Here is an 84,560-nt window from a genome sequence, read left to right on the forward strand (position 1 = left end):
GTTGCTACGAAGGATCACGCGATGGCCGTTCTCATTTCACGACGCCACACCTGTTGACCAGGTCAAACTCGTACACCACTTCCGTGGACGCAACCTCCCGCGCCAACCGGAGGATCAGGGCGCGGGTCTCCTCAGAGATCGATGGCCGGCCGTTGCTTGGCGGGGAAGGTCCGCTTCTTCTTCACCACCTCCGATGCCAGGCCAGCAGCGTGCCAGGCGTCACGATGCGATGCAGCCGAAGGCGAGCGGGTAACAGCCTGGCCAACGCGGCCAGCAATGCCCGTTCGGCCCAGTCCGGCCTGGGCCGAACGACCTATCGGCGCAGCACCGCGACCTCATGCCCGCAACACCAAGATCTCCACCTCTTTGGCGGCGCTACCCCGAGCGAGCAGCACCAGCCAGCCGAACACCCGACCACCAGCAGATACAGAAGCCGAAACAACACAAGAGACGCGCCTAGAAGACCAGGTCAGACCCTCATTGCCAGTTTCTGGCACCGGACAGGCGCCGACGGTCGCCGGAGCCTGAAGGCCATGAAAACCGCCGCTGAACTCGCGACGACCGTCAGTACGGCCAGCCGTACGAGCCAGTCGATTTCCCCCATATCGCGATCGTAGCTCCGGAAACGGACGTCCCGGCGGGGTGCACGATGGTGACCGAGCACGCCGTTACACGCACGCTCGACACGAGCGCGCCGTTACGAGATGGAGCGGAGCCGGCCGTGGGACTGGCGCTGAAGCTGGTCGATAATCTCGGCCGTCTGGTCGTCGGACGGGAGGAAGATGACGAGCTGCTGGGCGTCCGTGGGGAGTTCGAGTGTCTCGCGCAGCAGGCGAAGCTGGTGACCGGCGGGGTGGTTGAGCCGGAGAACGCCGCGGCGTGGAACCACGTGGCGGTTCAGGCGCTCGGTGAAGTCGGGGCCGGCGACGGGGGTGAGCTCGGCCGTGAGCCACTCGAGATTTTCCAGGGACGGCGCCTGCCACAGGTCGAAGGCCTGCTCGTCCGCGACATCGTCCCAGTCGACGAAGAAGGTCCTGGCGCGGGGATCGGTGAACAGGTAGCGGTTGAGGTTGGGAGGCGCGGCGTCGAGCAGTCCGGTTCCGCTGGTGACCAGCTGGAAGCTGCTGGTGTGGGCGAGGATGTCGCCCAGCCGGTTCGTCACGATGGCGACGCCTGATTCGAGGAGGCGGAGAGACTGCAGGACGGATGCCCGTACGCTCAAGGTCGGTGGCACGGGCCGGATCTGGACGGAGCATTCGTCGCTGGTGATCTTCGCGAGGTAGCGCAGGTGGTTGCGTTCGGAGTTCTCGAGGCGGAGCGCGTCGGCGAGGGAGTTGACGACCGCCAGCGATGGGTTGCGGTCGCGGCCCTGCTCGATGCGGGTCAGGTATTCGACGCTGATGCCGGCGCACGTGGCGAGGTCCAGGCGGCGCAGACCAGGTGAGCGGCGGCGGCCGCGCTCCGGTAGGCCGAGGGATTCCGGCTGGATGCTGTCACGCTTGGCCCGGATGAAGTTCCCCAATGGCGTCCCCACTCCGACAGGGTACCCAGGCCGCTCATCGCGCAGCGTGGCCCTCTTGGGGCTAGCCTGAGCACGGTCTGGCTGCCGGTCGTGGTGTCGCTTGATCGTGGTGTTCATGGAAAATACGTCACCGCGGCGTTCCGGTCAGGCATTGCTGGTGTTCGGGATACTTGTGGTCGCCGCGAACCTGCGGGCTAGTTTGACCGGTGTCGGGCCGTTGCTGGATCGCGTACAGGCTGATCTGGGGTTGGCCCCGGCTGTGGCTGGGCTGCTGAACACGCTGCCGCTGCTGGCGTTCGTGGTGCTGTCCCCGATGGTGCCCCGGCTGGCCGCGCGGTGGGGAGCCGAGCAACTCCTTGGGTACGCGCTCGTGGTGCTGACGCTGGGAATCGCGCTGCGGTGGGTGCCGGCGACGGCCGGGCTGTTCACAGGAACCGTGCTGATCGGGGCGGGCATCGCGGTGGGCAACGTGCTGCTGCCGAGCCTCATCAAGCGTGACTTCCCCACCAAGATAGGACTCTTGACGAGCGCGTACGCCACTGTGATGGGCGGTGTGGCCGCGGTGGCGTCCGGGGTGGCGGTGCCGATCAGTGACATCGCCCCCGGCGGTTGGTACACCGCGCTGGGCTGCTGGGTCGTGTTCGCGCTTGTGGCGGTCTTGCTGTGGCTTCCCCAGATGCGGGCTCCGCGGCGGGCAGCGCAGGGGACTCGCGGTCAGCGGCTGCCGTGGGGTTCTGGGCTGGCGTGGGCGGTTACGGCGTTCATGGGGTTGCAGTCGCTGGGCTTCTACGTCGTCGTGACGTGGTTTCCCCAGGTCTTCCAGGACAGTGGCATGAGCGCGGCCGCGGCGGGCTGGCTGCTGTTCTTGTTCCAGGCGGTCGCGGTCGGAACCAGCCTGGCGGTGCCCGGCGCCCTGCGATGGGCACGTGACCAGCGCGCTCTGGCGACGATCTGCTCGGCCATCATGCTCGCCGGCTACCTGGGACTCGTGGTGATGCCAGGACTGGCACTGCTGTGGAGCATCGTCCTCGGACTGGGCGGCGGAGCCTGCCTGGTGCTCGCCCTGGCCTTCATGAGCATGCGCGCGCAGGACGCGACCGGCGCCGGCGCGCTGTCGGCGATGGCACAGTCGATCGGCTATCTACTGGCCGCCGTGGGTCCGGTGGTCTTCGGGCTGCTGCACACGATGAGCGCCGGCTGGCGGGTACCGCTCATGTTGATGTGCGTCGCCGCCGCCGGCCAGATGATCGTCGCCTTGGTGGCCGGCCGGGGCACGGTGCGCGCGGCCGATGACGGGGTACCGGATCCTGTCCCGTCGGCGGGACGCTGAATCTTTCCACGGTCATCCGCCGACTTGCCAAAAATCTACTTCGCCCCTTCGGGAGCGCTATTTCGCCCCTGAGGGGGACAGCCCATCGCTGGCCGGGGAATGCCAGCGTGGAAGAGAATACGCGTTGAACGGAGAATTAGCGTCGGGGGAACAATGTTACCGATAGCCATCGACCGGAAATCGCGGGTGCCCTTGACCGTGCAAATCCAGTCGGCCATCCGCGGACGGGTACAGGACGGCACCCTGCATCCAGGCGTACGGCTGCCGTCGAGCCGCGATCTCGCCGAAGACCTCGGGGTCTCCCGCAGCGTCGTGGTCCAGGCCTACGCGCAGTTGAGCGCCGAAGGCTATCTCCGCTCCATGCAGGGGTCGGGCACCAGGGTGGCGACACATCTGCCGCAACTCGGCCGCGTGGCCGCCGTGCCCGCCGGAGGCGCGGAAGCCCGCTTCGACCTGCGGGTCGACGCGACGAGCACGGTGCTCTTCCCCTCGCGTGAATGGCTGCAGGCCTACGAGCACGTGGGCCGCTCGATCGGTGAACCCGGCCCGCGCCGCCACCCCCTCGGCGTCCCAGAACTCCGCGCCGAGCTCGCGGCCTACCTCGGCCGTTCACGGGGCGTCCTGGCGGCTGCGGAGCAGGTCGCCCTCACCGTGGACTTCGACCACACCATCGGCGTGGTGTGCCACGTCGTGCGCGGGCTCGGGGGCGACCACATCGCCGTGGAGAACCCCGGCGCGCCCTGGCAGGCCAGGCTCGCCGAACATGCCGGTCTCACGGTGACCGGGGTGCCCGTGGACCACCAGGGCATCAGCGTCGACGCGCTCAGGCGGTCCGGCGCGCGAGCGGTGCTGGTCACACCGGTGTCGCAGGTGCCGACGGGCGTCACGCTGTCACCGGGCCGGCGGGAGGCGCTGCTGCGCTGGGCCGCCGACGTGAACGGCTGGGTGATCGAATACGACCGGGACGGCCACCTGTGGCTCGGCGCGGGCAGTGGTCCGCTGGCCCTGCAACGGCACCGTCCCGATCGGGTGATCTACGTGGGGGCGACCGGGGCCCTGCTCGGTTCGTGCATACGGCTCGGCTGGGCGGTGGCGCCGGACCTGGTGACGGAGCGGCTCGGCAGGATGCAACTGGGCGCCCCTGACCCGCTCACTCAGCTGACCTTCGCCCACTTCATCTCCTCGGGCGTGCTCGATCAGCACGTACGGCATGTCCGGAGCGTCTTCCGCGGACGGCGTTCGGCGCTACGGGACGCCGTCGCGCGATATCTGCCCGGGGCCAGAATGACCGGTGTTCCCGCAGGTACGCACGCGTACATCCACTGGTCAAGCGGGGTCGACGACGTACGACTGACCGCTGTCGCACGGGAGAGGTCGGTTCTCGTGCATGCTGGCAGGCACTTCCAGCTCGACCGCCGGCCGTTCGCGCCCGGGGTCGTGGTCGACTATGGCGCGGTGCGCAGCGGCCAGCTTCCAGAAGCCGTCGGCGTGCTCGCCGCCGCGATGCGTCAGGTCGCCAGGCTGCTCGCGTCTTGACACCGGAGAATCACCATCAGGGTGACGTTCGGTAATTCCATCATTCCGCGGAATGTATGCTCGCTATTTGTCAAGGACAAATAGCGAAAACCTGCTTGTCCGTTGTTATTCAGACCAGTCGTGGCCCGCCCAACCATACCAATTGGCTCATTTATTGCATGGCGGTGAGCGCTCGTGATGCCCTGCTGCTCGTGACGAATTCTCTCGAACGAGTGAAGACGGTCGGGGTCGTGGGGGCAGGCGTCATTGGAGCTTGCGTGGCCTTCTCCCTCGCGCAACGCGGGGTGCGGGTTCATTGCGTGGAGCGCGCGCAACCTGGAGGCCTGACGACGGATGTCAGCTTCGCTCGCTTGAGCGCCTACCAGCAACCGACCTACCCGCGGTTCGAACTGAGCCACACCGGGATGATCGAGCACATTCGCTTTGCGAACCAGTTCGCCTCCGCACCCTGGTGGCATCCGACCGGCAGTCTGGCCTGGAGCGATGCCGCCGGCACCGGCGGCGCCGGCACCAGCGAGTCGTTCAGCGAGGTCGTCGACCGGCTCAGCGCTTGGGGCTATCGGGCGATCTGGTACGACCCCGCCCAGGCGAACCGGGATTGGGAACCGGGCATCGCGTTCCCGCACGGACAGGCATCGATCGTGCGGTTCCCGGACGAAGGCTGGGTCGACGGGCCACGGCTGGTCTCCGCATTGATCGAGTCCGCGATGCGATCCGGCCACCTGAAGGTGTGGAAGGGCGCCGTCGAGGAGATTCGGGTCCGCGGCGGCCGCGTCGTGGCGCTCCGGCTGGACAACCAGGCCGTCATCGAGGTCGACGCGGTCGTCAATGCCGCGGGTCCTGAGGCCCTCACGGTCGCCGCGGCGCTCGGAGCCCCCATGTCAGGGGCGGTCGCGCGGCGCAGCAGCCTCGTGGTCGACCTCGCGGCGAACGGCGATCCGCTACGGCATGTCCTGCGCGGATCCGAGGCGCACCTCCGGTCCGCGGGACCAGGCCGCGTGCGGGTGCGATCCGATCAGGTCGACGTGGGCCTCCCGGCCGAGATCCGGTCCGATCCCGGCGACGAGATCGTCAAGGACCTGCTCGATCGGGTCTATCGGACGGTTCCCGCGCTGGCATCGTCGGCCGTCGAGCGTGTTCGCATCGGTGCGGCGGTATTCCCCTCGGACGGCTTTCCCAGCGTCGGCGCACTGTCTGGTATTTCGGGCTACTTCGAGGCATTCGCCAACAGCGGCATCACTCTTGCCCCGCTCATCGGACGAACCCTGGCAACGCAGATTGTCACGGGAGAGATCCATCCCCTTTGGGGGCGATGCTCTCCCGACCGTCTGCGGGTGGCGTCGTAAGGATTCTCGAAACCAAGTTGGAGGATACGTGTCCGCATATCCAGAGCTCCGGGACATGATCACGAAGTTCATTTCGGAGGAGCCATCCGAAATCAAGCAGATGCGAACGGGAACACTCCCTGACCTGCCCGGATCATATGATCAGTATTTCACCGCATGGGATTTCGCGAACAGCATCGTCCGCGACTACTCCATGAACCTCTACCAGCTCGTGAGAATGGCGACGGACGAGAGCCTGTCGGTCGACAACGTGCTGAGGGCCTTCCGTACTCTTGATCCCATTTACAGCACCTTCCTCGGCTACAACGGTTTCCCCACGCTGGCGGAGTACGCCACCAGGATCGGGGAACCCGCCGACGATCGCCGCGAGCTCCTGGACAGGCTCTCGACGTTCACCGAATACGTGAACCGGCTGACCGCCTGGTCGCACCACTACTTCCCGTGGCACATCGGCGAGCACTACCGGTACACCTACGGCTCTCCCCGGGTGACGGCCGAGTTGCGTGCGGCGGGAATCGTGGTCAACCACAAGCGGGTGATGCGCGAGCACGGCGTCGCCGGGCCGCGGCTGCGCAAGAAGGTCCGCACTACCGTCCTGGAGCCGGACGCGGCGCCGGTGCCGGACCTGATCCAGCGTGACTTCACCGCCGAGCAGCCGAACACCCGCTACGCGGCGACATCACTTACCTGCCCGTGGGCGGTGGCGCTCACCTCGTCGACGAACTGGGCGGATCTTTCCGGAGAGAACAGGCCATCTCATCCGCCGCGGGGATCTCATGCGAATAGCTCCCGACCGCCGGGCACAAGCTCGGCCGGATGAATGGAGCGCAGAGTGCACGGCAATCACGTAGGTTCGCGGCCCCGACGACGGTGGCTGATATCTCTGCTGGCCGTCGTAGCCGTGCTGGGCGGCGGAGCCGTACCCGCATCCGCCGACTCGACTGGAGCGGCATTGCGCGACTTCGACGCCGTCACCACCGTGAACGAACGCAATGTGTGGAAGCACATGGCGCTGATCGGCGACCAGTACGCGATCTACAACGACCTCAGGCTCATCGAGGGACCGGCCTCGATCAGGCAGAAGTGGCCGTTCCTGCCCGAGCAGTTCACCCACGACGTGGACTCGGCAGGGATCTCCTTCAGCGGTCCCGGTTTCCGCTGGCGCCACACCTGGACCAAGGGCAACCAAGCGATCGTCTTCGAGGACTCCGGCATCATCTCCGGGCCCTTCGCGATCCCCACCCCGTACGACGGCATCAGCGACCTCAACATCGGAAGCGGCCCGACCGCGCGGGTCCGGCACTTCGCGGTGCGAGGCGGCCTGTTCACCTTCTTCGACGGCCTCAACTTCACCATCCCCACCGCTCGCCTGGCCGATCAGGCGTTCCTGCCCGAACGGTTCAAAAGCGACCTCGATGACGTCTCGCTGGAGATCGAGAACAGCGAGCCCACCAAGTTCAGCTACTACAAGGACAACGAGCGCCTCATCTTCGGCTCCGGCGGCCGGATCATCGAGCTGGTGAATCTCGACGTCAAGTGGCCGTTCCTGAACAGCTGGCGGACCATCACCTGACCGGGCGGCGCTTCGCGTCGAAACCATGAAGTGGCCCGGGCCAGCCAGGCCCGGGCCACTTCAGCCGGGTTGAACCCTTGATCGTCCAAGACGCCCCGACATGGCCGGGTGGCGGGCCCTGGCACCTGGGGGCGGCGAAGCGCCCAGCGCGGCATCGCCGCCACCTTCCGGCAGGTCGGCGGCGCCGACAGTTCAGACTCATCCGTCCTCAGAGGCGTTTCATGGGTCCGTTTCAGCAGCTCAGCCGCGTGCACCGACAAATGAAACAACGAGCCCGCAGGTCAGGTACGGCGGACGTTTACCGGGCGACCACTCATGAAACACGGCGCCCAAGGCTTATGGCGGCGACGGGGTCCTGCTGTCCCGTCTCGCGCAACGTTGCCGCTGTCTCACATGATCTTGCTGGATTCGCCGCCGGGGAGAACGTCGCATGAGACAGGCAGGGATCATCCATGCTCGTCTGGGCCCCGACCTCGGTCAACGCTTGGATCGGGAAACGCTCCGGCCGACAACATGACGTGAGATGCCGTCAGGGATCCTTGTCTGGCCGACAGCGTTGAATGAGATTCGGCCGCTACCTCGTCTCCTCCGAGATTGCTTCTTACCTGGTCAGAGCCTCGTCGAGAGGCAAGGCCTACTGAGACGGGACACCTGCTGGCGCAAGAATCTTGTGACCCGAGACGCACGAGCGTCTGATCGAGTCGTTCGCCACCTAGCGATCCGTTCATGCAGTGTCGCTGACCGCCGCGACCCGCACGCCAGCAGCACCTGGCCCGCAGCCGTGGTCAGGTAACGCCTGCACGCCAAACGCACCGCACACGACGCTGCTGACCAGGCCGGCCCGGCTGGCCAGGCCGGCGTGCGGGCAGGGCCGCCTGATCCCCGCTGAACCGGGCGGACGAGTTCTCGACGCGCTGACCCGCGAACGGCCTCCCGGGCTTCCTCCAGGTCGGTGACGATGACCGGCCGGGCCGAGGTCTGGCCTCCACGGTGTGGCCGATCAGCAGCCAGCAGGGGTGGACATCGCGGTCACGGTCCACACGGCAGCGACGCGGCGCTCGGGCACTTCTTCCAGTCCTGCACCGGAGGAGGCCCGTGTCCCCTCTCGTCGCTTACCCTGAAGAAGGCATCCTTCCATCGGTTCACGTTCTGATCGCGGTTGTAGTTGCTGTCATAGAGATCGGGCAACTGCGAGCAGGAGAGCCACGCCCCGCGCAAAGTCGGTGTCGCTCATATTCGCGTGAGTGAGATCGAGCCCAGCGATCTGTGCCTGGCGAAGATCAGCATTGGCGGAATTGCCCCTGTGCACATCAGCCCCGCGGGTGCGCTCCAGCATCGCGCGCAGCGGCGCGGACTGGGCGAGCACGGCCATCGCCGCGGCGTAGGAGTCGCCGACCGTCTCCCGGCGCAGCTCGCCCCATTCCGGGGCGGCCACCAGGGCGGCGGCCACCTGGTGGTTGATCGCGCGGCCGGGCTCCATCTGGGCGCGCGGCCGCAGCTTCGCGTCGCTCTTGTAGGCGGCGCTCCACACGTCCTGCAGCAGGTCGGTGGCGTGGTCATGGCGCTCGGCCAGCTCGCGCAGCGCGGCCGGGTGGAAAGGCCCAGCCAGCGAGGGGTGAGGGTCCGCTCGCTTTCTCGTCAGTGTGTGCAATCGTACGCAGAACAATGCTGGTGACCGTCCTAGCGTGGGCGGGGATAGGTGGTTGCCCCACCGGCGGAGGACGGGCCGGGCAGCGCGTCCGACAAGAACAGGCCCGCCGCCTGATCATGATTGGTCTCACATTCATCTCCCGCACCCGGAACGACGCGAACCGAGCCTGCGGGGGACTCCGGCAGCGCTCCGGCTTGATGGCCGCGACCGCACTACTGATGGCGGCGTTGCTGAACCCGCCCGCGTCGGCTACAGCTCAGCCACTCGCATCCGGCTCCCTTCAGGGGAAGGCCTCCGCCGCACAGGCCGCGCCCTCCAGCGCGCACCGGGACGCCGGCAGGCGCGGGCAGAACGTCACCGCCGCGATGGCCACCAAGGGCGTGCGCAACCTCTACGGTGCCTTCCACCACAAAGGCGACTGGCTGCAGATGATCGATACCTGCCGCGACGGCAAGACCGGCACGCTGGAGGTCCGCTACCACAGCTCGAAACCGATCGCCTACTACGACCTGTGGAACTACCCGGGTCACTGCGGACAGCGGTGGATCAACACCAACTTCCAGGAGAAGGAGTACGTCGGCATCCGGCTGTGCCGCCCTTCCGGCGGCGCCCGCACGTGCACGCCCTGGCGCTGGGGCATCGCCTGAGCGCGCTGCCGTAGAGCAGCAGCGCTCCGCGCCGCCACCGTCCAGGCTGTGAAGGCCCTTCAGGAGAGCCACACCCTGCGACGAAGAGCATCGACATGCCTACCTCGGAGGTAGCAATGACCATGGCAAGAGCTGTCACCCCGACTCTCCTTCTGGCCCCGCTGCTCACCACCATCCCAGCAGGTGCCGCTCCGGCCATCGCCACTTCGGCGAGTACCACCCCGGCGGGCGCCGTCGCTGAGGCTGCGCCCCGCAGGGCTGACGGCAAGGGCCGTCCGGTCATCTTCGTGCACGGCTTCAACCGGAGCGCGGACACCGATTGCGCCGCCGCCTGGCACAACGCCCGGCTGGTGCTGAAGCAGCACGCCTGGCGAGCCAGGTCCTACACTTTCGGCTTCTACCGAGGCGACCGCAACTGTGACATGCACGCCAACGGCACCACCGACACCCGCATTCAGAACGTCGGCGCGGCCCTGGCCCGGCGCATCTACAAGCACTTCACCAGTAAGGGCATAGCTGTCGACATCGTGGCGCACTCCATGGGCGGCCTGGTCACCAAGGCCGCCATCCAGGGCACCAACTTGTACGGCAAGCAGAGCCGCAAGTGGCCGTCCCGCCTGTACGTCGAAGACGTCGTCACCCTCGGCACCCCGCACCGGGGCGCCAACTTCACCAACACCTGCACCTTCACCCACGAGCAATGCAGCGACATGCGGGTGGGTAACACCGGCTTCTTGAAGTGGGTCGGCCACCGCCCGCAGTCCCAGATGGGCACCGACTACACCTTCGTGACCTCGACCGGCGACAACACCGTGCCGGAGAGCTCCGCCACCGATGGCCACAGCGGCCCCCACTGGGTCAGGTACGAAGAGACCCGCGCCAAGGAGATCACTCACTCCGGACTGAGTCAGACCGGCCCGAAGCCGGTGCGAGCGTGGAATGCCACCTGGCGGAACCGGGACGGCAAGCAGCACTCGGGCAAGATCGAAAGCCCGCTGCTGCACGCGCTCGCGGCCCTCTACCGCCACAGCACCTTCTGACCACGCCTACGGAATTGAGGAGCGGACATGCATATCCGACACACCGTCGCCGTTCTCGCGTTGACGCTGACCGGCATCGCAGCCACGACCCCGGCGGCATCCGTCGGCCAGGCAACGATGATGGCGGACGGATGCAACCACTACACCTGTATCGAAGCGGGACCCAACAGCGCCAGGACCGGCATGGTCAAGGCCTCATGGCGCTGGAACCGCTGCTGGCCCAAGTCCCACTTCCACTTCTGGGGCCCCGGCTTCGACTTCAACACCCGCGAGCTCCGGAACTGCTCCGGCAGGCCACCCACGGAAACGCGCTGGTTCGGCCCCTTCAAGCGCGGCACGTACTGCGTTGAGGGATGGTTCAAAGACGGCTTCGGCGCCTGGCACTCCATCGGCCTGCCGTGCGTCACCATTTGAGATCGCGCCAAGCGTGGCGGGCGGCGCCAAGCTCCGCAGCACCACGACGTGGTTGCGGTGATGACCTCCTCGAGGCTCGCACAGAGCGGGATGAGCGGTGTCAGGTGCGTGAGGGTGAAGACGCCACGCCACCAGAGGCGGCGCGCACGCCGTGGTCAGAGTGCCGTTGTCCTTGGCCTGATGGATGAGCTCGTTGATCCCGAGTGAATCGATAAGGTCGGGCTCGATGCGTCAGACTGTCGCCGTGAGCTGTCCGGAGCGCGTCGCGCAGCATCTGACGGCGTCGTAGACCAGGGTGGGGGCAAGCTCGCGCAGGTGCTCCCAGACTGGCAACTGCCGCGCGGCGGCGATCTGCTCCTCCGGGGGAGCCGACAGCCCATCCTGAGCGGACTGCGGCGCTCCTGCCTCCGGCCTCCAGCAAGACGCGCGCGGGCCGTCTGCCGCCAATGCGACACGAGGACCGGGGCGGCGCTTTCCGAAAAACCGAGTGGCAGCTCGCTTGCCGCACAGGTAGCTTCCCGTCCGTGTTCGTCGACGAGCCGGCTAACGATCCGGCGCTGCTGAGGACGCTGGCGGCCGCTGGTCTGCCGGCAACCGGGCGCTTCCTTCCCAAGGCCGGCTGGGTCAGCCGCGTGTGGATCGGCGATGAACACGTCGTACGGCTGAGCAACGACGGACGGTTCCGCGACGCCTATCGCCACGAGGCCGCAGTTGTCAATCTGCTCGCCAGCAGCGAGGTCCCACACGCCCGGATTCTCGCCCACGGCGACGGCCCGGACGGGCCGTGGTGTGTCTCCGAACGCCTGCCCGGTCGAACCGTGCACGAGGTATGGCCGGCGGCGGACTCGCACACGCGCCAAGCAATAATCGAAAGCCTCGGCATTGCGTTGCGCGCACTTCACCGCGTTCCTGTCCCGGCCGACCTGCTGCCGCCCTGGCTGGCCGACGCACTCGCCGGCAAGCCGTGGCCTGCGTTCCACCCACCCGTAGTGAGTGCGGCGCTCCAGCAGGTCGAGGCCGCCCGGCGACTGCCCGGTCATGACTCGCGCCTGCTCGCGGACGTCGCCGACTGGATCCAGGAGCGGCTGGCGTTGTTTGCCGCCGACGAACCCGTCCTCGTCCATGGTGATCTCCACGGATCCAACATGATCGTCGACCAAGGGCGCGTCACCGGTCTTATCGACTTCGCGGAGGCGTTGGCTCAGCCGGCGGATGTCGAGCTCGATACCATCCTGCGCTGGTGCGCGAAGGCGCGGCAGTTCCCACCCACACCCGATGAACGAGGGCTCGACGAGACCACACTCACAAAGGTCCCCGGATGGCTGCACGGCGCGTATCCGGAGCTGTTCGAGCGTGAGCATCTGCGCGAGCGGTTGCAGTTCTATGACATGTACGGGGAGCTCGCGCTCTACGCACACCACCCCCAATCCGACATACGCGAAGCGGCGCAGGACCGCATCGCTCGCCTGCTTTCCGGCCATAGCCATCTAGATGGACTCACCTGGTAGGTCATCCTCTTCGCGCCAACACGGGACCTTCGCGCGACGTAAGCGCGACGTGGGCGTGGTGGTGGGCGTGTTCGAGCACGAGGCTGGTCTTGCCTACCCCACCGAGTCCGTGCACCGCGAGCACGCAGGGCCGCCGCTCGGAGGAGGTGAGCTGGTGGTGGATCTGCGTCAGGACCTCGTCCCGGCCGGCCAGCAGCGGCGGCCGCGGGGCCAAGCGGATCGGGCGCGCGTGTGGCCTCCCCGCTTGGGCAGGTGTACGGGACCTGTAGCGATCAGCCCGAGGTGGTCGCCGCCAACGGCAGCTGACTGCCACTCTGTCGCCTCCACCCGCCTACAGGCGGTGTCGTGGTTGAGGCCCTCGTGGTCGGAGCCGCCAACGCCGGTCACACGTCTACTGTGCGACCTGGTCAACGGTCGAACAATCGGAATGGCCGAACTGCCCGCGCCTCCTGCCTCGTCCGGGCGTTCGGGGATGAGTCAGGCGCCTTGCGACGCGATAACGCTGGATCGGACGTTTCCGCAGGTCGCGATGCTCGCTGAGTGCTTTTATGTCAAGCCGTCCCGGAGCTCCCGGATACGCACCGTCGCTTTGGGCCGTGTGGCGCGATTCTTACCGGCACCCCAGGAACGTGCTGCCCGCGCATGCTGGGGTTGTCCCAGCGGCTCCGCCTCCCGGCCCGCCGGAGGGTAGGGCAACCGAGTTGACTAACCGGTTGGTTATCTCTAGCTTCTTCAAGGCGAACCCAAATGGATAACCAGTTAGTTAGGACTGTGTGATGGCCAACCGTTTGTTCATCGACAACCAGTGGGTACCGGCCCAGGAGATGATGCCCGTCATCAACCCCGCCACCGGCCAGCCCTTCGCCACCGCCCCGTCAGCCTCACGAGACGACGCCGCACGAGCCGTGGCCGCCGCTCGCCAGGCCTTCGACCATGGCCCGTGGCCGCACACCGCTCCCCGCCACCGCGCTGATCTGCTTCGCCGTCTGGGCCAGGCCATGCACGAGCGCCGGGCGGAGTTCGTCGACCTGGTCGTGCGTGAGAGCGGCTTCCCCCGGCCGCTGGCCGAGGCCGTCCACGTGCGGAGCGCGATCGACTTCCTGTACGACGTGGCCGACCGGCTGTTGCCCTCGATGGCCTTCACCACGCCCCTCAACCCGCACGCGGCCCCGTCGATGACCGGGCGGCCGCAGACCACCCAGGGCGTGGTGGCCAGGGAAGCGGCCGGGGTGGCGGCGCTGCTCACGCCGTTCAACGCCGCGGTCCCGCTGACCGTGCACAAGCTCGCCTCGGCGCTGGCCGCTGGATGTACCACGGTGATCAAGCCGTCCCCGCACACGAGCCTGCAGGTCCTGCTGCTCGCCGAACTCGTCGAGGAGGCCGGATTCCCGCCCGGCGTGGTCAACATCATTTCCGGTGACGTGGCCGCGGGAGTGGAGCTGACCAGCAACCCCGGCGTCGACATCGTCAGCTTCACCGGCTCCGACACGGTCGGCCGTACCATCGCGGCGCAGGCCTCGGCCACCCTCAAGAAGGTCATCCTGGAACTCGGCGGCAAGTCCGCCAACATCGTTTTCGCCGACGCCGACCTGGACCGGGCGGCACTGGAGGTCGTGGGCAACACCGTCACCAACGCGGGACAGGGCTGCCTGCTGCTGACGCGGACCCTGGTGGACGCACGCGTACACGACGAACTGATCGCCAAGGTGATCCCGATGCTGGCCGCCGTCACCATCGGCGACCCGGCCGACCCGGCGACGGCCATGGGCCCGCTCATCAGCGCCGCCGAGCGCGACCGCGTCGAGGCGATGATCCGCCAAGGCCAGGCCGAAGGAGCCGTCCTCGCGTACGGCGGCGGCCGCCCGCCCGGCCTTGACCGGGGCTTCTACCTGGAGCCGACCCTGTTCACCGGGGTCAAGAACTCCATGACCATCGCCCAGCGGGAGTTCTTCGGCCCCGTCAACGTGGTCATCCCCTTCTCCGGCGACGACGAGGCCGTACAGATCGCCAACGACAGCGACTACGGCCTCAACGCCGGCATCTTCACCAGCGACTTCGCCCGCGCCCACGCCGTCGCCCGCCGGATCCGCAGCGGCACCGTCAACATCAACGCCTCCTGGGGGATCAACCCCGACGCGCCCTTCGGCGGGGTCAAGCACAGCGGCCTCGGCCGCGAAGGCGGCGCCTACGGCATCGCCGAGTTCCTGGAGCACAAATACATCTCCTGGCCGGTCGGCGCCATCTAACCGGTTAGTCAATCTGTCACACTGGAGACCATGTCCCGCGCCGAAGCCACCAAGAGCCGCATCCTCCAGGCCGCCGCGGCGGAGTTCGCCGCCTACGGATTCGCCGGCGCCCGGGTGGACCGCATCGCCAAGGCGGCTTCGGTGAACAAAAACCTCATCTACATCTACTTCACGAACAAGGACACCCTGTTCGAGACGGTCTTCGACGCCGAGGTCGCCAAAGGCCTGGACGCGGTTCCGTTCACGGTCGACGACCTGCCCGGCTACGCCAGGCGTGTCCACGACCACTGCCGTCGACACCCCTCGGTCATCCGGCTGGTCGCCTGGCACCGGCTGGAACGCGCAGGCAGACCCGATCCCACCGCGGCCTCGCCCGCCCACGCCGCCAAGCTGGCCGCGATCGAAACCGCCCAGCGCGAAGGGCGCCTCAGCGACACCTTCAGCCCAGACATCCTCCTGGCCCTCATCATCGCCCTGGCCACCTCCGACGGCCCCGTCGGCGCCGCCGCCCTTCCCCATCGGCCCGGCCACCCCGACGAGATCAGCGGGGCGATCGCCGAAGCAGTGCACAAACTTACCGCCAGCCAACCATGACGATAGAACGCCGTCCGATCATGGCAGGGCGATGTACCGATGCGGGGGTCCCCGCCCCCGTCGACCCCCGACCGTGCACCTGCCGATAATTCCATCCGTACAGGTCAAAGAGTCGGTCGTGTCGGCGGATGTTCAGGGCTGCGATGCGCGTCGGGTCGGGTGCGGCGCGGAGTGGGGCGGCTTGGTCAAGGGCTTGATGAGCGCGATGCTCGTTGTAGAAGCGTTCATTCCAGAGCAGGCAGCGGTCCAGGAGTTCGCGGCGGCAGGTCAGCACCCACCGCTACGTGAATGGAGTTCATCCGCGGCATCCGGGTGCCGGTGAGCACGGTGCGAGTCTGGGTTACCCAGGCCGTGGTCGGGTGGGCGGTGGTGCCGAGCACGCGAACGCGCCTGGTGGCGTGCTCGATGACGGCCAGGACGTGCCGGCGCTGCCCGCTAGGAGCGACGGTTTCCATGAAGTCGCAAACCAGGAGCGCGTCGGCTTGTGATCGCAGGAAGCCGGCCCGGGTGGTGGAAGCTCGCTCGGGTGCTGGGTCGATACCTTCTTGCTTGAGGATCTCCCAGACCGTGGACGGCGCGGATGGAGGCCACCGTGGGCGGGTGCCCACGCCTCTTCGGCCGGCAAAGTCCGGGCGTGCCGCTGCCTCACCATCTTGCGGTGCCAGCGCAGGATGGTGTCCGGGCGGACGACAAGCCGGAGCCGACACAGGACCGCTCGGGGCAGGGAGGTCAAGAGCGCCGCCAGGAGGAAGCGGTCTTCAGGAGTGAATCTCACCCGCACATCGGCGCCGAACCGCCGTTGCAGGTGGTTGCCTCGTCCAGGTCGGGCAGCGTCAGGAGCTCTCATAGCCGCCTCGGTGTCGATCAACGGCCTGTCGTGGATCGACTTTTCTAGACGAGATTCGCCTCGTAGGCGGCGATGACCAGATGGACCCTGGTGCGGGCGTCGAGCTTCAGCAGCAGGCTGCTGACGTGTGTCTTGACCGTGCTCAGCGTGACGTACAGGGTCTGCGCGATCTCCGCGTTGGACAGGCCGCGGGCCACCAGCACCAGCACTTCCCGCTCGCGTCCGGTGATGTCCAGGCGACGGGCCGGTCGGCTCACGTAACGCTCGATCAGCCGCCGCGTGGCGCCGGGTCCGAGGAGGGAGTCGCCGGACGCGATGGCCTGCACGCTCCTGATCAGCTCGGTTGGCGGGGTGTCCTTGAGCAGGAAGCCCGTGGCGCCGGCCTGGAGCGCTCCGTAGACGTACTCGTCCAGGTCGAAGGTGGTCACGATGAGGACGCGGGCCTGCGGATTCGCGGCGCAGATGCGGCGGGTGGCCTCGATGCCATCCATCTCGGGCATCCGTACGTCCATCAGCACCAGGTCGGGCGGTTCGCTCGTGGCGACGGCCACCGCCTCGGTGCCCGTCGCGGCCTCGCCGTACACCTGAAATCCCGGCACGCTGTCGATCAGCCGGCGGAAGCTCGCCCTGATGAGTGGCTGGTCGTCGGCCACCAGCACCTTGATCACAGCGGCAGCCTCGCCATCACCCGGAAACCACGCACCGGGCGGACGCCCGCCTCGAACTCGCCGCCGAAGATGCGCACGCGCTCGCGCAGCCCCTTCAGCCCGTGGCCGTAGGGCCGCTCCCGCGCGTTTCTCCCGTCGTCGGTGATCTCCACGACCAGCCCCTCTTCCTGCCGTTCGATCAGCACCGTAGCCCGCTGGGCTGCGGCGTGCTTGAGCACGTTGGTCAGCGCTTCCTGCACGATCCGGTAGACCGTGAGCTCCATCTCCCCCCGAACCTCGCCGTCCAGCCGCAACTCCACCTCCAGGCCCGCGGCCCTGATCCTGTCCAGGAGGTCGTCGAGGTCGCCGAGGCCGGGGGCGGGGGCCAGGTCCGCGGGACTGTCCTCGCGCAGCACGCCGAGCAGGCGCCTGGTCTCGCGCAGCGCCGACCTGCTGGTCTCTTCGATCGAGCCCAGCGCGCGGCTCATCTCCTCGGCGCCGCCGACGTGCCGTTCGATGCCGGCTTGCACGGCGATCGTGCTGAGGCTGTGGCCGATGACGTCATGCAGCTCGCGGGCAATGCGCAGGCGTTCTTTCGCCGCTTCGGCGCGGGCCCGCTCTTCGGCCTTGGCGGCCAGTTGCTCGGTGTAGAGCCTGCGCTGCCGTACGGCGGTGCCGGCGGTCCAGGCCGCCACCACGATCGCCAGCACCAGCCCGAGCTGGTCGACGATGTGGCCCCGCAACGGGAGCTCCACGACCCCCTGCACCGTGACCGTCACCGCCGCGAGCAACGCGGGCACCGCCCTGGTCCGGGTGGCCAGCGTGTAGAGCGCGAACGGCACGCCGAACGGGTCGGCCTGCGGGATGAGGAACTCCCGCATCCCCAGCCCGCCAATCAGCACGACGACGAACACCGCCCGCGGCCACAGGCGCCTGACCGCGAGGGGCAGGCTGGTGGCCAGGGCCGCGGCGAAGTCGAGCACGTCGGGCGGCGTGGGATTGCGCGTAGCGGCGAGCCCGAGAAAGCCGGCCGCCAGCAGCAGCGCACCCATGGTGTCGAGCGACACCCAGGCCCACGTTGGTATCCGGCTCAGCAGGGGAAGCCGGGGCTGGTCACGCACATTCCCGACCCTAGCCACCGGGCTCGGCGGCGCGTATCGGTCTCAGGACCGATGCGCGGTCCCGCCAACGACGCGGATCGTGATGGACATGATCGAAGTCATCGGACTGACCAGACGCTTCGGGCGGAGCACCGCTGTCGACGACCTGTCCTTCACCGTCACGCCCGGAAAGATCACCGGATTCCTCGGGCCGAACGGCGCGGGCAAGACCACGACCTTGCGCATCATCCTCGGACTCGACCGGCCCACCTCCGGACGGGCCGTCGTGAACGGCGTGCCGTACAGGACACTGGACCGGCCCTTCACCCACGTCGGCGCGTTGCTCGACGCGAGCGCCGTGCAGGGCGGACGGCGGGCCGAGCAGCACCTGCATTGGCTGGCAAGAGCCAACGGGATCTCCCGCACACGCATCGGCGGGCTGCTGGAACTCGTCGGGCTCGGCGAGGCGGGGCGCACGCGGGTGGGCGGCTTCTCGCTCGGCATGAAGCAGCGGCTGGGGCTGGCCGCCGCCCTGCTCGGCGATCCCGAGGTGCTGCTGCTCGACGAGCCGCTCAACGGGCTCGACCCCGAGGGCATCCGGTGGATGCGCGGGCTGCTGAAGTCGCTGGCGGCCGAGGGGCGGACTGTCCTGGTCTCCAGTCATCTCATGCACGAGATGGCGGTCACCGCCGATCACCTGATCGTCATCGGACGGGGCCGGCTGCTGGCCGACACGGAGATCACGCGGTTCGTGCGGCCCGGGATGTCGCTGGAGGACACGTTCATGAACGTCATCGAAGGGAGCGCGTCGTGAATGCCGTCGCCGCCGAGTGGATCAAGTTGCGCACATTGCGCTCGACCTGGTGGTCCCTGGGCGTGGGAGTGCTGACGGCGCTCGTGCTCACCGCACTCGGCGCATCCACCGTGATCTCACGCTGGGACCCCGGGCAGACGGGCGAGCAGGCCGCGATGGGAATCGTCGCGGCCGTCTATGTCGGAGTCGTGCTGGCTCAGTTGCCGCTCGGCATGCTCGGCACCATGTCGATCAGCGGTGAGTACACCTCCGGCATGATCCACACGACCTTCGTCGCCACGCCGTCGCGCTCACGGGTGCTGCTCGCCAAGGCGTCCGTGCTGGGTGGCATCGCCATCGCCGCCTCACTGCTCATCGCGATCCCCGGATACCTGTACGGGCACACGGTGGCCGCAGAGTTCGACCCCACACTGCCACCTGCTGGAGCATGGGCGGTGATCGGCGGCGGCACGCTCATGATCGTGACGACCACGATGCTCGGGCTGGCACTCGGCGCGATCTTCCGCAACGGCGTCGTGGCCATCTCCGTGCTCGTGGTGCTCATGGTGCTGGTTCCCTTCGCCGGGCGGATGTTGCCGGGGGGTGAGGTGGTCAACCGGATCCTGCCGGGCTATCCGGGGCTCCAGCTCATCGAGCAGTTGCCGGACATCATGCCGAACGCGACCGCCTTCGCCGTCCTGGGCGCCTGGGTTGTTGTACCGCTGCTGATCGCGGTCCTCGCCAACAGGCGGGTCTCCTTCATGTGAGCGATGGCTGCTAACCCAACCTTTGAGCGGGATGTCCAACCCATCACTCAGCGCCCGCTGTCACCGCGCGCGAGCAAACTGGTGAGCTCGGCGTCCCTGGGAGAAACCCGCCCAGCCCGGCCGACTCACCCCCGGCCGCGTTCGCCGAGGGTTCCGGAACCTCCGTGCGAAGACCCCCCCCGCCAGCCCGTGCACCCAAACCCTCCAAGCCCGGCAGCGGACGACCCCAAGGCTCCTGGAACAAGCACCCAGCGTCCCGCCTATCACAAGACGGGCACCAAACCCCGCCGCCGTGCTTGAGAAAGCACACTCCGGAACCGTCCGAAATGAGGGGCCCCCACCCCATACGCGAAGATCAGGAGTTGAACGACAAGCTGAGGGACGGCCACGAAGAATCCCTTCGGGTGTCGTGTCATCGGCGACGCGGTGGTGCGGCGTATGACACGACATGATGGCCGGTGGCGCGGTCACGGGATGCGAAGATCGTGCATCGGGGTGCGGGCCCGCCTCCAGGAGCCCGTAGCCGCTCGCGGGGCAGCGACCTGTCGATCTACAGCGCCGAAGACCTCGCCTTCGTCGCTGCGGAACGCAACAACCGCCCGCGTAAAGCGCCCGCCGAGCTGTTCGCTAAGATCGTCGCAACAGTCGAATGACCGCGTGTTGCGATGATCATGCGAATCCGCCGTCCGTAGATGGGGCCAACTCACTCGCTGGAAACCAACCATCTGCCGGCGAAACTCCGGCGGATAGTTGTTCGGCACAGTGAACTCCTTCTTCCGGGAACCAGGGTTCCTCAGAGATCAGGTGTCCACCAAACCAGGGCAAGACCAGGCGCGAATTAGCGCATGAAGTGAAGCATCATCCCAAACCGTCATAACCCATAGCCGCGCCGAGAAAGCACTGGCATGATCCATCACATGGATCATGCCCCTGAACTCGTCAACATGGACACGTGGCCGCGGCAGCAGCACTTCCAGCACTTCCGGCGCGTTCCCTGCACATACTCAATGACCTTCGAAATCGACGTCACCGCGTTCGTCGCCGCGCTACGGCAATCACCGCGCAAGTCGTACATCGCGCAGGTCTGGGCGCTCGCCACGATCGTCAACCGGCACGATGAGTTCAAGATGTGCCTCACCGAGGAGGGCGCCCCGGCAGTATGGCCCGTCGTGCACCCGGCCTTCACGGTCTTCAACCCCGAACTCGAGACTTTCGCGGGTGTGTTCGCTGAATACGACCCCGATTTCGGCGCGTTCCACGATGTCGCCGCCCCGCTGCTCGCCAAGCACAGTCAGGCCACCGAATTCGTTCCGCAAGGGTTCCGGCCCGCCAACGCCTTCGACATCTCCAGTGTCCCGTGGGCCTCCTTCACCGCATTCAACCTCAACATCGACAATGACTGGGACCACCTGTCGCCGATCTTCACGCTCGGTCGTTACATCGAGCGAGAGGGCCGTGTGCGACTTCCCGTCGCGGCGCAGGTACATCACGCCGTGGCAGACGGATTCCACGTGGCGCGCCTCATCAACGAGCTGGAGACCCTGGTTCAGGACACCAGCTGGCTCTGAGCTTGTCGTTTAAGTTCTGGTCTTCGTGTTCGCGGTGTTCGTGACTGTGTTGCCCGGTTATGTGGTGTGGCGGGGTTGGTGCCTTTGCGGTGGCGAGCTGGGCGTTTGTAGGTCTCGCCGGTGAACGGCTGGAGAAGTCGTCGAGCGCGCAGCGCCCTGGGCAGTTCGTCGGGGCAGTGGCGGCCACCTCGGCGGCCTGGCCGGCCTGGTCGTGCTCGCGCAGCGTCCGTAGCACTGTGGAGGCGGTAGGTGGGCCAAGACCAGGTCCAGGATCAGGGAGCGCCCGGTGTGCCCGCCCATGGTGATGCCCTCCGCAGCACCTTGACCGCTACGCCACCCGGGTTGCCGTAAGGAATCAGCGTTCTGTGTGGTCTGCGATCGAGGTGTTTCGCCTGGACGTCTGCCTGATCCGGGATTCGGCGGAATGGGTTGCCCGGGGGTGGTGGGCTTGGTCATCGTGGCGGTTGTGAGTGTCCACGATGATGCCGCTTCTCCCGGTGAGCCGGTGGGTGTGCGGGTGGGGGCGAGCGGGCCGCGCTCGGCCGCGGTGCGGGACAACGCGGGCACCATCGTCACCGGTGACCTGCATGCGGCGCGGCGGGCGCCCCTGCCTGGGCCGGCTCAGATCGAGGCGCCCGCTGGGTTGCTGGGATTGCCGCGCCGTCCCGCACCGTGGTTCGTCGGCTGCGATGAGGCTCTGGCCATGCTGGCGGCCACGCTTGAGGCCGGGACCGGCGCGGGGGTGATCAGTCAGGCGGTGGTCGGGCTCGGCGGGATCGGCAAGAGCGAGCTGGCGTTGCAGTACGCCTTCGCCCACCGTCTGGACTACGCGCTGGTGTGGTGGATCGACGCCGACAGCCCCGCCCAGCTCCAGGTCGGCCCGGCCGGGCTGGCGCGGGCGCTGGTGGCGGGTAGCGATTCGGTGGCGGCCGGGCAGGCCTCGGGTAGGCGGAGGTTGAGGGTGCCGCAGCATGCGAAGGCCGCCGTCCGACATGGGTTTGTAGTGGTGGACGAAGCCGACGCGGGAGTAGAGCTGGGGGTAGCGGGCGAGGCGTTTTCGATGGAGGCGGGCAGCGCGAGCTTCCGGCCCGGGGAACGGCGCCCGGTCATGCGCCGGGTGGTCGTGACAGGGCTGTCACTCAGCGGGTACGTGATCTCCTTCATCATGATCGGTCGTGCTGTTTCGCGTGGTCTGCCTCACCCTTACACTCGCTTTCACCCCGTTGCGGTTGCTGATCCGACGGCCCGCTCGGGCGTTCCCTACCTCGGTGTTCCGGCAGGTGCAATCCCTGCCTCGGGTAGCTGTTCCTTGCGGGCGCGCCGCCTTTGTATAGCTCTATTTAGCATGTGACGCGAATCACACTACTCTCTCAGGGAGCCTCTCGCTACGACGGTAAATCGTTGATTGACCAGCGATCATGAGAATTGTCATCTCCTGACATTTGACGCTGTGTAGGGGGAAAGCCGCGTTCTCGGTCGTTGACGGGTTCGGGATTTTCGCGGACATTCCGATTGATCGTTCTTATGTCAGCTTTATGACGCGCGGCCCGTATTGGTGCGGGGGCTTGCGTCAGCGTGCCTTGGCGGAGGTTCGGATGCGGGTTCGGCATGCCCAGATGTGGCTCGCGCTGCTGATCGTCGGTCTGGTCGGGATGCTCGTGGTCTCCGGGATCGGTGTGCCCGACGTGCTGGTTCAGCGGGCTGCCGCGGCGGGGTTGGATCCGGAGAAGTCGGTGGCTGCGCGGGCGGTGCCGGTGAAGCAGGCGGTCAAGGGGGCTGAGGGTTCGGCGCGGTGGGTGAAGCCAGCGCGGACCTGACCCGCGCGGACCTGAGGCTCGCGGACCTGACCCGCGCGACTCTGATCGACGCGGACCTGACCGGCGTGGACCTGCGGCTCGCGGACCTGTTCGGCGCGACCCTGGCCGGCGCGGACCTGCGGCTCGCGTACCTGTCCAGCCCGAACCTGTCCGGCGCGAACCTGACCCGCGCGATCCTGGCCCCTGCGACCCCTGACCGATGCGAACCTGTCCGGCGCGACCCTGAGGCTCGCGGACCTGTCCGGCGCGAACCTGACCCGCGCGACCCTGAGGCTCGCGGACCTGTCCGGGGCGGACCTGACCGGGGCGGACCTCACCGCCGCGAACTTGTCCGGCGCGAACCTGACGGGGACGGTGTGGGATGCGGGCACCGTCTGGCCCGACGCCGAGTGGGCGGAGCGCCTGCGGCGGGCGTCGGAGCGGCTGACGGACGGCCGGTGGCGGGTGCGCGCGGAGGGTGTCTCGGAGAGCGCTCCGGTGCGGGTCTGAGCCGGATTTCCGGGCTTGCGGATTGCTTGCGGGAATCAGGAAAGTTCCGAAGCCCTCTGCGATCAGCTACAAAACGCCTGGTCGCTCGTGAACACGACTTCGGGAATCGACACGGAGCCGCCCTGGTGATCTTGTCGAGAAACGTTCAATTCTTCGACAAGATCACCGTCTACCGGGCCGATGCGGTTTGTGTTGGTTGTCTGTTCGGATCCGGTCGGCTGGTTCACGATGCTGTTGTGGCGACTCGAAGTGTGACGTGGGTATTGATGGGCGCTGGAGGCTTAGCTAGGGCGTTGGGGGTTCTATTCCTGTTGGTCGGCCTGGACAAAGCTGATCAGCTGGCCAGCGTAACCGGTGTGTTCATCGGGCTGGTCGCGTTTGGGTGTCAGCCGCTGGGGTGGTGCGGGCCCGGCACGGCGGCCGCACCGGATCTGAACGGTTGTCGACACCCTCCACGCAGATGAGCGGGTCGGTCGATGCCCGCGGGACGCGGGCGGTCGCGACGGACGAGAACTCGCGAGTGATTCAGTCCGGCGACGATTCCGCTGCCCAACGATGATCCACGGTCGTACGCCCGAGCAGCCGGTTGCGGCGTGTGGGGAACGTTCGGTGGCGATGAGCACCAACCAAGGCATCGTGCAGACCGGCGATGGCGCGGCTGTGGTGTTTCATGCGCCGCGACAACCACTGCCCGAGATCGGGCAGGTTGTGGTGCCTGCGGGACTGACCGGCCTGCCCAGGCGCCCGGTGGCGCACTTCGTCGGCCGGGCGGCTGCCCTGGAGACTCTGCGCTGTCGGCTGGCGGCTGGGTCACCGGCCGGGGTGACCAGTCAGGCGTTGGTCGGGCTGGGTGGCTTGGGCAAGAGTGAGCTGGCGCTGCAGTATGCCTCCCGGCATCGGGACGACTATCGGCTGGTGTGGTGGATCGAAGCCGCCTCCGCCGAGCGCGTCCAGGCCGGACTGGCAGGGCTGGCCCGCGCGCTCGCCGCTGGGGTGGGTGCCACGGCAGCGGCGCAGGCGGACGCCGAGGAAGCCGCAGAGTGGGCTATGGCCTGGCTGAGTACCTACGAGGATTGGCTGCTAGTGCTCGACAATGTGGAAGAACCTGTGGACGTGCAGTCGTTGCTGGGACGGTTGAGGCATGGCCACGTATTGATCACGACCAGGCGCGATGTCGGCTGGGATCGCTTCGGCATCGCCCCACTCAAGCTTGGTGCATTGTCCCGGCCGGCCTCTGTTGACCTGTTGACGGCGCTGATCCACGACGGCGCCGGCCAATCAGGCGAAACGCTGGATGCGGTGGCGGAAGAATTGGGCGACCTACCGTTAGCACTCCAACAGGCAGGGGCCTACATCGCTTGCACGCCACGGATGACTGTGACTCGGTACCTCGGCCTGCTCCGCGCGCACCCTGCTCGAATGCACACTGTGCCACCGGTCGGTGGTGAAACTGGACGAGTCGTGGCTCAGGCATGGACGATCAGCACCGCTCGTATCAGCGAGATCAATCCACTGGCAATGGACCTGCTGAATCTGCTCGCATTCTTCGCTCCCGATAATCTGCCATGCACTGTTCTGGCTGGATTAGCCGCTCCGCATGGTTCCGACACCACAACTGTCGTTGATGAGGCGCAGGTGGATGAGGCCTTAGGCTTACTTGCCTCTTACAGCATGATCACGATAAGTGGCGCCTCGGGGGAATCCGGAGTTGATTTAGTGAGCGTGCACCGTCTATTGCAGGCGGTCACCTTCCACCAGCTATCTGCCGAGCAACGTCGTCGAACACGTCGGCAGGCCGCCATCCTGTTGGAGGCCGCACTGCCACAGGCCGCTACCAGCATGGAGCACTGGGGGACGTACTGGCGCCTGGTGCCGCATGCTCTCACTGTGCTATCCGCAGAGTCACCCGGCCTCTACCGGGTAATGGAGTATCTGGGCGCTAGCGGCAATTACCCAGCCGCCCTGGCGGTGGCTCGGCGACTTTATGTTAATGTTCGGAATTCCTTGGGTGTTGAGCATCCTAGTAGCTTGGATTTACTGCACGAGGTCGCGTACTGGCAGGAGCGGTCAGGTGATGTGATTGCAGCCCGCAACCAATATGCCTTGCTGGTGCCCGTCAAGACACGCGTGTTGGGCGCGGATCACCCCGATACCTTGAGTGCTAGGCATAATTATGCGAGGTGCGTCGGCGAGGCCGGAGACGCTGCTACTGCGTGCGAGCAATACCGCGCATTACTGCCCATCGAAGAGAGCATACTGGGTGCTGAACACCCACTCGTTCTGCTCTCTCGACACAACCTTGCCGATTTCACAGGATTGGCAGGGGATGCCGTGGCCGCGCGTGATCAGTTCGCCGCGTTGCTCCCGCTTCGCGTGCGAGTTTCGGGTTTAGCACATCACCACACTCTCGCCGTTCGGCATGGCCTTGCCCATTGGACCGGTATGGCAGGGGATGCTGCAGGGGCACGTGATCAGTTCGCCGTTCTACTCCCCCTCCGCGAGCAGGTGTCGGGATGCGAACATCCCCGCACTCTCACTTCTCGATCCGGGCTTGCACACTGGACCGGAGAGGCGGGAAATGCTGCGGCTGCTCGTGATCAATGTGCTGAACTGCTCTATGTTCGCGAGCGGGTCTCAGGCACTGATCACCCTGCAACCTTGCTGGCGCGACATGATCTCGCCCACTGGACGGGAGTTGCGGGGGACGCAACCCAGGCGCGCGATCAGCTTGCGGCTCTGCTCCCTGTCGAAGCAAGGGTCTCAGGTGCCCGACATCCAGATACATTGCTCATCCGACACAGCTTGGCACGTTGGACAGGCGCGGCAGGTGATATGGCGACAGCTCGCGATCAATTCGCTGCGCTGCTTCCCGTAGAAGAGGAGGTGCTGGGGGTCGCGCACTATCAGACCGTACGTACCAGAAACGCGCTGAGCAGATGGGGCGAGAAATCTCGCGATCATCGGCCCCAGCATAAGCGCAACAGTCAACTCTGAGGATTTCACGCCTTCTACAGTTCGAAGTCACACGCCGACCTGCGGCGGAGATCTTCAAAAGAAACTCGCTTCAATAAATCTCGTGTCTTCAACAATCTCCGAGGCCGTTTGTTAAGAGAATTTGAGGGTGACGAGCACTCCCCTGGACCTGTCCGACGACCTCCTGGCCGCCTTCCCCGTGCAACGGTCCGAGATCCGCATCGGCTACGCCGCGTCTCCACCCGCGGCCAAAGCCTCGACCACCAACTCGACGCCCTACACGCGGCCGGCTGCCGCAAAGTGTTCGCCGACAAGAAATCCGGCAAGAACGCCGAGCGACCCGAGTTGCGGCCCTGCCACGCCTTCCTTTCGGCGGGTGACACCATGGTCGTGCCCGAATTGGCCCGCTACGGCCGTAGCCTGCGCGACCTCATCACCACAGCGAGGTGAAGCCAATCTCGCGGCGGCGGAGGTCGCCGACCACGCGAGAACCTCGACACCACCACCGCAGGCGGAAGGCTCGTCTTCCACGTCTTCGCCGCCCTAGCCGAGTTCATCCGCGAGCTCATCATCGCCGGTACGCACGAGGGCCTGGCCGCCGCACGGGCGCGGGGCCGCGTCGGCGGCCGGCCTACCGTCGTCGACGCCGAACTGCTCAAAGCCGCCCGCGAGCTGCTGCCCGACCCCGGCCGCTCCGTCACCTCGATCGCCAAACTGCTCGGCGTCAGCGTGGGCACCCTGTACAACCACATCCCCGACCTCCAAGAACTCCGCACAGCCCGGCGGCCTTCAATCACCTGACACCTCCGGGCAGCCCCCCGCTCACTCATCACGCAGACGGTGATCATTGGCCAGGTTCGCCAGGGGCGATACCCCGGTTGTAGTCATCACCGAACGCCTCGAAGATGGCGGCAGCCTGCTCATGCGCGGCGATCGCCTCCTCAAAGCGCCGCACCTGCCGCAGCGCGAGGCCGAGATTGTTCCACGCGCTACCTTCGCCGCGCCGGTCACCGACCTCCCGCATGCAGGCAAGGGCGACGGAGTAGACAGTCAGCCGATCCTCCAGATGCCTCCGCCAGGCCAGGTACTCGCCGAGGTAGGCGGCCAGGTCAGCGGCCAGCCAGTGGCGGCCGGTCTGCAGGCCGGTGCTGACCGCGGCCACAAGACTGAGCCGCTCGGCGTCGAACCAGACCAACGCCGCGGCCCGGTCGGCGAAGCCTTTCCCCGCGACCTGCCCTGCCAAGGCGTTCAGCGCGGCGTCGGCGACCCGCGCCCGGTTCAGATATTGCTCCAGCAGCCGGTCAACCGCCTGCCGCAGCTCGTCCGGGTCGAGGGTCCGGCCGGCCTGCTCGCCGGCGTACAGGCGCATCAGGTCGTGCATGCCCCAGCGCTCGCCCGCTGCCTGGGTGACCAGATGGACGTGGGCGAGCTCGCGCAGATCCCGCCGCACCTCCGCTTCCGGGCGGCCGTCCAGGACGGCGGCCGCGCGGGTGGAGATGTCGGGGCCGGGAGCCCACGGCAGCAGCCGAAGCAGCCGAGACCCGAGCCGGATGCCGGTCGGCCAGCCGCCGATACGACAGCGCGAACGCGGCCCGGACCGCATGCGGCCGATCCATCTCGCCCTCGTGACCGGGCGGCTGCAGCACATCCAGCCGCTGCCCAGCCTCAGCCAGCTCACCGACCATCGCCGACAGCGGCCGGTCGGGCTCGGCGGCCATCATCGCGGCGATGATCTGCACCGCCAGCGGCAACCGCCCGTACAACCCGACCAGCCCGAGCGCGGCCTGCGGCTCCCGCTCGACGCGAGCATCCGACACGCGCACGGTCAGCGCCGCCCGGAGCAGTTGCACCGCCTCGTCGGCGTCCAGGACGTCAAGGTCGAGCCGGCGCCCGGCCAGGGCGAGGGTGTGGCGGGAGGTGACCAGCAGCCGATGACAGCCATGCGCCGGAACCAGCGGTTGCACCTGGCCGACGCTGACGGCGTTGTCGGCCACCACCAGCACTCCCCGACCCTGGTCGCCGAGGCTGGCCAGCACCGACCGATACACCGCCAGCAGTTCCTCCCCGGTCGGCGGCAGTTCCTCACCGCGCAGGCCCATCGCGCGCAGCAGCTGCCCCGCCGCCGTCCCCGCCTTGACCGGCTCGCCCGCGCCAGGGGTGTAGCCGTGTAGATCCAGGAAGAACACCCCGCCCGCGAACCAGCCCTTGCGCCGGGCGTGATGGGCGGCCACCAGCGCCAGCGCGGTCTTGCCCACCCCGGCCATGCCGGCCACCGTCGAGACCACCACCGCCGTCCCCCCGGAACCCGCCGTACCGGCTCCGGCTCGGCGCGAGCAGAGAGCGTCCTGCAGCAGGGCCAGGCTCTCGCCGCGGCCGGTGAAGTCCGGTGGCTCCGCCGGCAACCCCGCCAGCGCCCGCGCCAACGGCGGCGGGGGTGAGTGCTGGCCGCCGGTGACGATCGTGCCGTAGTTGTGTCCGCCCACGCTCACCGATCCGGCGCCTTCGCTGTGCCCGTGGGTGTGCACCCTGCCGGGCCCTCCACCTGGCCGACCACCATGCCACCCGACATCTCCCCGACCGCAGGCGAGCCCGCACCCGCCAGCACCAACAGCAGCACGAGCACCCGCCAGCCACGCCACCATCGCGGCCGCGGCGGCGGGGCGTCAGGGGAGGAAACCGCCATCCCCCACGATGACGACTCCCGGCAGAAAGGCCGCCCGCCGTAGCGAACCCGTAACCCGACTGGTCCGCACCACAAAGTGCTGCGAGCTCCGTTCATCTGTTGAGCGCGAAATTAGTGTCAGCGCTTTCCATCCGCGTGGGACCGTGGTCTACGGGGTTCGTGATCATGTCTCGCCTAGAAATTCTTGCTAGCGCCTTGATCGTCGCCGATTTTCCCTGTTTTCGGCAGGGTGTACGGCGCAGCTCGGCGCGCGTTCTCGGAAGTCCACGACGCAACGGGATTCCGAGAGACGGTCCTTCTCGGAAGCCGTTGGCCTGTTCGAACAGTCGCTATCTCACGGAGCGGGCTTCACCAGCAGCTGGATGAACCGTTCGCCCTCCAGCGGGTCCTGGCGCGCGTCCACGACCACCAGGTTCTTGCTCTGGCCGCCGGGCAGGACCACGAACGTCGAGTCCAGGCCGCGGCGATCGAGTTCCTTGCGCACCTCTTCCAGCGGCTTGCCCTCAACCGGGTAGCCCTCCAGGAGGCCGCCCTTCCCGGTCGCCGAGCGGGAGCCGGCGAACTCTTTGACCAGCTTCTCGCCGCGGTCGTCGGGGACCAGCTCGCACGGCGCGACGGGATCCTTCATGAGGATCGTGCTGGTGCTGCTGCCGCCGCCGGACAGCGGGGTGATCGTCCAGACGAACGTTTCACCCGGGCGGAATAGCTTGGTGTCGACCCGCATCTGCCAGCCCCGGTCGTCGCCCGGGATGTTCTGTGGCGCGTGGTAGAGGCCCTTGGGGACGTCCTCGACGTACTCAGCGCGCGGCTCTCTGCACTTGTCGCCCTCGGGCACGTAGTCCACGATCGCGGGTACGCCCAGCTCCTTGAGCTGCCTGCTCAGCCCGGTGGCGTCCTTGAAGTCGGTCACCTTGACCCACACCACCCCGTCCGCCTGCTTGGTGACAGCCCAGGAGGCCGAGGTGTAGGTGCCGCTGTCGTCCAGCACGCTCGGTACGACCACCGCCGCCGCGGCGACCGTCACGGCGATGGCCAGTCCCAGCGCGAACCGGGGCCGCTGCAACCAGCGCCGCGCCGTTGCTCTCTCGGCGGGCGGGTGCGCGGTGATCTCCGCCAGCAGCGCCCGCGCCCCCGCGCCGGACGGGTCCCCGCCGTGCTCGCCCGGCTTCACCCTGGCCAGGGCTCTCGTCATCGTCTCGATCTCGTCCATCACAGCGCCCCTTCCGCAGATACCAGCCGGTCCGTCCGCACTCCTGCCTCGGTCAGCGCCCGCGCGAACCGTTTGCGCGCGCGATGCAGCCGCACCCGTACGGCGTTGCGCGTCAGGCCCAGCACCGCGGCGACCTCCGCCCGGTCCAGGCCTTCCCAGGCGACCAGGGCCAGCACCTCCCGATCGTCGTCGGGAAGCGTCGTGAACACCTGCGCCACCGCCTCGGCCTCGATCTTGCTCTCCGGCGCGGCGGCATAGAGGTCGGTCATCTCCGCGTCGAGCTCGACGGTCCTGGCCCGGCGCCGGTTGTCGGTGCGGTGGTAGTTGGCCAGTACTTTCCTGGCCACGCCGTACAACCAGAGCAGGGCCTGCTCGCCGTCTGGCAATTTGTCCACCTTGCGCCAGGCGATGGCGAACGTCTCGGCGACCACGTCGGCCGCGTCCTGCGGCGCGGCGCAGCGTCGTATCGCATATGCGGTGATCTGGCCATACGTCTGCCGGTAAACGGCCTCGAATCTGGCCAGCCGTTCCTCATTCACAGGCGTCCTTTGTCAGGAGAAAATGCGGACACCATCGTCTATGTACGGCAAGGCCTGGGCATTACCGCCCTCCGCGAAACTTTGATGAGCAGGGCCAGATGCCTGCCCGCGAGCAGCAGCGGCATCTCGCTCTGGGACACCTGGGCGGACTCGTGCGCGTGCTGCCGGCGGCGATGGTGCGGATGGATTCGCCGCGCCGGCGGCGGTGCTCAGCCCCGCAGGCCGGGACGGTCGACGATCACCGATGCCAGCAGGGCCGTGCTCCACACCGCTCCCTTGCGGGCGATGGGTTCCGGCATGTCGGGGTGCATCTCATCTCGCAGCCAGACGATCCGTCCGCCCAGGTAGCGGTAGGTGGCAGGGTCCAGAATGTCGTATCGGCGATACGGCCGCGCGTCGCCGGGCTGTTCCAACCAGACGCCCAGTCCGCTGCGGCCGGCGGCGTCGCTCACCCCTTGTTCGATCCGGACGCCGGGAATGAGGGCGAGAGCACGGAACATGGCGGCCTCCAGCCGCGGTGGCATCGAGCCGTACCTGCTCAGATAGAGCATGATCACGTGGTACGCCCGGACGTCGTCAGGCGTGACGCTGTGGGGCACCCCTTCTTCGCGGGCTCCCTTGATCCAGTGGCGGTCACCCGTCACCTTGGCCAGCAGCTTCTTCGGGTCGGTCGGCAGTTCGCGGAGCTTGGCGTCGTACTGCTGCGGCGTCAGGTCGTCGTCGTTCGCGTCCAGGGGATTGTGTTCGGGGCCGACCTGCAGTCTTCCGTCTTCATCGAAACCGGCTGCCTGCATTCCGTCATAGCGCTGCCACTGCTCACTGGGCTTGACCGTGTCCGAGTTCGGCTGCTTGTCCAGGGTCTTGGTGTAGTGCCACTGCGTCGGCAGCGGCACCGGGACGCTCTCGCGCCTGCTCGCCACCTCGGCGGCGCGGGCCAGCACCACAGAGGAGTCGAACTGGACCACCGTGGGTGGAGTCGCCGGATCCTGAGCGGGAGACTGCGGCCGAAGAGCCGCCACCGCGACCGCGACCGTCACCCCGACCATCCCAACCGCGAGCAGCCGACGCCCTACCGCCCGCCCGCGCCCCCGTATCCGCGTCAGCAGCCGCCGGCGCTCCGGAATGATCCACTCCGCGCCGGGCTCGGGCACACCGGCCCGCCATTCGCGCAACGACCGCATCTCATCCATCCGAAGACTCCTTTCGCGTCATCGCCGGGTCGGATCCGCCGAGCGCCTGGCGTGTCTTGGCCCTGGCCCGGTGCAGGCGGGATCTCACGGTGCCGATCGGAATGTCCAGCGCGCGGGCCACGTCCTCATAGGACATGTCGGCCCAGGCCACGAGTAACAACACCTCCCGGTCCCCGGGCGACAGCTTCATCAGGGCCGCCGCTAGTCCGGCCTGCTGCGCGGCCACCCAGTCATCGACGCGGTCGGCGTACGGCTCGGCGATCTCGTCGACACCGCTGCGGACCAGCGCACGGTAGAACCGGATCTCCACGCGCCGATGCCGGCTGACGAGCCGGGCGGCGATGCCGTACAGCCAGGGACGCGCGTCAGGATGGCTGAGGTCGTAGCGGCCGCGACGCCGGAACGCGGTCAAAAACGTGTCGGAAACGATGTCGTCGGCCAGGCAAGGGCCCAGCCGCCGGGCAACATAGCGCCGCAACGCGGGCGCGTGCCGGGTGAACAGGTCTGCGAAGGCCTCCGGATCGCGCGCCGAGCGTCTTATCAGCTCGGTGTCATCAGCCCTGCCGGATTCGTCGGCGATCACATGCTGCTCCCGTCCCTACACATCGGTTCTCCCGCTTTCGCCCGGACGGCAGGCGCAGGTTCACGGTCTGAAGGGTGATCTGCGTCACTTCACAAACGGGCGCCAGGTGTCGACGACGTCGCCCCGGTTTGGGCCGTGTCTCCCCAACCCCCGTGGCAGAGTGGCAGGAACCAGAGGGTGGCTCGGCCGTGGGTGTCGGACGGCGGGTACTCCCCTTCCGTGGCCGGGTACGTTCATCGCCTTACTGACTACGGACGCCGCACGCGAGCCGTACGAGAGAACCGGCCCCGAGACCGTCTGAGAACAAGAAGGGCGGGATCGGGCAAGTAGCGCTGATCGGTTTCTTGGAGAAAGGCGCCGGATGGATGAGCCCGACCCGCGACTCGACGGCGACGCGGTGGTCATCGCGAAGTCCCGCGAGGAGCCTGAGTGGTTCTCGGTGATCTTCGACAGGTACTACGGCGCGATCCACCGCTACGCCGCCGCCCGCCTCGGTCCCGACGTCGCGTCGGACGTGGCGGCCGAGACGTTCCTGGTCGCCTTCGACCGGCGTACGCGCTATGACCTGACCTGCGATCAGGCGCGTCCGTGGCTCTACGGGATCGCCACCAACCTGATCGGCAGGCACCGCCGCAGCGAGGTCCGTTTCTACCGGGCCATGGCCCGCGCGGGCACCGCGGAGCCGGACGGCGGGCACGCCGACCGCGTCACCGAGCGGGTGGCGGCCGAGCGGCTGAGCCCGGAACTGGCCCGCGGCCTGGCCGGGATGTCACGCGGTGACCGCGACGCGTTGCTGCTGGTCGCGTGTGCCGGATTCAGCTACGCCGAGGCGGCGCGGGCACTCGGCGTGGCGGTCGGCACGGTCAGCTCCCGCGTCAACCGGGCGCGGCGCAAGCTGCGCGCGCTTCTGGGTCCCACGGCACGGGAGGTCTTCAACCATGGATGAGATGGCGATGCTGAAGAGGTACCACGACGCCCAGCCGGAGCCCGGTGGCGAGGAGGTCGGGGTGGCCAGGGCCCGGCTGCGGGCCCACGGCCGGGTGCGGCCCGTGAGACGTCGGCGGCCGTTCCTGGGGCTGGCCACCCTGGTCGCGCTGGCGGCCCTCGTGGCGGGCATCTCGTTCTGGCCCGCGCAGGAGCGGGAATCCGTGCACCTGGTTCCCCAGGTGGTGGAGACCACGTTGCGGCCGGTCGCCGGCGCGGCGGACCTGGCCGCGAACGCGGCGGTCCTGGCGGCGGCGGAGAGCGACGACGTCTTCGCCCCGACCGACTGGGCCTACATGAAGACCGACACCGGGGAGCTGTGGCGGCGGGTGGACGACACGAAGTTCGCCACCCGCTACAGAGGCGGCGAACTAGAGGTGCACGAGGGCTCGGAGTTCGAGGTCGGCTATCCCTTCCTGCTGTCGCTGCCGACCGACCCGGACGCGTTGCTGGCCCGGATGGATCAGCAGATCGTGGAGGAGAACGCCATGTTGAACCGGCCCGAGATGAGCGAGGACGAGCGTCACCTGTGGGCGTTCCGGCTGATCTCCATGGGGATGGGAGAAACCGTGCTGCCCGCGAAGCTGCGCGCGGCCATGTACGGGGCGATGGCGCGGATCCCGGGGGTGAAGTACGAGGGCGGGGTGAAGGATCCGGCCGGACGCCGGGCCATGTCCCTCTTCCACGGCGACGAGCGCGTCTACATCCACCCCAAGACCTACGAGTACATGGGCTTCCGCTGGCCGGGCCAGAAGATCATCGTGTACAAGGCCGTGATCGTGGACCGTGCGGGCGAGCGGTCATAGCCGGCCACAGCGAGGTGTTCGTGGCCCTGTTCACCATGTACGGGCACAAGATCGGGCGATGAAGTACCTGTATCGGACCGCTGGATGGCGGTAGGTCCCATCGCGTCGGCCCGCTACCGCCACTGACCGATTGGTTGCTGCTCAGGGGCCGACACCCGTCAAGCAGGTCGGGCCTGTTGCCCCGGCCGGTGCGTTTCCCCCCGGGACCCAGTCTGGACAGCCGGTTCGGGTACCCACTGTGGTCGGCTGGCGTGTCGCGGCGGCCCCCGCGGGAGAAGGGATGGCTGTCGCATTCCCGTCCGTCGATGACCGGGGTACCGGAGCATCGCGCGTCAGGTCTGGTAGGGGCGGCGGGTGCGGGCCTCGCGCAACGCGTCGCCCCACCAGATGAGCTGGTCAAGGAAGCGCTTGGCCGCGGCATGGGCCGCGTCGCCGTCGACGGGCTCGCCCCGGTCGTCGAACTTCTCCCAGAAGTTGGAGAAGCTGATGGTGTTGCGGATCGTGGTGGCGTGCACCTCGGTGAAGACTTGGCGAAGTTGCTCCACCGCGTGCAGGCCTCCGCCGACACCGCCGTAGGAGACGAAGCCGACCGGCTTGGCACTCCACTCCTCGAGATACCAGTCCACGGCTGTCTTGAGAGAGGCCGGATAGCCGCGGTTGTAGACGGGGGTTACGACGATGAAGGCATCGGCCGCGGCCAGCCGGGCGCCTAGCGTCTGGACGGGAGCCGGTAGCGGAGCCTGCTCGTCGTCTCCCGCGAGAACTTCCGGTAGGCGGGCCTTCAGCAGATCGATGTACTCGACGTCGAGGCCGCCGTGCCGGCGGGCCTGGTCGGCGATCCAGTTCGCGGGTGTCGGGCAGAAGCGATCGTTGCGGATGCTCCCCACGATGACGGCCACCCGAAGAGGTTCTGCCGGGGACATTGCGGTCACTTCCTTTCCGTTCGTTCGTGCGCCGCGTCTTGGGTACGGCGATCCGCCGTACCCAAGAAGAAGGAGGTCACGGCGGCGAGGGTGAGCATCGCGGCCGCGGCCACGGCGGCGAGCAGGGTGAGGCTGGTGCCGAAGGCGTCACGGGCGACGGCCAGGAGGTCCCCCGCGGCTTCGGCGGGCAGCCGGTCGGCGGCCGACGCGGCTGAGGCGAGGCTCTCCCGCACCTCCGCGGCTTCCCGGTTCGGAATCCCGGACGGCAGGGCACCGTCGATGAGGCGCTGGTAGATGGCCGTGCCGGCGGCGCCGAGGGCGGCGATACCCAGGGCGGCGCCCAACTCCTGCCCGGTCTCCGTGAGTGACGCGGCCGATCCGCTCTTCTCGGGGGGTGCTTCGGCGATGACCATGGAAGTCACCAGCACCATCAGCGGGGCGGCACCCAGCCCGATGAGGACGGCCGCCGCGGCTCCCAGTTCCGGCCCCGCGTCCAGCCCTACCAGGGCCAGCAGGACGAACCCCAGCGCCGCCAGCAGCAGGCCGCTCCAGATGATCCGAGTCTCGCCCAGCCGGGCGGCCAGCGCGGGAGTGCACAGCATGCCGGCCACGGTCGCCAGAGCGTAGGGCATCATCCACAACCCGGATTCGGTCGGCGAGAAGCCCTGCACAAGCTGGAGGTATTGGGCGAACAACAGCATGAACGCACTCAGGCAGACGGCTCCCAGCAACTGGCTGCCCAGGCCGACGGTGAACACGCGACGCCGGAAGAGCGCCAGGTCCACCAGCGGGTCGGCCAGTGTCCGCTGCCTTCGGACGAACAGCCAGCCAAGGCCCACACCGGCTACCAGCGTCAGGCTCGCCGCCCCCCAACCGCCGGTCGCCGCCGCCTTCAGCGCGTAGACGATGCCGAGTACCGAGGTCAGCGACAGCACGACGCTGACCGGGTCCAGCCGTCCGGCCTTCGCGTCCCGGGACTCGGGCAGCAGCAGGGGTCCCGCCACGAGCAGCACCAGCATGACCGGCACTCCCATCAGGAACACCGCGCCCCACCAGAACCACTGCAGGACCATCCCTCCGATGACGGGGCCGAGGGCGACCCCGCCCATCAAGGCGGCAGTCCACACCGCGATGGCCGTTCGCCGCTGCCCGTCGTGCGGGAACAAATGCCGGATCAAGGAAAGGGTCGAAGGCATCAGGGTCGCCCCGGCCACGCCCAGCAGCGCACGCGCGGCGATAAGCATCTCCGGTCCGGTGGAGTAGGCGGCGACCACGGAGACCGCGCCGAAGCACGCCGCGCCGATGAGCAGCAGCCTGCGCCGGCCGATCCGGTCCCCGAGGGTGCCCATCGTGACCAGGAGCCCGGCGATCATGAATCCGTAGATGTCGAGGATCCACAACTGCTGGGTACTGCTGGGCCGCAGGTCTGCCGCCAGGTGGGGCAGCGCCAGATGGAGCACGCTCAAATCGATCGCCATCAGCAACGTGGGCAGGACCAGGACACCGAGCCCCAGCCATTCCCGCCGCCCTGCACGCGATTGCGGCAAGGTGTCCGCCGTTGGCCTCACTACACGTCTCCTTCCGTACGAGTCGCCGGCGAACCGAAACAGTCCGGCCGCCCTCACACCACCGAGCATCGAGGGCCTACCTTCCGGAACGGCTCCGGAAGGGCTCCGGCGGCAGCGGGGCCGGGGGCCGTCCTCCGTTTGGATCCGGTACGGAGAGCGGCGGTACCGTGACAGCATGCGATTCGGACTACTCGGCCCACTGGAGGTACGGGACGACGGCGGCGAGACGGTCCGCATCCCCGAAACGAGGGTCCGAACGCTGCTGGCCGCGCTCCTGGTCCGGGAAGGTCGCGCGGCGACCGTCGACGCCCTCATCGACGACGTGTGGAGCGGCCGACGACCGGCCAGCCCCCTGCGGGTACTACGCGCAAAGGTCTCCCAGCTGCGTACCGCCCTGGCCACCGCGCAGGACGGCGGACGCAACAGGGTGCGAAGCGTCCCCGGCGGCTATCTCCTCCCGGTCAACGCCGACGAACTGGACGTACTGCGCTTTCGCACGCTCATGGCCCGCGCCCGCGCCGCGGACGTGCCCGGGCAAGCCGTCGCGCTGCTCACCGAGGCCCTCGATCTGTGGCGGGGGCCGGCGCTGTCGGACTTTCCCGAGACGCCCTTCGCCGTCGCCGCGGCGGTCCGGCTGACCGAGGAGCGGCTGAGCGCGGTGGAAGAACGGGCCGAGCACCGGCTTCGCCTGGGCGAGCATGGCCCGCTCGCCGACGAACTGCGGCCCATGGCGGAGGAGCATCCGCTGCGCGAGCGACTGCTGGCCGTACACATGAGCGCGCTCTACCGCTCGGGCCGCCAGGCCGAGGCACTGGAGGCTTACGAGAAACTGCGGCACCAACTCGCCGAGGAACTGGGCGCCGACCCCGGCCCCGACATCACCACGCTCCACCAGGACATCCTGCGCCACTCTCCCCGGCTCGCGACGCCTCCCGCCCTGCCCCCGCGGCAGACCGCGCTGCGTCCCCGGTCGAACCTCCCCGCCCCGGTCAACCGCACTATTGGCAGGGAACGCGAAACCGAGCAGGTGCGGCGCCTGCTGCGCCAGGCCCGGCTGGTGTGCCTGACGGGCCCTGGCGGGGTCGGCAAAACCCGGCTCGCCCTGGAGGCCGCCACCGGCCTCGACGGGGAATTCCCGGATGGAATCCGGCTGGTGGAGTTCGGTGCGCTTTCTCCCGCCGAGGCCACGGTCGAGCGGGTGGCCGAGACCGTGGCCGCGGGCCTGGAGATCAGCGACGGCAGCGCCGTGTCCAGCCCCGAAGACCTCCTCCAGCATCTGGCCGACCGGCTGCGCCCCTTCCGCATGCTGCTCGTACTGGACAACTGCGAGCACGCCGCCGAGCCCGTCGCCCGGCTGGTCCACGGGCTGCTGCGCGCAGCCCCCGGCCTGCGCTGCCTGGCGACCAGCCGGGAGCCGCTGCGAGCGGAGGGGGAACACGTTTTCGAGGTCTCCCCGCTGGAGACCGGCGCGGGTCGGCCCCCGGTGGACCTCGACAGCGCGCCCGGCGCCGTACGCCTGTTCGCCGACCGTGCTCTCGCTGTCGCGCCGGACCTGCGGCTGGACGCGGAGGCGCTCTCCGTGGTCGCGTCGGTGTGCCATCGCCTTGACGGACTGCCGCTTGCGCTGGAGCTGGCTGCCCATCGAGTCCGCGTGTTGGGGCTCCCGGAGCTGTCCGCGCACCTGGATGATCGCTTCGGCCTCCTGGTCGAGGGCCACCGCGCCCTGCCCCACCGCCAGCAGACCTTGCGCGCGGTGATCGACTGGAGTTGGGACCTGCTGGGTGAGCCCGAGCGCCGGGTCCTGTGTCATCTCGCCGTGCACTCCGACGGATGCACGCTGGAAGCCGCGCAGGCGGTGGCCGAAGGAGAGGAACATCTGGACGGCGGGGTACTCGCCCCGCTGTCGCGCCTGGTCGGGCAGTCCCTGGTGAGCGTGCAGCAGACTCTCCACGGCCCCCGCTACCGTCTGCTCGAGTCGATCGCCGCCTATGCGGCCGAGCGGCTGGAGGAGTCCGGACAGGCCGAGGCGGCACGGGAGCGCCACATGCGCTTCTACGCCGGCTTCGCCCAGCGCGCAGATCCCATGCTGCGCAGCGCTGAGCAGCACCAGTGGCTGCAGCTCATGCAACGGGAGGAGGCCAACCTGCGTACCGCCTTCTCCACTGCGATAGGCCGCCGTGACACCGACATGGCGCTGGTCCTGGCCTCGGCCCCGTTCTGGTATCGCTGGATCCGCGGCCGACTCGGAGAGGCACACCGGCTGCTCGCCGAGGCCCTGGCCATGCCGGGCGGCAGCCGGGAACGGCGGGCGATCGCTGCGGCCTGGCACGCCGGCCTGGACAACATGAACCCGCGCGCAGCGGACCCGGTGGCCGGTGCGAACGCCGCCCTGGCGCAGTTCGACGGCTTGCCGGACCACAACGCGCGAGCCAGGGCCAAATGGTTCCTCGGCCCCGCACTCATCGCGCACCGGCACCGGGCGCAAGGCATGGAGTTGCTCGACCAGGCGGTGGCCGAACTCCAGGAGCAGGGCGACCTGTGGGGCGTCGCCGTCGCCCTGTCCAACCGGGCCTGGCTGGAGCAGAGCCGGGGCAATTCACCTCGGCATGAGACCGATGGCAGGCACGCCCTACAGCTCTTCCGCGACCTCGGGGACAGATGGGGGCAGCTTCAGGCCATGGCCGTGCTGAGCAGGCACGCGGAGATCGACGGCGACTTCGGCGAGGCCTCCCGAATCGGGCGGCAGGCCCTGTCCATCGCCCGAGAGCTAGGTCTGTGGCCAGAGGTCTCGACCTGGCTGTCCAGCCTGGCCTGGTGCGCAGTGGCGCACGGCGACTTCGTGCAGGCACGGAACCTGCACGAGCAGGCATCTCGGCTGGCCACCGAGATCGGTTACAGCTACGGAGAACGCGCCGCCGAGCTCGGCTCCGGGATGGCCGCCCACCGCGAGGGACGACTGGAGGCCGCGGACCGGCATCTGCGCCACTGGCTGGAGCACGCGAGCGACATAGCCGGCACCGTCGACCTGGCGATGGTCTTCACCGAACTCGGTTGCATCGCCGAACTGCGCGCAGACACAGAGACGGCGCTGCGGGAACACAGCAGAGCGCTGACCACCGCGCTGGAAACCGGATCTCTACGCTCCATCGCCCGCGCGCTGGAAGGCCTGGCCGCGACCTTGGCGGCGACAGGCCGGGCCCGCCAGGCCGCGCACCACTTGGGCACGGCGGCCGCGGCACGCGCGGCCATCAGAGCGAAGCTGCCCACCACCGAGCAGGCCGAGGTCGAGCGGGCGCGCTCGGCAGCCACCGCCGCGCTGGGACCGGAAGCCTACGCTGAGGCATACCAGCATGGCCGGGCCCTGGATCCCCGACAGGCATCCCACGGCGCGGTCTCAGAACTCACGGTGGCAGCTGGGGGTGACGCGTGACATGGGACTGGTCTGATCTTGGGTTTCGCCGATCGAGCTAAGCGGCTCGGCGGTACTCGTTAATCGCTCCTCCGAGTATCTCGTGGCCTCTGATCCGGCCTTCCACGAACGGAGATTCCCCGGCTCTGTGGCGCTTGGTGGAACGGTCGGTCCATGCGGTGACCGGAGCAGGCGAACAACCGCAGATCGAGTACCCCGGTTCCTACCGCACCCGCTGACGCAGCTCCCGAGCTCGCGGGTGCGCTGGCAACTTCCTACCGTGCCATGGCAGCTAGCTGAAGCAGTTCTTGCTGGCCCGACCGGGCGCGGCCGGACACCATCGAGGTAAGCAAGCACTTCGATGAGTATCCACGGATGCGCCCGATGAAATCCAAACTCACCATCCGCAGGGCAGGAATCGTGTCCTTCGGCAGTGCCCCGACCGATGCGATCCGCATCATCGCGGCGCTTCCCGCTGAATGGCACACGGAGCTCGACATCATCGACTCCGGCGAGATCGTCCTGACCATCAGGGGCGTCACAGCCGAAGGTGCGCTGGACAAGGTTGGTCCGGTCCTGACGCACCCGGCCTACAGCCACCTGAGCGTGGTGGCCTGTGAGACCCAGCGGTGAGTCATCCGGGTCAGCACCACCCGGCTTCGGTGGCGATGCGGATGGCGTCCACCCGATTACGCGCGTTGAGCTTGTAGACGATCCTGGACAGGTAGTTGCGCACAGTGCCCGTGGACACATGCAGGCTGGCCGCGATCTCCGGCGGCTCCGCGCCCTGCGCGGCGAGCCGCAGCACTTCGATCTCCCGCTGGGTCAGCGGGTTGTCACCGATCTCGAAGGCGGTCAGCGCGAGCTGGGGGTCGATCACCCGCCCGCCCGCGGCCACCTCCCGTACGACTCTGGCCAGCCGTTCGGCCGGGGTGTCCTTCAGAAGGTATCCGGACACGGACGCCGCCATCGCACGCCGCAGGGTTCCCGGCCGGCCCAGTCCCGTCAAGATCAGAACGCGGCAGGACGGCAGGCGCTGGTGCAGTTGCTGCGCCGCGGTCAAGCCGTCGACCACAGGCAGGTCGATGTCGAGGATCGCCACATCGGGGCGGGTCTCGAGCGCGGCGGGAAGGATCTTGTCACCGCTCTCGACCTCGGCCACGACGGTGAGGTCGGGTTCGGTCTCCAGAAGTGCGACCAGGGCGCCCCGCACGATCTGGACATCTTCGGCGAGAAGGAGCTTCAGCATTTGATCACCTATCGTGCCGTACTCGAAACAAGGTCAGTCAGCGGCCGCCGGCCGACCCGTGCCGACGCCGGCGGGCAACTCGGCGGTGACATGGCACCAACCCGCCTCCGTCGTAGTGCGCAGCGTGCCGTTGATCGCTTCAGCACGGGAACGTACCTGAGTCAGTGAGTCGTCGCCGGGGTTCAGGGGGCCGTCGTGCGAGACGCGCAGCCGTACGGTGTCGACGTCGCTGCTCACCTTGATGACACATTCCGTGACACCGCGCAGTTGGACCAGCATCGTGACCGCGTCGCGGAGCACCATCGCAGCGGCCACGTCGTTCTCTCCCACGATCTCGTCACCCGTGACCTCGACGGTGAAATCGATCCCGGCCGCACGCAGTGCCGCGCGGCTCGACTCGATCTCCTTGGCAAGAGAGACGTGCCGGTATCCGCTGGCCAGGGAGCGTACCTCGGCCACCAGCTTGCGGGCGGCGACCAGCACGTCCGTCGTGTGTTCCTGGGCCCGCTGCGGTTCCGCGGCCGCGATCCGGCGGGCCTCGCCGCAGGTCCACATGATCATGGAGAGGTCGCGGTCCAGCAGGTCGTTCACCTTGTGCGCCGCCCCGAGGCGTTCCTGCGCCTGGGCCAGCCGGACGATCTCGCCTCGCATCCGATGGCTTTCCGCGACCATCGTCGAGAGGGAGGCCAGGCCGTACAGAATCAGTCCGGTGTAGAGCGTGGAGAGCACGAAGTGCGCCAGCAACACGGTGTCGTTCTCGATCGCCAGGCCCAGGGCCAGCACCACCGCTCCCACGGCCGCGAACAGTCCCCAGCGCCAGACTCCCCGCAGGAGCAGCAGGATGGAGCCGGCCAGGAAACCCGCCATCGAGCCCCACAGCGCGCCCATCCAGACCAGCGGCAGGAACGTCGCCACGGCTTGGAGCGTCAGCGTCGCGGCGGAGATCGGCGCCGACCGGCCCGCGGGGCCCAGAAACGTGTGGGCGAGTTGCGTGGCCAGCAGGACCGCCAGGCAGATCCCCACCCCGGCCGTAAAGCCCTGAGGGCTACGCCAGAGCATGTTGGTCACCAGAATGGGGATGTAGCCGAGGACGACCGCCAAGGTCAGAAGATGGACCGCCGCCGGCGCCCACACGGGAGAGTTCGGGCCCGGCGAAGCGCCCTTCGCCTGGTCGGCTCGCCCGGCCGACGCTTCCGGGGGGAGGTCGGAGAGCGTGATCTCGGCGGTGAGGCGAAACCAGTCGTGATCCTGCTTCACCTTCAGGCGTCCAGCGAACGAGGCCAGGCGCGAGGCCAGGTTGTCCAGCCCGCTTCCGCTCGTGGACAGGTCCTCGGCGCCGACCCCGTCGTTGGCCACGCTCAGCCTGGCCACGCCGTCGAGGACATCGGCCTGCACCGTGCACTGACGGGCTTTGCTGTGGCGCAGCACGTTGGTGACCGCCTCGCGGAGCACGACGGCCAGCACGCAGTCGACGGCGTGCGTGAGTCCCTCGATCGACGCGCTCACGTGGACGTCGATCTGCGCGGCCGACAGCGTGGACTCGATCGAGGTGATCTCTTGGGACAGCGACAGCTGCTGGTCGCCCAGTGGAATCGTCCGTAGTTCCGCGGTGGCCCGCCGCGCCACCAGCAGCGCCTCGGAAAGCACCGCTTCGGCCTGCTGGGGCGAGCCGGGTAACAGCCGGTGCGCCAGTTCGTTCTTCAAGGTGAACGCGAGCAGGTCGTGTCCGACCACGTCGTGCAGGTCTCTGGCGATACGTACGCGCTCGCGCGCCGCCGCGACCAGGGCGAGCGAGCGGCGGCCGTGCTCCAGGGTTTCCGCGCGCGTGGCGAGGAAACTGATCCCGTAGAGAGCCAGGCCCGTCACGGGGGTGTAGGCCAGGGCGTAGACGAAGCTCACCGCGCCCAGCCCGTACGCCCAGGTGAACGCCAGTCCGGCGGCGCACACCAACGCGAACAACGGCCAGCCGAGCCGAAGAGGCGCCACGAGGAGAACCGACGCCGCCAGCAGGGCGAGCATGTGCAGGGATGACGGACCGATCCACAGGGTCGGAGCGAGGACGACGACCGCCAGCGTTCCCAGGGAGGCTGCCTTCGCCGCGGGCCGCCACAACCACGGCCTGCCGAACGAATGGGCGACCTGCAGGCCGAACGCGACGGCCATACACGCGACGAAGGTCCAGACGCCCAGCCCGTCCACCGACCCCCAGACCTGGTTGACGACGTTCACGGCCGCGTTCAGCAACCACCCCGTGAGTACGCCGGCGGTGACCACCAGTGCCAAGCGTGGCGCCGGCGCCACGACTCCCCCGCTTACCCACATACGTGCCACCCGAGCGCTAGGGACCGACTGCCTGGGGGAGCCTTGGCGCAATACGTCCCCCCATCGCCACCTCCCGCCGGGTGACGCACCGCGCACCCCCGCCGTCAGTCAGGCGCTGCCTGCTCCGCCGAACGGCTAGCTCGATTATGCGCCAGAAAGGTCAGCACATCAAACTCTTGCCATAAGCCGACCACTCGCGGTCATTTACGGGATAGGTCTCCTGAGTATCGTCAGGCCGGTCGTCGGATGTCTCACCTATCACCAGCCCTCCGACACCGGACTCGCTCAACCAGTCGAGCCCCAAAATGCCGGCCGTCACATCGACGTCACTACTGTCGAGCACACCCGCCGACAACCCTATGGCCGCACTCACCAGGAGAAACGTCTGTGTTAGCGCGCCGACATCCTTGAGTAAGAGGGCATAACTGAGTCCGTTGAATTTCCATGATTGCCTGCGGAATCGCGCGGTGAGGGTGACGAGTACCGGCGGATCAGCGGCAAGGTTCGCCGATTGTCGGCTATTCTCAAGCAGTTTGTCTCCGCGAATCGTTACTAAAGTCAACCGATGGGCTAGCGGATCGTAGTGATAGACGCCCTTCTGCACCCCCGCACAGGCACTGACCGTGACGTAGACCTCCAGCCCGTAAGTACCACCCGCGCTTCTGTAGGGCCGATCGCTCGTGGCGAGGGTAGAGGTTCCGTCCTCGTCACCGGTCAGCGATCGCACCCGCACCGTTCGGTACAGGAGCTCGCCGAGATCGTCGATGGTGGGAGCCCGGCCGCCGCATGCCGGCTTCGTGTTGGCCGCCTCCAGCGCGGCGATGAGCGGCGGATCGGTCGCGATCAGCTTTTGCCATCCCGGCCTGGGCAGGTCCACGTGGTTGTCACCCACCGGAGGCTTGACCACGGGCTCGATCACCCTGTGGCTCAGCCGATGTGTCTGACCGAAGTCGTGGTCGTGGCGCCCCTGCGTGGTCCTGCTGTGGAACATCAGGTTGAGCGGGGTCCATGCCCTGTGCACGGGGTCGGCGTCCTCCTCGAAGTCCCCCGTTCCCGACGCCTGGACCACCATCCCGATGTCGAGCAGGCACTGGACGAATCGCATGCTGATCGGGGTCAGCTTCGAGGGGAGCGCCGGACGGCTCAGCCCGCCCACGAGGGACATGGCCTGCGCGTGATGGAGCACCACCCGATGGAGGCAGAGCGGTGACTCCATACGCCAGTCTCGCCCGTCCGAGGCGATCGAGACGAAGCGGGAAAGGCGCACGGGAGCCTCCAGCCGCAGCGGGGCCGGCCGGAACCGGGCCTGCGCGGACATCGGTACCACGGAGAGCAGTGCCTGCCCCTTGTCCGGGCCATAGGAACGGATGACCATCGGGTGCAACTGGACGAGTATGCGATTCAGCGCCTTGGCGTCCGCCGCTCGGGTGATGACGTTCTCCAAGGAGATCGGTCCCAGGCACATGCGGCGTAACGCTTCGACGACCGGCGGCGCGGGCATGGGCAGCCACCGGTCGCCCCACCGGCCGGACAGGGCCAGGCCCTTCTCCTGAAAGTCCAGGTAGACGTCCTCCCGGAACGACCACAGTGCGAACCACATATCTCCACCTGCTTCACAGAAACAACGGGACGGGGTTGAGCTCGTCATACGACCTCGGTGCGGGCAGCCATCCGAGCCTGGCCGGTACGTCGTAAAGCCGGCCTTCGCCCAACCGTGCCCAGAAGTGCCGCAGGCCGGGCACGATGACCTTGACCACCGGCATGCCGATATCCGGCCGCGTCTGGTCCAGCACGAGCAGCTCCGCACCCATCCCACTGGCCAGAGCGCGCATGTGGCCGATGTCGTCGCTCAGGTCCTGGCGCGGCGCGTAGGCATAGTCCCCCGCACGCAGCGGCGTCAGGGCGGGCTCCGGCAGCAAGTAGGGGTGCGCCGTCGCGGTCGCCGTACTCCACTTCCCGAGGTTGCGATCGCCGAGGTCGGCGGCCGACAGCAGCTGGCCCAGTTCGGTGAGCGCTCGCCGCAGGGCGACGTGGGGATCGAAATGCGCGCCGCAGCCGAGCATGATGGACTCCGGCCCCTGGCCCAGCCGGCGAGAGATCGCTGCCATCACGGGGATGCCCAGGTCGTTCGTGACGTCGAGCACCCATACCGTCCTGCCCAGCTCGCGGTAACGCTCCAGGAGCCGGGTGATCCACGGGTCGCCGAACGAGTCCACGTCGACCGCGGGACGGCGTGCGCGGTTGTACCACCACATGGCCACGGCGTCACGCTCGGCGAGTTCGAGAAAGCCCTGGACGATCGCGTCTTCGAGGCTCGACCCCGCGGCGTTGCCGTTGGAGTCGGCCCAGAGCCTGCCGCCGGATCGGTAGTAGAGCAGATCGGTGGGCAGGAAACGCTGCTCCTGGCGGGTGAGCGACCACACCGGCGTCCATTCGGTCACCGTGGTCTCCGTGAAGGGCTCGGGGACCTGATGAAAGAACGTGTGCGTGGCGTTCCAGCGATCACGCTCACCGAACTGCCGCGGGTGGAAGAGCTGGCAGTCATTGGGGTGGATGGCCCGTGCCCCGAGGCCGCGCATCGAGTCGACCGTCGTCTCCTCGTCACCGAAGCGGGACGCGGAGTACCGTTCGACCGCCTCGCACAGGGCACCCACCTTCGCCTCGATGCTGGTGGCGCCCTTCCCTCCGCTCCGTGCCCGCAGGCCCGCCCTGACCCCGTCGAGGTTGTCGGCGCGCAAGGCGCGATTGTGTCCCGCGAGATAGCAGTGGACGAACGCCGGCGATCGCGGATCGCGTTCGATGTCGCCCGTGATGCCGGTGATCGAATCGGCCAGGTGGTGATATCGCTGCCAGACCTGCTCAGCCGGCAGCGCGCGGTGGCCGTTGCCGCGCATCGCGGCCTTGGGCCGGGCGCGCACCTCGACGGACGCCCGCGTCAGCCTCGCGACGAGCGTGGGGTCGCCACACCCGGGACACTGAGGCCGGTGGCCGACGACGTGCCGCCGCGACCGCAGCGTGGTGGTGTCCAGGGTCCACAACGTGGTGAGCAGGTCGTCGCGCTGCGCGCCGCTGCCTGCGGCCAGCCACTTGGCGGCCTGGAGCACCGCGAACTGAATGCCGATCGACCTGGTCACCGGCAACGACGCGAACGGGCCGCGCACCTCGCCCGCGACGCCGAGCACGCGTCGCAGGCAGCTCTCGCCGTACCTTCGCTCGCGCAGCCGGCTGGCCAGGCAGGTCCAGCAGGGCCCCGTTCCTGGGGCGAAGACGGGGCCGATCCAGGTCACCGGGCCCGTGGTGAGTGCCGGCATCCAGGCTCGCCCCGACCTCCGATGCCGAGCGCTGATCTCCGCCAGCTCCTGGTCGAGGTAGTCGTCACAGAAGACCAGCGTGAGGTCGGCGGCGCCGCTCGCGGGGCGCAGTCCCACACTCGCGCACGCCGCCTCCGCCTGCGCGATGTCGCCAACCCCCGTCGACACGATGCCCACGGTGCGTTGCCCCGGCTCGGGGTCCAGTCCGGTCAGATCCCAGTACGCCGCCGCGGCCGCGTCGCCCGCCTGCGATCGGGGGCGAAACCCGATGAGGTTCGCGCTCGACAGCTGGCCGAGTACCTGACCGAGCGCCTCCTGCGACAGGCCGGGCGGGCGGGCGAGTGAGATCTGTTCCAGCGTCCTGGTGCCGTCGAGCAGCGTCACCACCTCGCGCAGGTGCGTGCCCGAAAGAGCGAGCGCCCCGTCGGGTGACAGGACGTAGACGCCTCCCCCCGCCGTCGCTTCCACGCGTACGTGGCGCTTGAAGCCGAGCACCATGGCTCTGGAGGCCGGCATGATCACGCACGGCCGGACGGCCAGGCCGGGACGTTGGCGCCCGGCCGGTCCAGGTTCTGGATGGTCACGGCCGCCTCGTTCAGGGGACTCCCGCCGAGTTGCGGGGCGTCCGCGGCGTTGGTGATGACGATGCCGAAGTCGGCGAAGGTACCCACCGGGTCGGCGAGGTACCGGCCGGCCAGGCGCGGCTCGGACCATGTGCGCATGACCAGCTCCGCGAACCGCCAGTCCTGCTCCTCGATCCGCTTGGCGCTCGTCCTGACCTCTGTCATCTCCGCCACCTCCGCCTGGTCGATCACGTCAACCAGGATTGTGCGGTAGCGGCGGGCTGCCGGGAAGTTATCGACTCACCAGTCCATATGTGACCGATTCACGTCGAAATCGTGAACGGTGTCCTACGTGAAGGTGAACATCCACATTAGGCTGCCCCTCGTGATCATCTCACCTGAGCGTCCGCCGAACGGGGACCCGGGAACCGAGCAGAGCGTACGGCGCGTGACACCCCGGCCGCCAGCCTCTGGAGCGCGAGGCGGCCGGTCCACGCGTGGCCGTACCGCATCCTCGGCGACTACCGCAGGTGCTTCTCCCAGATCGCCTCGTTGAAGGAGGTCCCGGCATGACCGCGATCGAGGCGTTGCGCGGGCTGCCCGTGAGCGCGGGACCGTGAGCCATGGATCTCACCGTCATCGGCATCACCGCCCCTGCCGAGCAGGTCTACCGCTACTTCCTGCGGCACAGAGGCGAGAGCATAAGCTCGGTCCCCGACGCGCTGAGCATGGATTTCGAAGCCGTCGAGGAAGCCGTCGAAACGCTGGGCCGGCTGTCCATGCTGGACCTGACCGATCGCTACCGGATCACCGCCACCCAGCCGCGCGTCGCCATCGAGCGCCTGGTGGAGCGGCGCCTGGAGGAACTCAACGCGGAGACGCGCAGGGTGTTCGCGGCGCGTGAGGCCATCGTCAGTTTCCAGCAGGACACCCACACGGGCGATCACACCCGCGCCTTGGACATCGAGCGGGTGGAGGACGGCTCGCGCGTCCGCCAGCGACTGGACGATCTGGCCTTCCTCTGCCACGAGGAGACGCTGTGCCTGCATCCGGGCGGCCCGTTCAACCAGATAATGATCGACTCGGCGATGCCGCTCGACACGCGGTCGCTGCGCCGGGGGCTCAGAATGAAGGAGATCTTCCACCCGCGGGCACTGGACGAACCGCGCATGGTCTCCTACCTGCGTGAGCTGGTGAACCTGGGCGCGGAGATCCGGATCACCGAGCAACCCATGGACCGCTTGCTGATGTACGACCGCGCTGTCGCCGTCGTTCCCATCGACCCCCGCCAGGACTCCGCCGGCGCGCTCCTGGTGCGAGAACCCGGGCTGGTCTCACAGCTCTACATCTATTTCGAGGGCCTGTGGAAGAACGCCGTGGAACTACGTGAATACATTGATCCGCCGACCGGAAAACCAGATCTCTCCGAAATGGAAAGACGGGTGCTCGCGGCCATCGCGACGGCGGACAAAGACGAGATCGCCGCCCGCACCCTGGATATATCGGTGCGCACCTACCGGCGTCATGTCGCCGACCTCATGGCGCGGCTCGGTGCGGCGAACCGTTTCCAAGCCGCGCTGCGCGCCAAAGAAGAGGAATGGATCTGACCGGCCGTCTAGACGGTACCTGGCCAGGTATTTCCCCCGCAGTTCACGACCTGCGCGGCGGCGGCGAACGCGCTGCCGAGCGATACCACCGCTACCAGAGTTCGCTTCACCATTTCGCTGCTCCCCATTTTCCCGCAGTGCCTGATGCATTCACCACTCTGCGACGCGGGCGACAGAAAGAAAATAAGCGGCGGCTGCAGCAAGCTGCATCAGGAGTTCCGCATCCTGTCATGGAGAACTCCGGCATTCTCCGTGCCCGGCTTTCTGGCTCGGCGGGTATTGGGCGGTCGCCGTGGCGCCTCAGGTCGCGAAATGCTCGACGTCGGCCCGGATCGCCTCGATCAGGCCGGCGGGGTTCATGACGCCGTGCCCCGGCGAGGCGGCGAGCAGGTCGTCGTTGCGCCGGCGGGTGGTGGCGGAGAACGGGAGCCCGCCGGGATCGGCGTACCGGATCGCCCCCGTGGCGTCCCGGCGCGGCAGGACCGCGTTGTGCGCGTGAACGCTGGCGCTGAACGGCACATCGAGCCGTCCGGCGACGAACGCCTTCTCGATACCGCTCAGCAGGTCATCGCCCTGGAGCACCGGCTCCACGAGTTCCACGACCTCCTGGCAGATCCACCGTGTCTCTTCGGCGACGGCGTCCTCGTCCACCCCGAAGCCGGCCCCGAGATAGCCCGAGACGGCCACCCGGGTGGTGCGCAGACCTCGGACGTTCGCCGCGAGATCGGGGATCCCGAACGCCTCCCGATGCGTCTTCACCACGACCTTGGCCGCCCTCCCCCACGTCGCCACCATCCCGCCGAACAGGATCAGGGCGTCCGCCTTGGCGAGATCACGGGGGAAGGCGCCCATGAACTGGTGCAACGCGGGGAACACGGCGGCCCGGTCACCGACGTACCTGCCGGCCAGCACTTTGACGGCACGAAGGGCGGCGACATCCTGTACGGCGTTGCCGCCCTGCGGGTAGGCGATCGTGAGAGCCGTGACGCCTTCGCCGGCCGCGGCGACCGCTTCCAGGATGGAGACGGCGAGGCTGATGCTCGGCGGCATGAGCACCGCGGTCAGCGTCCCGAACAGTTCCCGCTCGACCACGACACCATGCCCGGCCAGCACCCCGCAGGCCCGGTCGATCTCCCGCCAGGCGCGCAGCGACTCCCCGAGGGGGACGTCCTTCACATAAGGCAGGTTGTAGGAGATCCCTCCGCCCTCGAAGGAGGTGATGCCTGAGGCGATCGCCGTGACGAAGAGCTCTCGCGCGTCGGGTGAGCCATGGCGTACCTGCAGCGGAGCGCGGACGGCCGCGTTGAGTTCCCGTCCCCGCCGCCACCCGTGGCTGACGAGCGGGTAGCCGTTGAGCCGCGCCGGGTCACTCGCGAGGATCCGCTGTGCCTCCCCGAAGCGGCGCAACCTGGTATGCGAGTCGATGGTGAGTGTCAACAGGTCGGGGGCCGCCTGCTCTTCGAGCTCGATGAGCAGGCGTTTCATCGCCTCGTGCCCGCCCACGCCACAACGTGGCTGCAGGACGGGCCGCCCGGTGCGGGCCGCGTCCCGCAGCAGATCCACGGCGGAGGGCTTGGCCAGGTCCCGGATGTAGCCGACGCACGCGCCGAGGCCGGGGACGTCGTCACCCGCCTCGGCGTCGATGCCGGCGAACGTCACGGCGCCACTGCCAGGCGGTCCGGCCGGGCGCGCTCGGCGAGCCGCGTCAGGAGACCGGGCAGGTCGGCCGGATCCGCGACGATGTGGTCCACGCCCAACGCCCGCAGCCTCGCGTGATCGGTTTCTCCGTCGCCGCCCACTGCGAGATTTCCTCCCAGCAGCACCGGACACGGCAGGCGACCGGCCGCGCGCAGCAGGGGCAGATCCGACAGGTCGTCGTACGCGTGCCCGTTCATGCTGCCGATGGCCACGGCCAGCGTTTCCGGGTGGTCGTCCACGGCCGCCGCGAACTCCTGGAGCGGCGTGCACACGCCCAGATTCACCACGACGAACCCCGCGAGGCGGAGTGACGCGGCGATGAGCTGGTTGGCCACGGCGTGCGCGTCGCTCGCGGCGACGCCCAGGACCACGGTTCCCCGGTTTCGCGAGGTGGTGGCGGAGGTGGGCAGTACGGGCATGATGCTCTCCTGAACTTGGTCAGTCGTCGAAGGCGAGGAAGACCGCGCGCCGCCCGGCCGAGGTGTGCCGGATCCGACTCACGTCGTAGACGAAGGGGTCGGCGCCCGACAGGGAGTCGAACACCCGGTTGATCGCGGGGACGAGTCCCCACGCCTCCTGGTAGGGCGGCCATCCCGGATGCCCGTCGTCGACGTCTCGCTGCCGGGCGAAGACGTAGTCCGCCCACTCCTTCGACCGGGGGTGGCGATGGTGAAAGTCGTGGCAGACCGTGTCACCGGTCAGCACGAGATACCGGCTGGGGAACTGGACCACGGCGAGTTCGGCCCACCACATCGTCCACGCCGCCCATCGGCGCGCTCCCCGCAGGCCCGGCTTCGGCGGTGGGTGGCACAGGAAGATGGCGTTGGTGAGCGAGGCGAAGTGTTCCCTGCCCTTGCGCACACCGGGATCGGCGTCCGGGGGCGGGAACGTGTGCTTGACGCAGAGCCGTAGCGTGTTGCTGATCTGGAACAGCACGGTGAGCGGCACCACCCAGCACACGAGGAAGGCGCCCCAGAGGCCCGCCCATGTCAGAAAGATGGCCAGCGCCCCGTAGCAGAGCACGGTCAGCACCCTGGCCGCGGAGCCGGTCGTGGACCAGTAGGCGTGCAGCCGGGCGCCGAGGAACCTCGCGTGGTAGGCGACGGAGAACAGCTTGCGCAGCAGGACGCGCCACATGTGCCCCCGTGACATGCCGGGCCGGAGTTCCAGCGTGAGCAGGAACGCCTGCACCGTGGGGTCGCGCAGCGTCATGTGATGCCCGGCGTGGTGGTCCACGACGTGCTCGCGGCTGTAGGCGTCGAATCCCTGTACCAGCAGCAGGCCGCCCAGCACGCGCCCGAGCAGCCGGTCGGGACGTCTGCACCCCCACATGTTGCGGTGGGCGCACTGGTGGAACATCATCATCCGCAGGTTGCGCAGGCCGTGCAGGGTGACCGCCCATCCGGCCAGGAGCCCGGGAAGGGACCACCATCTCGCCGCCGCCAGGCTGAGCGCCGCGAGAGCGACGCCCGTCCCGAGGGACGTCATCGCGGCGAGCAGGTGGAACGTGGGGGTCATGCGCGGCCCGCTCTGCCCCTTGAGGGCTTTCCCGGTGAGGAAGGTGAGAGGGAGTTGCAGCGCTCCGGGCAGTTGGCGTAACGCCTCCCTCGGATCCTCCCGATGTGTCTCGCGGAGGCTCAAGCCGTTGTCCGGCATACGTTCTGCTCCTCTGCCGCCGGTTCGTACGCACGCGGGGACCGTTCGGAGTGGCGCCGGCTCATCCAGGCACGGCGGAGACCGGCTCCGGCGCGTAGCCGATGTCCACGGTCCGCTCGACCTGGTCGATGAGCCGGGCCAGCTCCTCGTGGGTGTCCACCTGGCCGCAGCAGGCGTACATCTTGCCCCGCACGCCGTGCCGCCAGTCCGCGACGGCGCCCGGCTCGGCCTGCATGGTCAGCCGGGTGACGCCGGGGAGTGCACGCGCCTCGGCGACTCCGTCGACCCGGGTGACCTGACTCACCCGCATCGGCGAGGTGCCGTAGTAGTGGAAGACCACGCCGCCGGACGGAGGAGCCGGCACGTCCACATCCTCGCCGAGGGCGATCCGGGCGCCCACCGCCACGAGGTTGAGGCCACGGCCGCGGAGGAAGAGGTCATAGATGTTCCCGCCGAGGCGCCCGTTCATCTCGATGACGGCGGGCCCGTCCGGCGACATCTTCAGCTCGGTGTGGCATATGCCCGTCCTGACCCCCAGGGCGGCGATGGCACGGCCGGCGACGTCCTCGATGGCCGCGGGATCCCATCCGTCCAGCCGCGCCGGCAGGTACCCCCCTCTTTCCCGGTACGGCGGCGCGAGGGCGAACTTGCCGGTGATGCCGAGGTGTGTGACAGCGCCCGACGAGACGATCGACTCGACGGAGACGTAGTCACCCCACGGCCACCCGACGGAACAGCCGGTCATGCGCTCTTCCACGACGTACGCTTCCGCGTCCCCGCGGGCCGGGCGGGCGAGCAGCCCGGCGGCGACGTCGAGCAGTTCGCCGGCGTCCTCGATCAGGTAGGTGTCCCGTGCTCCGGCCCCCACATTGGGCTTGAGGACGCACGGGAAGGTGACACCTGCCGCCGCCGCCCGGGCCGAACCCATGTCGTTGACGAGGAATGTCCTGGTGGAACTCACGCCGGCGGCGTTCAGGATCATTCGCTGGTCGTGCTTTCTGGTCAGGTCGCGCACCACACGCGGATCGTGGAAGGGCAGCCCGAGCCCGGCGGCCACGTGCGCCGTCCACTCCAGCTGGAACTCGCTGTAGGTCACGATGCCGTCGGGAGCGTACGCCGCCAGCAGCCCGGCCACCTCGTCGTACGGCCGGCCGACCACGTCGCAGAAGAGCCCGACCCGCGAAATGACCTCCATGGCCCGCTGGTTCCTGCCGGGTTCCGGACACACGAAGAGCGGCTCCGCGATCCCGGCGAGCGACATGCTTATCTCCAGCGGAGAAGCCGCTCCCACGTCATATACCACCACGACACGTTTCAATTCCGTCTCCCGAATCGTGAAACCGAAAGAGTGGAGGGCGGTAACGCCTCCTCCTGCCGCATAGAGCTGTTTATGTGATGCTCCGGCCGGGAGTCAACATCGAACAATCAACGCCATTCGGCGGCCCGGGCCTTGGCATGAAGAGGACACCGCCCTGCAACTTGCTGTCCGGCCGCCACCTGGCCACCTGCCCACGTCCCGGCAAAGCTGAGGGCAGGTGAAACGGAAGGTACACGACTGCGATCTCCGGCCGGAGGTGCGAGAGCACGCCTGTGACGTCGGCAGAAAGGACGCGCCGTGAGCGAATTGGCTACCATGACAACGACGCAGGTCATGGAAATGTCCAGGGAATCCATTCTGGAGACGGTCCCAATAGCGGACCTCATTACCACGGAAACACCCAGGCTGACCGGCGAGAATTTAGCGCACATCAGCATGCTCGCCCAAATGGAAGGCGGCCTGCCTCCCATCATCGTGCACCGGCCCACCATGAAAGTAATCGACGGAATCCACCGTGTGCGGGCGGCGCTCATGCAGAAGCGCGGATTCATCGACGTCATCTTCTTCGACGGCAGCGAGCAGGACGCGTTCGTCCTGGCCGTCCAGGCCAACGTGCGCCACGGCCTGCCGCTCACGCTTTCCGACCGCTCCGCCGCCGCCTCACGCATCATCCGATCGCACCCGGAGTGGTCGGACCGCGCGGTCGCGTCGGTGAGCGGCCTGTCCTCCAAGACGGTGGCCGCCATCCGGAGGAGATCGGCAACTGAGGATGATGCGCAGTTGCACACGCGCATCGGCCGGGACGGCAAGGCCCGGCCACTCAACAGCGCCGAAGGCCGGCGCCTCGCGAGCATCCTCATCAGGGAGAAGCCGACGGCATCGCTGCGCGAGATCGCCCGGCAGACCGGCATCTCCCCCGGCACGGTCCGCGACGTGCGCCAGCGCCTGGTGCGCAACGAAGACCCGGTCCCGCCTCGGCAGCGAAGGCAACACGGCCAGGGACCGGCCGCCCCGGCCCGCCCATGTCAGACGGATGCGGCCGACGCCACCGCCCGGGGCACGCATCTGGTCAAACGGCCGAAGGATCATGGTTTGACGATGCGCGCCCTCGTTCGCGACCCGTCACTGCGCATGTCCAGCGCGGGCAGGCTGCTGCTGCGCTGGTTCGGCTCACACGTGACGGACGAGCAGCGCGCCTGGCTCGTGAGGAACATTCCGGCCCGGTGGTGCGAGGCCATCGTCGAGTTGGCCCACGCCCGGTCACGGGACTGGCACCAGTTCGCCCTGGACATGGAGTCCCGCAGGACGTGACGCGGCCAAGGGCCGGCGCACTCGAATCTAGGGAGACCGTCCGTGCTTGAACGCTGGATGCTGGAACACCGCCCGCCGAACGGGCGTACCCGGGCCGTCGTCTACACCGTTCCCGCGGCGGGCGCGGGCGCCGCGGCCCATCGCGAACTGGCAGGGGAGCTTCCGGATCGGCTCGCCGTCTTCTCCTTGCGTCTGCCGGGGCGGGAGAGCCGGTTCTCGGAACCCCCCTTGCGCACCATGACCGAGGTGATCGGCGCCTATGGCGAGAAGCTCGCCCGGCACGCGCGCGGACACGGACTGCCGTTCGTCCTGGTCGGCGACTGCTCCGGCGGACTGATCGCCTACGAACTGGGTCGATCGCTGGAACGGCGGGAGAGCGGGCCGCCCGAGGCCGTGGCCGTGATCGGCCAGCACGCCCCATGCGCGGGGGACGCGCCGTCGGCGCTGTCGAGCCTGCCCGAGGACCGGTTCCGCGCGGCTCTGGTCGAGGAGGGCATCCTGTCCTCCGAGGTCGCCGCCGACGACGCCATGTTCGCCTTCTTCGGGCCCGTGGTGCGCGCGGACCTCGCGGTCGCGGAGACATACCGATGGCAGGCGCGGGAACTACCGCGATTCCCGATCATGGCCTTCACCCGTGACCACCTGGACGCACGGACGGAAGCGAGCCTGCTGGCCTGGACGAAGGCCACGCGAGGCGGGGTGAGGCTGGTCGCCCGCGCGAGCTCGGCGACCCAGCTCGCCCGGCTTCTGGACATGGAGCTCGACGACCTCCTCGCCGCACCGCGCTGATGTCCGTGGCCGGCGCAGGCACCTACACCGATGGGAGACACAGATGCATGTGGACGAGGTGACATTCGGGCGGAATGTCGTCCCCTACTATTCGGGATTCGACTGCAACGCGGAGATCAGTGAGCTCCTGGCGCGAGAGCTCGGAGGGTACGGCCACGTCGCCATGATCATCGACTCCGCCGTATGGAGCCACGCGGAGAAGCTGATCGAGAACATCCGGCATGAGCTGAGAATCGTGCCGGTGATGGTCGCGGCGAGCGAGCAGAACAAGTCTCTCGCCGCGGTCGAGCGCATCGTCGACCAGCTCATCGACCAGGGCGTCGGCCGGAACTCGGTCGTGGTCGCGATGGGCGGCGGCGTACTCGGCAACATGGCCGGCCTGGTCGCCGCGCTGCTGTTTCGCGGGCTGCCCCTGGTGCACCTGCCCACGACGCCGGTCGCCGCGTTCGACGCGGTCATCTCGGAGAAGCAGGCCGTGAACCTCCGGCGCGGCAAGAACCTCTTCGGCGCCTACCTCATCCCGTCCCTCATCGCGTGTGACCTGGCCTGGCTCGAGACGGTCCCGGACGATCAGATGCTCACGGGGCTGGCCGAGATGGCCAAGAACGTACTCGCCGCCGTGCCTCACGACGCCGGCGATTTCCTGGCGGCCGTGGTCCAGCGACGGGAGTCGCCCGATCGCGCCCTGAGCACGCTGCTGCGCATCGGGGTCGAGGCCAAAACGCCTCTTCTGGCGATCGACTCCCGGGAACGGAACGAGGCGATCCTCTTCGAGTACGGACACACCGTCGGCCACGCCGTCGAGTTCGCCTCCGGCGGAGCCATCTCGCACGGCGAGGCGGTCGCCTGGGGCATGCTGGCCGCGGCCGACATCGCCCGCGAGACACAGGGCCTGTCCGACGACGCCGTGCGGACGCATCATCGGCTCATCGATGTTCTGGCCTTCGGCAGGGACCGGTTGCGCGCCGTACGACCGGAGGCGGTGAAAGAGCTGCTGATCACCGACAACAAGCGGGGATACCTGCCGCTCGGGGACGACGAGGTCGCCATGGTGCTGCTGGAATCCATCGGCCGGCCCGTCCGGTCCGGAGGCCGGCCGCTGGTCGCCGTGCCCCGATCCGTCGTCGACCGGGCCATCGAGGCCCTGTGGTCGTCCGAGACCACTCGTCTATCCGCCTGACCCGTCCACCACACGAGGAGGTCCATCATGAGCCTGGTCAACGTGCACAACGAGTGGGACCCGCTTGAGGAGATCATCGTCGGGACGATGCGGGGGGCACGCGTGCCCGCTCCCGACGTCAGCCTGCACGCGGTGGAGTTCTCGACGCTGGAGTCCCCGGACGACATACCGCACGGCCCGTACGCGCGAGAGATCGTCGAGCAGACGGAAGCGGAGCTGGACGCGCTGGCCGAGGCCCTGTCCGGGCTGGGCGTCACCGTGCGCAGGCCGGAACCACGTGACCTGTCGGCCCGGATCAGCACGCCCGACTGGTCCACGGAGGGTTTCTACGACTACTGCCCGCGCGACGGCCTGCTGGCCGTGGGCACGACCCTCATCGAAACGCCGATGGTCCTGCGCGCGCGGATCTTCGAGTCGCTCGCCTACAAGAACCTGTTCATGGAGTACTTCACCGCGGGGGCGCGGTGGATCGCCGCGCCGCGTCCGCGCCTGCTCGACGACATGTACGACCTGAGTGCGGCTCCCGGCGGACGGCTACGCGAGGTGGAGCCGGCCTTCGACGCGGCGAACGTCCTGCGGTTCGGCACGGACCTCCTCTACCTGGTGTCCGACAGCGGCAACGAACTGGGCGCGCGCTGGCTCCAGTCCGCCCTCGGCGAGACCTATACGGTGCATCCCTGCCGCGGCCTGTACGCCTCGACGCATGTCGACTCCACACTCGTCGCCCTGTCACCGGGCCGTCTGCTCGTGAATCCGGCGCGGGTCAACGACGCCAACATGCCGGCGTTCCTGAAGGGCTGGGAGCAGCTCCGGTGCCCGGACCTCGTGGACACCGGCCATGCCGGCGCGCATCCGCGGGCCTCGACGTGGATCGGCATGAATCTCCTCGTCGTCCGCCCCGGGCTGGCCGTCGTGGACGACCGCCAGCCCGGTCTGATCCGGTTCCTCGAGCGGCACGGGATCGATGTCCTGCCACTCCGGCTGACACATGCGCGGACGCTGGGCGGCGGCTTCCACTGCGTCACGCTCGATGTCCGAAGGACCGGTTCGCTGGCGAGCTACACGTGACCGTCCCGGTCGAATACCCCGTAGGCGTGCCGGAGCGCGGCCACCGGGTCGGCCCGAGGGATGAACTCGTGGGCGACGTACCCGGCGAAACCGCGCTCGTGGAGCAAGCGCGCGACGGCCGGCCAGTTGATCTCCTGCTGGTCGTCGAGATCGTGGCGGCCCGGCACGCCGGCCGTGTGGATGTGGAGGATCCGATCGAGGTACCGGTCGATGGTGCGCAGGAGATCTCCCTCCATCACCTGCATGTGGTAGACGTCGTACAGCAGCGCGAGCCCCGGCGAAGCGACCTCGTCGACGATCGACGCCGCCCACGAGGTGTGGTCGCACTGGTTGCCCACATGATCGACCTTGCTGTTCAGCGGTTCCAGCAGAAGCGTCACGTTCGCCGCCGCCGCTTCGGCGGCGAGTGGCGCCAGCCCTTCCGCGCAGACGGCAGCTCCTTCGGCGTCGGAGCGCACGTGGCGGTTTCCGGCGTTGACCGCGAGGAAGGGGACGCCGGCCTCCACCGCCAGCGCCAGGTTCGCCCGGACCTCGTCCGCGAGAGCGGCGTGGTTGTCCCGATCGTTGAAGCCGACCTCCAGCGAGACGTGCCCGTCGATGATCGTGAGGTCGAGGCCCGCGTCGCGGGCCCTGGACCAGTGCTCGGCCGGCAGGAAGTCCACTCCTCGATAGCCGATTTCCGCCGCCGATTCGAGCAGTGAGAGATCTTCTCCCTTTTCGGTGAAGGACCACCAGGCGAAGCTTTGGCGATACGTCATTTCTTTCTCCCTCAACGGGTGGATGTTGCTTAGATTATGAGAAGAGCCGAACAGAGAGGCAACAGAATGAGTTACGTGCTCATAACCGGGGCGAGCTCTGGAATCGGAGCCGCCGCGGCGGTTGAATTAACCCGCCAAGGCCATCGGGTACTGGCCACTGGGCGCTCTCCTGAAAAGCTGGAATCGGTACACCGGAGAATGACGCGAGTGGCGCCATCCGGCCTGCGGGTGCCCGATCCCGTGCACGCCGACCTGTCCCGTCTCGACGACGTGGAAAAGCTCGCCGACATCGTGCTGGAACACCATCGGGAACTGGACGTCCTGGTCAACAACGCGGGCGTTCAGCCGAGCAGACGGCAGGAGTCCGCCGAGGGCCACGAGCTGACGTTCGCCGTCAACCATCTCGCGCCCTTCCTGCTCACGAATCTCCTCGCCGGGCTGCTGGGCGAGAACGCGGGCCGGGTCATCACCACTTCGTCGTCCACCCATACGGCCGCCGCCATCGACCGCGACGACATCCAGCTGACCCGGCGCTGGAGCGGGCGCCTGGCCTACGCGAACTCCAAGCTGGCCAACATCCTTTTCACCACGGAGCTGACGCGGCGTACCGGACTGCCCGCATCGAGCGCGCACCCCGGGTCGATCCGCACAGACCTCAACCGGGAATCGCCCTTCGTGCGGCTGGTCAAGCCCTTCGAGCGTTTCCTCCTGGCCCGCCCGGAGAAGGGAGCGGACGTGCTGGTGTGGCTGGCCACCGGTGCCGAGGGCGGGGCCCCGCGCGCCGCCTACTACGCGGAGCGTGGGCCGGCCCGCACCTCCTCCGCCGCGCAGGACCGGGACCTCGCCGCCTGGTTGTGGGACGTCAGCGAGAACCTGGTCGCGAAGGTGGCCGACTGATCGGCCACCTCCGCGCCTCGCCTCATCCGACGGCCACGCAGAGCGCGTCGATCCAGCGCCTGAACCAGGGCAGCAGGTCACGGCTGGTCTGCGTGCTCCCGTCATGGTGGCCGACGGCCCGCAGGATGTGGCCGTAGCTGACCGCCAGGTGACCGGCACCGACCGCGGGCGCCGCCTGCAATGCGGTGGCGATGGCCTGGTCCGGCACCCAGCCGCGCCAGCGGTCGGCGTACCGGGCGGCCCGTCGCGCGGAGCACGCGCTCGTGTCGTAGCTGAGGGGCATCGCCAGCTCGACCATCGGATGCGTCACGCACGAGTCCGTCCAGTCGAACAGGAACCAGGTCTCGCCCGTCCACAGCACGTTGCCGGGGTGCAGGTCGGCGTGGACGACGACCTGAGGGAAGCCCAGCGCGTCGACGTCGGCGACGATTCCGGCGAAGCGGGGCAGCACTCCCATGAGCCGGCGGCGCTCCTCGGCCGTGACGAGATCCCGCCGCGCCGCGAGGTCCGCGACGTCGCCGGCCAGCCGGCGAAGCGGCCGGTCGGGACACCCGCGGGCGATCAGTTCGCCGGTGCGGTCCACCGAGGCCTGCTGCACCGTGGCCATGGCGAGCAGCGGATCGCCGGACGCCGGCGTCCGCTCCTCCGGGAAGGCCTCCGCCAGCCACCACCGCGCCCCCCTGGCCACCACCCGGGGCACCGCCACCGTGCCCGTCCCCGCGATCCAGTCGATGACCCCTGCTTCATGGGCGAACAGCGGCGGCGCCATCTTGAGCCAGAGCGGGCCCCGGTCCGTCGGTACACGCAGCAGGCTCGTGACGCTGATGTTCCGCATCTGCGCCGGTGGGCCGATGCGCTCGATGCCCCGCGCGGCGAGCGCGGCGTCGACGGCGGCGAGTGCCTCGTTCACGGCGCCCGGCCGCTGCCACCACATCCGCGGCGCGCCGGCCTGCTCGGGATCGGCCCGCCGCCAGGTCAGCGACCCGGACGGCGGCCTGCCGTCGGTCCCGGTGTACTCGACCTCGACGGTGTTCGGCCCGGCGACCCTGAGGATCATGCCGGTGATGCCCAGTTGCCGGCGCATCGCCTCCGTTATCTCGCGCGGGCCGGCGCCGATCCCCTTCTCGACCGCGATCGACGGCCGGGCTCCGTCGAGCTCCAGAAGGCCTGTTCCCCCGGCGTCGAGAATCGCAAGTTCAATGCTTTCCATGGGTCGTATGAAAATGTCGTGATCCAGCATCGTCAAGGCGTGTTCTCTCGAACTCCCAAACATGTTGCACACGCGCTTGACTCTCCAATTCCGCCTTATTAGGTTCGACATTCCTTAGCCCGACGGAAAGGACCGAGCACATGGAAGCCCTGGTTTTCTCCGCCCCCGGACAAGCGCATCTGGAAAATCGAGAAGTGCCGACCGCGAAGGCCGGCGAGGCGCTCGTGAAGGTGGCCTACAATTCTCTCTGCGGAAGCGATCTTTCGCTTTTCCGCGGCGTGTGGCACGGATTCCAGTACCCCGTGGTCCCCGGCCACGAGTGGAGCGGCACCGTCGTCGCGGTCGGTGACTCCGGTGACGCGGGCCTCGTGGGCAAGAACGTCACGGGCGACCTCACCTGCAGTTGCGGGGCGTGCAAGGCGTGCGTGAACGACGACCCGGTGCTGTGCGAGGACCTCCAGGAGCTCGGGTTCACCCGCGACGGCGCCTGCGCCGACTACATGATCAGCCCGGTGCGTAACCTGTTCACCCTTCCCGGCGCGCTCCCGCTGCGGCTCGGCAGTCAGGTCGAACCGCTCGCCGTGGCTCTGCACGCCATCGACGCCATCGGCCTTCAGGCGGGAGAGCGCGTCGCCATCACCGGCGCGGGCGGTATCGGTCTCATGCTCATGACCGCCGCCCAGCAGCGCGGCGCGGAGGTGACGGTGGTGTCGGAGCCCGTCCGCGAACGCCGTGCCGTGGCTCAGGCGCGCGGCTCGCACGCCGTGTCCAGCGGTGCGGCGGGTGAGCTGACCGCACTGATCGACGGGAACGAGCGGCTCCGGCCGGACGTGGTGCTCGAAGCCTCCGGCTATCCCGCGGCGGTCCAGGAGGCGATGGAGATCGTCCGTCCCGGTGGGCGGGTCTGCCTGGTGGGCTACCGGGTGGAGGAGAAGGGGCTCATGGCTCCGCACGTCGCCACCATCAAGGCGCTGACCGTCCGCGGTGTCCTCGGCCCCGGAGGACGGTTCGACGACGCGATCCGCATGCTCACCGGCAAGGCGGTCGACGTCGACTTCATGCTGACGCACGAGTTCGCCCTCGCCGACCACAAGGCGGCGCTGGACGTGGCGCTCAACAGGACGGACGGCAACGTGCGATCTGTCTTCCACATGGGCTGACCGGCGATCGCCGCGGTGACAAGGAGGAATGATGACAGGCACTCTCGCACTCATGGGCGGCCGGCCGGTGACCGACCTCGCCTGGCCGCAGTGGCCGCGTCCGCAGGCCGACGCGGGCACGCTCCTGACCCTCGCGCTGGAATCGGGACGCTGGGCGCTGTCGGGCGAATGGAAAGGCCATCGCACCAACGAGCAGCGGTTCGCCGAACGCTTCGCCGCCTACAACGAGATCGGTCACTGCGTGCCGACGGCGAACGGCACAAGCGCCCTCACCATCGCCCTGGAAGCACTGGAGGTGGGCGCCGACGACGACGTGCTGATCCCGGGGCTGACGTGGGTGGCCTCGGCGTCGTCGGTGCTGAACGTGAACGCGGTCCCCGTGCTCGTCGACGTCGACCCCGAGACACTCTGCATCGACCCTGACGCCCTCGAGGCGGCCATCACTCCGCGTACCAGGGCCATCTCCGTCGTCCACTTGTACTGCTCGATGGCCGACATGGATCGCATCCTCGACATCGGCCGGCGGCACGGGCTTCCGGTGATCGAAGACTGCGCGCAGGCGCACGGCGCGCGGTGGAACGGCCGCCGGGCGGGGACGATGGGCGCCATCGGCACGTTCAGCATGCAGCAGACGAAGCTGCTGACGGCCGGAGAGGGCGGCGCGACGATCACGGATGACGCCTGGCTGGCGGATCGCCTGTTCCAGCTGCGCGCCGACGGACGCAGGCTGGCCACGGGATCCCTCCTGCCGCGGGACATGGAGCTGGTGGAGAACTCCAGCGTGATGGGCAACAACTACTGCCTGTCCGAGTTCGGCGCCGCGCTCCTGCTCGACCAGCTCGCCGTGCTCGACCAGGAGCATCAGGACCGCGCCGCCAACGCGGAGCTTCTCACCCGCCTGCTGGAGAAGATCCCCGGAGTCCGCCCGGTACGGCCGGCGGCCTCGGTCACCATGCCGACCTACTACCACTATGCGATCCGCCTGGATCTTCGCGAGTTCGGCGGCAAGCCCCTGCGCGCCATCTGCCGCGCGCTGAGGGCCGAGCTCGGATACCCCGTTCAGCCTTGCTACCCCGCGCTGAACGCCAATCCGCTCTATCAGCCGCACACCAAGCGCCGCTACAGCATCAGCGCCGATCACGAGCGGCGGATCGACCCGGCGGGCTACAAGCTGCCGGAGGCCACCCGGGCACACGAGGAGGTGCTGACCATGCATCACCCGTTCCTGCTCGGCGGGGAGGGGAGCATGGAAGCCGTCGCGGCGGCCTTCAGCAAGGTGCGGACCCTCGTCTCGCAGGTTCCGGTCTGACCCGCACCATGCTGGCACGCAACAGCAGACTGGACGAGGACCTCCTGCTGCGGACGGTCCGCCCGGCCTACGAAGGGGCCGGAACGGAGCTGCGTTTCCAGCCGTTGGGCACTGACAGCTGGGCCTATCGCTGCGGCAGCCTGTGGATCAGCGTGCGCCGCGACTTCCTGGGCCACCTTCCGCAGTCCTACGAGACGGCGTACGCACTGCGCGGCGCGGGACTCGACTTCGTCCTCGCGCCGCTGGCCGGACGAGACGGGCGAGTCCTGCGTACCGTGCAGGGCTTTCCCGTCGCCGTCTACCCGTACCTGCCGGTGGAGCCGATCGGCGGGGCCGGCTCCCTCACCCCACGCGAGCTCAACCGCATCTGGGAGCTGATGAGCAAGGTCCACACCTGCGACGTCGCCACGGACCTGCCGGTGGAGGACTTCCGGCTGCCGTTCGAAGATCGGTTGTCGGCCGGCCTGACGCGGGCGCTGGAGCCGTCACGGGACGCCGGGCCCTTCAGCCGGCGTCTGCGCGAGCTGGTCCGGCGTAACGGCGCCTACATCGCGGGGCTGAGGGAACGGATCTCCGAGACCGGTGAGCGGTGTACCGCCGCGCGCCGTCCCCTGAGCATCACGCACGGCGACCTCAACGGCGACAACGTTCTCCGCCTGGGTGACGACTTCGTCATAGCGGACTGGCAGTGCGCCCTGCGTGCTCCCGCCGAGCGCGACGGCTACTTCTGCGCGCGCGAGTTCGGCCTGCCGCCGCAGGGCGACCCGCTGCTGCATCACTTCTACGCGTTGCAGTGGAGCCTGTCGGAGATCGCCGAATACGTCATCACCTTCACCGCGGAGCACGGCGACACCTCCGACGACCGGCAGCGATGGCTGCGGTTGTGTTCGTACCTGCCCGAGTCCTGACCGCACCCGAGGGAGCGACCATGCGTCGTGCGGAGGCCCTGTTCCCGCTCTCGTTCCAGCAGCAGGAGATGCTGCGCAACAGCCGGGCGTTCCCCGCGTGCGCCCGCCGCTACCACAACTCCTTCGTCTTCCGGCTGACCGGGGACGTGGACGTGGACACGCTCGCGGGGGCGCTGGAGGATCTCGCCGCACGTCATCCGGTGCTGTCCACCACCCTCGTCACGCGCGACGGCGCCGACTGGCAGCGGGCCGGAGATCCGGCCGGCGGGGCGTGCCGTCCCGTCATCCGCCCGGTGGACACCGGTGTGACGCTGGACGACATCACGACGGACCTGGTGGCGCGCCGCTACGACGCCGGGCGGCTCTGCTCCGGCGACCCGCTGTACCAGCCGGAGATCTACGTGCTGAAGGACATGGTCGTGCTCGCCATGACCATCCATCACGTGCTGTACGACGGCTGGTCGATCTCCGTCCTGTGGCGCGACCTGTCGGAGTGCTACGCGGCGCGCCATGAGCGGCGGGCGCCGAGCCTGCCCGAGCTGACCATCACCTACCTGGACTACACCCGGGAACAGCGGGAGTCCTGGGAGAAGTCGAAGGAGTCCGTGACCGCCTACTGGCGTGCGGCGGCCGCGGGAGTTCCCCGGGAGGTGGACTGGCCGGGGCCAGGCGATCCCGGGGCGCCGCCCTTCGCCACGGCGGCCGCGACCTTCGAGGCGAGCGCGGAGCAGGTGGCCTCGGTCCGCGGGGTCTCACGGCAGGCCCGGGTCTCGCCGTTCCTGGTTCTGCTCAGTGCCACCGCTTCCGCCCTGGCCCGGATCACCGGCCAGGACCGGATGCTGGCCGGCACCGACACGGCCAACCGCGAAGATCCCTCCGTGCACGATCTGGCCGGGTTCTGCCTCAACACCCGGCTCGTGCCGCTCGCCGATCCTGCGGGCCGGCCGTTCCCCGAAGTCCTGTCCTCGGTCCGTCGGCACTGGCTGGCGGCCGATCGTCACCGCGACGCCTACGTCGACCAGATCCTGCACGAGCTGGGCCGGCCGGAGGTCGTGAAGGTGAACATGATGTCGGAGACGCTGGACACCACCATGCTGCGGCTACCGGGTGTCACGAGTGCCCGGGTGCCCCTGCCCATGGCCTCCTCGTACTGGAGACCTGTCTACTCCGAATGGCGGCTGGGCCCTGACAGGTTCGCGCTGCACCTCACCTACCAGCCGGCCAGGGTGTCCGCCAAGGCGGTCGAGGCCTGGATCGACGGCGTGAACGAGACTCTTCATCTTTTGAAGCGGGTTGCGGATGCGTCATTCACTCATTGACCAGGACGTTCTGCCACGTCACAGCCGGGTGGTCATCGTGGGGGGCGGCCTGGCCGGCCTCGAAGTGGCCAGGCATCTCGAAGCGCGGCAGGTGGACGACGTGCTCGTCCTGGAGGCGGGCCCCGGCGACGAACTGCGCCATGTGAACCAGGTCCACGACGGCGACCGGGCCTTGCGGCAGTGGCTGCTTCCCGAGACCGATCCGTACTACGTCCGCCCGTGGGCTGCCCTGAACGCGCCCCACTTCACGGGGACGTCTGGCCTGCGACGCCGGGTCGGAGGCCGCTCCCTCTACTGGTACGGCGTGGTGCTACCGGCGGAATCATGGGCGTTGACCCCCACCTGGTGGCCCGTCACCGTCGCAAGCGACCTACGCGACTCCTGGCACGGGGGGCCGTCACTCTACGATCGCACACTGGATCAGCTCGCCTCCTGGTGCGGCGGTGAGCTCCCCGGCGGCGACCCGGTGCCGCCGCTGAGGGACCTCCGGCTCGAAACGGCGCCGCTCGCCGTCCGTCATGATCCGGATCATCCAGGTCGATGGCACGCGTACTCCCCGCTGGACACCTGGCGCGATCCCCGGACGGGCGAGCCACGGGGTGGTCGCGGCGGGGTGCGGGTCCGTGCCGGGGCGGAGGTGGTCCGCGTCGTGATCCGCGACGGGCGGGCCAGGGGCGTCCTCGTACGCGAGGGCGGCGGAGGGGTGAGAGAGGTTCAGGCCGGCGCCGTCGTGCTGAGCGCGGGCGCCGTGTGCAACGCCGGGCTCGCCCTGCGCGCGCTGAGCGAGGTGAGGGGAGGTCCGGTGCGCCGGCTTCCGTCCCTCTACGACCATCTGGTGCAGGGCTTCCTCGTACGGCTCGAAGGGGCGGGCGCGGCTAGGCTGCTGGACACGCTGCCACCCGGCTCGTACTACGCGCCCTGCGCTCCGTCGGCACGATCCAATCTCTTCGTCCATGTCACGGCCCCGTCGGCAGGCGGAGCCGTGGTTGACGCCCAGCTCACGGGCGAGCAGTTGCCCTCGCCGGGCACCTGGATCGAGCAACCGGCCGGCCTGCCGGTCGCCGTGTACAGCTGCCTGTCCGCCGAGGACGCGACGATGCTCGATGGGCAGCGGGAGATCCTTCAGTCCGTATGGGAGCAGATCGCGGGTCACGCCGGGGCCGCACCGACCGCCCTGGCGTTCCGTCCCTTCGCCGATCCGGCGAGCGCGGGCGCGGCAGCCGTACTGCCGCAATCCCTGGACGCCCGTCCGGCCGCGGATCCGCTGACATGGTCGGGATACATCGGGACCGAGGATCATGAAGGCGGGGGCACTCCTCTGGGCGGCATGCTGACCGACCGGCACGAGTTCGCCGAGATCGACGGCCTGTACGCGGCGGGTCCCGGGACGTTTCCCCGGATGGGGGCGGCCAACCCCTCGCTGACCACGCTCGCGCTCGCGCGCCGCCTGGCCGCGATCCTGGCGGGAACGGAGGCGTGATGGAGCCTGCCGGCCTCCGGACGGCCGAGCGGGCTCGGTTCGCGCTGGCGTGGCGGTGCCTCGACTCGGCCGACGCCCTCTCGGCCCGCGCGTTCCGCGAAGGAGCCTACGAGGTCTCCATCAAGTCCGACCACTCCCCCATGCTCGATCTGGAGGTACGCATCGAGCGGGCCATCGAAGCCTCGATTCGGCGAGCCTTCCCGGGGGACGCGGTCGTGGGCGAGGAACTGGGGGGCACGGCGGAGGAGGCGTCCCTTTGGGTCATCGACCCCATCGACGGCACGTCCAACTTCGTGGAGGGACTCCCGGCCTACGCCCACATGATCTGCTACGTGCGCCGTGCCCGGCCGCGGTTCAGCCTCGTCAGCGCACCGCTGCTGGGCAGAAGGTGGTGGGCGGTGAGCGGCGCGGGAGCATTCGAGAGCGGCCGGCGGCTCACCGTATCGTCCGTGGACCGCCTGGAAGGGGCGCGGATCGCCTACGGCGGCCTGCGCGACTACGGGCCCGACACGCAGGGCATGGTCCGTTTGATCACCGCCTGCGCGCGGTCCCGCGGGTTCGGGAACTTCCTGCCGCACATGCTCGTCGCCGAAGGCACCTACGACATCGCCTCCTCCGGGGCGGGCGGCGCCGTATGGGACGTCGTGCCGCTCGACCTCATCGTCAGCGAGGCCGGCGGGCGGCTGACCTCGCTCACCGGCGGGCTCTGGAGCGACGGGGAGGCCGTGGTCACGTCCAACGGCCTCCTTCACACCGCCGCGCTGAGGAAGGTGGGCGCCGTCACTCAGGGTCCGGTTGTTCTTCGCGGGGCCTCAACGGGAACTCCCAATCCGGGCCCACGGAGCGGCCCGAGAACTGCGCCACCTGCCGCAGCGTCAGAGTAGGGCTCGGCGACCCCTGGAGCCGCTCGTCGCGGACGCGGATCTTGCTCTGCATCCGCTGAAACTGACCGGCCTGTTCCAGGGGCCGCATGTGCGACAGCGTGTTGAACACCAGCGTGGGCCAGGCGAAGACCCGTGAGTGGCGGGAAGCGGCCGGATGCAGCCCGACCACGAAGAAGTTACGCCCGGAGAAGACGAATCCGAGCTCGTCGTCCCATGCGTCTCGATCGTCCGGGTCCCACCAGGGAGGCTGCGTGTCGCCGTCGTGCAGACCCTGCAGATGCTGCCAGAGCAACCGTTCGAAGGCATCCTCGCCGTCGATGACCGGCCCCCTGAACACGGCGACGAACACCGCGACGGGATTCTCCTTCTCCGGAAACTCCTCGAGGAAGGCGCGCAGGGACGCCGCGCACTCCCCCACACCCTCCGGCGACGCCAGCTCCGGGAAGACCCCGAACCTGTACCGGGCCTGCCGGACCGCGGACGCGCCGCCGACGCAGGTGTACGCCTCGCTCAGCATCATCGCCCGGAACTGGGCGTGGGCGAGCTTCGTGAACGGGTCGGTGTCCGTGGCCGTGTCATGGGGGCAGATCTTCACCAGTTGCCCGTCCACGTAGCCGTGATAGGCCCCTGGCTCCTGCTCTGGCCGCATGTCCACCTTCGACTCCCCTCGATCAACTGGGCTTGTGGCCGTTGGCGGAATACGCCGTGGCCTGGATCCCGTACAGATCCGCGTAGCGGCCGTCGAGCCGCATGAGTTCGGCGTGGGTGCCGTGCTCGATCAGCCGGCCCTTGTCCAGCACCAAGATCATGTCTGCGCCGGTGACGGTCGAGAATCGATGGGACACGATGATCGTGATCGCTCCCGTCCGCGCGGCCAGGTCGCGGGCACGCTCCATGTAACGCTCGAAGATGGACTGCTCGCTCGGCGCGTCGAGAGAGGCCGTCGGCTCGTCGAGCACGAACAGCAGCGGATTCCGGCGCATGGACGCGCGGGCCAAGGCGGTGCGCTGCCACTGTCCCTCGGACAGGTCGACTCCGCCCAGTTCGCGTCCCAGCTGAGTACCGAGGCCATCGGGCAGCCGGCGGACGAGTTCCCCCGCGTCGGCGTAGCCGATCGCCTCCTCGATCCGCTGAGGATCGTTCAGGTGCGCCAGGTCTCCCAGGCCGATCGTCTCGGCGAACGTCGTGCGGAAGCGGCCGAAGTCCTGGAACGCCGCGCTCAGCCGGGCGCGCCAGCCCGCGGTCTCGAGTGAGGACAGCTCCGTGCCGTCGACCAGGATCCGCCCCGAGCTGACCGGGTAGAACTTGCCCAGCAGCTTGACCAGGGTCGTCTTGCCAGAGCCGTACTCACCCACGATGGCGACGACGCTGCCGGCGGGGATGCGCACGCTGACCTCGTCCAGCGCGGGGTGGCCCGTCCCTGAGTAGGCGTAGCTGACCTTGTCCAGCAGAATTCCCTCGGTCAGCCGGTCGGGCGTCGGGAGCGTACCGGAGTCGGCGTGCTTGTGGGCGGCCACGTACTCCCGCAGCCACAGGTAAGGCTCGACGACCCGCGCGGCGCCGGTCGTGTCCGCCGTATTGGACACCGCCGCCTGCATGGCCTGCCGCAGGCTCGCCGCGGTGACGATCACGAGCACCAGGTCTCCGGCGGTGCCCTGCCCCTGACCGGCGCGCTGGACCATGAGCGCGAGCCCGGCGATGAAGGCGGCGGCGAAGGCGATGGACCCCACCAGCTTCCAGGCCGATGCCGCCCACTGGGCGCGCTGGCGTTCGCGCATCATCTGATCCCAGGCCGCGCTCTGCCGGCGGACCACCGTCTCCGCCGCTCCGGAGACACGCAGTTCCTTGTTGCTGGCGGCGTTGGTCGCCAGATCGAACAGGTGCTGCTGCAGCCGGTCGATCTCCGCGGTGGCGATGTCGGCCCGCTTCAGCAGGTGCTGCCCGCGCTGATTGCACCAGACGGGGACGGCGGCGAAGACGATGAGCAGGAGCAGCAGGGGACTCAGCACACCGAGAATCAGCATCACGATGACGATCCGCAGGATTCCCCCGGCCGCCATGATCGCTTTCCAGAAGAGGCCGAGCAGCTTGCCCGACGCGCCCCGGACAACCGTGACCCGGTCCAGGAAGTCGCTGCGCTCAAGGTGATCGAGGCCCTCGATGGTGGCGATGTCCTCGTGGATGCGGGGGTGCAGGTGGAGCCGCCCGACCTGGTCCGCGGTGGTGTTGGTCAGCGTACCCGCCACGTCCTGCAGAACCATGGTGAGGCCGTACGCGAGCGCCGCTCCGACGCTGCCGATGACGGCGGCCTGCAGGTATCCGGCCGCCGCCGCGTCGACGGTGGCGCGCAACGTCAGCGCCGCCGCCGCGGTCATCACCGTCGTGCCCGCCACCACCAGCAGTGAGCCGGCGGTGAGTCCACGCGCCCCTCGCCAGGAGACGAGGAAGAGCTCCAGCCACAGTGCGAGATAGCGCCTCATCACAGCTCCCCTTCCTCGATGCGCTCGTCGTAGCCGCGGTTGAAGCGCTCGGCCTGGATGGCGAACATCTCCGCGTACGAGCCGCCCAGCGCCATCAGGTCGTCGTGAGTGCCGGACTCGGTGATGCGCCCGCCGTCGAGCATGACGATGCGGTCGGCCATGCGCACCGTGGACAACCGGTGGGAGATCAGTACGACGCTCGTCTCACCCCGGTGCTTGGCCAGGCGGTCGAAGACGTCGAACTCGGTACGCACGTCCAGGTGGGCGGTGGGCTCGTCGAGGATGAGCAGCCGGGCCCCACGGCGCACGGCGTACAGCGCTCGCGCGAGGACGACCTGTTGCCATTGGCCACCGGAGAGATCGACTCCGCCTTCGCGGACGCGGGCGAGCGGCGTCTCCCATCCGCCGCTCAATCTCTCCAGCACCGCGGTCAGGCCCGCGTCCCGCGCCGCGGCGTTCAGGTCGTCCTGGTCGGGTTCTGAAGTGGCGTGCCCCAGCGCGATGTTGTCGCTGACGCTGAGGTGGTAGCGCACGAAGTCCTGGAAGACCACAGAAAGCCGTGATCGCCACAGGCGGGGGTCGATCTCTTCGATGTCCCGCCCGTCAGCGGTGACGCGGCCGCCGGTCGGCGCGTAGAGCCCGGACAGCAGCTTGATCAGCGTGGATTTGCCGGCGCCGTTGAGGCCGACGATGGCCAGCAGTTCCCCCGGGCGGATCTCGAGGTCCAGCTCCCGCAGCACGGAACGGCTGGTGCCCGGGTAGGTGAAGGAGACGCCCTGAAACCGCACCAGCGGGGGAGGCCGTTCGCTGAGGTCTTCGCGGGGCCCGGGATCGCCCTGCGGGACGGTGACCGCGAGTTCGTGACGTAACCGGTCCGTGGCTTCCAGCACACGGGCCGCCGAGGCCATCTTGTACTGCTCCATGCTCCGGCCCAGTACCTGGAAGACCGACCAGCCGGCGGTCAGCACGGCCGCCAGGACGCCTATCGGCGTGGAGCCCTGCGCCGCGCTCACCGTGACGGCCGCGTACGCCGGGACAAGGCCCACCGCGACCAGCCCGAACTGCCGCCACTGACCGCGCATGATGCGTGCCACGTAGTCCCAGAACGCCTCGTTGGCGCTCACGATGTGGTGCTGCATGCGGTCGATCATCCACGCCGCGAATCCGAAGATGCGGATGTCCTTGCCCTCACCCGCGGAGACGGCCGCCTGCCGCCAGACGTCCGCGTGCAGCTCCCCCTTGATCGCGCCCCGCCACAGGGCGGCCATCTCGGTGGCCTGGCGGTTGCAGATGTGCCAGTTCAGGAGGGCCGGCAGGAGTACCAGGGGCACCAGCCACCACGCGTACCAGGCCAGCACAGCGCAGGAGGCGGCGACGCCGAGGAGGCTGGCCAGCCAGCGCAGCTGTGCGATCGCGCCCTCGGCCGGGGTCGTGTCGTATCCCCGTGCGGGGTCCAGGGTGACCTCCCTGACCAGCCGCTGCACGGTGGGGTTCTCAAGCGGCGCGAGGTACCGGCTGCCGGAGACGAGGTGAGCGACGTCCCTTCTGTGCTCGCCGTCGATCCGTGCGGTGATCCCGGCCCTGAGCGGGCCGTCCATCGCTTCTCCGACGGCCCCCAGCAGCAGGACGCCCGAAAAGGCGAGCAGCCCGGGGAACACCGCCGCGGCGATGCCCCCTGAGCCGCCGGTCGCGATCAGCGTGTCGACCAGATGGGCCAGCACGAGCGCGGTCACAGCGGGGGTAAGGGCCTCCACCACCAGGACAGCCATAAGTGCCACCACAGAAACCGCGCCAGCCGCCCCCAGGACTTTGGCCTGGGTCCTTACTCCCGCGAGAAAGTCCAACGCTCCACCTCGTTGTCGCCGACCAGGACGTTGTGCAAGTGCGGAATGGTGTCACATGCACAGCGCCTTTGTCATCGAACCCTCCCCGCGTGACGACGGGGAGTCAACGCCTCTGTTCACCGTCGCCGCGCTGCGACTGGGCGTGCGCCTCCACGGCCAGGGCGAACTCGTCGAAACGGGGACTGTCGAAAATAGTGCTCAGCGGAAGTACGACGCCGAAAGCATCCGTGACCCGCGCGTAGATGCGCATGGCCGACAACGAGTCGCCGCTGGCGTCGAAGAAATCCGTGGTCTCGCCGACTTCGACTCCCAGGATATCCTGCCAGATTTCCCGGAGTGTAACGCTGTTCATGATGACGGTCATGTCCTTGCTCCCTCGAACGGTGTAGCCCAATAATCAGGACCAGAAGCCCGTCGGTCAAGAAAGGCAGCCGGACACATGAACGACGTCGAAATGACCGAACTACTCCTGGATATCGCGGACGCCGGCGAACACGGAATCGCCGACCGGTTACGCCGGGAGAATCCCTGCCACGTGGCGCGGACGGCGCTGGAGGAGCTGACTTTCCGGCTGAATCCCGCGATGGTCACCGAGCCGGCGGTCGACGTGCAATTCCTGCTTTCGGCGGGCGACCGCTCGGTGGAATTCGCACTGCGCGTGGGCGCGGCCGGAATCCAGGTCACCGAGGGGAAGGCGCCGCAGCAGAGTGTGACCATCCGCTGGGAGTTGCGAGACCTGGTGCTCGCGCTCTACGGCCGGCCTGGCGCCGCATGCGACGCCACCCGCGTCGTGAGCGTGGACGGCGAGCCCGGGCCCAGGACGAACGCCCCCGACGACCCGTGGCTGCTGCGCTACAAGGCGGCCGGACGGGTGGCCGGAGAGGTGCTGAACGCCTTGTCACCGGTCGCGCCGTCGGTCCGCCACGAAGCGCTGAAGGCGGGCGCCGACAAGTGGGGGGAGAACTGGTTCGCCGCCCACTACGACCGCCACTTCGCGAAGTACCGCGACCGGAGGGTAAATGTCCTGGAGATAGGCATAGGCGGTTTCGAGGCGCCCGGCGAGGGCGGAGAGTCCTTGCGCATGTGGAAATCCTATTTCCGTCGCGGGATTATTCACGGCCTGGACATCTTCGACAAGTCACCGCTCGCCCAGCCGCGCGTGCGAATTCATCGGGCCGACCAGTCGGACCCTCTTTCGCTGCGCGAAGTCGCCGATCAGATCGACGGCATCGACCTGATCATCGATGATGGCAGCCATATCAGCTCGCACACCATCACCGCGTTCCACACACTGTTCCCATTGCTCAAGGACGGTGGGCTCTATGTCGTCGAAGACGTACAGACGTCTTACTGGCCCGGGTGGAACGGCGGCCACACGTCGTTCACCCACACGGCGACATGGATCGGCTTCCTGAAGAAGCTCATCGATGGACTGCACCATCAGGACCAGCTCGATGAGGAGTCGCGCCTGGGCTCCTATCTCGACCGGTCGGTCACGGCGATCCACGTTTACCACAACCTGGTGTTCATCGAGAAGGGCGTAAATGGCGAAAGCACCGCGCCGTCGTGGGTCCGCCGGCACACCAACGACATGGAATTGACCCCGAGGGGATCCATGGTCAAGCCCGTGCTCGACCGGTGAAGGAGACGCACATGGAACTCACCTACGACCCCTTGCAATTGGCGGAGGACCCCTATCCGGTCTATCGGAGGCTCCGCTCCGAGGCGCCGCTGTATCACGGGCAGACCGTGGAGGGGGTGGACTTCTGGGCGCTGTCACGCTTCGCCGACGTCGAGGCGGCAGCCATGGACTGGAGAACCTACTCCTCCGCACAGGGCAATGACCTCGATGACACCGGGCTCCTTTTCGGCCCGGCGCCCGCCATGGACTGCGCCGACCCGCCCAGACACACCCGGATTCGCGGCGTGCTCAGAAAGGAGTTCTCCGCCGGGAAGGTGCGGGCCCGGCTGGAACCGATGGTGCGCGACAAAGTGAGCGCGTTGATCGACCGGCTCGCGCGACAGGAATCCGTGGACATCGCGCGGGATCTCTCCTATCCGCTGCCCGCGGGCGTGATCTGCGCCTGGCTCGGGCTGCCGGCGAGCGACCAAGAGCAGTTACGCGCCTGGCATTCGACCATGCTTGAGCGCAATCCCGGAATGATCGAGCTGCCGGCGCAGGCGATGGCGGCTCGCGACGAGATGTGGGAGTACTTGTCCCGCGAGCTCGCCAAGCGCCGCACCCGGCCCGGCGACGACCTGCTCTCGGTGCTGTCCGGGGCGATGCTCGCGGGAGAGCTGTCACACGACGAGGCGCTGGCCAACATCCTTTTCCTCTTCGACGCCGGGATCGTCAGCACCAGCGCCACCATCGCGAGCGCCTTCGTCCATCTGCGTGACAACCCGGATCAGTGGGAACTGCTCAAGGCCAAGCCCGAGATCGTCCCCGGCGCGGTGGAGGAGCTTCTCCGCTTCGACGCGCCCTTCCACTGGTTCAAGCGGGTCACCACCAGAGAGGTGGAGGTGCACGGAACGCGAATTCCAGCGGGTGAACGGGTGATCTTGATCTGGGCCTCCGCGAACCGGGACGAGCGTCGCTGGCACGACTCCGGGTCCCTGCTCCTCGATCGCCCCGTCCAGCGGCATCTGTCCTTCAACATCGGCATCCACCACTGCCTGGGGGTCGCGGCGGCCCGGCTGGAACTCATCGCCCTTTTCGAGCAACTCACCGCACGGCTCATCGACTGGGAGATCGACGGGCCCATCGAACGGCGCGTCACTCCCAGCGAGCGGACCATCACCAGCCTGCCCGCGAAGGCGCGCTGGGTCAGGTGAGCCCGCGGAGTTCACGACACCACCGACTGGAGGAGATCTCATGAACCAACCGGCCGCGGGCCTCGGCCAGGCCCACGTCACCAGCACCGCCAACGGGGTACTGACCCGCGGTGACGCCATCGACTTCCTGGGTACGCTGCCCGACGCCGGCGTGCGCCTCATCATGTCGTCCCTGTGGTTCACGGGACCGTACACGATCACATCCGATGACCCGGCGTGCCCACGCTTCGGAGACTGGTTCCTCAGGTTCATGAAGGAGTTCGATCGGGTGTTGCTGCCCGACGGGAGCGTCGTGCTGGAGATGGGGTGCACCTGGGCGGACGACCGCCCCGTCCGCACGATTCAGAACTACGCCGCCCTGTCGCGACTGCTCGGCGAGGGCGGCTGGCATCTGCTGCAGGAGTTCTACTGGTACAACCCGCAACTGCTCTACGCGCGCGACACGTGGGTGGACGAGCAGCGTATCCGGCTGCACGACTCGGTCAGCACGCTGTACTGGTTGTCGCGTACGCCGGACGTGCCCGTCGACACCACCAAGGTCCGCCAGTACCAGAGCAGCCTGACTCATCCGTTCGGCAACCTCCTGACCATGGGCGACTCCTACACCGACTTCCGGTATCTGGATCGATGCGCGGCCGAGGGTGTCCTTCCCGACATCGACCGCTATCCCGTGGCTCTCCCGACGTACTTCATCGAACTCCTCACGTCGGAAGGCGATCTCGTCGTCGACCCCTGCGTGGGAATCGGCTCCACGGCGATCGCCGCCGAGCTGACAGGGCGGAAGTGGGCATGCAATGACATGTCGGAGAAGGTGATCGACGTGGCCAGGGAACGTATCGATGATCTGGTGACCGGCGAGGCGACGCGGCCGGTGTCCTGAGACGAAACCGAAGCGCGGCCGGTGCGAACGATCGCACCGGCCGCGCTCGCGCGCTCTACCGCCTCTCAGACGACCGCCACGGGAAGGCGGGTGATCCCGAGGATGAAGTTGGAGCGCAGCCGCCGCACCTCGCCGGCCAGGGCGAAGGTCATCCCGGAGCCGGCGAGCGACTCCAGCAGGAGCGACAGCTCGGCGTAGGCGATTGGAGCTCCGATACAGCGGTGCAGGCCCGCCCCGTAGGACAGGTGGCGGTTGGGCTCCCGGGTGATGTCGAAACGGTCCGCGTGCGGGAACACGGTCTCGTCACGGTTGGCCGAATAGTTCCACAGCGTGATGGAATCGCCCTCCTTGATGGTGATCCCTCCGCGGGTGACATCGCGTAGCGCCGAGCGCTGCACGTAGGCGTTGGTCGAACTCCAGCGCAGAACCTCCGCCACGGTGAGCTGTGACCGCCACGCGCCGTTCCGCAGCATCCGGTACTGATCCTGGTTGTCCATGAACGCGAGCAGTCCGGTGGACGCGCTGTGCGAGGAGGTCTCGTTGCCGCCGACGGCGACATTCATGCAGTTGTAGAAGACCTCCTCCCCGGTCAGCCGGCGACCGTTCACCTCCGCCTTCAACAGCATGCTGACCAGATCTTCCCCCGGGTCACGGCGGCGCTGCTTGAGGATGCCGGCGAAGAACTCGAACACCTCGGACTGCAGCCAGGCGAGCCGGAGGCGCTCATGGCCTCCGGTGTCCACGAAGATCTCATCCCGGTAGCCCACCATGCGCCGGGTCAGCCCGATGAGGCGGTGGGCGTCCGCATGGCCGATTCCCATGATCTCCATGAGTGCGCCGGCGGGCAGTTCGGTCGCGATGTCGGTGGCGAAGTCGCATCCCCCGTCACGCCGTGCGGTGGCCAGCGCCCTTTCGAGCAGCCCGGCCACGCGGCTCGCGACCCGCTTGGCGACGGCGTCGCGCATGGCCGGCAAGATCGCCTGCTTCAGCATGCGGTGCCGGGGCAGGTCGGTGGAGACCAGCATGCGCCCCGCCGAGGTGTCGCCCTCGGCACGGAACGATCCCCCCACGATGACGCCTCGGCCGGAGCCGAAGAGCCCGTGCTCGCGATAGGCCCACAGGACATCCTCATACCTGGTCAGAGCCCAGAACCGGCTGCCGTCGGCGCCCTCGTTCCAGTAGATCGGCGTCTCGGCTCGCAGGGCCGCGAAAGCCTGCTCGTGGGCGCCCTCGACGAACAGGTCGATGTCGGTCAGGTCGGTGCCGAGTGCCGCTCTCATGAGGCCTTCGCCTCACGCTGCGGCGCCGTGTCGATGACCAGGGCCAGGTCCTTGAGCACGGGATGGGCGAGCACGGCGGGGAACTCGAGCTCCGCCCCCAGATCACCGCAGATCCGGTGGTGCATGCGGAAGGCCAGCAGCGAGTGCCCGCCGAGCTCGAAGAACTCGGCGTTCCTGCCGATCTTCTCCGCGCTGAGGAGTTCCTCCCACAGCTCCGCCAGATACTTCTCGGTGCCGGTTTCGGGAGCGGCGTACGCCTGCTCCTGGCGTAGGTGATCCGCGAGGAGTTCCCTCAGAGCGTCCATGTCCCGTTTGCCGTGCGTGGTGGCGGGGATCTCCGGCCGTACGATGAACTTCGCGGGCACCATGAAATCCGGCAGGTGCGCCTCGGCACGGTGGCGTAGATCCTTCACGCCCAGGGACTCCTCGACCACGACGAAGGCGACGAGCCGGCGGTCGTCACCGGAACCGGCCGGCAGCACGATGGCGTCGTGGACCTCGGCGAAGCGCATCAGACTACGCTCGACCTCGCCGGGCTCGATCCGGTATCCGCGGATCTTCACCTGACCGTCGGCCCGGCCGACGAACAGAAGCGTGCCGTCCTCGCGCCGGCGCACGAGATCGCCGGTCCGGTACATCCTGACCTCACGACCGTCCACGGACTCCGTCGCGAAGCGCTCCGCGGTCAGGTCGTCCCTGCCGAAATAGCCGCGCGCCACCCCTGGGCCGCCGACATACAGTTCGCCGACCGCGCCGTCCGCGACGGGCTGGAGTTCCGGCGAGAGGATCCGCAACGACACATCCCGCAGCGGCCTGCCTATGGGGATGGCCTCCGAGTCGGCGTCCACCGCACTCACCCGATGAGAGGTGCAGGCGGTGGTGATCTCAGCCGGGCCGTAGAGATTGTAAAGCTCTCCCTTGAACCGGCCGCCCAGCAACGCCCGGCAGGCGGCCGGGGTGAGCACGTCTCCGCCCGTGGCCAGGATCCGGAGGGAGGAGAAGGCGTCCCGGTCCTCACGGACCACGTGGTTGACGACCATGGTCGGCACCAGCATGGCGGTGATGCCATAGTGCTTCATCTGCCGCTGAAAGTCCCCCGCGAGCAGCTCCGGCACCGGCGGGAGCACCACGGTCCGCGCCCCGGCGGCGAGAGCGCACCACATCTCGAAGTGGAAGGCGTCGAACGAGACGCTGGACACCTGCCCCACCCGATCCTCCGGGAGCAGCGCGGGAAGAGCGGGGTTCTCGGCGAAGGAGACCAGGTTGCGATGCTCCAGGACGATCCCTTTGGGCTCACCCGACGACCCCGAAGTGAAGAGAAGGCTGGCCGCGTCACCGGGCCTGACTTCGGCGTCGGCGGCTTCACCGGATTCCGCCGGCTCGTCGACATCGACGGTGGTGATGGCCAGTTCTCCGAGGCGGTCTCGCGTGTGGCGGTCCGTGAGAACGACCTTGGCGCCGCTGCTCTCCAGCATGAAGTCACGGCGGGCGTCCGGGTAGCGCAGGTCCACCGCGACGTAGACGGCGCCCGCCTTCAGCGCGCCCAGAATCCCGGCGAAGAGGCCGGTCGACCTGCTGAGGTAGACGCCTACTCGATCCTCTCGTCCGACGCCGTGCCGGCGTAGGGACGCGGCGACGATGCCCGCCTCTCGATCGAGCTGCGCGTAGGTCAGGGACTGCGTGCCGTCGGTGACGGCCGGCCGGTCCGGATATTTTCGCACCGACCGGTCGAAGAGTTCGGTTAATGTGCGGGGCGCACTGTCCGCCATGGTCCCTCCTGAAGACGACGTGCAAGTGGCGCGATGCGCAGTTGCACAAGGGTCTCGGGCAGCCGATAAGGAACGGCGATTTTCGTGAATACCATCTGAAATGACAGGCTAATGAAGCTTTCGAAATATGGTCAACGCGCGAAATAATCACATAGCCAAGCAGGTCACGCGCAATGAGGGCCTGGCGTGCTCAGCACTCGCACTCTCAAGGCGTCAAGACTCGCGCGCAGGTCGTCCGCCATCGAGTTTCGGCGGCAACCCCTGATCGCCGAGCGTATGTAAAGCAGGAGAATTCAACATCGATCTATGATTGCTCAACCGGCAACATTCTTCGGCACTGGGCAGGAGTGGCGCCGGTATGCTACGTCGAACCTCGGCACTCCGGGTCTGATGCCGAGGAGGATGTAGGGGCGTTTGCCGAAGCCTCGGTGTCGTTCCCACTCCGCCCGCTCGTGATGACCTGCACGCCCGACCAGCCGGCACGCTTGACTGCGGACACGGTCATCTGTCCCACCATCCCCTCACCACGGTGCCGCTCGCCGGTCCCGTGCAGTCACGTGCCACCCCGTGGCCTGAGCCACCAGGCGCGCCGCCTGCGCCACGTCGGGCATCGGCATGAACCTCGCGCGCACCGGCGGATCCTCTTCAGCGGGGCCACCACGTGGCCACGGCCTGCGGCTCGGCGCGCCTGGACACAGCTGGAAGACGTCATCCACAGCCGGGAGGGACGACTCTCCGCGCAGCTCGTGTTCGCGCAACTGGCGTGCGACCTCCTCGACGGAACGGGGGCTCGGCGAAACGCGGCAGTTCAACCGAGGCACCGCACCCGGTTAGCAACAGCACGACGAGCAAGATCCTGGGTGAAGTCGCCGCCTGTGGTGCAGACCACGCCGGTGAAAGTCCAGGTCTGCGCCATGCCAGGGAGTCAGGCGTTGGCCGCCAGGTGAGAGGCAATGTCGTCGGCTGGGTCGGGCTCGGGTGTAGGGAGCCTGCGCAGGTAGGCGCGCGGCTTATCTCAGGTTCTTGGGCCTTCTTCTCGCAGGTCAGAGACAGATGATCTCTTCTGGCAGGTAAGGCGTGTTGAATAGAGCTCGTGTCCGGGCGTAGCGACCGAAGCACCTTCCGATCCCGGCATGATCGGCACCAGATTCAATTGTGTGGAATGTGCTGCGCTGTCTTGCCACAATCGCCCGGTGCGATTGTGGACAGTGCAGCACCGGGCGATTCTCGACTCGCTGAAGACCGACGGCGAACTGGTCGGCGACTGGGCCCGCCTGCTGGTCTCGTCGTATCGGCCGGCGTACGAGGAGATGGTGGCGGAGATGGCCAGGCGCGGCCTCGACTGCCGGGGCCGTCCGCCGGTGTGGGCGTGGCTCGGGCGGGACACCCGCGACAACGCGGTCGCCGTGACGGCTGATCTCCTCCTCTGCCCGGAGACCGACGAGGAGTACGCCCGTTACGTCGTCCTGGACCTGGATGTGCCGGACGAGATGGTCTTGCTCAGCTCGTACGGACGCTGGAACGACTTCATGGACGCAACCCTCCTGGGCGGAGGGCCGGCGACCATGAACTGGTCGATTGATCGGGAGGAGCTCGCCGGTGTGCAGGCGTGCTTGCCACGCGTACTGGCTGGACATCTTCGCAGTGCCCGCCCTCTGGAGCCGTTCGATCCAGCGAAGGAGGAGGACGACTCCTGACCTCGCGACCGCTGTCGCTCAGCATTGGCCGCGGCGGCGAACGAGACAGAAGACTGTGCCCGACCTGCCGACCCGCAGGGGGTTGGCCGAGGCCGTGGACGGCTGGGGCGATCGGCGCGGCAGGCCTCCTTCGTCGGTCCACGGCATCGGGCCGGCGGAGGGTTCCAGACGATGGAGCGCGGGAGCAGCGATCGGTAGACGCACCCGGGGACCCCGATTTCCCAGGCTTTAGTTTGGCGGGAATTCCCAGGTCTTCTTGACAGCTCCGTACATGATCTTGGGGAAGGTGACACTCACTGGCACCATCCCGCCATGGACCAAGATGACTTCTGGGCGATCATTGAACGAGCCCGCGATCTGGACGGCCCTCTCCATGAGGCCTTGGAGACAGTTCTGGCAGACATGCCGGCCGAGGCAGTCGTTGACTACCGCCAGCACTACGACGAGTACAAGGCGGCGCTCTGTCGGTGGGACGTCTGGGCCGCCGCCTATCTGATCGGCGGTGGCTGCAGTGACGACTCGTTCATGGACTTCCGAGCAGGCATCATCGCCCAGGGGCGTGAGTGTTATCAGGTTGCCCTCGCCAACCCGGACGACCTCGCGGACCTCACACTCGTTCAGGCAACAGCCTTGGCTGGAGACGACGGCGAGGACATCTTCTACGAGGAGTTCACCTATGCCCCCTCTCATGCCTACGAGCGCATCACAGGCAACGACGGCCTCTTCGAGGCTCAAGAGCAGCGGTATCCACGGCAGCCTGGTGAGTTCGACATGGGTGAAGACTTCGACTTCGACGACTCCGCCGAGATGCACCGCCGGCTACCTCGGTTGGCGGCGCTGTTCCTGAACTCCTCCTCCGACTAGAGCCTGGCTTCAGGACGAAAGGCGGCTCGGCGACTTGTCACACACAGAGGGAGCCGCCAACAAGACCTGGGAACCGCAGGGGTACCGACAGCAGCAGGCTGGCCTCGGCTTCGGTGAGGGGAGCTGTAAGCGCCTGCGCACGTCTTGCAGAAGCGTAGGACAGCGTTCACCTGCCTGGACGAACCACCCTGATCGCCAAGTCCTGGTTGAAGGAGTGGTGGTTGTGAGCCGAGCCACGATGTCCGGGCTGGTGGTCAGGGGATGAGGGCGGCGAGAAGTTGGTCGCGGCCGGTGGCTCCGGTCTTGCGGTGAATCGCTTTGAGGAAGTCGCTCACGGTGTGCATCGACAACTCCAGACGGCGGGCGATCTGCTTGCGCGACAGCCCGTCGCGCAGATGCGCGAGCACCTGGCGTTCCCGCCGGGTGAGCTCGTACCAGTCGCTGAAGCACGTGAGCAGGTGCTCGCCCGCAGCTGCCTGAATGATGATCGCCACGTCCTGGCTGCCGTCGTCCAACGGTTCGGCCTGGCACACCATCCAATGGCCGTACCCGGCCGAAGGGCCGACACACAGCGGGCGGGGGTTGTGAGGGTCGCGGGCGTATTCGCGCGCTTTGATCGCCATCCCGGCCATGAACGGCTCGCTGGTCCAGCTCGGATTGGGCTGACGTTCACGGATCATGTCCAGCCAGGCGCGTGCCGGGGGTGTGGCCGTACGGATCGTGTGGTCGGCGCCGACGATGAAGACACCGGGTGCCGGCGCTGCGGACTGCGGGGCCAATGGCCCTGCCTTGACATAGCCGCGGATAGTTGCCAGCAGGGCTGGAGTCAGGCTTGCGGCCCGCCGTACGTCCTGATCGTCGAAGGGTGGACGATCCTGGCCGCGCAGGAGGTCCAGCGTGCCCCAGATGCCGCGCGCGTCTCGCAGCAGCAACCGCAGCTGGCCGCCCACGCCGTGGGCGGCCAGCAGCTGCCGGGCCGGGTCGACGTGCCGATCGCCGCCGCTCATCGTCCCTGCCGGGATCGGCAATCGGGCCAGGTCCTCGATCGGGTACGGCTCCGCGCCGGCGAAATAGTTGAGCAGCCACGGGCGGCCGAGGCCGGGCTCGACGCCGTGCCAGAAGCTGAACGAACCCACGTCGGAGGTCGGGCTGGTGCCCACCAGCCGGAGCGCGTCATGGGCTACGACGGGCGCCACCACCTGTGAGACCGCCTCGCCCAGCTCGCCGGCGGTGGCGTGCCGGCGTGCGTGCGCGTGCAAGTCCCGCACCAGAAAACGGCTCTTGGTCATCGCCAACCCCCGAGGACGCCACTGCCTCCAGCATGAGCCTTCACGCTCTGCCCGGCCATGCGTTTTCCGCGCTATCCCCAGATCCGGGGATGGCCGGCTCCCGGCGCATGGGTGATGGTCATAGCGCACAGCAAACAGGAACGTCCTGGACGCCCTCGTATCAAGCACCGACAAGCGGAGGAATTCCATGAGCAGAGCACGAAGCATCACCATTTTGGCCGCAGCCATTACCGCTGCCGGCGCGCTGGCCGCCTCGGGGGCGGCGGCCGACTCACGACACCAGCAGACCAACCGGGGGGTGGGCTTTGTACTCACGACGGAAAACGTCAACAACTACTGCCTGGAAATCCGTGCCGCCAATACCGGTGACGGCGCCGCCGTACACATGTCCGACTGCATTGGCACCAACAACCAACGCTGGCGTTTCGTCGGCCAAGCCCTCGTGAGCGACCTCAACGGTAAATGCCTGGACGTTCAGGACGGCAATATCTACAACGGCGCCGGCATCAACATGTGGACCTGTCACGGCGGAGCCCCACAGCAGTGGTCATGGAATGGAAAGCAACTGCGCAACCCCAGGTCCAACAGATGCCTGACCATCGTCGAGTCCAACCCCCACAAGGGAGCCGCACTCATCATCCGCGACTGCGACAACACTCTCCCGCCCCACCAGCAATGGCGCACCGCGTGAGCACGAGGGTCGTTCGCGACTATCAGCCGCCATCCCAGGCGGACGTCGCCGGCGCCCATGGAACCGAGCTTCCTACGGGCGGCCTGCTGGTCCTTTTTAATCGGGGATGCCAGCCTTGATGCAATATGCACACCAAGGCGGTGCACGGTGAACTACCCGGACTCGTGTGCTCATCAGCAGGATGACAGGCATGAGCGTGCTCATCCTTGGCTCTTCTCTTGTGCCGCTCGAATGTTGAGCTACGAGGTCAGGTGGCGTTCGTTGAGGATCAGCATCCGGTCCAGGAGTTTCACGGCGCAGGGTGCCGATGACCCGCTGGCAGATGGCGGTCATCCTCGGGCATCCTCGGCGAGGGCCCTTCAGCGGTGAAGACCTCCCTGAACGCGCAGGTGAAGAGCGGATCGCAACACCCGCGCGGCCTGCACTTCCCCGTGAGGAACCCTCAATTCGGGTATGGCGCGGTGGGCGGCCGTTGTGGACGGTGCGGGATCGGGACGCGGAGGCAATCCGCACGGTGCTGACAGATAGTGCGAACGGTTCCGAAGCCGCGTGGCGGGGGGGGGGGCGGGGGGCGGGGGTCGCGCACCGGGCCGGCGCCCCCCCCCCCAGGCGGGGGGGGGGCCCCACACAC

At 68.2% G+C, this 84,560-nt stretch carries 71 protein-coding genes and 4 pseudogenes; 43 read left to right on the top strand and 32 right to left on the bottom strand.

Features of this window, described 5'->3' with window-relative positions:
* Positions 1-697 precede the first annotated feature (697 nt).
* On the bottom strand, positions 698-1,534 hold the full coding sequence (locus ACFWY5_RS45610; RefSeq protein ID WP_379638607.1) for a helix-turn-helix transcriptional regulator: 837 nt from the start codon (positions 1,532-1,534) through the stop codon (positions 698-700).
* Positions 1,535-1,637: 103 nt separating this feature from the next.
* On the opposite strand from ACFWY5_RS45610, the gene ACFWY5_RS45615 reads away from it, so the two are divergent.
* From ACFWY5_RS45615 to ACFWY5_RS45640, 6 genes and pseudogenes are all read left to right on the top strand, one after another.
* Positions 1,638-2,852, top strand: a complete 1,215-nt coding sequence (locus ACFWY5_RS45615) for an MFS transporter (RefSeq protein WP_379638608.1) — start codon at positions 1,638-1,640, stop codon at positions 2,850-2,852.
* A gap of 198 nt (positions 2,853-3,050) precedes the next feature.
* The gene (locus ACFWY5_RS45620; protein WP_379638656.1) at positions 3,051-4,388 is read left to right on the top strand and encodes a PLP-dependent aminotransferase family protein; all 1,338 of its coding nucleotides are present in this window, start codon (positions 3,051-3,053) and stop codon (positions 4,386-4,388) included.
* Positions 4,389-4,546: 158 nt separating this feature from the next.
* Complete coding sequence (locus tag ACFWY5_RS45625; RefSeq protein ID WP_379638609.1) at positions 4,547-5,734, top strand: NAD(P)/FAD-dependent oxidoreductase; 1,188 nt, start codon at positions 4,547-4,549, stop codon at positions 5,732-5,734.
* A gap of 55 nt (positions 5,735-5,789) precedes the next feature.
* A pseudogene (locus ACFWY5_RS45630) lies at positions 5,790-6,155 on the top strand (hypothetical protein); the annotation flags it as partial.
* Between the two features lie 48 nt (positions 6,156-6,203).
* Positions 6,204-6,448 (top strand): annotated as a pseudogene (locus ACFWY5_RS45635) (IS3 family transposase); the annotation flags it as partial.
* Between the two features lie 118 nt (positions 6,449-6,566).
* Positions 6,567-7,307: a hypothetical protein gene (locus ACFWY5_RS45640; RefSeq protein ID WP_379638610.1), complete on the top strand. Its 741-nt coding sequence runs from the start codon at positions 6,567-6,569 to the stop codon at positions 7,305-7,307.
* A gap of 1,171 nt (positions 7,308-8,478) precedes the next feature.
* Here ACFWY5_RS45640 and ACFWY5_RS45645 read toward each other — a convergent pair.
* A complete protein-coding gene (locus ACFWY5_RS45645; RefSeq protein ID WP_379627682.1) occupies positions 8,479-8,958 on the bottom strand; it encodes a hypothetical protein in 480 nt (159 codons plus the stop codon).
* Between the two features lie 218 nt (positions 8,959-9,176).
* On the opposite strand from ACFWY5_RS45645, the gene ACFWY5_RS45650 reads away from it, so the two are divergent.
* The 6 genes from ACFWY5_RS45650 (at position 9,177) to ACFWY5_RS45675 (ending at position 15,407) form a co-directional block, all read left to right on the top strand.
* Positions 9,177-9,605, top strand: coding sequence for a hypothetical protein (locus ACFWY5_RS45650; protein ID WP_379627684.1), 429 nt, complete (start codon positions 9,177-9,179; stop codon positions 9,603-9,605).
* 122 nt (positions 9,606-9,727) lie between these two features.
* Positions 9,728-10,645 carry an esterase/lipase family protein gene (locus tag ACFWY5_RS45655; protein ID WP_379627686.1) on the top strand — a complete coding sequence of 306 codons (918 nt, stop codon included), beginning with the start codon at positions 9,728-9,730 and terminating at the stop codon, positions 10,643-10,645.
* A 27-nt stretch (positions 10,646-10,672) separates the two neighbouring features.
* Entirely contained in the window at positions 10,673-11,059 is a 387-nt protein-coding gene (locus ACFWY5_RS45660; protein ID WP_379627688.1) for a hypothetical protein, read from the top strand.
* Positions 11,060-11,583: 524 nt separating this feature from the next.
* Complete coding sequence (locus tag ACFWY5_RS45665) at positions 11,584-12,567, top strand: phosphotransferase family protein (RefSeq protein WP_379638611.1); 984 nt, start codon at positions 11,584-11,586, stop codon at positions 12,565-12,567.
* Between the two features lie 776 nt (positions 12,568-13,343).
* Positions 13,344-14,813 (top strand): aldehyde dehydrogenase family protein, encoded by a 1,470-nt coding sequence (locus ACFWY5_RS45670; RefSeq protein WP_379638612.1) that lies wholly within the window; start codon positions 13,344-13,346, stop codon positions 14,811-14,813.
* A 30-nt stretch (positions 14,814-14,843) separates the two neighbouring features.
* The gene (locus ACFWY5_RS45675) at positions 14,844-15,407 is read left to right on the top strand and encodes a TetR family transcriptional regulator (RefSeq protein ID WP_379623400.1); all 564 of its coding nucleotides are present in this window, start codon (positions 14,844-14,846) and stop codon (positions 15,405-15,407) included.
* Between the two features lie 224 nt (positions 15,408-15,631).
* Here ACFWY5_RS45675 and ACFWY5_RS45680 read toward each other — a convergent pair whose 3' ends face one another.
* The 3 genes from ACFWY5_RS45680 to ACFWY5_RS45690 all read right to left on the bottom strand — a co-directional run bounded on the left by ACFWY5_RS45680 (position 15,632) and on the right by ACFWY5_RS45690 (position 18,022).
* Positions 15,632-15,862 (bottom strand): hypothetical protein, encoded by a 231-nt coding sequence (locus ACFWY5_RS45680; RefSeq protein ID WP_379638613.1) that lies wholly within the window; start codon positions 15,860-15,862, stop codon positions 15,632-15,634.
* Between the two features lie 436 nt (positions 15,863-16,298).
* On the bottom strand, positions 16,299-16,922 hold the full coding sequence (locus ACFWY5_RS45685; RefSeq protein ID WP_379638614.1) for a response regulator: 624 nt from the start codon (positions 16,920-16,922) through the stop codon (positions 16,299-16,301).
* Positions 16,919-18,022 carry a sensor histidine kinase gene (locus ACFWY5_RS45690; protein WP_379638615.1) on the bottom strand — a complete coding sequence of 368 codons (1,104 nt, stop codon included), beginning with the start codon at positions 18,020-18,022 and terminating at the stop codon, positions 16,919-16,921. The genes ACFWY5_RS45685 and ACFWY5_RS45690 overlap by 4 nt, the downstream gene beginning before the upstream one ends.
* Before the next feature lie 88 nt (positions 18,023-18,110).
* Between ACFWY5_RS45690 and ACFWY5_RS45695 the strand changes: the two genes are divergently transcribed.
* From ACFWY5_RS45695 to ACFWY5_RS45725, 7 genes and pseudogenes are all read left to right on the top strand, one after another.
* Positions 18,111-18,815 carry an ABC transporter ATP-binding protein gene (locus ACFWY5_RS45695; RefSeq protein ID WP_379638616.1) on the top strand — a complete coding sequence of 235 codons (705 nt, stop codon included), beginning with the start codon at positions 18,111-18,113 and terminating at the stop codon, positions 18,813-18,815.
* Positions 18,812-19,561 (top strand): ABC transporter permease, encoded by a 750-nt coding sequence (locus ACFWY5_RS45700; protein WP_379638617.1) that lies wholly within the window; start codon positions 18,812-18,814, stop codon positions 19,559-19,561. Before ACFWY5_RS45695 ends, ACFWY5_RS45700 begins: the two co-directional genes overlap by 4 nt.
* A gap of 917 nt (positions 19,562-20,478) precedes the next feature.
* The gene (locus ACFWY5_RS45705; protein WP_379638618.1) at positions 20,479-21,129 is read left to right on the top strand and encodes a CatA-like O-acetyltransferase; all 651 of its coding nucleotides are present in this window, start codon (positions 20,479-20,481) and stop codon (positions 21,127-21,129) included.
* 448 nt (positions 21,130-21,577) lie between these two features.
* Positions 21,578-22,480 (top strand): hypothetical protein, encoded by a 903-nt coding sequence (locus ACFWY5_RS45710; RefSeq protein WP_379638619.1) that lies wholly within the window; start codon positions 21,578-21,580, stop codon positions 22,478-22,480.
* A 265-nt stretch (positions 22,481-22,745) separates the two neighbouring features.
* Positions 22,746-22,946: a hypothetical protein gene (locus tag ACFWY5_RS45715; RefSeq protein WP_379638620.1), complete on the top strand. Its 201-nt coding sequence runs from the start codon at positions 22,746-22,748 to the stop codon at positions 22,944-22,946.
* Positions 22,922-23,113, top strand: a pseudogene (locus tag ACFWY5_RS45720) (pentapeptide repeat-containing protein); the annotation flags it as partial. The gene ACFWY5_RS45715 and the pseudogene ACFWY5_RS45720, both read left to right, overlap by 25 nt.
* A 25-nt stretch (positions 23,114-23,138) precedes the next feature.
* Positions 23,139-23,435, top strand: a complete 297-nt coding sequence (locus tag ACFWY5_RS45725) for a pentapeptide repeat-containing protein (RefSeq protein ID WP_379638657.1) — start codon at positions 23,139-23,141, stop codon at positions 23,433-23,435.
* A gap of 62 nt (positions 23,436-23,497) precedes the next feature.
* Here the strand turns inward: ACFWY5_RS45725 and ACFWY5_RS45730 are convergent, their stop codons facing one another.
* Positions 23,498-23,662 (bottom strand): hypothetical protein, encoded by a 165-nt coding sequence (locus ACFWY5_RS45730; protein ID WP_379638660.1) that lies wholly within the window; start codon positions 23,660-23,662, stop codon positions 23,498-23,500.
* A 388-nt stretch (positions 23,663-24,050) separates the two neighbouring features.
* Here ACFWY5_RS45730 and ACFWY5_RS45735 point away from each other — a divergent pair, with 388 nt between their 5' ends.
* Positions 24,051-26,429: a tetratricopeptide repeat protein gene (locus tag ACFWY5_RS45735; protein WP_379638658.1), complete on the top strand. Its 2,379-nt coding sequence runs from the start codon at positions 24,051-24,053 to the stop codon at positions 26,427-26,429.
* A gap of 108 nt (positions 26,430-26,537) precedes the next feature.
* Positions 26,538-27,209, top strand: a pseudogene (locus ACFWY5_RS45740) (recombinase family protein).
* A 43-nt stretch (positions 27,210-27,252) separates the two neighbouring features.
* Here ACFWY5_RS45740 and ACFWY5_RS45745 read toward each other — a convergent pair.
* The 6 genes from ACFWY5_RS45745 to ACFWY5_RS45770 all read right to left on the bottom strand — a co-directional run bounded on the left by ACFWY5_RS45745 (position 27,253) and on the right by ACFWY5_RS45770 (position 32,613).
* Positions 27,253-27,789, bottom strand: coding sequence for a hypothetical protein (locus tag ACFWY5_RS45745; protein ID WP_379638621.1), 537 nt, complete (start codon positions 27,787-27,789; stop codon positions 27,253-27,255).
* Positions 27,710-28,897 carry a hypothetical protein gene (locus ACFWY5_RS45750; protein ID WP_379638622.1) on the bottom strand — a complete coding sequence of 396 codons (1,188 nt, stop codon included), beginning with the start codon at positions 28,895-28,897 and terminating at the stop codon, positions 27,710-27,712. The genes ACFWY5_RS45745 and ACFWY5_RS45750 overlap by 80 nt, the downstream gene beginning before the upstream one ends.
* A 528-nt stretch (positions 28,898-29,425) precedes the next feature.
* Positions 29,426-30,301, bottom strand: a complete 876-nt coding sequence (locus ACFWY5_RS45755; RefSeq protein ID WP_379638623.1) for a hypothetical protein — start codon at positions 30,299-30,301, stop codon at positions 29,426-29,428.
* Positions 30,301-30,840, bottom strand: coding sequence for an RNA polymerase sigma factor (locus ACFWY5_RS45760; protein WP_379623384.1), 540 nt, complete (start codon positions 30,838-30,840; stop codon positions 30,301-30,303). Before ACFWY5_RS45760 ends, ACFWY5_RS45755 begins: the two co-directional genes overlap by 1 nt.
* A gap of 209 nt (positions 30,841-31,049) precedes the next feature.
* On the bottom strand, positions 31,050-32,030 hold the full coding sequence (locus ACFWY5_RS45765; RefSeq protein ID WP_379623382.1) for a CU044_5270 family protein: 981 nt from the start codon (positions 32,028-32,030) through the stop codon (positions 31,050-31,052).
* On the bottom strand, positions 32,023-32,613 hold the full coding sequence (locus tag ACFWY5_RS45770) for an RNA polymerase sigma factor (protein ID WP_379638624.1): 591 nt from the start codon (positions 32,611-32,613) through the stop codon (positions 32,023-32,025). Before ACFWY5_RS45770 ends, ACFWY5_RS45765 begins: the two co-directional genes overlap by 8 nt.
* 361 nt (positions 32,614-32,974) lie before the next feature.
* Here ACFWY5_RS45770 and ACFWY5_RS45775 point away from each other — a divergent pair, with 361 nt between their 5' ends.
* Positions 32,975-33,559: an RNA polymerase sigma factor gene (locus ACFWY5_RS45775; RefSeq protein ID WP_379638625.1), complete on the top strand. Its 585-nt coding sequence runs from the start codon at positions 32,975-32,977 to the stop codon at positions 33,557-33,559.
* 1 nt (position 33,560) lies between these two features.
* Entirely contained in the window at positions 33,561-34,403 is an 843-nt protein-coding gene (locus ACFWY5_RS45780; protein ID WP_379638626.1) for a CU044_5270 family protein, read from the top strand.
* A 332-nt stretch (positions 34,404-34,735) separates the two neighbouring features.
* Here the strand turns inward: ACFWY5_RS45780 and ACFWY5_RS45785 are convergent, their stop codons facing one another.
* Both ACFWY5_RS45785 and ACFWY5_RS45790 read right to left on the bottom strand, forming a co-directional pair.
* On the bottom strand, positions 34,736-35,302 hold the full coding sequence (locus ACFWY5_RS45785; RefSeq protein ID WP_379638627.1) for an NADPH-dependent FMN reductase: 567 nt from the start codon (positions 35,300-35,302) through the stop codon (positions 34,736-34,738).
* A gap of 29 nt (positions 35,303-35,331) precedes the next feature.
* Positions 35,332-36,873 carry an MFS transporter gene (locus tag ACFWY5_RS45790; protein WP_379638628.1) on the bottom strand — a complete coding sequence of 514 codons (1,542 nt, stop codon included), beginning with the start codon at positions 36,871-36,873 and terminating at the stop codon, positions 35,332-35,334.
* Positions 36,874-37,069: 196 nt separating this feature from the next.
* On the opposite strand from ACFWY5_RS45790, the gene ACFWY5_RS45795 reads away from it, so the two are divergent.
* Both ACFWY5_RS45795 and ACFWY5_RS45800 read left to right on the top strand, forming a co-directional pair.
* The gene (locus tag ACFWY5_RS45795) at positions 37,070-40,324 is read left to right on the top strand and encodes a BTAD domain-containing putative transcriptional regulator (protein ID WP_379638629.1); all 3,255 of its coding nucleotides are present in this window, start codon (positions 37,070-37,072) and stop codon (positions 40,322-40,324) included.
* A gap of 354 nt (positions 40,325-40,678) precedes the next feature.
* Positions 40,679-40,936 carry a hypothetical protein gene (locus tag ACFWY5_RS45800; protein ID WP_379638630.1) on the top strand — a complete coding sequence of 86 codons (258 nt, stop codon included), beginning with the start codon at positions 40,679-40,681 and terminating at the stop codon, positions 40,934-40,936.
* Positions 40,937-40,946: 10 nt separating this feature from the next.
* On the opposite strand, the gene ACFWY5_RS45805 is transcribed toward ACFWY5_RS45800, so the two are convergent.
* The 5 genes from ACFWY5_RS45805 to ACFWY5_RS45825 form a co-directional block, all read right to left on the bottom strand.
* Positions 40,947-41,552, bottom strand: a complete 606-nt coding sequence (locus ACFWY5_RS45805) for a DNA-binding response regulator (RefSeq protein ID WP_379623366.1) — start codon at positions 41,550-41,552, stop codon at positions 40,947-40,949.
* A gap of 33 nt (positions 41,553-41,585) precedes the next feature.
* On the bottom strand, positions 41,586-43,853 hold the full coding sequence (locus ACFWY5_RS45810; RefSeq protein ID WP_379638631.1) for a sensor histidine kinase: 2,268 nt from the start codon (positions 43,851-43,853) through the stop codon (positions 41,586-41,588).
* A gap of 181 nt (positions 43,854-44,034) precedes the next feature.
* Positions 44,035-45,474 (bottom strand): SagB family peptide dehydrogenase, encoded by a 1,440-nt coding sequence (locus ACFWY5_RS45815; RefSeq protein WP_379623362.1) that lies wholly within the window; start codon positions 45,472-45,474, stop codon positions 44,035-44,037.
* Positions 45,475-45,487: 13 nt separating this feature from the next.
* Positions 45,488-47,701 (bottom strand): TOMM precursor leader peptide-binding protein, encoded by a 2,214-nt coding sequence (locus tag ACFWY5_RS45820; protein ID WP_379638632.1) that lies wholly within the window; start codon positions 47,699-47,701, stop codon positions 45,488-45,490.
* 2 nt (positions 47,702-47,703) lie between these two features.
* Positions 47,704-48,000 (bottom strand): hypothetical protein, encoded by a 297-nt coding sequence (locus tag ACFWY5_RS45825; RefSeq protein ID WP_379638634.1) that lies wholly within the window; start codon positions 47,998-48,000, stop codon positions 47,704-47,706.
* Between the two features lie 371 nt (positions 48,001-48,371).
* Between ACFWY5_RS45825 and ACFWY5_RS45830 the strand changes: the two genes are divergently transcribed.
* Positions 48,372-49,355 carry a LuxR C-terminal-related transcriptional regulator gene (locus ACFWY5_RS45830; RefSeq protein ID WP_379623356.1) on the top strand — a complete coding sequence of 328 codons (984 nt, stop codon included), beginning with the start codon at positions 48,372-48,374 and terminating at the stop codon, positions 49,353-49,355.
* A 300-nt stretch (positions 49,356-49,655) separates the two neighbouring features.
* On the opposite strand, the gene ACFWY5_RS45835 is transcribed toward ACFWY5_RS45830, so the two are convergent.
* The 4 genes from ACFWY5_RS45835 to ACFWY5_RS45850 all read right to left on the bottom strand — a co-directional run bounded on the left by ACFWY5_RS45835 (position 49,656) and on the right by ACFWY5_RS45850 (position 53,970).
* The gene (locus tag ACFWY5_RS45835; RefSeq protein ID WP_379638635.1) at positions 49,656-51,014 is read right to left on the bottom strand and encodes a methylaspartate mutase; all 1,359 of its coding nucleotides are present in this window, start codon (positions 51,012-51,014) and stop codon (positions 49,656-49,658) included.
* Positions 51,011-51,472 carry a cobalamin-dependent protein gene (locus ACFWY5_RS45840; RefSeq protein ID WP_379623352.1) on the bottom strand — a complete coding sequence of 154 codons (462 nt, stop codon included), beginning with the start codon at positions 51,470-51,472 and terminating at the stop codon, positions 51,011-51,013. Before ACFWY5_RS45840 ends, ACFWY5_RS45835 begins: the two co-directional genes overlap by 4 nt.
* A gap of 19 nt (positions 51,473-51,491) precedes the next feature.
* Positions 51,492-52,709, bottom strand: coding sequence for a fatty acid desaturase (locus tag ACFWY5_RS45845; protein WP_379638636.1), 1,218 nt, complete (start codon positions 52,707-52,709; stop codon positions 51,492-51,494).
* A gap of 61 nt (positions 52,710-52,770) precedes the next feature.
* On the bottom strand, positions 52,771-53,970 hold the full coding sequence (locus tag ACFWY5_RS45850; RefSeq protein WP_379638637.1) for an ATP-grasp domain-containing protein: 1,200 nt from the start codon (positions 53,968-53,970) through the stop codon (positions 52,771-52,773).
* Positions 53,971-54,324: 354 nt separating this feature from the next.
* Here ACFWY5_RS45850 and ACFWY5_RS45855 point away from each other — a divergent pair, with 354 nt between their 5' ends.
* From ACFWY5_RS45855 to ACFWY5_RS45870, 4 genes are read left to right on the top strand one after another with little or no spacing between them, the layout of a single operon-like run.
* Positions 54,325-55,338: a winged helix-turn-helix transcriptional regulator gene (locus ACFWY5_RS45855; RefSeq protein ID WP_379623346.1), complete on the top strand. Its 1,014-nt coding sequence runs from the start codon at positions 54,325-54,327 to the stop codon at positions 55,336-55,338.
* A 42-nt stretch (positions 55,339-55,380) separates the two neighbouring features.
* The gene (locus ACFWY5_RS45860) at positions 55,381-56,127 is read left to right on the top strand and encodes a thioesterase II family protein (protein WP_379623344.1); all 747 of its coding nucleotides are present in this window, start codon (positions 55,381-55,383) and stop codon (positions 56,125-56,127) included.
* A gap of 43 nt (positions 56,128-56,170) precedes the next feature.
* A complete protein-coding gene (locus tag ACFWY5_RS45865) occupies positions 56,171-57,307 on the top strand; it encodes an iron-containing alcohol dehydrogenase (protein WP_379638638.1) in 1,137 nt (378 codons plus the stop codon).
* 27 nt (positions 57,308-57,334) lie between these two features.
* Positions 57,335-58,375: a hypothetical protein gene (locus ACFWY5_RS45870; RefSeq protein ID WP_379623340.1), complete on the top strand. Its 1,041-nt coding sequence runs from the start codon at positions 57,335-57,337 to the stop codon at positions 58,373-58,375.
* On the opposite strand, the gene ACFWY5_RS45875 is transcribed toward ACFWY5_RS45870, so the two are convergent.
* Complete coding sequence (locus ACFWY5_RS45875; protein ID WP_379623338.1) at positions 58,366-59,133, bottom strand: TIM barrel protein; 768 nt, start codon at positions 59,131-59,133, stop codon at positions 58,366-58,368. The two genes, ACFWY5_RS45870 and ACFWY5_RS45875, sit on opposite strands and share 10 nt — an antisense overlap.
* A gap of 66 nt (positions 59,134-59,199) precedes the next feature.
* On the opposite strand from ACFWY5_RS45875, the gene ACFWY5_RS45880 reads away from it, so the two are divergent.
* Positions 59,200-60,030, top strand: a complete 831-nt coding sequence (locus tag ACFWY5_RS45880; RefSeq protein ID WP_379638639.1) for an SDR family NAD(P)-dependent oxidoreductase — start codon at positions 59,200-59,202, stop codon at positions 60,028-60,030.
* Between the two features lie 22 nt (positions 60,031-60,052).
* Here ACFWY5_RS45880 and ACFWY5_RS45885 read toward each other — a convergent pair whose 3' ends face one another.
* Complete coding sequence (locus tag ACFWY5_RS45885) at positions 60,053-61,240, bottom strand: aminoglycoside phosphotransferase family protein (protein WP_379638640.1); 1,188 nt, start codon at positions 61,238-61,240, stop codon at positions 60,053-60,055.
* A gap of 140 nt (positions 61,241-61,380) precedes the next feature.
* Here ACFWY5_RS45885 and ACFWY5_RS45890 point away from each other — a divergent pair, with 140 nt between their 5' ends.
* The 6 genes from ACFWY5_RS45890 to ACFWY5_RS45915 are packed head-to-tail and all read left to right on the top strand — an operon-like array spanning position 61,381 to position 68,300.
* The gene (locus tag ACFWY5_RS45890) at positions 61,381-62,400 is read left to right on the top strand and encodes a zinc-binding dehydrogenase (protein WP_379638641.1); all 1,020 of its coding nucleotides are present in this window, start codon (positions 61,381-61,383) and stop codon (positions 62,398-62,400) included.
* Between the two features lie 31 nt (positions 62,401-62,431).
* Entirely contained in the window at positions 62,432-63,709 is a 1,278-nt protein-coding gene (locus ACFWY5_RS45895) for a DegT/DnrJ/EryC1/StrS family aminotransferase (protein ID WP_379638642.1), read from the top strand.
* 8 nt (positions 63,710-63,717) lie between these two features.
* Complete coding sequence (locus ACFWY5_RS45900) at positions 63,718-64,617, top strand: phosphotransferase (RefSeq protein WP_379638643.1); 900 nt, start codon at positions 63,718-63,720, stop codon at positions 64,615-64,617.
* A 20-nt stretch (positions 64,618-64,637) separates the two neighbouring features.
* A complete protein-coding gene (locus tag ACFWY5_RS45905; RefSeq protein WP_379638644.1) occupies positions 64,638-65,936 on the top strand; it encodes a condensation domain-containing protein in 1,299 nt (432 codons plus the stop codon).
* On the top strand, positions 65,917-67,416 hold the full coding sequence (locus tag ACFWY5_RS45910) for a hypothetical protein (protein ID WP_379638645.1): 1,500 nt from the start codon (positions 65,917-65,919) through the stop codon (positions 67,414-67,416). The genes ACFWY5_RS45905 and ACFWY5_RS45910 overlap by 20 nt, the downstream gene beginning before the upstream one ends.
* Entirely contained in the window at positions 67,416-68,300 is an 885-nt protein-coding gene (locus ACFWY5_RS45915) for an inositol monophosphatase family protein (protein WP_379638646.1), read from the top strand. Before ACFWY5_RS45910 ends, ACFWY5_RS45915 begins: the two co-directional genes overlap by 1 nt.
* On the opposite strand, the gene gntA is transcribed toward ACFWY5_RS45915, so the two are convergent.
* The 4 genes from gntA to ACFWY5_RS45935 form a co-directional block, all read right to left on the bottom strand.
* A complete protein-coding gene (gntA, locus tag ACFWY5_RS45920) occupies positions 68,197-68,949 on the bottom strand; it encodes a guanitoxin biosynthesis heme-dependent pre-guanitoxin N-hydroxylase GntA (RefSeq protein WP_379638659.1) in 753 nt (250 codons plus the stop codon). The genes ACFWY5_RS45915 and gntA overlap by 104 nt on opposite strands.
* A gap of 22 nt (positions 68,950-68,971) precedes the next feature.
* Entirely contained in the window at positions 68,972-70,780 is a 1,809-nt protein-coding gene (locus ACFWY5_RS45925) for an ATP-binding cassette domain-containing protein (protein WP_379638647.1), read from the bottom strand.
* Positions 70,780-72,549, bottom strand: coding sequence for an ABC transporter ATP-binding protein (locus ACFWY5_RS45930; RefSeq protein WP_379623318.1), 1,770 nt, complete (start codon positions 72,547-72,549; stop codon positions 70,780-70,782). Before ACFWY5_RS45930 ends, ACFWY5_RS45925 begins: the two co-directional genes overlap by 1 nt.
* 178 nt (positions 72,550-72,727) lie before the next feature.
* Positions 72,728-72,988: a phosphopantetheine-binding protein gene (locus tag ACFWY5_RS45935; protein ID WP_379623316.1), complete on the bottom strand. Its 261-nt coding sequence runs from the start codon at positions 72,986-72,988 to the stop codon at positions 72,728-72,730.
* Positions 72,989-73,063: 75 nt separating this feature from the next.
* Here ACFWY5_RS45935 and ACFWY5_RS45940 point away from each other — a divergent pair, with 75 nt between their 5' ends.
* The 3 genes from ACFWY5_RS45940 to ACFWY5_RS45950 are packed head-to-tail and all read left to right on the top strand — an operon-like array spanning position 73,064 to position 76,339.
* Positions 73,064-74,266 (top strand): hypothetical protein, encoded by a 1,203-nt coding sequence (locus ACFWY5_RS45940; RefSeq protein WP_379638648.1) that lies wholly within the window; start codon positions 73,064-73,066, stop codon positions 74,264-74,266.
* 11 nt (positions 74,267-74,277) lie between these two features.
* Positions 74,278-75,459 (top strand): cytochrome P450, encoded by a 1,182-nt coding sequence (locus ACFWY5_RS45945; RefSeq protein WP_379638649.1) that lies wholly within the window; start codon positions 74,278-74,280, stop codon positions 75,457-75,459.
* Positions 75,460-75,499: 40 nt separating this feature from the next.
* A complete protein-coding gene (locus tag ACFWY5_RS45950; RefSeq protein ID WP_379623310.1) occupies positions 75,500-76,339 on the top strand; it encodes a DNA-methyltransferase in 840 nt (279 codons plus the stop codon).
* A gap of 65 nt (positions 76,340-76,404) precedes the next feature.
* Here the strand turns inward: ACFWY5_RS45950 and ACFWY5_RS45955 are convergent, their stop codons facing one another.
* A complete protein-coding gene (locus ACFWY5_RS45955; RefSeq protein ID WP_379638650.1) occupies positions 76,405-77,619 on the bottom strand; it encodes a cytochrome P450 in 1,215 nt (404 codons plus the stop codon).
* On the bottom strand, positions 77,616-79,388 hold the full coding sequence (locus tag ACFWY5_RS45960; protein ID WP_379638651.1) for a non-ribosomal peptide synthetase: 1,773 nt from the start codon (positions 79,386-79,388) through the stop codon (positions 77,616-77,618). The genes ACFWY5_RS45955 and ACFWY5_RS45960 overlap by 4 nt, the downstream gene beginning before the upstream one ends.
* Positions 79,389-80,581: 1,193 nt before the next feature.
* Here ACFWY5_RS45960 and ACFWY5_RS45965 point away from each other — a divergent pair.
* Both ACFWY5_RS45965 and ACFWY5_RS45970 read left to right on the top strand, forming a co-directional pair.
* Positions 80,582-81,085, top strand: coding sequence for a DUF3841 domain-containing protein (locus ACFWY5_RS45965; RefSeq protein ID WP_379638652.1), 504 nt, complete (start codon positions 80,582-80,584; stop codon positions 81,083-81,085).
* A gap of 312 nt (positions 81,086-81,397) precedes the next feature.
* On the top strand, positions 81,398-81,949 hold the full coding sequence (locus ACFWY5_RS45970) for a DUF4240 domain-containing protein (RefSeq protein ID WP_379638653.1): 552 nt from the start codon (positions 81,398-81,400) through the stop codon (positions 81,947-81,949).
* 254 nt (positions 81,950-82,203) lie between these two features.
* Here the strand turns inward: ACFWY5_RS45970 and ACFWY5_RS45975 are convergent, their stop codons facing one another.
* Complete coding sequence (locus ACFWY5_RS45975) at positions 82,204-83,208, bottom strand: response regulator transcription factor (RefSeq protein ID WP_379638654.1); 1,005 nt, start codon at positions 83,206-83,208, stop codon at positions 82,204-82,206.
* 217 nt (positions 83,209-83,425) lie between these two features.
* Here ACFWY5_RS45975 and ACFWY5_RS45980 point away from each other — a divergent pair, with 217 nt between their 5' ends.
* Positions 83,426-83,929 (top strand): RICIN domain-containing protein, encoded by a 504-nt coding sequence (locus ACFWY5_RS45980; protein ID WP_379638655.1) that lies wholly within the window; start codon positions 83,426-83,428, stop codon positions 83,927-83,929.
* The last annotated feature ends 631 nt before the right edge of the window (positions 83,930-84,560 follow it).

Source organism: Nonomuraea sp. NPDC059007 (assembly GCF_042740555.1).
Taxonomy (GTDB): Bacteria; Actinomycetota; Actinomycetes; order Streptosporangiales; family Streptosporangiaceae; genus Nonomuraea.

Coding starts and splice junctions, on each gene's coding strand:
- ACFWY5_RS45615 (WP_379638608.1), top strand. CDS start 1,638: ATGGAAAATACGTCACCGCGGCGTTCCGGTCAGGCATTGCTGGTGTTC.
- ACFWY5_RS45625 (WP_379638609.1), top strand. CDS start 4,547: ATGGCGGTGAGCGCTCGTGATGCCCTGCTGCTCGTGACGAATTCTCTC.
- ACFWY5_RS45650 (WP_379627684.1), top strand. CDS start 9,177: ATGGCGGCGTTGCTGAACCCGCCCGCGTCGGCTACAGCTCAGCCACTC.
- ACFWY5_RS45655 (WP_379627686.1), top strand. CDS start 9,728: ATGGCAAGAGCTGTCACCCCGACTCTCCTTCTGGCCCCGCTGCTCACC.
- ACFWY5_RS45660 (WP_379627688.1), top strand. CDS start 10,673: ATGCATATCCGACACACCGTCGCCGTTCTCGCGTTGACGCTGACCGGC.
- ACFWY5_RS45670 (WP_379638612.1), top strand. CDS start 13,344: ATGGCCAACCGTTTGTTCATCGACAACCAGTGGGTACCGGCCCAGGAG.
- ACFWY5_RS45675 (WP_379623400.1), top strand. CDS start 14,844: ATGTCCCGCGCCGAAGCCACCAAGAGCCGCATCCTCCAGGCCGCCGCG.
- ACFWY5_RS45680 (WP_379638613.1), bottom strand. CDS start 15,862: ATGGAAACCGTCGCTCCTAGCGGGCAGCGCCGGCACGTCCTGGCCGTC.
- ACFWY5_RS45695 (WP_379638616.1), top strand. CDS start 18,111: ATGATCGAAGTCATCGGACTGACCAGACGCTTCGGGCGGAGCACCGCT.
- ACFWY5_RS45705 (WP_379638618.1), top strand. CDS start 20,479: ATGGATCATGCCCCTGAACTCGTCAACATGGACACGTGGCCGCGGCAG.
- ACFWY5_RS45715 (WP_379638620.1), top strand. CDS start 22,746: ATGTGGCTCGCGCTGCTGATCGTCGGTCTGGTCGGGATGCTCGTGGTC.
- ACFWY5_RS45735 (WP_379638658.1), top strand. CDS start 24,051: ATGAGCACCAACCAAGGCATCGTGCAGACCGGCGATGGCGCGGCTGTG.
- ACFWY5_RS45745 (WP_379638621.1), bottom strand. CDS start 27,789: ATGCACGACCTGATGCGCCTGTACGCCGGCGAGCAGGCCGGCCGGACC.
- ACFWY5_RS45755 (WP_379638623.1), bottom strand. CDS start 30,301: ATGGACGAGATCGAGACGATGACGAGAGCCCTGGCCAGGGTGAAGCCG.
- ACFWY5_RS45765 (WP_379623382.1), bottom strand. CDS start 32,030: ATGGATGAGATGCGGTCGTTGCGCGAATGGCGGGCCGGTGTGCCCGAG.
- ACFWY5_RS45775 (WP_379638625.1), top strand. CDS start 32,975: ATGGATGAGCCCGACCCGCGACTCGACGGCGACGCGGTGGTCATCGCG.
- ACFWY5_RS45780 (WP_379638626.1), top strand. CDS start 33,561: ATGGCGATGCTGAAGAGGTACCACGACGCCCAGCCGGAGCCCGGTGGC.
- ACFWY5_RS45795 (WP_379638629.1), top strand. CDS start 37,070: ATGCGATTCGGACTACTCGGCCCACTGGAGGTACGGGACGACGGCGGC.
- ACFWY5_RS45800 (WP_379638630.1), top strand. CDS start 40,679: ATGCGCCCGATGAAATCCAAACTCACCATCCGCAGGGCAGGAATCGTG.
- ACFWY5_RS45805 (WP_379623366.1), bottom strand. CDS start 41,552: ATGCTGAAGCTCCTTCTCGCCGAAGATGTCCAGATCGTGCGGGGCGCC.
- ACFWY5_RS45815 (WP_379623362.1), bottom strand. CDS start 45,474: ATGTGGTTCGCACTGTGGTCGTTCCGGGAGGACGTCTACCTGGACTTT.
- ACFWY5_RS45820 (WP_379638632.1), bottom strand. CDS start 47,701: ATGCCGGCCTCCAGAGCCATGGTGCTCGGCTTCAAGCGCCACGTACGC.
- ACFWY5_RS45830 (WP_379623356.1), top strand. CDS start 48,372: ATGGATCTCACCGTCATCGGCATCACCGCCCCTGCCGAGCAGGTCTAC.
- ACFWY5_RS45840 (WP_379623352.1), bottom strand. CDS start 51,472: ATGCCCGTACTGCCCACCTCCGCCACCACCTCGCGAAACCGGGGAACC.
- ACFWY5_RS45845 (WP_379638636.1), bottom strand. CDS start 52,709: ATGCCGGACAACGGCTTGAGCCTCCGCGAGACACATCGGGAGGATCCG.
- ACFWY5_RS45850 (WP_379638637.1), bottom strand. CDS start 53,970: ATGTCGCTCGCCGGGATCGCGGAGCCGCTCTTCGTGTGTCCGGAACCC.
- ACFWY5_RS45865 (WP_379638638.1), top strand. CDS start 56,171: ATGCATGTGGACGAGGTGACATTCGGGCGGAATGTCGTCCCCTACTAT.
- ACFWY5_RS45870 (WP_379623340.1), top strand. CDS start 57,335: ATGAGCCTGGTCAACGTGCACAACGAGTGGGACCCGCTTGAGGAGATC.
- ACFWY5_RS45875 (WP_379623338.1), bottom strand. CDS start 59,133: ATGACGTATCGCCAAAGCTTCGCCTGGTGGTCCTTCACCGAAAAGGGA.
- ACFWY5_RS45880 (WP_379638639.1), top strand. CDS start 59,200: ATGAGTTACGTGCTCATAACCGGGGCGAGCTCTGGAATCGGAGCCGCC.
- ACFWY5_RS45885 (WP_379638640.1), bottom strand. CDS start 61,240: ATGGAAAGCATTGAACTTGCGATTCTCGACGCCGGGGGAACAGGCCTT.
- ACFWY5_RS45890 (WP_379638641.1), top strand. CDS start 61,381: ATGGAAGCCCTGGTTTTCTCCGCCCCCGGACAAGCGCATCTGGAAAAT.
- ACFWY5_RS45895 (WP_379638642.1), top strand. CDS start 62,432: ATGACAGGCACTCTCGCACTCATGGGCGGCCGGCCGGTGACCGACCTC.
- ACFWY5_RS45900 (WP_379638643.1), top strand. CDS start 63,718: ATGCTGGCACGCAACAGCAGACTGGACGAGGACCTCCTGCTGCGGACG.
- ACFWY5_RS45905 (WP_379638644.1), top strand. CDS start 64,638: ATGCGTCGTGCGGAGGCCCTGTTCCCGCTCTCGTTCCAGCAGCAGGAG.
- ACFWY5_RS45910 (WP_379638645.1), top strand. CDS start 65,917: ATGCGTCATTCACTCATTGACCAGGACGTTCTGCCACGTCACAGCCGG.
- ACFWY5_RS45915 (WP_379638646.1), top strand. CDS start 67,416: ATGGAGCCTGCCGGCCTCCGGACGGCCGAGCGGGCTCGGTTCGCGCTG.
- gntA (WP_379638659.1), bottom strand. CDS start 68,949: ATGCGGCCAGAGCAGGAGCCAGGGGCCTATCACGGCTACGTGGACGGG.
- ACFWY5_RS45925 (WP_379638647.1), bottom strand. CDS start 70,780: ATGAGGCGCTATCTCGCACTGTGGCTGGAGCTCTTCCTCGTCTCCTGG.
- ACFWY5_RS45930 (WP_379623318.1), bottom strand. CDS start 72,549: ATGGCTGTCCTGGTGGTGGAGGCCCTTACCCCCGCTGTGACCGCGCTC.
- ACFWY5_RS45935 (WP_379623316.1), bottom strand. CDS start 72,988: ATGACCGTCATCATGAACAGCGTTACACTCCGGGAAATCTGGCAGGAT.
- ACFWY5_RS45940 (WP_379638648.1), top strand. CDS start 73,064: ATGAACGACGTCGAAATGACCGAACTACTCCTGGATATCGCGGACGCC.
- ACFWY5_RS45945 (WP_379638649.1), top strand. CDS start 74,278: ATGGAACTCACCTACGACCCCTTGCAATTGGCGGAGGACCCCTATCCG.
- ACFWY5_RS45950 (WP_379623310.1), top strand. CDS start 75,500: ATGAACCAACCGGCCGCGGGCCTCGGCCAGGCCCACGTCACCAGCACC.
- ACFWY5_RS45955 (WP_379638650.1), bottom strand. CDS start 77,619: ATGAGAGCGGCACTCGGCACCGACCTGACCGACATCGACCTGTTCGTC.
- ACFWY5_RS45960 (WP_379638651.1), bottom strand. CDS start 79,388: ATGGCGGACAGTGCGCCCCGCACATTAACCGAACTCTTCGACCGGTCG.
- ACFWY5_RS45970 (WP_379638653.1), top strand. CDS start 81,398: ATGGACCAAGATGACTTCTGGGCGATCATTGAACGAGCCCGCGATCTG.
- ACFWY5_RS45980 (WP_379638655.1), top strand. CDS start 83,426: ATGAGCAGAGCACGAAGCATCACCATTTTGGCCGCAGCCATTACCGCT.